Annotated in this window: 100 protein-coding genes, 1 tRNA gene, 1 other RNA gene, 1 pseudogene and 1 riboswitch (1 of these 104 cut by a window edge); of the genes and pseudogenes, 54 read left to right on the top strand and 49 right to left on the bottom strand. The window is 67.1% G+C overall.

The genetic code is table 11. The features are described 5' to 3' along the window. From AC5P5X_RS00515 to gmk, 9 genes are all read right to left on the bottom strand, one after another. A protein-coding gene (locus AC5P5X_RS00515; protein WP_012481150.1) for a membrane protein crosses the window boundary here: on the bottom strand, window positions 1-652 show its 5' portion. The gene continues 437 nt to the left of window position 1, outside the view; 652 of the gene's 1,089 nt are visible here — the first part of the coding sequence; the start codon lies at window positions 650-652; its stop codon lies off the left edge, out of view. A gap of 365 nt (window positions 653-1,017) precedes the next feature. Next, window positions 1,018-2,295, bottom strand: coding sequence for a citrate synthase (locus tag AC5P5X_RS00510; RefSeq protein WP_005410870.1), 1,278 nt, complete (start codon window positions 2,293-2,295; stop codon window positions 1,018-1,020). Window positions 2,296-2,591: 296 nt separating this feature from the next. Beyond that, window positions 2,592-2,834 carry a type B 50S ribosomal protein L31 gene (locus tag AC5P5X_RS00505; protein ID WP_005410871.1) on the bottom strand — a complete coding sequence of 81 codons (243 nt, stop codon included), beginning with the start codon at window positions 2,832-2,834 and terminating at the stop codon, window positions 2,592-2,594. Window positions 2,835-2,922: 88 nt separating this feature from the next. Beyond that, window positions 2,923-3,861, bottom strand: a complete 939-nt coding sequence (locus tag AC5P5X_RS00500; protein ID WP_111189055.1) for a nucleoside hydrolase — start codon at window positions 3,859-3,861, stop codon at window positions 2,923-2,925. A 471-nt stretch (window positions 3,862-4,332) separates the two neighbouring features. Continuing rightward, window positions 4,333-6,444 carry an ATP-dependent DNA helicase RecG gene (recG, locus tag AC5P5X_RS00495; protein ID WP_076739916.1) on the bottom strand — a complete coding sequence of 704 codons (2,112 nt, stop codon included), beginning with the start codon at window positions 6,442-6,444 and terminating at the stop codon, window positions 4,333-4,335. Window positions 6,445-6,451: 7 nt separating this feature from the next. Further along, window positions 6,452-6,838 carry a RidA family protein gene (locus tag AC5P5X_RS00490; protein WP_005410875.1) on the bottom strand — a complete coding sequence of 129 codons (387 nt, stop codon included), beginning with the start codon at window positions 6,836-6,838 and terminating at the stop codon, window positions 6,452-6,454. 182 nt (window positions 6,839-7,020) lie between these two features. Beyond that, window positions 7,021-9,183 carry a RelA/SpoT family protein gene (locus AC5P5X_RS00485; protein ID WP_005410876.1) on the bottom strand — a complete coding sequence of 721 codons (2,163 nt, stop codon included), beginning with the start codon at window positions 9,181-9,183 and terminating at the stop codon, window positions 7,021-7,023. A 105-nt stretch (window positions 9,184-9,288) separates the two neighbouring features. Continuing rightward, window positions 9,289-9,588 carry a DNA-directed RNA polymerase subunit omega gene (rpoZ, locus tag AC5P5X_RS00480; RefSeq protein ID WP_005410877.1) on the bottom strand — a complete coding sequence of 100 codons (300 nt, stop codon included), beginning with the start codon at window positions 9,586-9,588 and terminating at the stop codon, window positions 9,289-9,291. A gap of 110 nt (window positions 9,589-9,698) precedes the next feature. Next, window positions 9,699-10,364, bottom strand: coding sequence for a guanylate kinase (gene gmk, locus AC5P5X_RS00475; protein WP_005410878.1), 666 nt, complete (start codon window positions 10,362-10,364; stop codon window positions 9,699-9,701). A 290-nt stretch (window positions 10,365-10,654) separates the two neighbouring features. Here gmk and fdnG point away from each other — a divergent pair, with 290 nt between their 5' ends. The 10 genes from fdnG to AC5P5X_RS00425 all read left to right on the top strand — a co-directional run bounded on the left by fdnG (window position 10,655) and on the right by AC5P5X_RS00425 (window position 22,408). Beyond that, the gene (gene fdnG / locus AC5P5X_RS00470; RefSeq protein WP_138464127.1) at window positions 10,655-13,723 is read left to right on the top strand and encodes a formate dehydrogenase-N subunit alpha; all 3,069 of its coding nucleotides are present in this window, start codon (window positions 10,655-10,657) and stop codon (window positions 13,721-13,723) included. Between the two features lie 10 nt (window positions 13,724-13,733). Beyond that, window positions 13,734-14,651 (top strand): formate dehydrogenase subunit beta, encoded by a 918-nt coding sequence (gene fdxH, locus AC5P5X_RS00465; protein ID WP_005410881.1) that lies wholly within the window; start codon window positions 13,734-13,736, stop codon window positions 14,649-14,651. Next, entirely contained in the window at window positions 14,648-15,295 is a 648-nt protein-coding gene (locus AC5P5X_RS00460; protein ID WP_005410882.1) for a formate dehydrogenase subunit gamma, read from the top strand. The genes fdxH and AC5P5X_RS00460 overlap by 4 nt, the downstream gene beginning before the upstream one ends. A gap of 392 nt (window positions 15,296-15,687) precedes the next feature. After that, window positions 15,688-16,671, top strand: a complete 984-nt coding sequence (gene fdhE / locus AC5P5X_RS00455) for a formate dehydrogenase accessory protein FdhE (RefSeq protein ID WP_076739919.1) — start codon at window positions 15,688-15,690, stop codon at window positions 16,669-16,671. 3 nt (window positions 16,672-16,674) lie between these two features. Further along, window positions 16,675-18,099, top strand: coding sequence for an L-seryl-tRNA(Sec) selenium transferase (gene selA / locus AC5P5X_RS00450; RefSeq protein ID WP_076739920.1), 1,425 nt, complete (start codon window positions 16,675-16,677; stop codon window positions 18,097-18,099). Further along, window positions 18,096-20,027, top strand: a complete 1,932-nt coding sequence (selB, locus tag AC5P5X_RS00445; RefSeq protein WP_076739921.1) for a selenocysteine-specific translation elongation factor — start codon at window positions 18,096-18,098, stop codon at window positions 20,025-20,027. Before selA ends, selB begins: the two co-directional genes overlap by 4 nt. 24 nt (window positions 20,028-20,051) lie before the next feature. Next, window positions 20,052-20,147: transfer RNA gene (locus AC5P5X_RS00440), tRNA-Sec, on the top strand. A 26-nt stretch (window positions 20,148-20,173) separates the two neighbouring features. Further along, on the top strand, window positions 20,174-21,253 hold the full coding sequence (selD, locus tag AC5P5X_RS00435; protein ID WP_012481159.1) for a selenide, water dikinase SelD: 1,080 nt from the start codon (window positions 20,174-20,176) through the stop codon (window positions 21,251-21,253). Between the two features lie 70 nt (window positions 21,254-21,323). Then, window positions 21,324-21,815 (top strand): helix-turn-helix domain-containing protein, encoded by a 492-nt coding sequence (locus AC5P5X_RS00430; protein WP_012481160.1) that lies wholly within the window; start codon window positions 21,324-21,326, stop codon window positions 21,813-21,815. Next, window positions 21,812-22,408 carry a nucleotidyl transferase AbiEii/AbiGii toxin family protein gene (locus AC5P5X_RS00425; protein WP_012481161.1) on the top strand — a complete coding sequence of 199 codons (597 nt, stop codon included), beginning with the start codon at window positions 21,812-21,814 and terminating at the stop codon, window positions 22,406-22,408. The genes AC5P5X_RS00430 and AC5P5X_RS00425 overlap by 4 nt, the downstream gene beginning before the upstream one ends. An 82-nt stretch (window positions 22,409-22,490) precedes the next feature. Here the strand turns inward: AC5P5X_RS00425 and AC5P5X_RS00420 are convergent, their stop codons facing one another. Continuing rightward, complete coding sequence (locus AC5P5X_RS00420) at window positions 22,491-23,351, bottom strand: YicC/YloC family endoribonuclease (RefSeq protein WP_012481162.1); 861 nt, start codon at window positions 23,349-23,351, stop codon at window positions 22,491-22,493. Between the two features lie 124 nt (window positions 23,352-23,475). Between AC5P5X_RS00420 and rph the strand changes: the two genes are divergently transcribed. The 7 genes from rph to pepQ all read left to right on the top strand — a co-directional run bounded on the left by rph (window position 23,476) and on the right by pepQ (window position 30,723). After that, window positions 23,476-24,201, top strand: coding sequence for a ribonuclease PH (gene rph / locus AC5P5X_RS00415; RefSeq protein ID WP_005410889.1), 726 nt, complete (start codon window positions 23,476-23,478; stop codon window positions 24,199-24,201). Next, window positions 24,198-24,587, top strand: a complete 390-nt coding sequence (locus tag AC5P5X_RS00410; protein WP_005414366.1) for a VOC family protein — start codon at window positions 24,198-24,200, stop codon at window positions 24,585-24,587. The genes rph and AC5P5X_RS00410 overlap by 4 nt, the downstream gene beginning before the upstream one ends. After that, a complete protein-coding gene (gene rdgB / locus AC5P5X_RS00405) occupies window positions 24,584-25,180 on the top strand; it encodes an RdgB/HAM1 family non-canonical purine NTP pyrophosphatase (protein ID WP_005410891.1) in 597 nt (198 codons plus the stop codon). Before AC5P5X_RS00410 ends, rdgB begins: the two co-directional genes overlap by 4 nt. Before the next feature lie 56 nt (window positions 25,181-25,236). Then, window positions 25,237-26,463 carry a radical SAM family heme chaperone HemW gene (hemW, locus tag AC5P5X_RS00400; protein WP_024956759.1) on the top strand — a complete coding sequence of 409 codons (1,227 nt, stop codon included), beginning with the start codon at window positions 25,237-25,239 and terminating at the stop codon, window positions 26,461-26,463. Window positions 26,464-26,665: 202 nt separating this feature from the next. Beyond that, entirely contained in the window at window positions 26,666-28,945 is a 2,280-nt protein-coding gene (locus tag AC5P5X_RS00395) for a DUF1631 family protein (protein WP_111189056.1), read from the top strand. After that, window positions 28,942-29,316, top strand: coding sequence for a PilZ domain-containing protein (locus AC5P5X_RS00390; protein ID WP_005410894.1), 375 nt, complete (start codon window positions 28,942-28,944; stop codon window positions 29,314-29,316). Before AC5P5X_RS00395 ends, AC5P5X_RS00390 begins: the two co-directional genes overlap by 4 nt. A 75-nt stretch (window positions 29,317-29,391) precedes the next feature. After that, complete coding sequence (pepQ, locus tag AC5P5X_RS00385) at window positions 29,392-30,723, top strand: Xaa-Pro dipeptidase (protein WP_012481166.1); 1,332 nt, start codon at window positions 29,392-29,394, stop codon at window positions 30,721-30,723. Window positions 30,724-31,266: 543 nt separating this feature from the next. On the opposite strand, the gene AC5P5X_RS00380 is transcribed toward pepQ, so the two are convergent. Together AC5P5X_RS00380 and AC5P5X_RS00375 are read right to left on the bottom strand one after the other, a co-directional pair. Next, the gene (locus tag AC5P5X_RS00380) at window positions 31,267-32,589 is read right to left on the bottom strand and encodes an aminopeptidase P N-terminal domain-containing protein (RefSeq protein ID WP_111189408.1); all 1,323 of its coding nucleotides are present in this window, start codon (window positions 32,587-32,589) and stop codon (window positions 31,267-31,269) included. A gap of 5 nt (window positions 32,590-32,594) precedes the next feature. Next, complete coding sequence (locus AC5P5X_RS00375) at window positions 32,595-33,143, bottom strand: YecA/YgfB family protein (protein ID WP_005410897.1); 549 nt, start codon at window positions 33,141-33,143, stop codon at window positions 32,595-32,597. A gap of 153 nt (window positions 33,144-33,296) precedes the next feature. Between AC5P5X_RS00375 and AC5P5X_RS00370 the strand changes: the two genes are divergently transcribed. From AC5P5X_RS00370 to AC5P5X_RS00335, 8 genes are all read left to right on the top strand, one after another. Continuing rightward, the gene (locus AC5P5X_RS00370) at window positions 33,297-33,518 is read left to right on the top strand and encodes a TIGR02449 family protein (protein ID WP_111189402.1); all 222 of its coding nucleotides are present in this window, start codon (window positions 33,297-33,299) and stop codon (window positions 33,516-33,518) included. Further along, entirely contained in the window at window positions 33,515-33,811 is a 297-nt protein-coding gene (locus AC5P5X_RS00365) for a cell division protein ZapA (RefSeq protein WP_005410899.1), read from the top strand. Before AC5P5X_RS00370 ends, AC5P5X_RS00365 begins: the two co-directional genes overlap by 4 nt. A gap of 154 nt (window positions 33,812-33,965) precedes the next feature. After that, a non-coding RNA gene (ssrS, locus tag AC5P5X_RS00360) (6S RNA) lies at window positions 33,966-34,151 on the top strand. Between the two features lie 83 nt (window positions 34,152-34,234). Beyond that, window positions 34,235-34,828 (top strand): 5-formyltetrahydrofolate cyclo-ligase, encoded by a 594-nt coding sequence (locus AC5P5X_RS00355; RefSeq protein ID WP_033834478.1) that lies wholly within the window; start codon window positions 34,235-34,237, stop codon window positions 34,826-34,828. Continuing rightward, window positions 34,825-35,304 (top strand): EVE domain-containing protein, encoded by a 480-nt coding sequence (locus AC5P5X_RS00350; protein WP_005410901.1) that lies wholly within the window; start codon window positions 34,825-34,827, stop codon window positions 35,302-35,304. Before AC5P5X_RS00355 ends, AC5P5X_RS00350 begins: the two co-directional genes overlap by 4 nt. 22 nt (window positions 35,305-35,326) lie before the next feature. After that, window positions 35,327-35,974, top strand: a complete 648-nt coding sequence (gene rpiA, locus AC5P5X_RS00345) for a ribose-5-phosphate isomerase RpiA (RefSeq protein WP_043034080.1) — start codon at window positions 35,327-35,329, stop codon at window positions 35,972-35,974. A gap of 21 nt (window positions 35,975-35,995) precedes the next feature. Then, entirely contained in the window at window positions 35,996-36,439 is a 444-nt protein-coding gene (locus AC5P5X_RS00340; protein WP_043034079.1) for a DUF192 domain-containing protein, read from the top strand. Window positions 36,440-36,583: 144 nt separating this feature from the next. Further along, window positions 36,584-37,429, top strand: coding sequence for a SirB1 family protein (locus AC5P5X_RS00335; protein ID WP_005410904.1), 846 nt, complete (start codon window positions 36,584-36,586; stop codon window positions 37,427-37,429). 78 nt (window positions 37,430-37,507) lie between these two features. On the opposite strand, the gene AC5P5X_RS00330 is transcribed toward AC5P5X_RS00335, so the two are convergent. After that, on the bottom strand, window positions 37,508-37,699 hold the full coding sequence (locus AC5P5X_RS00330; RefSeq protein WP_012481171.1) for a rubredoxin: 192 nt from the start codon (window positions 37,697-37,699) through the stop codon (window positions 37,508-37,510). Window positions 37,700-37,766: 67 nt separating this feature from the next. Between AC5P5X_RS00330 and thiE the strand changes: the two genes are divergently transcribed. Further along, on the top strand, window positions 37,767-38,393 hold the full coding sequence (thiE, locus tag AC5P5X_RS00325) for a thiamine phosphate synthase (RefSeq protein WP_005414374.1): 627 nt from the start codon (window positions 37,767-37,769) through the stop codon (window positions 38,391-38,393). Window positions 38,394-38,409: 16 nt separating this feature from the next. Next, entirely contained in the window at window positions 38,410-39,699 is a 1,290-nt protein-coding gene (gene hemL / locus AC5P5X_RS00320) for a glutamate-1-semialdehyde 2,1-aminomutase (RefSeq protein WP_111189403.1), read from the top strand. Window positions 39,700-39,771: 72 nt separating this feature from the next. Here hemL and azu read toward each other — a convergent pair whose 3' ends face one another. Then, window positions 39,772-40,221 (bottom strand): azurin, encoded by a 450-nt coding sequence (gene azu / locus AC5P5X_RS00315; protein ID WP_049395433.1) that lies wholly within the window; start codon window positions 40,219-40,221, stop codon window positions 39,772-39,774. 122 nt (window positions 40,222-40,343) lie between these two features. Between azu and AC5P5X_RS00310 the strand changes: the two genes are divergently transcribed. Further along, window positions 40,344-40,946, top strand: a complete 603-nt coding sequence (locus tag AC5P5X_RS00310; protein WP_111189404.1) for an HAD-IA family hydrolase — start codon at window positions 40,344-40,346, stop codon at window positions 40,944-40,946. A 53-nt stretch (window positions 40,947-40,999) separates the two neighbouring features. On the opposite strand, the gene AC5P5X_RS00305 is transcribed toward AC5P5X_RS00310, so the two are convergent. Further along, entirely contained in the window at window positions 41,000-42,226 is a 1,227-nt protein-coding gene (locus tag AC5P5X_RS00305; protein WP_495215875.1) for an acetylornithine transaminase, read from the bottom strand. Window positions 42,227-42,289: 63 nt separating this feature from the next. Here AC5P5X_RS00305 and AC5P5X_RS00300 point away from each other — a divergent pair, with 63 nt between their 5' ends. Further along, the gene (locus tag AC5P5X_RS00300) at window positions 42,290-43,162 is read left to right on the top strand and encodes an ion transporter (protein WP_100438082.1); all 873 of its coding nucleotides are present in this window, start codon (window positions 42,290-42,292) and stop codon (window positions 43,160-43,162) included. A gap of 55 nt (window positions 43,163-43,217) precedes the next feature. On the opposite strand, the gene AC5P5X_RS00295 is transcribed toward AC5P5X_RS00300, so the two are convergent. Together AC5P5X_RS00295 and AC5P5X_RS00290 are read right to left on the bottom strand one after the other, a co-directional pair. Beyond that, entirely contained in the window at window positions 43,218-44,210 is a 993-nt protein-coding gene (locus AC5P5X_RS00295; protein ID WP_111189405.1) for a YiiG family protein, read from the bottom strand. A 93-nt stretch (window positions 44,211-44,303) separates the two neighbouring features. Then, window positions 44,304-45,122, bottom strand: a complete 819-nt coding sequence (locus AC5P5X_RS00290; RefSeq protein WP_005410913.1) for an SDR family oxidoreductase — start codon at window positions 45,120-45,122, stop codon at window positions 44,304-44,306. A gap of 108 nt (window positions 45,123-45,230) precedes the next feature. Between AC5P5X_RS00290 and AC5P5X_RS00285 the strand changes: the two genes are divergently transcribed. Continuing rightward, window positions 45,231-45,914 (top strand): hypothetical protein, encoded by a 684-nt coding sequence (locus AC5P5X_RS00285; RefSeq protein WP_024957118.1) that lies wholly within the window; start codon window positions 45,231-45,233, stop codon window positions 45,912-45,914. A gap of 51 nt (window positions 45,915-45,965) precedes the next feature. Here the strand turns inward: AC5P5X_RS00285 and AC5P5X_RS00280 are convergent, their stop codons facing one another. Continuing rightward, window positions 45,966-46,454 carry a DUF2867 domain-containing protein gene (locus tag AC5P5X_RS00280; RefSeq protein WP_194434571.1) on the bottom strand — a complete coding sequence of 163 codons (489 nt, stop codon included), beginning with the start codon at window positions 46,452-46,454 and terminating at the stop codon, window positions 45,966-45,968. Window positions 46,455-46,468: 14 nt separating this feature from the next. Then, window positions 46,469-47,131, bottom strand: coding sequence for a serine/threonine-protein kinase (locus AC5P5X_RS00275; protein ID WP_060380346.1), 663 nt, complete (start codon window positions 47,129-47,131; stop codon window positions 46,469-46,471). Window positions 47,132-47,216: 85 nt separating this feature from the next. Here AC5P5X_RS00275 and AC5P5X_RS00270 point away from each other — a divergent pair, with 85 nt between their 5' ends. After that, window positions 47,217-49,214, top strand: coding sequence for a bifunctional DedA family/phosphatase PAP2 family protein (locus AC5P5X_RS00270; RefSeq protein ID WP_012481181.1), 1,998 nt, complete (start codon window positions 47,217-47,219; stop codon window positions 49,212-49,214). 150 nt (window positions 49,215-49,364) lie between these two features. Here the strand turns inward: AC5P5X_RS00270 and AC5P5X_RS00265 are convergent, their stop codons facing one another. From AC5P5X_RS00265 to AC5P5X_RS00255, 3 genes are all read right to left on the bottom strand, one after another. Beyond that, a complete protein-coding gene (locus AC5P5X_RS00265) occupies window positions 49,365-49,943 on the bottom strand; it encodes an LON peptidase substrate-binding domain-containing protein (RefSeq protein WP_012481182.1) in 579 nt (192 codons plus the stop codon). After that, the gene (gene mpl / locus AC5P5X_RS00260) at window positions 49,940-51,304 is read right to left on the bottom strand and encodes a UDP-N-acetylmuramate:L-alanyl-gamma-D-glutamyl-meso-diaminopimelate ligase (RefSeq protein ID WP_024957120.1); all 1,365 of its coding nucleotides are present in this window, start codon (window positions 51,302-51,304) and stop codon (window positions 49,940-49,942) included. The genes AC5P5X_RS00265 and mpl overlap by 4 nt, the downstream gene beginning before the upstream one ends. 329 nt (window positions 51,305-51,633) lie before the next feature. After that, on the bottom strand, window positions 51,634-52,197 hold the full coding sequence (locus AC5P5X_RS00255) for an adenylate kinase (protein ID WP_005410920.1): 564 nt from the start codon (window positions 52,195-52,197) through the stop codon (window positions 51,634-51,636). Window positions 52,198-52,333: 136 nt separating this feature from the next. Between AC5P5X_RS00255 and AC5P5X_RS00250 the strand changes: the two genes are divergently transcribed. Both AC5P5X_RS00250 and AC5P5X_RS00245 read left to right on the top strand, forming a co-directional pair. Further along, window positions 52,334-53,590, top strand: coding sequence for a 6-phosphofructokinase (locus tag AC5P5X_RS00250; RefSeq protein ID WP_005410921.1), 1,257 nt, complete (start codon window positions 52,334-52,336; stop codon window positions 53,588-53,590). Between the two features lie 118 nt (window positions 53,591-53,708). Then, entirely contained in the window at window positions 53,709-54,098 is a 390-nt protein-coding gene (locus AC5P5X_RS00245; RefSeq protein WP_065184001.1) for a DUF488 domain-containing protein, read from the top strand. Between the two features lie 72 nt (window positions 54,099-54,170). Here AC5P5X_RS00245 and AC5P5X_RS00240 read toward each other — a convergent pair whose 3' ends face one another. Next, window positions 54,171-54,674 carry a hypothetical protein gene (locus AC5P5X_RS00240; RefSeq protein WP_005410923.1) on the bottom strand — a complete coding sequence of 168 codons (504 nt, stop codon included), beginning with the start codon at window positions 54,672-54,674 and terminating at the stop codon, window positions 54,171-54,173. Window positions 54,675-55,028: 354 nt separating this feature from the next. Here AC5P5X_RS00240 and AC5P5X_RS00235 point away from each other — a divergent pair, with 354 nt between their 5' ends. After that, window positions 55,029-57,056 (top strand): sodium-translocating pyrophosphatase, encoded by a 2,028-nt coding sequence (locus AC5P5X_RS00235; protein WP_495215873.1) that lies wholly within the window; start codon window positions 55,029-55,031, stop codon window positions 57,054-57,056. A gap of 77 nt (window positions 57,057-57,133) precedes the next feature. On the opposite strand, the gene AC5P5X_RS00230 is transcribed toward AC5P5X_RS00235, so the two are convergent. From AC5P5X_RS00230 to AC5P5X_RS00210, 5 genes are read right to left on the bottom strand one after another with little or no spacing between them, the layout of a single operon-like run. After that, complete coding sequence (locus AC5P5X_RS00230) at window positions 57,134-57,853, bottom strand: energy transducer TonB (RefSeq protein WP_005410925.1); 720 nt, start codon at window positions 57,851-57,853, stop codon at window positions 57,134-57,136. Continuing rightward, window positions 57,850-58,275, bottom strand: a complete 426-nt coding sequence (gene exbD / locus AC5P5X_RS00225; RefSeq protein ID WP_005410926.1) for a TonB system transport protein ExbD — start codon at window positions 58,273-58,275, stop codon at window positions 57,850-57,852. The genes AC5P5X_RS00230 and exbD overlap by 4 nt, the downstream gene beginning before the upstream one ends. Window positions 58,276-58,284: 9 nt before the next feature. Further along, window positions 58,285-59,013: a tonB-system energizer ExbB gene (exbB, locus tag AC5P5X_RS00220; RefSeq protein WP_044571442.1), complete on the bottom strand. Its 729-nt coding sequence runs from the start codon at window positions 59,011-59,013 to the stop codon at window positions 58,285-58,287. Beyond that, a complete protein-coding gene (locus AC5P5X_RS00215; protein WP_005410928.1) occupies window positions 59,000-59,467 on the bottom strand; it encodes a YbaN family protein in 468 nt (155 codons plus the stop codon). Before AC5P5X_RS00215 ends, exbB begins: the two co-directional genes overlap by 14 nt. A gap of 31 nt (window positions 59,468-59,498) precedes the next feature. After that, the gene (locus AC5P5X_RS00210) at window positions 59,499-60,086 is read right to left on the bottom strand and encodes a biliverdin-producing heme oxygenase (RefSeq protein ID WP_043034066.1); all 588 of its coding nucleotides are present in this window, start codon (window positions 60,084-60,086) and stop codon (window positions 59,499-59,501) included. A gap of 107 nt (window positions 60,087-60,193) precedes the next feature. On the opposite strand from AC5P5X_RS00210, the gene AC5P5X_RS00205 reads away from it, so the two are divergent. Beyond that, window positions 60,194-60,451, top strand: a complete 258-nt coding sequence (locus AC5P5X_RS00205; RefSeq protein ID WP_005410930.1) for a DUF2789 domain-containing protein — start codon at window positions 60,194-60,196, stop codon at window positions 60,449-60,451. Between the two features lie 150 nt (window positions 60,452-60,601). Here the strand turns inward: AC5P5X_RS00205 and AC5P5X_RS00200 are convergent, their stop codons facing one another. From AC5P5X_RS00200 to AC5P5X_RS00185, 4 genes are all read right to left on the bottom strand, one after another. Next, a complete protein-coding gene (locus AC5P5X_RS00200; RefSeq protein WP_111189406.1) occupies window positions 60,602-63,520 on the bottom strand; it encodes a TonB-dependent receptor in 2,919 nt (972 codons plus the stop codon). 201 nt (window positions 63,521-63,721) lie between these two features. Further along, window positions 63,722-64,657, bottom strand: coding sequence for a FecR family protein (locus AC5P5X_RS00195; protein ID WP_111189407.1), 936 nt, complete (start codon window positions 64,655-64,657; stop codon window positions 63,722-63,724). Window positions 64,658-64,761: 104 nt separating this feature from the next. Continuing rightward, window positions 64,762-65,262 carry an RNA polymerase sigma factor gene (locus AC5P5X_RS00190; RefSeq protein ID WP_005410933.1) on the bottom strand — a complete coding sequence of 167 codons (501 nt, stop codon included), beginning with the start codon at window positions 65,260-65,262 and terminating at the stop codon, window positions 64,762-64,764. A 72-nt stretch (window positions 65,263-65,334) separates the two neighbouring features. Beyond that, window positions 65,335-65,808 carry a hypothetical protein gene (locus tag AC5P5X_RS00185; RefSeq protein WP_005410934.1) on the bottom strand — a complete coding sequence of 158 codons (474 nt, stop codon included), beginning with the start codon at window positions 65,806-65,808 and terminating at the stop codon, window positions 65,335-65,337. Window positions 65,809-65,992: 184 nt separating this feature from the next. Between AC5P5X_RS00185 and ppa the strand changes: the two genes are divergently transcribed. Further along, on the top strand, window positions 65,993-66,529 hold the full coding sequence (ppa, locus tag AC5P5X_RS00180) for an inorganic diphosphatase (protein ID WP_005410935.1): 537 nt from the start codon (window positions 65,993-65,995) through the stop codon (window positions 66,527-66,529). Between the two features lie 152 nt (window positions 66,530-66,681). After that, a complete protein-coding gene (locus AC5P5X_RS00175) occupies window positions 66,682-67,803 on the top strand; it encodes an HDOD domain-containing protein (RefSeq protein ID WP_005410936.1) in 1,122 nt (373 codons plus the stop codon). Window positions 67,804-67,860: 57 nt separating this feature from the next. On the opposite strand, the gene AC5P5X_RS00170 is transcribed toward AC5P5X_RS00175, so the two are convergent. The 6 genes from AC5P5X_RS00170 to thiC all read right to left on the bottom strand — a co-directional run bounded on the left by AC5P5X_RS00170 (window position 67,861) and on the right by thiC (window position 77,529). Beyond that, complete coding sequence (locus AC5P5X_RS00170) at window positions 67,861-68,067, bottom strand: hypothetical protein (RefSeq protein WP_005410937.1); 207 nt, start codon at window positions 68,065-68,067, stop codon at window positions 67,861-67,863. 179 nt (window positions 68,068-68,246) lie between these two features. Further along, the gene (locus tag AC5P5X_RS00165; protein ID WP_005410938.1) at window positions 68,247-71,210 is read right to left on the bottom strand and encodes a TonB-dependent receptor plug domain-containing protein; all 2,964 of its coding nucleotides are present in this window, start codon (window positions 71,208-71,210) and stop codon (window positions 68,247-68,249) included. A 49-nt stretch (window positions 71,211-71,259) separates the two neighbouring features. Beyond that, window positions 71,260-72,159, bottom strand: coding sequence for a helix-turn-helix transcriptional regulator (locus AC5P5X_RS00160; protein ID WP_005414398.1), 900 nt, complete (start codon window positions 72,157-72,159; stop codon window positions 71,260-71,262). A 114-nt stretch (window positions 72,160-72,273) separates the two neighbouring features. Further along, a complete protein-coding gene (locus tag AC5P5X_RS00155) occupies window positions 72,274-74,604 on the bottom strand; it encodes a winged helix-turn-helix domain-containing protein (RefSeq protein WP_043034060.1) in 2,331 nt (776 codons plus the stop codon). Window positions 74,605-74,873: 269 nt separating this feature from the next. Continuing rightward, on the bottom strand, window positions 74,874-75,545 hold the full coding sequence (locus tag AC5P5X_RS00150; protein ID WP_012481194.1) for an ion channel: 672 nt from the start codon (window positions 75,543-75,545) through the stop codon (window positions 74,874-74,876). A 139-nt stretch (window positions 75,546-75,684) separates the two neighbouring features. Beyond that, on the bottom strand, window positions 75,685-77,529 hold the full coding sequence (gene thiC / locus AC5P5X_RS00145) for a phosphomethylpyrimidine synthase ThiC (RefSeq protein WP_005410942.1): 1,845 nt from the start codon (window positions 77,527-77,529) through the stop codon (window positions 75,685-75,687). A gap of 82 nt (window positions 77,530-77,611) precedes the next feature. Further along, window positions 77,612-77,712: riboswitch (TPP riboswitch) on the bottom strand. Window positions 77,713-77,932: 220 nt separating this feature from the next. On the opposite strand from thiC, the gene AC5P5X_RS00140 reads away from it, so the two are divergent. After that, entirely contained in the window at window positions 77,933-79,510 is a 1,578-nt protein-coding gene (locus AC5P5X_RS00140) for a BCCT family transporter (RefSeq protein ID WP_005410943.1), read from the top strand. 548 nt (window positions 79,511-80,058) lie between these two features. Here AC5P5X_RS00140 and ggt read toward each other — a convergent pair. Next, the gene (gene ggt, locus AC5P5X_RS00135; protein WP_032966077.1) at window positions 80,059-81,777 is read right to left on the bottom strand and encodes a gamma-glutamyltransferase; all 1,719 of its coding nucleotides are present in this window, start codon (window positions 81,775-81,777) and stop codon (window positions 80,059-80,061) included. 657 nt (window positions 81,778-82,434) lie between these two features. On the opposite strand from ggt, the gene ilvC reads away from it, so the two are divergent. The 9 genes from ilvC (at window position 82,435) to leuB (ending at window position 92,089) form a co-directional block, all read left to right on the top strand. Beyond that, a complete protein-coding gene (gene ilvC, locus AC5P5X_RS00130) occupies window positions 82,435-83,409 on the top strand; it encodes a ketol-acid reductoisomerase (protein ID WP_099527282.1) in 975 nt (324 codons plus the stop codon). A 39-nt stretch (window positions 83,410-83,448) separates the two neighbouring features. Continuing rightward, window positions 83,449-85,185 carry an acetolactate synthase 2 catalytic subunit gene (gene ilvG / locus AC5P5X_RS00125; protein ID WP_005414404.1) on the top strand — a complete coding sequence of 579 codons (1,737 nt, stop codon included), beginning with the start codon at window positions 83,449-83,451 and terminating at the stop codon, window positions 85,183-85,185. Further along, window positions 85,169-85,420 (top strand): ACT domain-containing protein, encoded by a 252-nt coding sequence (locus AC5P5X_RS00120; RefSeq protein WP_005410947.1) that lies wholly within the window; start codon window positions 85,169-85,171, stop codon window positions 85,418-85,420. Before ilvG ends, AC5P5X_RS00120 begins: the two co-directional genes overlap by 17 nt. A gap of 96 nt (window positions 85,421-85,516) precedes the next feature. Beyond that, window positions 85,517-86,608 (top strand): threonine dehydratase, encoded by a 1,092-nt coding sequence (locus AC5P5X_RS00115; protein WP_033835631.1) that lies wholly within the window; start codon window positions 85,517-85,519, stop codon window positions 86,606-86,608. Next, window positions 86,605-88,191, top strand: coding sequence for a 2-isopropylmalate synthase (locus AC5P5X_RS00110; RefSeq protein WP_099527283.1), 1,587 nt, complete (start codon window positions 86,605-86,607; stop codon window positions 88,189-88,191). Before AC5P5X_RS00115 ends, AC5P5X_RS00110 begins: the two co-directional genes overlap by 4 nt. A gap of 10 nt (window positions 88,192-88,201) precedes the next feature. Then, window positions 88,202-88,981 carry a class I SAM-dependent methyltransferase gene (locus AC5P5X_RS00105; protein WP_049460236.1) on the top strand — a complete coding sequence of 260 codons (780 nt, stop codon included), beginning with the start codon at window positions 88,202-88,204 and terminating at the stop codon, window positions 88,979-88,981. A gap of 60 nt (window positions 88,982-89,041) precedes the next feature. Beyond that, window positions 89,042-90,460, top strand: coding sequence for a 3-isopropylmalate dehydratase large subunit (leuC, locus tag AC5P5X_RS00100; RefSeq protein ID WP_111189357.1), 1,419 nt, complete (start codon window positions 89,042-89,044; stop codon window positions 90,458-90,460). Continuing rightward, window positions 90,460-91,038, top strand: a complete 579-nt coding sequence (gene leuD / locus AC5P5X_RS00095; protein WP_099483929.1) for a 3-isopropylmalate dehydratase small subunit — start codon at window positions 90,460-90,462, stop codon at window positions 91,036-91,038. Before leuC ends, leuD begins: the two co-directional genes overlap by 1 nt. Next, window positions 91,028-92,089, top strand: a complete 1,062-nt coding sequence (leuB, locus tag AC5P5X_RS00090) for a 3-isopropylmalate dehydrogenase (protein ID WP_099483930.1) — start codon at window positions 91,028-91,030, stop codon at window positions 92,087-92,089. The genes leuD and leuB overlap by 11 nt, the downstream gene beginning before the upstream one ends. A gap of 101 nt (window positions 92,090-92,190) precedes the next feature. Here the strand turns inward: leuB and AC5P5X_RS00085 are convergent, their stop codons facing one another. Further along, window positions 92,191-92,964 carry an SDR family oxidoreductase gene (locus AC5P5X_RS00085; protein ID WP_005414410.1) on the bottom strand — a complete coding sequence of 258 codons (774 nt, stop codon included), beginning with the start codon at window positions 92,962-92,964 and terminating at the stop codon, window positions 92,191-92,193. 117 nt (window positions 92,965-93,081) lie between these two features. Between AC5P5X_RS00085 and AC5P5X_RS00080 the strand changes: the two genes are divergently transcribed. Then, on the top strand, window positions 93,082-93,987 hold the full coding sequence (locus AC5P5X_RS00080; protein WP_495215871.1) for a LysR family transcriptional regulator: 906 nt from the start codon (window positions 93,082-93,084) through the stop codon (window positions 93,985-93,987). A 127-nt stretch (window positions 93,988-94,114) separates the two neighbouring features. Here the strand turns inward: AC5P5X_RS00080 and AC5P5X_RS00075 are convergent, their stop codons facing one another. Together AC5P5X_RS00075 and AC5P5X_RS00070 are read right to left on the bottom strand one after the other, a co-directional pair. Continuing rightward, on the bottom strand, window positions 94,115-97,276 hold the full coding sequence (locus tag AC5P5X_RS00075; protein WP_111189356.1) for an efflux RND transporter permease subunit: 3,162 nt from the start codon (window positions 97,274-97,276) through the stop codon (window positions 94,115-94,117). A gap of 4 nt (window positions 97,277-97,280) precedes the next feature. Next, window positions 97,281-98,411: an efflux RND transporter periplasmic adaptor subunit gene (locus tag AC5P5X_RS00070; protein WP_012481207.1), complete on the bottom strand. Its 1,131-nt coding sequence runs from the start codon at window positions 98,409-98,411 to the stop codon at window positions 97,281-97,283. A 117-nt stretch (window positions 98,412-98,528) separates the two neighbouring features. On the opposite strand from AC5P5X_RS00070, the gene AC5P5X_RS00065 reads away from it, so the two are divergent. From AC5P5X_RS00065 to AC5P5X_RS00055, 3 genes are all read left to right on the top strand, one after another. Next, entirely contained in the window at window positions 98,529-99,209 is a 681-nt protein-coding gene (locus tag AC5P5X_RS00065) for a TetR/AcrR family transcriptional regulator (RefSeq protein WP_005410959.1), read from the top strand. A gap of 136 nt (window positions 99,210-99,345) precedes the next feature. Continuing rightward, window positions 99,346-99,996, top strand: a complete 651-nt coding sequence (locus AC5P5X_RS00060; protein WP_111189355.1) for a protein-L-isoaspartate O-methyltransferase family protein — start codon at window positions 99,346-99,348, stop codon at window positions 99,994-99,996. 16 nt (window positions 99,997-100,012) lie between these two features. Then, window positions 100,013-101,371, top strand: coding sequence for a TolC family outer membrane protein (locus AC5P5X_RS00055; protein WP_005410961.1), 1,359 nt, complete (start codon window positions 100,013-100,015; stop codon window positions 101,369-101,371). Between the two features lie 87 nt (window positions 101,372-101,458). On the opposite strand, the gene AC5P5X_RS00050 is transcribed toward AC5P5X_RS00055, so the two are convergent. After that, on the bottom strand, window positions 101,459-102,676 hold the full coding sequence (locus AC5P5X_RS00050) for an amino acid transporter (protein ID WP_111189354.1): 1,218 nt from the start codon (window positions 102,674-102,676) through the stop codon (window positions 101,459-101,461). Window positions 102,677-102,892: 216 nt separating this feature from the next. Beyond that, window positions 102,893-104,191, bottom strand: a complete 1,299-nt coding sequence (waaA, locus tag AC5P5X_RS00045) for a lipid IV(A) 3-deoxy-D-manno-octulosonic acid transferase (RefSeq protein WP_005414416.1) — start codon at window positions 104,189-104,191, stop codon at window positions 102,893-102,895. Window positions 104,192-104,251: 60 nt separating this feature from the next. On the opposite strand from waaA, the gene AC5P5X_RS00040 reads away from it, so the two are divergent. Continuing rightward, window positions 104,252-105,169, top strand: coding sequence for an LpxL/LpxP family Kdo(2)-lipid IV(A) lauroyl/palmitoleoyl acyltransferase (locus AC5P5X_RS00040; RefSeq protein ID WP_043034051.1), 918 nt, complete (start codon window positions 104,252-104,254; stop codon window positions 105,167-105,169). A gap of 42 nt (window positions 105,170-105,211) precedes the next feature. Here the strand turns inward: AC5P5X_RS00040 and AC5P5X_RS00035 are convergent. The 4 genes and pseudogenes from AC5P5X_RS00035 to AC5P5X_RS00020 form a co-directional block, all read right to left on the bottom strand. Continuing rightward, window positions 105,212-105,576: pseudogene (locus AC5P5X_RS00035) on the bottom strand (transposase). 149 nt (window positions 105,577-105,725) lie between these two features. Continuing rightward, window positions 105,726-107,057: an O-antigen ligase family protein gene (locus AC5P5X_RS00030; RefSeq protein WP_049396209.1), complete on the bottom strand. Its 1,332-nt coding sequence runs from the start codon at window positions 107,055-107,057 to the stop codon at window positions 105,726-105,728. Further along, window positions 107,038-108,153, bottom strand: a complete 1,116-nt coding sequence (locus tag AC5P5X_RS00025; RefSeq protein ID WP_111189353.1) for a glycosyltransferase — start codon at window positions 108,151-108,153, stop codon at window positions 107,038-107,040. Before AC5P5X_RS00025 ends, AC5P5X_RS00030 begins: the two co-directional genes overlap by 20 nt. 15 nt (window positions 108,154-108,168) lie before the next feature. Next, a complete protein-coding gene (locus AC5P5X_RS00020; RefSeq protein WP_111189352.1) occupies window positions 108,169-108,366 on the bottom strand; it encodes a zinc-finger domain-containing protein in 198 nt (65 codons plus the stop codon). A 421-nt stretch (window positions 108,367-108,787) separates the two neighbouring features. Between AC5P5X_RS00020 and AC5P5X_RS00015 the strand changes: the two genes are divergently transcribed. Together AC5P5X_RS00015 and AC5P5X_RS00010 are read left to right on the top strand one after the other, a co-directional pair. After that, window positions 108,788-112,132 carry a GH92 family glycosyl hydrolase gene (locus tag AC5P5X_RS00015; RefSeq protein ID WP_111189351.1) on the top strand — a complete coding sequence of 1,115 codons (3,345 nt, stop codon included), beginning with the start codon at window positions 108,788-108,790 and terminating at the stop codon, window positions 112,130-112,132. Further along, on the top strand, window positions 112,129-112,872 hold the full coding sequence (locus AC5P5X_RS00010) for a basic secretory protein-like protein (RefSeq protein WP_005410969.1): 744 nt from the start codon (window positions 112,129-112,131) through the stop codon (window positions 112,870-112,872). The genes AC5P5X_RS00015 and AC5P5X_RS00010 overlap by 4 nt, the downstream gene beginning before the upstream one ends. 87 nt (window positions 112,873-112,959) lie before the next feature. Here the strand turns inward: AC5P5X_RS00010 and AC5P5X_RS00005 are convergent. Continuing rightward, window positions 112,960-113,086 (bottom strand): integrase core domain-containing protein (locus tag AC5P5X_RS00005; protein WP_146257439.1); only part of this gene is annotated, 127 nt, incomplete at its 5' end.

Genomic DNA, 113,086 nt, shown 5'->3' with positions numbered 1-113,086 from the left:
CGCCGGACGCTGCATCAGGCGCGCCCGGGGCCGGCGGCGCGCCTGCAGCTGCCGGACCCGCATCGGTAGCGTTGCGGAACAATGAATCCACCCAGTAGTTGAGGTCGCCTTCCGGGGCCGCCGCGGCAGTGCTGCCCGCGCCCGCGGCAGCAACGCCGGCCGTGGATGCGGCAACGCCCGCGGCGGCACCGGCCACCTTTGCGCCGGCGCCCAGCACGCCACCGATTGCCGATGTGAGCAAGCCCGCGGTCAGCAGCGTGGCGACGGCCCACGACACGAAGCCATGCGCGGTATCGCGGAAATAGGTTTCATCGCCATGGATCTGCGTCCACTTGGTACGCAGGCGGCCCGCCAGATAGCCACCCAGGCCGGACGCGGCCAATGCGGTGAAGGTGAGCCAGATGATGCTGGACCAACCGAAGGTCTCTTTGCTGACGCCTTCGAACGACCATGGCGACACCGACGACAGGCCGAGGCCAACACCGAGGATCAGCAGGATGAGGGAGAGTGCAGCGGCAGCGGTGGCGCCAGCGAAGATCGCGCCCCAGGAAACGGCGCTTTCGCTGGGAGGGGCGACGATCGGGGCGGTGACGACGGCGGCGACGTCAGGGCCGAGCGGTCCGCGCTCGGGTGGGTCGAATCGGGTACTCATCGGGATGGACGCTCCATTTCAGGTGCTGCGGATGCAGCTGGCGTCCTGAGGCTGCGCGAGCGCTTGTGAAGCTGGCGAGACCCTTGAATCACGCGGTCTTGGCACGATGAAGCGCGTGCCAACCAAGGTTGGCACCTACCGAAGGCGGGTGCGGCGGTAGATCCGCGCCATGCGTGGATGGGAAAGCGTGCCAACCAAGGTTGGCACCTACCGAAGGCGGTTGCGGTGGTAGATCCGCGCCGTGCGTGGATGATTTTTCGCGGGCGCCGAAATCGTGCGGACCAACGGTCCGCACCCACCAGGTCCGCTCAAAAAAAAACGCCCCGCGGATGCGGGGCGTTCTCGGCACAACCTACGCGGGGCGATCAGCCCTGGTAGTCGCGCACGTCGCTGCCGGTGTAGACCTGGCGCGGACGGCCGATCTTCATTTCCGGATCAACCTGCTGTTCCAGCCAATGCGAGACCCAGCCGGAGGTACGGCCCAGGGCGAACATGACGGTGAACATTTCGGTCGGGATCTGCAGCGCCTTGTAGATGATGCCGCTGTAGAAATCGACGTTCGGGTACAGCTTGCGGGCGACGAAGTACTCGTCCTGCAGGGCGGCCTGTTCCAGCTTCACGGCCACGTCCAGCAGCGGATCCTGCACGCCCAGCTGCTTGAGCACCTTGCTGGTCATCTCGCCGATGACCTTGGCGCGCGGGTCGAAGTTCTTGTAGACGCGGTGGCCGAAGCCCATCAGGCGGAAGCCGGAGGTCTTGTCCTTGGCCTTGACCACGGCGGACTCGACGTTGTCGGCGCTGCCGATTTCTTCCAGCATCTTCAGCACGGCTTCGTTGGCACCACCGTGGGCCGGACCCCACAGCGCTGTGACACCCGCAGCAACCGACGCGTACGGGTTGGCACCGGTCGAACCGACCAGACGCACCGTCGAGGTCGAGGCGTTCTGCTCGTGGTCGGCGTGCAGGATGAACAGCAGGTCCAGCGCCTTCACCACGTCCGGGTTCAGGTCGTACTGGCCGTCAGCCGACTCGAAGGTCTGCTTCAGGAAGCGGCTGACGTAGTCCAGCGAGGTGTCCGGCTTGTTGGCCGGCAGGCCCTTGCCATGGCGGTAGATCAGCGCCGACAGGGTCGGCACCTTGGCGATCAGGCGCACGGCGGCCTGGCGGCGCTGTTCGGCGTCGGACAGGTCCAGCGAGTCGTGGTAGATGGCCGACAGCTGCGCGATTGCAGCGGCCAGGATGGCCATCGGATGGGCATCCTTGGCGAAGCTGCCGATCAGGGTGTTGATCGACTCATCGACGTTGGCTTCGGCGGTCAGCTCATCGGTGAAGGCCTTCAGCTGCTCGGCGCTCGGGCGCTCGCCGTTGATCAGCAGGTAGGCCACTTCGACGTAGCTCGACTTTTCCGACAGCTGTTCGATCGGGTAGCCGCGGTACAGCAGCACGCCCTTGTCGCCGTCGATGTAGGTGATGGCGGACTTGCAGCTGGCCGTCGCGGTGAAGCCGGAATCGTAGGTGAAGAACCCCGTTTCCTTGGTCAGCTTCGCGATGTCGACGCAGTCGTTGCCAAGGGTGGGTTTGATGACGGGCAGAACGACCGACTTGTCGCCGGCGTTGAGCGTGACCTGATCAAGATCGGACACTGTGTGCGCTCCTTCATGGGAAGGCGCCTGCCCAAGCGCATTGGTCAGGCACGTGAATGACGTCCTCGGCCTGTGCCGGGGATCAGGTCATTATCGCACAGCAGCATTTGCCCGGCGCTAGACAGAAGTCGTATACGACAGGCAGCCAGACACCGGCCATTGAGCGGCCCGGATCGGCAAAAGCGTTGTCACACGAACGCAGTGTTCCGCCCATCCAAACGCCCGTTGGGTTGGCGTTGGGGAAAAACAAACGGCCGCGCAGAGCGCGGCCGTTGGTTCGAAGCTGGATCGACAGATCAGCGCGCGTAGCGCTTCTGGAACTTGTCGATACGGCCCGAGGTGTCGATGACCTTGTGCTTGCCCGTGTAGAACGGGTGCGAAGCCGAGGAAATTTCAACCTTGACCAGCGGGTATTCGTTGCCGTCTTCCCACTGGATGGTTTCCTTCGTCGCCATGGTCGAGCGGGTCAGGATCTTGAAATCGGAGGTGACGTCATGGAAGACGACGTCGCGGTAGTTCGGATGGATATCGGCCTTCATGGGCTCACACCGTAAATGGGCTGGTGGTCAAGAGCGGCATTATAAGCACCGGTTGCCGCCCGGGGCAACCGGTGCCGGTCAATCGACGTCAGTCCGCACCCAGGGCCTGGCGCACCAGGGCCTCGAAACGCTGCTGGTCGTAGGCCATCAGCAGATCGCAGTTGTCCGACTGGCCGGTCTGGCGGTTCCAATCGACGATGGTGGCGCCGCGGCTGAACGTGCCGTTCAGCTCCACGTTCAGCGGGCGCGACTCGACCCGCAGCTGCCCTTCGGGGTTCAGCGCCCAGGCCATGGCCACCGCATCGGCGGTGTACCAGCGCCCGCCCTTGCTGTCTTCGGACAGGCCACGGGTCTTGCGCGAGATCAGTTCGTAGAAGCGGGCGCGATCGGAATCGGCCTGCAGCCACTTCTCGGCGTCCTGCAGCGGCAAGCCATGGGCGACGGTGGCCTCCCAGTCCGACACCAGCAGGTGCTTGAACGAGGTGAACACCACGTGCGCCGCTTCCGGGTCGAACGCAATGTTGAATTCGGCCGCCGGGGTGATGTTGCCGTGGCAGGTGACCGCGCCGCCCATCACCACGATGCGCTTGATGCGCTCGGGCAGGGTCGGGTCCAGCTTCAGTGCCAGGGCAAGGTTGGTCAGCGGGCCCAGCATCACCAGCATCAGTTCGCCGGCGTGCTCGTGCGACAGGCGCAGGATGGCCAGTGCGGCGTGTTCGGCTTCAGCCTGGCGGCTCGGCGGCGGCAGGTCCACGTCGCCGTAGCCGTCACGGCCATGCACGTGGGCAGCGTCAACGGAGGGATGCAGCAGCGGATCCGGGCTGCCGGCAAACACCGGTACGTCGGTGCGGCCGACGATGTCGCAGAGCTTGAGGGCGTTGCGGACGGTGTACTGCAGGCCGACGTTGCCGGCGGCGATGGTCAGGGCGACCACGTCATGCCGTTCGTCGGCAAAGGCCATCAGCAGGGCCAGGGCGTCGTCCACACCGGGGTCGGTGTCGATCAACAGGGGGATCTTGTGGGTCATCGTTGCCGTCTTCAGATCGGCAACGAAGTGTGGACCGGGATGATGACCGTTGCAAGTACGGGGGTTGGGGTTCGGCAGGGCTGCGCCCTGCACCCGCCGAATCAACGGCAAACGCCGAATCAACGGCAAAAGCTGGTTTCCTGAGGGATGGCGGGGTGGATCCGGTTGCGGGGGACGCTGCAAGTACGTCCATGTAAGCTCGGTCGCCGCATCCATGCGGCTCACGCCCCCGCAACCGGATCCACCCCGCCTTCGACAGATTTCCGCGGCTGTTGATGGGTGTCGACCTTGGTCGACACATCCATGCAATGCGTGGATGAACATGGAAATGATCCAAAGCGCTGTCTGTAGAGTCGAGCCTTGTCCGACTCCCGCGCGCAGCGCGAGGTAGATCCACGCCATGCGCGGATGAGCATCCCGGAAATGGGGTCAGAGCCCTTTGCTGCACAAAGGGATCCGACCCCTGGGTACTTACGCCGAGGCGTAACGCACGGCGGTGCCGATCCAGCGCTGCACCACACGATCGGCCAGCGTGGGTTGCTGGTCCAGCAGGCGCTCGGCCAGGTCATGCACGCCGGGCAGCAGGCCGGCGTCACGGGCCAGGTCGGCGATGCGGAAACCGGCCAGGCCGGTCTGCCGGGTACCCAGCAATTCACCGGGACCACGCAATTCCAGATCCTTCTCGGCAATGACGAAACCATCGTTGGTTTCGCGCATGGTCTGCAGGCGCTCGCGTGCCATCTGCGAAAGCGGTGCCTGGTACAGCAGCACGCAGCGCGATACCGCAGAACCACGGCCGACGCGGCCGCGCAGCTGGTGCAGCTGGGCCAGGCCCAGGCGCTCGGCGTTCTCGATCACCATCAGCGAGGCGTTCGGCACATCCACGCCCACTTCAATTACCGTGGTCGCCACCAGCAGGTCGATGTCGCCGGCCTTGAACGCCACCATCGTCGCCAGCTTTTCGGCGGCTTTCAGACGGCCATGCACCAGCCCCACGCGCACGCCCGGCAACAGCGCCTGCAGCGATTCGTAGGTGGCCTGCGCCGGGGTGGCATCCAGTTCTTCGCTTTCCTCGATGAGGGTGCACACCCAGTACACCTGCCGCCCTTCCTGGCAGGCCAGTGCGATGCGCTCGATCAGCTCGGGACGACGATCATTGTTGAGCGCGACGGTCTGCACCGGGGTACGGCCCGGCGGCAGTTCGTCGATGGCCGACACATCCAGGTCCGCGTATTCGGACATCGCCAGCGTGCGCGGAATCGGCGTGGCGGTCATCACCAGCTGGTGTGGCACGCTGTTGCCGCCCGCGCCCTTGTCGCGCAGCGCCAAGCGCTGGTGCACGCCGAAGCGGTGCTGCTCGTCGACGATGGCGAGCGCCAGATCCTGGAACACCACCGCCTCCTGCATCAGCGCGTGGGTACCAACCACCACCTGCGCTTCGCCGCTGGCGACCTGCTCCATCACCTTGGCGCGCGCCTTGCCGGTGACTTTGCCGGCCAGCCAGGCGATGCGCACACCGAGCGGTTCCAGCCAGCCGCGCAGGTTGTTGAGATGTTGTTCGGCCAGCAGCTCGGTGGGCGCAGCCAATGCAACCTGCTTGCCCTGCTCCACCGCCAGCATCGCCGCCAGCGCGGCGACCACGGTCTTGCCGGAGCCCACATCGCCCTGCACCAGCCGCAGCATCGGGCTGGGCCGCGCGAGGTCTTCGCGAATCTGCTTGAACACGCGCGCCTGCGCGCCGGTGAGCGCAAACGGCAGCTGCTTCAGCAGCGCCTTGGCCAGTTTGCCGGGGCCGGCCAGCGGCGGCGCATGGTGTGCCTGCAAGGCAATGCGCTGGCGACGCAGGCTGAGGTGGTGGGCCAGCAGCTCTTCCATCGCCAGGCGGCGCTGCGCCGGGTGGGTGCCGGCGGCCAGCGCGGCCAGATCGGCATCTGGTGGCGGCCGGTGCACGGTCAGCAGCGCGCTGCGCAGTGACGGCAGGCCGAGGCCATCGAGCCAGCCGCTGGGCAGCAGTTCCAGCGCGCTTTCCTCGGGCAGGCGGTCCAGCGCCTGGCCGATCAGCTTGCGCATGGTCATCGGACCGACGCCTTCGACGGTGGGATACACCGGGTCGAGGCGGTCGCCGAGTTCGGGATCGTCGTTGCGGCCGAGCACCTGGTAGCTGGGGTGGACGATTTCCAGGCCGAGCTGGCCCGGTTTGGGCGTGCCGAAGCAGCGCAGCCGGTTGCCGACCGCGAACTGGCCGACCTGCTGCTGGCGGAAGTGGAAGAAGCGCAGCACCAAAGTGCCCCGCCCTTCGTCTTCCACCGCCACTTTCAGCATCGGCCGGTAGCGCATGCCGCGCTCGACCGCGACCACCCGCCCTTCCACCTGCGCCGGTACGCCGTTGCGCAGGTCTTCGATGCGGGTCAGCCGGGTCCGGTCTTCATAGCGCAGCGGCAGATGAAGCCAGAGATCCTGCAGGGTGGCCAGGCCACGCGCCTGCAGTTTGGCGGCCACGGCCGGACCGACGCCCGCGAGCATCGCCAGGGATGCTTCGCCGGACGGTGACAGGACCGGGGTGACCGCCGCCTTGCGTGCCACGTGGCGGTCAGTCGATGACCATCACCGCGTCGACCTCGAAGTTGGCGCCCTTGGGCAGGCCGGAGACTTCGATGGTGGAACGGGCCGGGTACGGGGCCTGGAAGTAGTCCTGCATGACCGCGTTGACCTTGGCGAACTCGCCCAGATCGGTCAGGTACAGGCCCAGACGCACGACCTTGTCCAGCGAGCCGCCAGCGGCTTCGGCCACGGCCTTGAGGTTGTCGAAGGCGCGGCGGGCCTGTGCTTCGACGTCGCCGGCGCCGACGATGTCGCCGGTGGCCGGGTCGAGCGGGATCTGGCCGGAGAAGTACACGGTGTTGCCGGCGCGCACGGCCTGCGAGTACGGGCCGATGGCGGCGGGGGCCTTTTCGGTGTTGATGATCTGGCGGGACATGGGTCGCTCCGGTGCTTGGGGGAAAACAGAGCGGTGATTGTACCGGCTGGGGGTGCATCCACGCATGGCGTGGATCTACCGCACCGCTCCGGTAGTGCCGGCCGCTGGCCGGCAACCTCATGAACATAGGAAGCACCGCGAAGTTGCCGGCCAGCGGCCGGCACTACCGGTCCGCGCAGGACCTACTGGCGGCGTACCGACTGCACGACCGACAGGCGGCGCAGGCGGCGCATCACTTCGGCCAGGTGGTTGCGGTCGCGTACCTGGATGTTGAACGCCAGCACGGCGGCGTTGAAGTCGCGGTCCAGGTAGTCCACGCGCTCGATGTTGGAATGGCTCTGGGCGATGGCGGCGGCCAGCTGCGCCAGCACGCCGGTGCCGTTCTCCACTTCCACCACCAGCGAAGTGTCGTAGTCGCCGGAAACGGTAGTGTCCCAGCCGATCGGCACCCAGCGCTCGGGCGACTTGCGCAGCTCGGCCAGGTTCGGGCAGTCCATGCGGTGCACCACGATGCCCTTGCCGGCGGTGTGGTAGCCCATGATCTCGTCACCGGGAATCGGCTGGCAGCAGCCGGCGAAGGTGACCACGCCGCGCTCGCTGCCGTTGATCAGGATCTTTTCCTGCGAATGGTGGCGCGAATGCGGGCCGCCACGCAGTTCGGCGTAGGCCATCAGCGCCTGCGCGGCCTGGGTCGGCATCCAGTTGCCCAGCGCGACCTCGGCCAGCAGCGCCTCCAGGCGCGGGAAACGATGCTCGGCCAGGAACGCATCCAGGCGCCCCTTTGGCAGCCGTTCCAGCGATGAATCCATCGCCTCCAGCGCACGGTCGAGCATGCGGTGGCCCAGCTGCACGGCATCTTCGTGTTCCAGCTGCTTGAGCTGGTGGCGGATGGCAGTGCGCGCCTTGCTGGTGACCACGAATTCCAGCCACTGCGGTTTCGGCGTGGCCGAGCGTGCGGTGATGATCTCCACCGACTGCCCCGACACCAGCTTGGTGCGCAGTGGCACCAGTTTCTTGTCCACGCGCGAGGCCACCGCCATGTTGCCGACATCGGTATGCACGGCGTAGGCGAAATCGAGCGCGGTGGAATTGCGCGGCAGGGCCAGGATCTTGCCCTTCGGGGTGAACAGGTAGACCTCGTCCGGGAACAGGTCGACCTTGACGTTGTCGAGGAACTCCAGCGAGGAGCCGGCAGCGCGCTGCGAGTCGATCAGCTCGACGATCCAGGCGTGGGCACGGCTCTGCGCGCTGTTGGGCGAATCGCCACCAAACTTGTAGGTCCAGTGCGCGGCCACGCCGCGCTCGGCGATCAGGTCCATTTCCTCGGTACGGATCTGCACTTCGATCGGCGAGCCATACGGCCCGAACAGCACGGTGTGCAGCGACTGGTAGCCGTTGGCCTTGGGAATGGCGATGAAGTCGCGGAAGCGGCCATCCAGCGGTTTGAAGGTGGCATGCACCGAACCCAGCGCGTGGTAACAGCTGGGCACGCTGCGCACGACCAGGCGGAAGCCGAACACGTCCATCACCTGGTCGAAGGATTTGTTCTCGTCGCGCATCTTGTTGTAGATGCTCCACGGGGTCTTGATGCGGCTGATCAGCCGATGCTCGATCCCCTCCTTGGCCAGGCGCTGCGACAGCTGCACTTCCACCTGCGCCATCGCCTCGCGGCGCACCACCGGCTGGCTGCGGATGTGTTTTTCAATGATGGCGTGGCGCCACGGGTAGAGCGCCTTGAAGCCGAGGTTCTGCAGCTCGCTCTTGACCAGGCTCATGCCCAGGCGCTGGGCGATGGGCGCGTAGATCTCCAGCGTCTCGCGGGCGATGCGGCCGCGCGCTTCGCGGCTCTGCGCGCCCAGCGTGCGCATGTTGTGCAGGCGGTCGGCCAGCTTGATCATGATCACGCGCAGGTCGCGCGACATCGCCAGCAGCATCTTGCGGAAGCTCTCGGCGGCCGCTTCCTGGCGGTCGCGGAACTTCAGCTTGTCCAGCTTGGTGACGCCGTCGACCAGTTCGGCCACGGCTTCGCCGAACTCGGCAGCCAGCGCCTCGCGGGTGAGCGGGGTGTCTTCGATGGTGTCGTGCAGGATCGCGGCGATCAGCGCTTCCACGTCCAGGCCGAGCTCGGCCAGCACCTGGGCCACGGCCACCGGATGGGTGATATAGGGCTCACCCGACTTGCGCGTCTGCCCAGCGTGCGCGGAGGCACCGACTTCCCAGGCACGGCGCAGCAGCGGCAGCTGTTCCGGCGGCAGGTAATGGGCGGCGCGTTCAAGCTGGAGGACGTAGTCGGGTACGGCGGCAGCGGGGGCTGCGGCGACCTTGGCAGTGGGGCCTGGGTTCATGCCCGAAGCCTATTCCAGCGCGACGTTTACGGCAAATCCTGAATGCGAAACAGCCCGCACGGGGCGGGCTGTTCGGCGATCCAGCAATGACGTTGATCGATGCGATCAATCGTCGTTCTTGGACATGTCTTCGTCGGCGACCACTTCGGCGGCAGCCCACTCCAGCGCTTCGCGCTCGGCGCGCTCACGCTCGGCCTTCTCGACTTCGTCGATCAGCGCGTTGTCGATCTTGCGGGCGGCGATTTCGCGCAGCGCCAGCACGGTCGGCTTGTCCTCGGTCTCGCTGTTGTCCAGCGTGGCCTGCACGCCGTTGGCGAGCTGGCGGGCACGCTTGGAAGCCATCATGACCAGTTCGAAACGGTTGTTAACGACTTCCAGGCAATCTTCTACGGTGATGCGGGCCATACGGGCTCCCGGCGACCGGTCGGCCGCTCAGTCGAATGAGGGAAAGGGGACGGAGTGTACTGGCAGGGGCTGGACAAAATCAAGCCAACCCCCACCCGATTCTTTTGGAATCAGTCAGTTGCACCCGGATCGGGGGTCAGCAGGGCCTGGATCAGGCCGGCGTGGCGGACCTTCTGGGCCTCCCGGCGCAGGCGGCTGGCGGTGAAGATGGCGCACAGCTCGTCCACGGCGGTGTCGAACACCTCGTTGACGATGACGTAGTCGAACTCGTTGAAGTGCAGCATTTCATCGCGTGCCGCGCCCAGGCGCTGGGCGATGACCGCCTCGCTGTCCTGGCCGCGCTTGCGCATGCGGTCCTGCAGGGCCTGCTTGGACGGCGGCAGGATGAACACGGTGACCGTGCCCGGCACCAGCTGGCGCACCTGCTGCGCACCCTGCCAGTCGATTTCCAGCAGCACGTCCTGGCCGGCGGCCAGCTGCGGCTCCACCGACTGGCGGGCAGTGCCCTTCCAGTCGCCGTGCACCCAGGCGTGTTCGAAGAAGTCGCCGGCGGCGATCATCTGCTCGAACTTCTCCGCAGAGACGAAATGGTAGTGCTGGCCGTTCACTTCACCCGGGCGCATCGCGCGCGAGGTGAAGGAGATCGACAGGGCGATCTGCGGGTCACGCGCCAGGGTGGCATTGACGATGCTGCTCTTGCCGGCACCGGACGGGGCGGCAACGATGTACAGCGTGCCGCGCGCAACGGCGTCCGACGGCTTCGACGGGGCGCTCATGCGGGGGATCCAACGGGTTGATTTCGCAAAATTTTTCCTCGGTGTTCCAGATCCGGCGCGGAGGATCGCGCCAGGACGGCGGGGGCTGCGCGGAACATCCTGGAACCAGGCCCGGCAGACGCTTTCCCCGGGGGGCGGGCACGCAACTTTACCAGAGCGGCCCCGTTGCGCGCCCGTCTGGCGGGCGCCGGGCCTTGTGCCACATGGGCGTACGGGGCCTGTGCTATAACCGGGCCGTACCCAACGACAGCCCGGAGGCCTGCGCCTCCCCGCCATCCCAGGAGAACGGCATGCCATCGATGAGCCGCCGCCAGTTCCTGAAAGTGACCGGGACAACCCTGGTCGGCTCCAGCCTGGCATTGATGGGCTTCGCGCCCGGCATCGCGCTCGCGGAGGTCAGGCAGTACAAGCTGACCCGCGCGACCGAGACCCGCAACACCTGTACCTACTGTTCGGTGGCCTGCGGCATCCTGATGTACAGCCTCGGCGATGGTGCCAAGAACGCCGAGCCGAGCATCTTCCATATCGAAGGCGACCCGGACCATCCGGTGAACCGCGGCACGCTGTGCCCGAAGGGCGCCGGCCTGGCCGACATCATCCACAGCAAGTCGCGCCTGCTCTACCCCGAGTACCGCGCGCCGGGCTCGAACGAGTGGAAGCGGCTGAGCTGGGACGATGCGCTGGACCGCATCGCGCGGCTGATGAAGGAAGACCGCGATGCCAACTTCGTGCAGAAGAACGAGGCCGGGCAGACGGTCAACCGCTGGCTGACCACCGGCATGCTGGCGGCCTCGGCCACCAGCAATGAAACCGCGGTGCTGACCCACAAGGTCGTGCGCTCCCTTGGCATGTTGGCATTCGACAACCAGGCACGTGTCTGACACGGCCCGACGGTGGCAGGTCTTGCCCCGACGCTAGGCCGTGGTGCGATGACGAATCACTGGGTCGACATCAAGAATGCCGACCTGATCCTGATCATGGGTGGCAACGCCGCCGAGGCGCACCCGTGCGGGTTCAAATGGGTGACCGAGGCCAAGGCACACAACAAGGCACGCCTGATCGTGGTCGATCCGCGCTTCAACCGCTCGGCCGCGGTGGCCGACGTGTACGCGCCGATCCGCACCGGTACCGACATCGTGTTCCTGGGGGGCCTGATCAACTACCTGTTGACCGAGGACCGCATCCAGCACGAGTACGTGCTGAACTACACCGACATGTCGTTCCTGGTGAAGGACGAGTTCGCCTTCAAGGACGGCCTGTATTCGGGCTACAACGAAGAGAAGCGCAGCTACGACCGCTCCAGCTGGGACTACGCCTACGGTGACGATGGCTTCGTGCGCAGCGACCCGACGCTGAAGGACCCGCGCTGCGTCTACAACCTGCTCAAGCAGCACTATGCGCGCTACACGGTGGAGATGGTCGAACGCATCTGCGGCACGCCGGCCGACAGCATCCGCCAGATCTGGGACATGATCGCGTCCACCGCCGGCAAGGACAAGGCGATGACCATCCTGTACGCGCTGGGCTGGACGCAGCACTCGATCGGCGCGCAGAACGTGCGTGCCGGCACCATGGTGCAGCTGCTGCTGGGCAACATCGGCGTGGCCGGTGGCGGCATGAACGCCTTGCGCGGGCATTCCAACATCCAGGGCCTGACCGACATCGGCCTGATGTCCGACCTGCTGCCCGGCTACCTGACCCTGCCGAAACAGGACGAGCAGGACTACGAGGCCTACATCGCCAAGCGCACGCAGAAGCCGCTGCGCGCCAACCAGATGTCGTTCTGGCAGAACTACCCGAAGTTCCACGTCAGCCTGATGAAATCGTGGTGGGGCGACGCCGCCACCGCCGACAACAACTGGTGTTTCGATTACCTGCCCAAGCTCGACAAGCCGTACGACATGTTGCAGGCGTACGAGCTGATGAACGAAGGCAAGATCCACGGCTACATCTGCCAAGGCTTCAATCCGCTGGCCTCGGCGCCGAACAAGGGCAAGCTGATCAGCGCGTTCTCCAAGCTGAAGTTCATGGTCAGCATGGACCCGCTGGAAACCGAGACCATCGCCTTCTGGCAGAACCACGGTGCGTTGAACGACGTCGACCCGAGCACGATCCAGACCGAAGTATTCCGCCTGCCGACCACCTCCTTCGCCGAGGAGAACGGCGCGGTGGTGAATTCCTCGCGCTGGCTGCAGTGGCACTGGAAGGGTGCCAACCCACCGGGAGAAGCGCGCAGCGACATCGAGATCATGTCCGAGCTGTTCCATCGCATCAAGGCGATGTACGAGAAGGACGGCGGGGCGTGGTGGGAGCCGGTGCGCGACCTGGCCTGGAACTACGCCAACCCTGAGGTACCCACGCCCGAAGAACTGGCGATGGAATACAACGGCAAGGCGCTGGCCGATGTGTTCGATCCGAAGGACCCAACCAAGCTGGTGCGCAAGGCCGGCGAGCAGCTGGCCGCATTCGGCGACCTGCGCGACGACGGCAGCACCGCCTCCGGCTGCTGGATCTACATCGGTGCCTGGGGCCCGACCGGCAACATGATGGCGCGGCGTGACAACAGCGACCCCACCGGCATCGGCAACACGCTGGGCTGGGCCTGGGCGTGGCCGGCCAATCGTCGCGTGATGTACAACCGCGCCTCGTGCGACGTCGCCGGAAAGCCATTTGATCCACGGCGCACGCTGCTGGCGTGGAACGGGAAAAACTGGGGCAGCGTGGACGTGCCCGACTTCAAGGCCGACGAAGATCCCGCCGGCGGAATGGGCCCGTTCATCATGAACCCGGAGGGCATCGCGCGCTTCTTCGCCAAGGCCGGCATGGCCGAAGGCCCGTTCCCGGAGCACTACGAACCGTTCGATACACCGCTGCGCAGCAACCCGCTCAGCCCCGGCCAGGCACTGACGCTGAACAACCCGGCCGCCCGCGTATTCGCCAGCGATCGCGCACAGATCGGTTCGCCGGACGAGTTCCCGCATGTGGCCACCACCTACCGCCTGACCGAGCATTTCCACTTCTGGACCAAGCACGGCAAGTTGAACGCCATCATCCAGCCCGAGCAGTTCGTCGAGATCGGCGCGGCGTTGGCCGACGAGCTGGGCATCAATAACGGCAGCCGCGTGCGGGTCAGTTCCAAGCGCGGCCACATCGAAGCGGTCGCCATGGTGACCAAGCGCATCAAGGCCCTGCAGATCGATGGCCGGACCGTGCACCAGGTGGGCGTGCCGATCCACTGGGGCTTCCTCGGTGCGGCCAAGCCCGGATACATCGCCAATACGCTGACCAACGCCATCGGTGACGGCAACTCGCAGACGCCCGAATCGAAGTGCATCCTGGTCAAGGTCGAGAAGGTGTAGGAGACACGCCATGTCACTGCAATCCCTGGACATCATCCGCCGCTCGGCCACCACCACGCCCTCGCCGGAGGCGCGTGGTGCGCACACCGGCCAGGTCGCCAAGCTGATCGATGTGAGCAAGTGCATCGGCTGCAAGGCCTGCCAGGTCGCCTGCATGGAGTGGAATGACCTGCGCGACGAAGTGGGCAGCTGCGTTGGCAGCTACGACAACCCGCCCGACCTGAGCGACCAGTCGTGGACGGTGATGAAGTTCCGCGAGTACGAGGACGAGAAGGGCAAGCTGGAGTGGCTGATCCGCAAGGAAGGCTGCATGCACTGCAGCGATCCGGGCTGCCTGAAGGCCTGTCCGTCGCCCGGCGCGATCATCCAGTACGCCAATGGCATCGTCGACTTCCAGGAAGAGAACTGCATCGGCTGCGGCTACTGCGTGACCGGTTGTCCGTTCGACGTGCCGCGCATCTCCAAGAAGGACCACAAGGCCTACAAGTGCACGCTGTGTTCGGACCGGGTGGCGGTGGGCCAGGAACCGGCCTGCGTGAAGACCTGCCCGACCGGCGCGATTACCTTCGGCAGCAAGCAGGCGATGACCGAGCACGCGGCCGGACGCGTGGAAGACCTGAAATCTCGCGGCTACGAGAACGCCGGCCTGTACGATCCGCAGGGCGTCGGCGGCACCCACGTGATGTACGTGCTGCAGCACGTGGACAAGCCGGAGCTGTATGCCGACCTGCCCAAGGACCCGCGCATCAGCCCGATGGTGGAGGTGTGGAAGGGCGTGGCCAAGCCGCTGGGCGTGCTGGCGATCGCCGCCACCGCCTTCGCCGGCTTCCTGCATTACATCGGCATCGGCCGCAACACGGTCAATGACGAGGAAGAAGAGGAAGCCGAGCACGAGGCGAAGAAGATCGAAGAGGAGCAGCGGCCATGAAGTACGCCCCGCACCCGCGCCAGATCATCCGCTACCGCGCACCGACCCGCATCAACCACTGGATCGTGGCGATCTGCTTCGTGCTGACCGCGCTGTCCGGGCTGGCGCTGTTCCACCCTGCCCTGTTCCCGTTGACCCAGCTGTTCGGTGGCGGCCCCTGGACGCGCATCCTGCATCCGTTCATCGGGCTGGCCATGGTGGTGGGCTTTGCGCTGCTGGCGTTCCGCATGTGGCGCGACAATCTGCCGACCGCCGACGATCGCGCATGGATGCGCGGCATGCGCGATGTACTGCGCAACGAGGATGAGAAGCTGCCGCCGGTGGGCCGTTTCAATGCCGGCCAGAAGCTGCTGTTCTGGGCCATCATCGGCTGCCTGTCGGCGCTGCTGCTGACCGGCTTCGTGATCTGGCGGCAGTACTTCAGCCACTTCTTCCCGATCGGGGTGATCCGCTTCTCGGTGCTGGCCCATGCGCTGTTCGGCTGGGTGCTGGTGTGCGCGATCGTGGTGCACATCTATGCGGCGATCTGGATCAAGGGCTCGGTGCGGGCGATGACCCAGGGCAAGGTGACCTATGGGTGGGCGTACAAGCACCACCGGCAGTGGTTCAGGGACATCCTGCGTGGACGTCGGGAAGAGGGTTAGCGGCAGGGCCTGCGGCCCTGCACCCGCAGAGGCAAGGTCAACGTCAACGTCAACGTCAAAAGCGGGCTTCCTGAGGGGTGGCGGAGTGGGTCCGGTTGCGGGGGACGCCGTCAACCCGTCCTTGGGGGCTTGGCCGCGGCATCCATGCCGCGGACACCCCCGCAACCGGACCCACTCCGCCTTCGACAGTTTCCCGCTGCTGTCGGAATGGCATGAGCTGCTCTTGGTGGGTGTCGACCTTGGTCGACACGATGAACATGGCAACGACCGAAACCGGTTTTTGTAGAGTCGAGCCGTGCTCGACTGCTTTGCTCGACTGCGTTGTTTGAACACGCTGGACGCCAGCGCCGACAACGGCGAGGATGGAGGCTGGTTCTTCTGGCTGGCCCTGCATGGCGCAACGCATCCTTGAACCCGGTGAGATCGAGACGCTCGCCTCGCGCGATGTGCCGCGCATCATCCTGCCCGATATCGAGTCACTGTTCGCTGAGCGCGCGACGCGCCTGCGCAGACTGGCCGCGCACAGTGCCATCGGCGGTTACCTGCAGCTGCTGGCGGCGTTGGCCGATGCACAGCAGGCGCTGCTGGATGAGCTGACACCGCAGCAGCGCGAGGCGCTGCAGTCGCAGGCGCGTGCGCAGCAGTCGAGTGCGGCGGCCGGTGCCGGCATGCCGTTGCGGCCGGCCAACACGCTTCAGCTGGATGGATGCTGGCGCGACTGGCTGCGCACGCTGTGCCAGCACTGTGCCGACGAAACGGGGCTGCCGCTGGAAACCCGACAGGAGCTGCAACGCGTCGCGGCTGCCGACGACGCCTGGCTGGATGCTCAGGCGCACGCGGTGCTGGAGCGCGATGACGCGCCGTCGGTGGATGCGGTCGCTGCGCTGCTGGTGATGAACGCACTGCAGGTTTACTGGGCGGTGCTCGCAGCCAGCTTCCGCCCTACCGACCTGAAGCCGCTGGCTGATGCGCCAGGGCTGTGCCCGCTGTGCGGCACGTTGCCGGTGACCAGCGTGGTGCAGGCGCGGCCACCCTATGCATCCTACCGTTACCTGTCGTGCTCGCTGTGCGCCTGCCAGTGGCACTACGTGCGCGTGCAGTGCAGCCAATGTGGTGCCGCCGGCAAGGACATCGCCTATCGCGCCCTGGCCGATGTGGACGGCGACAGCGGCGAGGCGGTGCGCGAGAGCGCGGTGCGTGCCGAGACCTGCGACCACTGCCACAGCTACCGCAAGATCCTGTATCTGGAAAAGGACCCGTCACTGGAGCCGGTGGCCGATGACCTCGGCACGCTGGCGCTGGATCTGCTGCTGGCCGAGGAAGGTTATGCGCGTGCCAGCCAGAATCCGCTGCTGTGGCAATCCGACGGCGACTGACCGATGCCAGCCACGCCCCCCACCCCGGCATCGGCCGCCACCCTGCCCTCACTGGACCGGGTGCTGCGCCTGCCTGCACTGGTGGCGCTGATCGAAGGCCACGGTCGAAACCGCATCACCCAGCTGCTGCGTTCGCACCTGCAGGTGCTGCGCGACCGTATCAGCGCCGGCCAGCTGTCGACCGCGCAGCTGCAGGAGGCGGTTGAGGGCCCGACGCTGGTGGCAGCGGTCGAGGCCGCACTGGCAGCCGATGCACGGCTGGACCTGCAACCGATGTTCAACCTGACCGGCACCGTACTGCATACCAACCTGGGTCGCGCATTGCTGCCCGAGGCCGCGGTGCAGACAGTCACCCGCGCGATGACCGCGCCGGTCGATCTGGAGTTCGACGTCATCCGTGGCCGTCGCGGCGACCGCGATGCGCGGGTACAGGCACTGATCTGCGAGCTGACCGGTGCCGAAGCCGCCACCGTGGTCAACAACAATGCGGCAGCGGTCCTGCTGCTGCTCAACAGCCTGGCCAACCGCCGCGACGTGGTGGTGTCGCGCGGCGAGCTGGTGGAGATCGGCGGCGCTTTCCGCATCCCGGATGTGATGCGCAGCGCGGGCGCTCGGCTGCTGGAAGTGGGTACCACCAACCGCACCCATGCGGCCGACTTCACCAACGCCATCGGCGCGCGCACAGCGCTGCTGATGGAGGTGCATGCCAGCAACTACGCGATCACCGGATTCACTGCCAAGGTCGACACGGCGGCGATGGCCACGATCGCGCACGAGCATGGCCTGCCGCTGGTGGTGGACCTGGGCAGTGGCAGCCTGTGCGATCTGGCCACGTTCGGCCTGCCGCACGAACCCACCGTGCAGGAAACGCTGACGGCCGGCGCCGATCTGGTTTCGTTCAGCGGCGACAAGCTGCTGGGTGGTCCGCAGGCCGGCATCATCGCCGGCCGCGCCGACTTGATCGCGCGGATCAACCGCAACCCGCTGAAGCGGGCACTGCGCATGGACAAGATGGGCCTGGCCGCACTGGAGGCGGTGCTGGCCTTGTACCGCGAACCCGAGCTGCTGGCACAGCGGCTGCCGACACTGCGCACGCTCTCGCGTACGCAGGATGACATTGATGCGCAGGCCCAGCGCCTGCTGCAGCCGATGCGTGCCTCGCTGGCGGCGGACTACACCCTCGAGCCTGCTTCGATGCACAGCCAGATTGGTAGCGGCGCGCAGCCACAGGCGCAGCTGGCCAGCGCCGGACTGCGCATTACCAGCGCGCGCCGTGGCGGACTGGATCGCCTGGCCAAGCGCCTGCGTCAGCTGCCGCGACCCGTGCTGGGCCGCATTGCCGATGACGCGCTGTGGCTGGACCTGCGCTGCCTGGAACCGGCCGACGAAGCGCGCTTCGTCGACCAGTGGAGCATGCTGCAGGCATGATCGTCGGCACCGCCGGGCATATCGACCACGGCAAAACCAGCCTGGTACGCGCACTGACCGGCATCGAAACCGATCGCCTGCAGGAAGAGCGTACGCGTGGTATTTCCATCGAACTGGGCTACGCCTATGTCCCGGTGGAAAGCGGGGACGTCGAAGGCCCGGCCGCGACCCTGGGTTTCGTCGACGTGCCGGGCCACGAGCGCTTCGTGCACACGATGGTGGCCGGCGCCACGGGTATCGACGTCGCGCTGCTGGTCATCGCTGCCGACGACGGCGTGATGCCACAGACCCGCGAACATCTGGCCATCCTGCAACTGCTGGGCGTGAACCGCGGTGCGGTGGCGCTCACCAAGATCGACCGTGTGGATGCGGCGCGCCTGGCCCGGGTCGAGATCGAGGTCGCTGCCCTGCTGGCCGGCACGCCGCTGCAGGATTCCCCTGTGTTCACCTGCAACAGCACCGCACCCGACGATGCTGGCATCAACGCGCTGCGTACCCAGCTGCACGCGTGGGCGGCGGACGACGCCAGCACGCGCCAGGCCGAACTGCGCAGCGAGCTGTTCCGCATGCCGGTGGACCGCGTGTTCTCGCTGGCCGGCCACGGAACGCTGGTGACCGGCGCAGTGCACGGCGGCATCGCCTCGGTGGGTGAGCATCTGCAGCTGATGCCGGCCGCCACTGAAGTGCGCATACGCAGCATCCACGCGCAGAACCAGGCCAGTGACCACGCGATGGCCGGGCAGCGCTGCGCGCTGAACCTGGCGGCCATCGCCCGTGATGACATCCGCCGCGGTGACTGGATCGCCGACGCAGGCGCACTGCTGGCCACCACCCGCGTTGATGTGCGGTTGCGGCTGTCCGCGTTGGCCGCACCGTTGCGCGACTGGGCACCGCTGCATATCCACTGGGGCACGATGCACCGGCAGGCCCATGTGGTGCTGCTGGAGGACCATGACCACGGTGATGGGCAGTTGGTGCAGCTGGTGTTCGATGCTCCGGTCTGTGCGATGTGTGGCGATCGCTTCATTGCCCGCGATTCAGCGGCCACCCACACGCTGGGCGGCGGCCTTGTGCTCGATCCGGACCCGCCACAGCGGCGCCGGCGCAGTCCTGCACGGCTCGCATGGCTGGGAGCCCTGGAGCAACTGGCCGCGGGTGCGGGAATCGGCCCACTGTTGCAGCAGGCGCCCTTCGGCGTTGCCATGGCCGCGCTGCAGCGCTACTGCCGGCGCGCCGCCGACCGGATCGATCTTCCTGCAGACACGCGACGCATCGTCACCCGCGAAGACACGGTAGTCATCCTTGTCCCGCACTGGCAGGCATTGCGCGAGCAGGTGATCGCCTCACTGCGTGGATGGCATGAGCGACGCCCGGACGAACCCGGTGTCGACAGCGGCCGCCTGCAGCGCGGCACCCTGCCCGCGCTTGCAGCGAGCCTCTGGAATGCGCTGCTGCAGGACCTGCTGGACGACGGCAGCGTGCAACGCGTGGGTGCCTGGTGGCGCCTGCCCGGGCATGACCATGCGCCACCGGAACGCGAGCGTCTGCTGCTGGAACGCGTGCTGCCGCAACTGCACGCAGGTGGCTTCGATCCGCCGTGGGTGCGCACCCTTGCTGCCGAGATCGGCCTGGCCGAAGACGAAGTCCGCGCCGTCCTGCGCCGCGCCGCCGCACGTGGCGAACTGTTCCAGGTGGTGCCGGACCTGTTCTATGCACCGGCGCGCATTGCGGAACTCGCCGCCATCGTCGCGCAGCTGTCACAAGCCAGCGGCACGGTGGATGCGGCGGCCTTCCGCGATGCCATCGGCCTGGGCCGCAAACGCAGCATCCAGATCTTGGAGTTCTTCAATCGCGTTGGCTACACTCGACGCGTCGGTGACCAGCATCGGCCGCGCGGCGACCTGCAGTGGAACGCAGTCCGCGACTGAGCCCACCGGTACCGCCGTACTTTCGGAAGGCATGCGCATCCGGGCATGCGGCTGGGCTTCAAACCCAGTAGGGGGCGTCGATCGTTCCCTGGTAGGTTCGACTCCTGCTGCCTTCCGCCATTCGCGTTCCCGCAGGAGATGTCGGCATGGTCACGCACGCGCAGTCCCCCGCCCCTTCAACGGCCGATGCCCCGCAACGACTGACCTCTCTCGCGCATGGCGGCGGCTGCGGCTGCAAGATCGCGCCGGGCGTGCTGAGCGAACTGCTGCGTGGCGTTCCAGCGCTTCCCGCTCCGGCTGAGCTTCTCGTCGGGCGCGAGACCAGTGACGACGCTGCGGTGTACCGCCTCGATGATCGCCAGGCAATCGTCGCCACCACTGATTTCTTCATGCCCATCGTCGACGACCCGTTCGACTTCGGCCGCATCGCGGCCACCAACGCGCTGTCGGACCTGTATGCGATGGGCGCGCGCCCGCTGTTCGCACTGGCCATCGTCGGCATGCCGATCAATACGCTGCCGCAGGACACGATCCGCGGCATCCTGCAGGGTGGCGAACGCGCCTGCGCCGATGCTGGCATCGTGGTCGCTGGTGGCCACAGCATCGATTCGGTGGAACCCATCTACGGCCTGGCCGCGATCGGCGTGCTCGACCCGCAACGACTCAAGCGCAACGCCGATGCCCGCGCCGGCGACGTGCTGGTGCTGGGCAAGCCGTTGGGCGTGGGCGTGTATTCGTCGGCGCTGAAGAAGGAAGTGCTGGATGCCGACGGCTACCGGCAGATGATCGCGTCGACCACCCGCCTGAACACCGTGGGCGTGCCGCTGGCCGCGCTGGACGGTGTGCATGCCATGACCGACGTCACCGGCTTCGGCCTGCTCGGCCACCTGCTGGAAGTGTGCCGCGCCAGTGGTGTCGCTGCCGAGGTGGACAGTGCACAGGTGCCGCTGCTGCCGCAGGCGCTGGAGCTGCTGCAGCGTGGCTGCGTGACCGGCGCTTCCCACCGCAACTGGGCCTCGTATGGCGCCGAGGTGCGCTTCGCCGATGGGTTGCCGGCACACTGGCAGCCACTGCTGACCGACCCTCAGACCAGCGGCGGCCTGCTGGTGTCCTGCGCCCCGGAAGCGGCGGATGCGGTGCTGGCCTGCTTCCACGACGCGGGGTTCGGCCAGGCAGCCGTGGTCGGGCGTTTGAGCGAAGGAGCGCCGGGCGTCAGCGTGGTTTGAGACGTGAAGGTTTGCCAACGTGTCACTTCCGGGCACTTGAATCATGTCCAAAATATTGGACACTAAAGCCATGAACCTGATCGACATCGGCAAGGCGGTTCGTACCCGCCGTGAGCAGCTTGGCCTGTCGCAAGGCCAACTGGCTCATCTCAGCGGCCTTTCCCGGCAGACCGTGGTCGGCCTGGAAGGGGGCACCCTTAGTGATCTGGGCGTCAATCGCGTGGGACAGCTGATGGCCGTGCTCGGTCTGGATGTTCCGGCACCCACCACCGAAAACCGGCTGCGCAAGCAAGGCCTGAAAATGGCCGCGCGAACCGCGAACGTGAGCTACGCAAGCGAATTGACTGCGGGCGAGCTGGCCCGCGTACTGGTCAGCGGGGAAGTTCCTGCCACCTACGCGGCGCAGATGGCGCACCTGCTGGATGAAGCCCCTCCCGCCATGGTGGTGATGGCGGTCGAGGAAGCTGCAATCGGCGCGCAGATGCCACCACGGCGCATCTGGCGCAACGTGGCGAAGATGGCCAACACACTTTCTGCTCACCGCAAGGACCTGTGGATGTGAACCGCGAATTGCCGGCCGGCGCCTGGCAGGCGCTGCTACCCCGGGCGCTTGTCCTCATCGGGGAGATCCGGCGCCACGGCGGCATCACCGATCCGTTCTGGACGTTGGGTGGCGGAACGGTACTGATGTTTCGACATCGGCACCGGCTCAGCAAGGACATCGACATCTTCGTGCCGAACCCCCAGTACCTGGGCTTCGTCACTCCCCGCTTGAGCGATGTGGCCGCGAGCCTTACCGGCGACTACAGCGAAGATCCCAGCGCATGGGTCAAGCTGCAGTTCGAGGAAGGCGAGGTGGATTTCGTCGCAGCTCCCAATCTTCTCGATGACGCCTGGGAGGAATGGACGATCGATGGCCGGCGCATACGCGTGGAAACGTCGGCGGAAATCATCGCCAAGAAAATGTTCCATCGCGGGCATCGAACAACGGCCCGAGACCTGTTCGATCTTGCGCTGGTCATCGAACGCGAGCCGGACGCGCTGGCGGCCGCAGCAGACGCACTGGTCCGCCATCGATCAACGTTTCTTGATCAGATCCGCAATCCCCATCCGACATTGAAGATTGCGTTCAAGGCCATCGACACGCTGGACTAATCGCCAGACTTCGACCACTGCGTCGCGATAGCTGCGGACTACCTGGAAGGACTGTGATCCTCCCAGGCGATTGCGCAGAACATCACTCGATGTTCTGCACCTGTTCGCGGATCTGGTCGATCAGCACCTTCAGTTCCACCGCGGCATTGGACGTGCGGCTGTCCACCGACTTCGAGCCCAGCGTGTTGGCTTCGCGGTTGAACTCCTGCAGCAGGAAGTCCAGGCGGCGGCCGACCGGCTCGCGCTGCTTGAGCACGCGACGAATCTCGACGATATGGCTGCCAAGGCGGTCCAGCTCTTCATCCACGTCCAGCTTCTGCAGCCACAGCACCAGCTCCTGCTCGGCGCGGCCGGGGTCGACCGGGTGCGGCAGGTCAGCCAGACGGGCGGCCAGCTTGGCGCGCTGGCCGTCGCGAATGGCCGGAATCAAGGTGCGCACTTCGGTGGCGATGCGCTCGATGCCGTCCACACGCTCGCTGATGGCCGCAGACAACTTGCCGCCTTCGCGCTCACGGGCCTCGACGAAGCCATCCAGCACCTGGTCCAGCAGCGCCAGCGCCTCGACCTGCAGGGCGGCGGCATCGGTGGCCTCGCCACGGGTCACGCCCGGCAGCTGCAGCAGGTCGGTGAAGCTGACCTGCAGGTTGGGGAAATCGGAGGTCAGGCGGTGCGCCAGGCGGCCCAGCTGGGCCAGCAGGGCCTCGTCAACCTGCAGGTTGGCCGCCGCTTCCGGCGCGCGCAGGCGCATCACCAGATCCAGCTTGCCACGGCTCAGGCGCGCGGCGATGCGCTCGCGCAGCTGCGGTTCCAGCGCCCGCAGCTCCTCGGGCAGGCGGGTGCCGACCTCCAGGAAGCGGTGGTTGACCGAGCGCAGCTCGCAGCCCAGCGTGCCCCACGGGGTGACCCGCTCGCCGCCGGCATAGGCGGTCATGCTTCGAATCATGGATTGTGTCCGGTGCGTGCAAAGGGGGAATGGTACCCTAGCGCCCTCACCAGAGCCCCCTTGCCCGCCCCGTGAAGGCTGCGGGCGTGGCGGCGTACTCCCTTGCCATTACGGAACCCGCACCATGTCCGATTCCCGCCCCAGCGGCCGCCAGCCCGACCAGCTCCGCCCGGTCGTCATCCAACGCGGCTTCACCCGCCACGCCGAAGGTTCGGTGCTGGTGTGCTTCGGTGAAACCCGTGTGCTGTGCACCGCCAGCGTCGAGAACCGCGTGCCGGGCTTCCTGCGCGGCAAGGGCGAAGGCTGGGTCACCGCCGAATACGGCATGCTGCCGCGCGCCACCCACACCCGCAGTGACCGTGAAGCGGCCCGTGGCAAGCAGGGTGGCCGCACGCTGGAGATCCAGCGCCTGATCGGCCGCAGCCTGCGCGCCTGCGTGGATCGCAACGCGCTGGGCGAGCGCACCATCACCCTCGACTGCGACGTGCTGCAGGCCGACGGTGGCACCCGCACCGCCGCCATCACCGGCGCCTACGTGGCGCTGGTCGATGCGGTGAACGTGCTGATGAAGCGTGGCGACATCAAGCGCAACCCGATCCTGGGCGCAGTGGCCGCCGTATCGGTAGGCGTGTACCGCGGCACCCCGGTGCTGGACCTGGACTACGCCGAAGACAGCGACTGCGACACCGACATGAACGTGGTGATGAACGACGGTGGCGGCTTCATCGAGCTGCAGGGCACCGCCGAAGGCCACGCCTTCCGTCGCGATGAACTGGATGCGCTGCTGGGCCTGGCCGAAAAGGGCGTGGGCGAACTGCTGGCCGCACAGCAGGCGGCGCTGTCGGCATGAACCGCCGCATCGCCCTGACCACCCTGGTGGTGGCCGACTATGACGAAGCCATTGCCTGGTACACCGGCAAGCTCGGCTTCGCACTGTTGGAGGACATCGACCAGGGTCACAAGCGCTGGGTGGTGGTCGGCCCGACCGACGGCAGTGCCGCCGCCCTGCTGCTGGCCCGCGCCAGCGACGAGGAACAGCGCAGCCGCATCGGCAACCAGACCGGCGGCCGCGTCGGCTTCTTCCTCAACACCGACGACTTCCGTCGCGACCACGCGGCGATGGTCGCCGCCGGCGTCGAGTTCCTGGAAGCGCCGCGCGAAGAACCCTATGCAACGGTTGCGGTGTTCCGCGATCTGTATGGCAACACCTGGGACCTGCTGGAGCCCCGTCAATGAAGAAACTGGTACTGGCCAGCCACAACGCCGGCAAGCTGGTGGAGATGCAGGAGATCCTTGCCGATCTGCCGCTGCAGATCACCTCGGCCGCCGAACTGGGCCTGGGCGATGTGGAAGAGACCGGCCTGACCTTCGTCGAGAACGCGCTGCTGAAGGCACGCGCGGCCTGCGAAGCGACCGGCCTGCCGGCGCTGGCCGATGATTCGGGCCTGATCGTCGATGCCCTCGGCGGTGCGCCGGGCCTGTACAGCGCACGCTATGCCGGCCACCCGACCAATGCTGCGGCCAACAATGCCAAGCTGCTGGACGCGATGGCCGACATTCCCGATGGCCAGCGCAGCGCCCGCTTCTATGCGGTGATCGTGCTGCTGCGCCACGCCACCGACCCGCAGCCGCTGATCTGCGAAGGTCGCTGGGAAGGCCAGATCATCCGCGAACTGCGCGGCACCAATGGTTTCGGCTACAACCCGGTATTCCTGGACACCACCCACGGCCTGACCGCCGCGGAAATGGAGCCGGCACTGAAGAACGCCATCAGCCACCGCGCCATTGCCCTGCAGCAGCTCAAACAGCAGCTGGCGACGCTGTACTGACGCTACCCGATCGACCCAGGGAAGCCGGCCAGCGGCCGACACTACCGAAGAAGCCCATGCCGCACGCCCACGACCACTGCAACCACCTGCCCGGCGAAGCCTGCTCCGCCGACCACGACAACCCGCCGCGGCTGGTGCCGCCACCGCTGTCGTTGTACGTGCACCTGCCGTGGTGCGTGCGCAAATGCCCGTACTGCGATTTCAATTCGCACCAGGCCAAGGGCGAGCTGCCGTTCGACGCTTATATCGATGCGCTGCTGCGCGACCTCGACCAGGACCTGCCGCTGGTCTGGGGCCGGGTGGTGCACAGCGTGTTCTTCGGTGGCGGCACGCCCAGCCTGTTCCCGCCGGAGGCAATCGACCGCTTCCTGCAGCAGGCCAGCGCACGCCTGCGTTTCGCGCCCAATGCCGAAATCACCCTGGAAACCAACCCGGGCACCGCCGAACATGGCCGCTTCGACCGCTACCGCGCGGCCGGCGTGAACCGCCTCAGCTTCGGCATCCAGAGTTTCGACGATGCGATGCTCAAGCGCCTGGGCCGCATCCACGACAGTGGCGAAGCCGAGCGCGCGGTGAAGATGGCGCAGGACGCGGGCTACGACAACTTCAACATCGACCTGATGTACGCGCTGCCGGAACAGACCCTGGCCGGTGCCGAGGCCGACCTGGAACGCGCGTTCGCGCTGCAGCCGGCACACATCTCCCACTACCAGCTGACCCTGGAACCGAACACGGTGTTCTTCGCGCGGCCGCCGCAGGGCATTCCCGATGAAGACAACGCCTGGGACATGCAGGAACACTGCCAGGCATTGCTGGCACAGGCTGGTTTCGGCCAGTACGAGGTCAGCGCCTATGCGCGCCCCGGCCGGCAGAGCGCGCACAATCTGAACTACTGGCGCTTCGGCGATTACCTGGGCATCGGTGCCGGCGCGCACGGCAAGATCAGCTCGGGCGCCGAGGAACACGTGCTGCGGCGCTGGAAGCTGAAGCATCCGCAGGCCTACCTGGACAGCGCCGGCACGCCCGCCTCGTTCGGCGGCGACGATGTGATCGCGCCGGAGCGCCTGCCGTTCGAGTACATGCTCAACCTGCTGCGCCTGCACGAAGGTTTCGGCCTGCGCGATTTCGAGTCGCGCACGGGGCTACCGCGCAGCGTGCTGGACGCTCCCCTGGCCGAGGCCGTGCAGCGCGGCTGGCTCGACGTGACCGATGGGCATGTGCAGCCGACCGAGCTGGGCCGCCGCTTCACCAACGATGTGGTGAGCCTGTTCCTGGAAGATTGATCCTCGCCTGGCAAAGGATCGTTCCGGCCGCTGGCCGGCAATCCGGTGAAGACATATCTGCCGGCCAGCGGCCGGCACTACCGTTCATCGGTCGGGCCAGGCCCGGCGGATGCGATTCACGTTCAGCCTAAAGTAGCGCCGACATCGGCCGACACGGTAGATTCACCAGATCGATCCGCGGGAATCCGGGTACCGCCTGCCGATGTCAGCTGTCTTTTCCATCACTCCTGCCGACAAGAACCGCCTGGCCGCCAGCGATCTGCCACCGCGGGTACGTGAGCTGCTGGGCGCGCTGATCGGCCTGTGCCGGCAGACGCTGGCGGCGCCCCTGATCCTGACCGTCGAGGCGCTGGAGCAGACCCTGCTGCACGACGCCGACCACGCACGCAATCCGCAGCAGCAGGCCGAGCTGATGGCCCAGCGTGGACAGCTGCACGCCTTCGCCGGCCATTTCGCCGATCGCATGCTCGATGCCGTGGCCGACGCCCTCACGCGGTTGCGCGAACCGGTCAGCGGTGTCAGTACCAGTGCCAGGCCGCCAGCGCTGCCGGGCATGCTCGGGCTGTCGCTGGTTGATGAGCACGAAGTGGATCGCGACCTGCTGCTGACCGAGATGGTGCGGCGCGAAACCCTGCGTTCAACCAACACACTGAACCTGCTGGGCCAACGCCTGGGCGTACTGGCGGCGGCGCCGGCCTTCGAGGCCGACACCCTGCCGCTGGCACCGCAGGCACTGTGCGCGATGGTGCGCCGGATTGCCGAACAGGACGCGCTGAGCGTCGAGGTACAGCTGGCGCTGTATCGCAGTTTCGAACGGCAGGTGCTGGAACGGCTGGGCGATATCCTTGACCGTGCCAATGCCCTGCTGGCCCAGTCCGGTGTACTGCCGGGGCTGGTCTACACCCCCTACCTGGCACGCTCGTCGAGCACGCGGCGGATCATCACCCAGTCGGTGGGGGGCGGCCGCACCACGCAGCCGGCCAAGCGCACCGCAGCCCCCTTGACCGGCTGGAACGGTTCGGCACCGGCCGGCTCCTGGTCCAGCCTGGTACAGGACGCCTTCCACGAGGGCGGCGCAGCCGGCCCCGCCACGCCGGGTGTGACCACCTCCACCGGCAGTGCACTGCATGAGCTGCTGCAGCAGGCGCGGCACGACAGCCCTGCCCCGGCGGACAGCGGCGCTGTGCCCAGCGCGGCAGTCGACGCGGTACTCGCGCGCCTGCAGGCCCAGTCCAGTGCGGCAACCGGTGTGGCCGACCTGCAGGCTGCCGTGGTCGCGCAGCTGCGCAGCGAGCATGGTGCGCAGGCCCAGCTGGGCAGTCACGACCGGGACAACCTCGACCTGCTGCGCATGCTGATGCAGCAGGTGCAACAGCAGCAGCGTCCCGATCCAGTGCCGGCCGCGCTGCTGGCCCGCCTGCAGGTACCCCTGGCACGCGCCGCCATGGCCGATCCGGGCTTCTTCGTGCGCGACGAACACCCCGCGCGTGAGCTGCTCAATCAGATCGCCGAAGTCGGCGCCAACTGGCTGGGCGATGAGGATGTCGACCCGCAGCTGCTGCAGCGCATGGCGCAGAGCGTGCAGGGCCTGCTGGGGCAGGATGCGCGTGCGCCGGAAGTCTTTGCCGCCGCCAGTGAAGACGTGCAGCAGCACCAGCGCGCGGCGGCCCATCGTGCCGAACTGGCCGAGCGCCGCCATGTGGAAGCCGCGCGCGGCAAGGAACGATTGGAACTGGCCCGTCGCCAGGCCACCGCACAGATCGACCAGTGCTGCGACACCCGGTCGCCACCGCGTTTCGTGCAGACCTTGCTGCGCCAGGCCTGGGCCGATGCACTGACCCTCACCCGCCTGCGCCATGGCGACGATTCACCGCAATGGCAGGAGCGCCTGCAACAGACCGAGCGCATCGCTGCCATCACCGCGCAGGCCATCGACGCCCCCGGCGGCACCGATACCGCACTGGCAGCGGACGTGGAGGCCGCATTGCTGCAGGTCGGCTACCACGCCGAGGAAGCCGCCGCTGTCGCGCGCAGGCTGGCCACGCCCGGCGGCGAGGATGAAAGCACCTCGCGTACCGAGCTCAGCGCACGCCTCAAGGCACGTGCGCGCCTGGGCGAGCACGCCGGCACGAACGGTGGCGCCGCACCTGCCACGCCGCGCAGCAGCGCCGAAGAAGCGGCCTACCAACAGCTGTCCAGCCTGCCGTTCGGCAGTTGGTTCGACATCGACATGGGCGATGGCACGATGCGCCGCCAGCGCCTGTCCTGGTACAGCCTGCTGACCGGCCACGCGTTGTTCGTCAATGCGCGCGGGCAGAAGATCACCGATACCGACCTGGATGCGCTGGCACGGCAGATCAGTGCCGGGCGCGCGCAGCTGGTCACCGAAGACAAGGGCCGGCTGGTCGACCGTGCCTGGGAAGCCAGCCTCGGTGCGCTGCGCGCACTGGCCACGGCTCGCGCACAGGAGACCCCCGCATGAAAGCCGTACCGCCGCAGGACACCCGCCGCGCGCCGCGCCGCCAGGTCTCGGACCTGGTGCCGGTTACCGACCAGATGCGCGAGTGCGTGGTCGGGCGCCTCGGCAATGTCTCCGAAACTGGCATGCTGATGCTGGCCAGCATGCCGCTGCGCGAGGATGCGCTGTACCAGCTGCGCTTTCCCTTGCCATTGGGTGATGGCCGCCAGCAGGCCATCGACGTAGGCGTGCATCTGCTGTGGAGCGAGCCCGCACACGTTCCCGGGCAGAGCTGGACCGGCTTCCGCTTCCTGACCCTGTCGCGCGAACATCGGCAGCTGCTGCGGCAGTGGGTGGGCGAAGACAGCGACGAGGGACCGGTTTCGACGGCCTGAGTGCCGGTTCCGGCACAGCGGTTTTTCGCGGTATGCGGCAGAATCTAGGGCCGTTTTCCGTGTCGAGCCACCGCAATGATCCAGCAAGACCCCGGCGCTCTGTATTCCGACCACCTGGCCGTGCTGTGCCGACGCGCCGAACAGGCGCTGGCCCGCGGCGGCTTCGACCATCTGGTGGTGCCCAGCGGCACCCTGCACTACCAGGTGTTCGACGACCGCGACTACCCGTATGCGGTCAACCCGCAGTTCAAGGCCTGGCTGCCGCTGACCCGCGTGCCCAACAGCTGGATCGTGTTCACCCCGGGCAAGCGACCGGCGGTGATCTTCCACCAGCCCTTCGACTACTGGCACGTGGTGCCGGACGCCCCCAGCGGCTGGTGGGTGGAGCACTTCGACATCCACATCATCCGCAAGCCCGAAGAGGCGCTGGCCCTGCTGCCGGCCGACCCGTCGCGCTGCGCGATCCTGGGCGAGCCGCAGAGCGCACTGGGCAACTACGTGCCGAACAACCCGGCGCCGGTGGTGAACTACCTGGAATGGCACCGCGGCAGCAAGACACCGTATGAAATCGCACTGATGCGCCAGGCCCAGGTGCTGGGCGTGCGCGGCCACCGCGCCGCCGAGGCCGCGTTCCGCAACGGTGCCGACGAATTCAGCATCCACATGGCGTACTGCCAGGCCGTCGGCCAGGATGCCAACGAGCTGCCCTACGGCAACATCGTGGCGTTGAACGAACACGCCGCCGTGCTGCATTACACCGAGCTGGGCCGCAAGGCACCGCAGCCGCTGCGCAGCTTCCTGATCGACGCCGGCGCCAGTGCGCACGGCTACGCCAGCGACATCACCCGCACCTACGCCGCGCAGGGCCACGACGAATTCGCCGCGATGATTGCGGCCGTCGACGCCGCCCAGCAGCAGATGTGCGCAGCGGTGCGCCCGGGCTTCGACTACAAGCAGCTGCACGTGGACGCACATCTTTCGCTGATGGGCGTGCTGAAGGACTTCGGCGTGATCAAGGTGTCGCCACAGACCGCGCTGGAGACCGGCGTCAGCGCCGCATTCTTCCCGCACGGCATCGGCCACCTGATCGGCCTGCAGGTGCACGACGTGGCCGGCTTCGCCGCCAGCGACGAAGGTGGCCGCATCGAGCGCCCGGCCGGCCATCCCTACCTGCGCCTGACCCGCGTGCTGGAACCGGGCATGGTGGTGACCATCGAGCCAGGCCTGTACTTCATCGACATGCTGTTGAACGAAGTGAAGGACGCCGGCCATGGTGATGCGATCAACTGGGAGCGCGTGGATTTCTTCCGTCCGTATGGTGGCATCCGCATTGAAGACGAAGTGCTGTGCACTGATGGCGAGGCGGACAACCTGACGCGGCCGGCGTTTGCGGCGGCGAACGGCTGAGCCCCTCGTGGTTGGGTGCTGAATTCAAAAGCCGCGCTTTGCCGGGCGGGGTGGGTTTGCAGGACACGCCGTAAACCCATCCATGGGGGCTCGATGGCGCCATCCATGGCGCCAACGGTCCTGCAAACCCACCCCGCCCGGCCTTTGACAGTTTCCTGCGCGCGTCCAACCACGGAAAAGAAAAAGAAAAGCAAAAGCGGGTCGCTCGCTGCGCTCGCTCTGTGTCGACCAAGGTCGACACCTACCAACAGCCGCAATTGCCCGTAGATCCACGCCATGCGTGGATGATTCATTCGATATCTGACAGATGTGCCGACCAACGGTCGGCACCCACCAACAGCCACAGGAATCTGTCAGGGGTGGGGCGGTGTGGGTGGGCAGGACCGTTGGCGCCATGGATGGCGCCATCGAGCCCCCATGGATGGGTTTACGGCGTGTCCTGACCACCCACACCGCCCCGCCATCCCACGGAATGCCGCTCTGGCATTGGCAGTTGCCGTTGATTGCAGCAGGTGCAGGGCTGCAAGCCCTGCAGAACACCCCTTACCCCGCCATCACCGCTTCAATCTCGTCGGCGCTGCGCGCCAGGCCTTCGGTCAGCACGCGATGGCCGTCGTCGGTGATCAGCACGTCATCCTCGGTACGGATGCCGATACCGCGCCAGCGCGGCTCCACCGTCGTGTCGTCCACGCCGATGTACAACCCCGGCTCGATGGTAAACGCCATGCCCGGCTCCAGCAGACGCGAGTCACCGGCCAGGCGGTAGTCGCCCACGTCGTGCACGTCCATGCCGATCCAGTGCCCGGTCTTGTGCCGGTAGAAGCGCTGGTACAGGCCTTCGGCCAGATTCTTTTCCAGCGTACCCTTCAGCAGGCCCAACCGCAGCAGGCCCTCGGTCAGGGTCTGCACTGCGGCGAGGTGACCGGCTTCGTACGGCACGCCCGGCTTGGCCTGGGCCAACGCAGCGGCCTGCGCGTCTCCGACCAGGTCGTGCAGTGCACGCTGCTCGGCGCTGAAGCGGCCATTCACCGGGAACGTGCGGGTGATGTCACTGGCGTAGCCACGGTACTCGGCACCGGCGTCGATCAGCACCAGCTCGCCGTCGCGCGAACGCGCGTTGTTGTCGCGGTAATGCAGGATGCAGCCGTTGCGGCCGGCACCGACGATGCTGCAATAGGCCGGCACGGCGTCGTTGGCGCGGAACACGCGTTCCAGCTCCGCCTGCAGTTCGTACTCGTGGATGCCGGCCCTGGCGGCCTTCATCGCGGCCAGATGCGCACGCACGCTGATCTGCGCGGCGTGGTGCATCAACGCCACTTCGGCACCGGACTTGAACAGGCGCTGCTCGTGCAGCAGGTGGCCCAGTTCGAGGAACTCGTGCGGCGGCTGCGCACCGTGGCGCACCTGCGAACGCACGCGGTTGACCCAGCCGATCAGCTTCAGGTCGAAGTCGGCATCCCGGCCGAAGTGGTAGTAGACGCGCGAACGGCCTTCCAGCAGGCCCGGCAGGATGTCGTCCAGATCATCGATCGGGTAGGCATCGTCCATGCCGTACTGCGCCACCGCGCCTTCCTGGCCGGCGCGGCTGCCGTCCCAGGCTTCGCGTTCGGCATCGCGCTCGCGGCAGAACAGGATGGCCTCGCCGTGGCGTCGGCCCGGGATCAGTACCAGCACTGCTTCCGGCTCCGGGAAGCCGCTCAGGTACTGGAAATCCGAATCCTGCCGGAACGGATAATGGGTATCGAGGCTGCGCACCTTCTCGGCCGCGGCCGGCAGCACCAGGATCGCGTCCTCGCCGGCCATGTCCATCAGCTGGCGGCGGCGACGCTTGTACTCGCCGGCGGCAATGCCGGTGCGCTGCTTGATATCCATCAGTTCAGGCGCTGACGATGGCGCGAGGCCAGCACCACGTCGCCGTGCAGCAAGAGCACCGCCACGCGGATGAATTCCTCGATCTCCGACAGAGCTTCGTCGTCATCATCGCCACCGGCCTCGAAATCCTCGCTGGAGGCACGCGCCAGGCTGGCCATGTCGGTCAGCGCTTCCTCGCCCTCTTCGGACAGGGTCGGGCGGCGGCCGCCGCTGCCCAGGCCGAAGCCGCCCAGGAAGGAACGGGTCCAGCTGAACATGGCATCGGCCTGCGCGGATACGTCGTCGCCGTCGGTCAGCAGCAGCTCGAAGGCGAAGTCGCGGTCTTCCAGCTGCTTGATGGTGGCCTGCAGCAGCTGTCCCAGCACGCTGTCGGCAGCCACCGGCGGCAGGTTGTCGTCGGCCAGCACGCGCGCCGGCCAGTCGTTGCCGGGGGCACCGCCGGCAGCCAGCCAGCCGCACAGCGCGCCGTGCAGCTCGGCAGCGGTGGCGCCCAGGCCCAACGCCTGGCTGGCGCGGGTAACGTCGTCGACGGAGGGAAGTTCGGTCATCGTGCGGCTCGTTCGGAAAGGAAACCCTGGGCGCGCACGCGCGCGCCCGTGAGACCCCGTAGTGTAGCAACCCGACGGCATCCTCTCCGCAGGCGTCCAGCCTTGCTGCGACAACGCTTGACCGCCCTTACCCGGCTTGCCTATCGTGCCCGCATGAAACCCGCCGATCCCCTTGCCCAGCTGCAGGACTTCGCCGCCCGCGTGGAAGCGTTGCTTGAACGCAACCAGCGCCTGGCCGAGGAGAACCGCAGCCTGCGCCACCAGCAGGAACAGCTGGTGGCCGAGCGCTCGACGCTGCTGGCCAAGAATGAGCAGGCACGTTCGCGGGTGGAAGCAATGATCAGCCGGCTCAAATCCCTGGAGCAGCACACATGAGCGCCGAACCGGTCAGTGTCCGCATCCTCGATCGTGAATACACCGTGGGCGTCGGCGGCGATGAACGTGACAGCCTGATGGCCGCCGCACGCCTGCTGGATGCGCGCATGCGCGAGATCCGCGGCAGCAACCGCATGGCCGCGGTTGATCGCGTTGCCGTACTGGCCGCGTTGAACCTGGCCCACGAACTGCAGCTGCTGCGCGACGAGAACGCCCGCCAGGCGGTGGCGCTGCAGCAGACCCTGGCCGACCTGAACCGGCGCCTGGACCGCGCCATCGACGGCACCCCCTAGAAAAAGGGGACGGAGGGGATTAAGGCGCATTCGCCCCCATCCGTGCCGGAAACGTCTTAATCCCCTCCGTCCCCTTTTCGCATATCTGAATTGGCACGGACTGTTGCCGACGAACGGCCTATCCAGATCCTGCGTGCTGGCTATAATGGTCACGCGTTCTCTGCGGTACTCGACGGCATGTGCAAACATTCGCCTTGTCCCTTAAGAACGACACCGGGAGCGCGACAGCGCCGGGAGTGCAGGTCCGCCTTGCAGCGGGAAGCCCGATGGTTCTCCAGCGTTCCCACTTGAGCCCCCGGGTTCAAGGTCGTTTCGCATGCATCGACATTGCGGAGAATGCAATATTCCAGCAAGGGCGGCGTCTTCGGGCGTCGCCCTTGTTCTTTCCGGCACAATGACGGCTGATCCTTGCCGCACGCTGCCATGACCGACCCGCGCCAGGCCCTGCGCCACGACCTGCGGCAACGCCGCCGCGACCTTTCCGCCGCTGAGCGCATCGCCGCCGCCGAATCGCTTGCCGATGCCCTGCTCGCCCTGCCGTTCGCCCCGCGCGAAGGCGCCGTGGCCGGCTACTGGGCGCTGGATGGCGAGATCGCCCTGCACCGCTGGCAGTTGCAGTTGCCCGAAGGCCTCACCTACTGCCTGCCGGTGCTGGCCGGCGACGTGCTGCGCTTCGCGCCGTGGCGGCCGGGGCAGCCGCTGACCAGCAACCGCTACGGCATTCCCGAGCCGGACGTGGCGCTGGAAGACACCCTGGAACCAGCACAGATGGCGCTGGTGGTGGCCCCGCTGGTGGGTTTCGACACGCAGTGCCGGCGGCTGGGCATGGGGGGCGGCTGGTATGATCGCAGCTTCGCCTTCCGCCACGACCGGCCGGCGCCGCCCTGGCTGGTCGGTGCTGCGTTCGCGGTGCAGCAGGTCGAGTCCTTGCCGGTGGCGTCGTGGGACGTGCCGGTGGATGCGATCTGCACCGAAGACGGCACCCTGTTCCCCTCCGCTGCCCCCGTGAACGCATGACCGCCCGCAAGCGCTACTGGCTGATGAAGTCCGAACCGGACGCCTTCTCCATCGATGACCTGGCCAAGGTCAAGGTCGAACCCTGGAACGGGGTGCGCAACTATCAGGCGCGCAACTTCATGCGCGATGGCATGCAGGTGGGCGACGGCATCCTGTTCTACCACTCCAATACCAAGGTGCCCGGCATCGTCGGCCTGGCCACCGTGGCCAGTACGGCCTACCCGGACGACACCCAGTTCGATCCGAAATCCGACTACCACGACCCCAAGAGCACGCGCGAAAACCCGCGCTGGATGCTGGTGGACGTGGCCTTCGACCGCAAGCTCAAGCAGGTGATCGCGCTGGACGAGATCAAGCTGCACGCCGAAGAACTCGGCGAGGGCTTCCCGCTGGTTGCCAAGGGCAACCGCCTGTCGGTGTTCCCGGTGACCGCCGCGCAGTGGAAGCTGCTGCTGTCGCTGGAAAAGAAATCCTGATTCCCTGCCTGAGAGTTCTCCCATGTCCGAAGCCAAGCGCCTGGCCGCCGAGAAAGCCATCGAGTACGTTGAAGACGGCATGATCGTCGGTGTCGGCACCGGTTCCACCGTGGCCTATTTCATCGATGCCCTGGCCCGCATCCAGCACCGCATCAAGGGCGCTGTGTCCAGCTCCGAGCAGAGCACCGCGCGCCTGAAGCAGCACGGCATCGAGGTGATCGAGCTGAACCACAGCGGCAACCTGTCGCTGTACGTCGATGGCGCCGATGAGTGCGACGCCAACAAGTGCCTGATCAAGGGCGGCGGCGCCGCGCTGACCCGCGAGAAGATCATCGCCGAGGCCAGCGAGCGCTTCATCTGCATCATCGACCCGAGCAAGCAGGTGCCGGTACTGGGCAGGTTCCCGCTGCCGGTGGAAGTGATCCCGATGGCGCGCAGCCTGGTCGCCCGCCAGATCCGCGACATGACCGGCGGCCAGCCGACCTGGCGCGAAGGCGTGGTCACCGACAACGGCAACCAGATCCTGGACATCCACAACCTGCAGATCACCGATCCGGAAATGCTGGAGCGCGAGCTCAACCAGCTGCCGGGCGTGGTCTGCGTCGGCCTGTTCGCCCGCCGCCGCGCCGATGTGGTGATCGTCGGTGGCGAGCCGCCGGTCGTGCTCTGACCCTTTCGAAGGATCCTGACGATGTCGCTGTTGCGTTCGCTGCTGATGCTTCCGCTGCTGGCCCTGGCCGGCTGTGCCACCGACGCGGCCCGCCACTGGGTCGAGCTGGATGGCGCCCGCTACCAGGTCGAGCTGGCCACCAACGATGAAACCCGCGCACGCGGTCTGATGTTTCGCGACCAGCTGGCAGCCGACCACGGCATGCTGTTCATCCACGACCGCGAGGAAATGCAGGCGTACTGGATGAAGAACACCAAGATCGCGCTGGACATCCTGTATTTCGACAGCCAGCGCAAGCTGGTCAGCCAGCAGCGCGACGTACCGCCGTGCTCGGCCGGCGACATGTGCCCGCCCTACCCCAGCGGTGGCCCGGCACGTTACGTGCTGGAGCTCAACGCCGGCCAGGCCGAGAAGCTCAAGCTGAAGGATGGCACGGAGCTGAAGTTCGGCCCAGGCATCGAGTAACAGGGTTCTGCCCGCGGTAGTGCCGGCCGCTGGCCGGCAACCCTGCAGGGGTCAGATCCCTTTCGCACGCGTAAGGGATCTGACCCCCGGATTTTTCACGCGGCACCGCTTGAAACCGCCTGCGAATGACGCCAGTCTGTGGTCATGCAGGACCGGATCACACTCCCCGACTGGGATGCACTGGCCGACCTCGAAGACGAGGCGCTGCCCTTGTTGCCGACCGCGCTGCTGATCGCGCGCGATGAATACCCCGATCTGCAGCCGTCCACCTACGACGCGCTGATCCAGAGCCATGTCGACCACCTCCGTTCGGAAGTGGAGAGCATCGACAACAGCCCACTGAAAATGGCGGCGATCAACCGCCACCTGTTCGACGAGTTGGGCTACAGCGGCGACCACGACGAGTATTACGACCCGCGCAACAGCTACCTCAACCAGGTGTTCGAGCGGCGCCTGGGCAATCCGATCTCGTTGGCGCTGGTGCAGATGGAAGTCGCGCGCCGGCTCGGCATACCGTTGGATGGCGTGTCCTTCCCCGGCCACTTCCTGGTGCGCTTGCCGGTGGACGACGGCGTGCTGGTGATGGACCCGTTCAACGGTGGCCGGCCACTGGACGTGGACGAACTGCGCGAACGCGCCAAGTCACACCTGGGCGGACAGATGCCCGATGACCAGGTGCTGGCGCAGATCCTCGACCCGGCGCCGGCGCGCGCGATCCTGATGCGCATGCTGCGCAACCTGCATGGTGTCTACGCCGAAGCCGGTGAATGGGATCGTGCCGCACGCAGTGCCGACCGCCTGCTGAAACTGGCGCCCGAGCAGGACGACGCGCTGCGCGACCGCGGCCTGGCGTACCTGCAACTGGAGTATCTGGCCGGTGCCCGCCATGACCTGGGGCAGTACCTGAAGCGCAATCCAGAGGCCAGCGATGCGCAGTGGCTGCGCGAGAAGCTGATCGACCTCGGCGGGCCGGTGCCGCGGCTGCATTGAGGGTGTCGGTGTGTGGACCAACGGTCCACACCCACCCCAACGGTCCGCACCCACAGGATGGGCCGGGTGGCCCGCCGGTCAGTCGACCTCGACCATCTCGAAATCGGCCTTGGTCACCCCGCAGTCCGGGCAGGTCCAGGTCTCGGGAATGTCCTCCCAACGCGTCCCGGGCTCAATACCCTCCTCCGGCAAGCCTTCCGCTTCGCTGTACAGGAAGCCGCAGACCACGCACATCCAGGTTCGCAGGGTGGTGGGGCTGGCGTCGCTCATCGGATAATCGGGGCTGGATTCACGGGCCGCCATTGTCCCATTGCAGCCCACGCACCGGTAGCCATCGATGACTTCTGCTTCCCCTGCGCCCCGCGGCGTCTACCTGATCACCCCCGACGAGCCAGATACCGCGCGCCTGCTGGCCCGTACCGCGCCGCTGCTGGCCGCGGGTGCCACCTGGCTGCAGTACCGCAACAAGACCGCCAGCGACGCGCTGCGGCAGGAACAGGCGGCGGCCCTGCAAGGCCTGTGCGCCGCCCACGGCGTGCCGCTGATCGTCAACGACGATCCGGTGCTGGCCAAGGCCGTGGGCGCCGCCGGCGTGCATCTGGGCGGCACCGACGGGGACATCCCCAGCGCGCGCGCGCTGCTCGGTGCCGAGGCCATCATCGGCGCCTCCTGCTACGACCAGCTGGCCAATGCCGAGAAGGCCGTGGCGGCCGGCGCCAGCTATGTGGCCTTCGGCGCCTTCTTCCCGACCACCACCAAGGTCACCAGCAGCCGCGCCCACACCGACCTGCTGCGGCAAAGCGCCGCACTCGGCGTGCCGCGGGTGGCGATCGGCGGCCTGACGCCGGACAATGTCGGTCCCATCATCGACGCCGGCGCCGATCTGGTGGCCGTGGTCAGCGGTATCTATGCCGCATCGGACCCGGTCGCGACCCAGCGCGCCTATCTCGCCCAGTTCGCGTAGTGCCCAGGAAAGCCCCATGAACCACGACCAGTCCCACGCCCTGTTCTCCCGTGCCCAGCAGCTGCTGCCGGGCGGCGTCAATTCGCCGGTACGTGCGTTCAAGTCGGTCGGCGGCGAGCCGTTCTTCGTTGAACGCGCCGATGGCGCCTACCTGTACGACGTCGATGGCAACCGCTACATCGACTACGTCGGTTCCTGGGGCCCGATGATCGTCGGCCACAACCACCCGGCCGTGCGCCAGGCGGTGAAGAAGGCGATCGACAATGGCCTGTCCTTCGGTGCGCCGTGCGCGGCCGAAGTCACCATGGCCGAGACCATCACCCGCCTGGTGCCATCGTGCGAGTTGGTGCGCATGGTCAACTCCGGCACCGAGGCCACGCTGTCGGCGATCCGCCTGGCGCGTGGCGCCACCGGCCGCAACCGCATCGTCAAGTTCGAAGGCTGCTACCACGGCCACGGCGACTCGTTCCTGGTCAAGGCCGGCAGCGGCATGCTGACCCTGGGCGTGCCGACCTCGCCGGGCGTCCCGGCCGGCCTGAGCGAACTGACCCTGACCCTGCCCTACAACGACTTCGAAGCGGCCACCGCCCTGTTCGAACAGCAGGGTGACGACATCGCCGGCCTGATCATCGAACCGGTGGTCGGCAACGCCAACTGCATCCCGCCGCGCGAGGGCTACCTGCAACACCTGCGTGCGCTGTGCACGAAGCATGGCGCGCTGCTGATCTTCGACGAAGTGATGACCGGCTTCCGTGTTGCCCTTGGCGGTGCGCAGGCGCATTACGGCATCACCCCGGACCTGACCACTTTCGGCAAGATCATCGGCGGTGGCATGCCGGTGGGTGCCTATGGTGGTCGCCGCGAGCTGATGCAGCAGATCGCACCGGCCGGCCCGATCTACCAGGCCGGCACGCTGAGCGGCAATCCGGTGGCAATGGCCGCCGGCCTGGCGATGCTGGAGCTGGTCCAGCCGCCGGGCTTCCATGCCGACCTGGCCGAGCGCACCGCACGCCTGTGTGCGGGTCTGGAAGCGGCCGCCGCCGACGCCGGTGTGGCCGTGACCACCACCTGCGTGGGTGCGATGTTCGGGCTGTTCTTCACCAGCGAGAAGGTGGAAACCTATGCGCAGGCCACCGCCTGTGACATTCCGGCGTTCAACCGCTTCTTCCACGCGATGCTGGAGCAGGGCGTGTTCCTGGCCCCGTCGGCGTACGAGGCCGGCTTCCTGTCCAGCGCGCACGACGATGCGGTGATCGAGGCGACGCTGGCCGCAGCACGCGTGGCGTTCAGGGCTGCCAAGGGCTGATCGCAAAAAAGGGGACGGAGGGGATTAAGTCGTTTGTGCACAAACGACTTAATCCCCTCCGTCCCCTTTTTTTCAACCGAAGACGAACTTGCCCTTCATCATCGCGAAGTGGCCGGGGAACGAGCAGAAGAAGGTGTAGTCACCGCCCTTCTGCAGGCCCTGGGTGGAGAAGCGCACGCGCGTGGTCTCGCCACCGCCGATCACCTTGGTGTGCGCCAGCACGCGCTTGTCGGCCTTCGGCAGGTAGCTGTCGGCCAGGGTCATGCGCATGCCCGCCATCGCCACCGGCTGGTAATCGGCGGTACGGGTCAGCACCCAGTTGTGGCCCATCGCGGTGACAGCCAGCTTGCCGGTGTGGCGCAGGGTCAGGTCCACGGCGGTGCAGTCGGCGGCGACCTTGATCTCGCGGCTGCTGAAGCTCATCTGGTCGGTGCTGTCGATGCTCACCGCACACACCCGCGCCATCGCCGACGGCGCCAGCATCAGCACGCCCAGTCCCACTGCCACCATCCAAGCCTTCATCGTTGCATCTCCTGCGGATTCAAGCGCCATTCTAGGCAGCCTCCTGTGGCCGCGTCTGCGACCGTCTGTCGCACGCGCACTCCAGGGTTTCCGCGCATCCACCGCGATGGCATGCTCGGCCGATGCGGATCGATCTGTTGCTGCTGGATGTGGATGGCGTGCTGGTGCAGTACCTGCGCGCGCAGCGCGTGCTGCATCTGGCACAGGCGCTGGATGTCGCGCCGGAAACCGTGCAGGCCGCGCTGTACGACAGCGGGCTGGAAGCGGCACATGACAATGGCACGCTGGATGGCCCGGCCTATCTGGCGCAGCTGAGCACACAGCTGGGCCGCACCGTTGATGTACACACGTGGATCGCGGCGCGACAGGCCGCCAGCCATCCACAGCCGGCCGTGCTGCAGCGGCTGCAGGCCCTGCAGCTGCCGATGGCGGTGCTGACCAACAATGGCGCACTGATGCAGCAGGCCTTGCCGACTCTGCTACCGGAACTGTTCCCGGCCCTGCATGAGCGCGTGTTCTGCAGCGCGGAGTTCGGCCTGCGCAAACCGGCGCCCGCGGTGTTCCTGCGCACGCTGGAAGCACTGGACGTGGCACCTGCGCGCACGCTGTTCGTCGATGACCTGTTCGCCAACGTGCGCGGCGCACGCGCCGCCGGCCTGCACGCGGAAACCGTGCGCGATGGCCGTGGGCTGGGCAAGGTGTTGAAGCGTTACGCGGTGGGCTGATCGGGGCCAGAGCCCTCTCCGCAGGAGAGGGATCCGCCCCCGACGCCAAGGCGTCAGCGCGCGGCGATGAACGCGGCAATTGCCGCGCGCAGGCGCTTGAGGCCTTCAGCCACTTCTTCGTCGGTGATGTTCAGCGACGGCACGAAGCGCAGCACGTCCGGGCCGGCCTGCAGGGTCAGCAGCCCCTGCCCGGCAGCGTGGTCGAGGATCGCACCAGCCTGGCCGGCGAAATCCTTGCTCAGCACCGCACCCAGCATCAGGCCGCGACCACGCACCTCGCTGAACACGCCGAACTCTTCGTTGATGCGCGCGAAGCCATGGCGCAGCGCCTTCGACTGGCGGCTGACGTTGGCGGCGATCTCCGACGACGCCAGCTTGCGCAGCGCCACGCGGGCCACCGCAGCGGCCAGCGGGTTGCCACCGAAGGTGGTGCCGTGCGCGCCAAACTGCATGGTCTCGGCCACCTTCGGGCCGGCCAGCATCGCACCGATCGGGAAGCCGCCACCCAGTGCCTTGGCCAGGGTGACCATGTCCGGCACCACGTCGTCCTGCCAGTGCGCGAAGAGCGTGCCGGTGCGGCCCATGCCGGCCTGGATCTCGTCCAGCACCAGCAGCGCGTCGTGCTGGTCGCACAGTTCGCGCACGCGCTTGAGGAAGCCGGACTTGGCCGGCATCACGCCGCCCTCGCCCTGGATCGGCTCCAGCATCACCGCCGCCACGTCACCGGCGGCCATCGCGGTTTCCAGCTGCACTTCGTCGTTGAAATCGATGTAGCGGAAGCCCCCCGGCAGCGGCTCGTAGCCTTCCTGGTACTTCGGCTGCGCGGTAGCGGTCACCGCGCCCATGGTGCGGCCGTGGAAGCTGCCACGGAAGGTGATGATGACGCGCTTGTCGGCCGGGCGGCCCTGGCTGGAGGCCCACTTGCGGACCATCTTGATCGCCACTTCGTTGGCTTCGGCGCCGGAGTTGCACAGGAACACCCGCTCGGCGAAGCGACTGGCCTTCACCAGTTCCTCGGCCAGGTGCAGCGGCGGTGCGCTGTAGAACACGTTGCTGGTGTGCCAGAGCTTGCCGGCCTGCTCGACCAGCGCGGCCACCAGGTCCGGATCGTTGTGGCCCAGGCCGCACACGGCGATGCCGGCAGCCAGGTCGATGAACTCACGGCCCTGGCTGTCCCATACGCGGGCGCCCTGGCCTCGCTCCAGTACCACCTGGCGGGGCTTGTAGACCGGCAGGTAATAGTGCGAAAGGGAGATCAGCGGATCGGTCGCGGCGGTCATGGCAGTCGGCAGGGTTCAGGAACGCCCATTCTCGCGCCGGAACCCCTGCGGCACAATGCGCCCATGCGACCGTTTTCCGCCCCCCAGCTCAACCCCGCCACCGAGACCGGCTGGCGCCGTCGGTGGTTCGACATCATCTACCGCCATGACACCCGCCCTTCGCGCAATTTCGACCTGATCCTGGTGGTGGCGATCGTCGCCAGCATCCTGGTGGTGATGATCGACAGCGTGCAGCACCTGCATGCCGAATGGTCCACCGGCCTGTACATCCTGGAATGGGGATTCACGATCATCTTCACCGCCGAGTACCTGCTGCGGCTGGCGGTGGTCAAGCGCCCGCTGCGGTATGCAGTGAGCATCTGGGGTATCATCGACCTGCTGTCGATCCTGCCCGCCTACCTGTCGATGTTCATCCCCGGCGCGCAGAGCCTGCTGGTGGTGCGCGCGCTGCGCATCCTGCGGGTGTTCCGCATCCTGAAGCTGACCCGCTACATCGAGGAAAGCGGCGTCCTGATGACGTCGCTGTGGCGCAGCCGGCGCAAGGTACTGGTGTTCCTGTTCACGGTGATCACCATCACCATCATCGCCGGTGCGCTGATGTACGTGATCGAGGGCCCCGAACACGGTTTCACCAACATCCCGGCCAGCATGTACTGGGCGGTGGTGACCATGGCCACGGTCGGCTTCGGCGATATCGTGCCGCAGACCGTGCTCGGCCGCTTCGTCACCTCGGTGCTGATCCTGATCGGCTACAGCATCATCGCCGTGCCCACCGGCATCTACACCGCCGAACTGGCCAGCACCATGCGTGAAGCCGAGCAGGCCGCACGCCGCGATGCGCGTGGCTGCCCGGACTGTGGGCTGGAAGGCCATGAACCGGATGCACTGCACTGCCGCAAGTGCGGCGGCAAGCTGTCGGATGCGTTCAGTCATTGATGCGAGCGCCGGCGATGTACACCGGCGCACGCTGATCACGCCATGAGCGGGAGCACTACTGGCGGTTGCTCTGGAAAACGAGCGTGTTGTATTCCTGCATCAGCTTGCTGGCCGATCCACGCGGCGCCATCGACGGCGAATCAAGCATGCGTCGTTCGAAATCGGTGTAAGGCTCTTTCTCGCTGACGCGCTGCAGCCGCGCCTTGCCTTCCCGACGGAAGTTCTCGGCCTCACGCTCGAAGCTGTTCCAGTCCAGCTTGCCCGGTTCCTGATCAGCCACCTTCGCATGTGCTTCGTCGGAAATGCGGTTGAACGCATCCAGACGCTCGCGGGCCTTGGCCTGATCGAAATCATCCTCGCTCATCAGATCCATGATGGCCTTGGCTTCCAGCATCATCGCCAGGCGGTAGTACTCGCGCGTGCGACCCTCGGCCTGCTCCAGTGCCTTGAGCTGCTCGCGCTGGGCGGCGTCGTTCTGGCGCTCCAGCTCGGCATTGAACGTTTCGCTGGCAGCCACGAAATCCTTGAAGGCGGCCATCAGGGGCGCGTGCAGCTGCTTGCCCTTGGCGAACTGGTCGTCTTCGTAGTCCTGGCGATCGTAGTAGTCGTGCGCGTCCTTGCTGATCGGCACCAGCGCCTTCAGCGCCTGCTGGTAGTGGCCAGCAGCAGCATCGAGTTCGGCCAGCACTGGCTTGGCAGCGATCGCCTCGGTCACGGGGGCATCGCACTGCTTCATGTCGTAATCGCTGATCTCGAACGGACCGTACACCTGTGTCTCGCGACCGGTCGGGCCGGCGGCGACATCCTTGATCCAGCGCGTATAGGACTCGATGCTGCCGTGGGTCTTCGAATCAAGCGCGTTGAAGCAGCCGATGTAGGCGTTGAGCTTGGCGGTCAACAGCTGCTGTGCTTCGGACGGCGCCGCGCTGGCGTCCGGCGTGCCGGAGGCAGCGCCGCCGCCCGCAGCGGCGGGTGCTTTGCCACCGCAGGCGGCCAGGATCAACGACAGCGAAGCGGCCAGCGCCGCGACGGAAAGAGTGCGTGACATGTGTTCACATCCCTGTTGAAAACGATTACAGCCGCACATTCTAGCGCAGCAGGCCGAAGGTCGCAGCCCTCGGCCTCTTCCGGCGACGTACGATCAATCCAGGAACAGATCCGGCAGCAACGGACGCGATGGATCCACTGCGTAGCCCGAAAGATCGGTGATACCCGCCTGCGCCAGCACGTCATCGTCGATCAGGAACTGGCCATGGAAGCCCGCCGCTTCGCGCACCAGCACCGCATGCGCGGCGTCAGCCATGATCTGCGGCGTGCGGCAGCCGGCCGCATCCACGCCCGGGATCATGTTGATCGCATCGGTGGCGATGACCGTGCGCGGCCACAGCGCATTCACCGCCACGCCCTGCGGGCCGAATTCCGCGGCCAGGCCCAGGGTAACGAAGCTCATGCCCATCTTCGCCAGCGTGTAGCCGGTATGCGGTGCCCACCACTTCGGCTCCAGGCTGGGCGGCGGTGCAAGGGTGAGGATGTGCGGATTCGGCGCCTGCAGCAGGTACGGCAGGCAGGCCTGCGCGCACAGGAAACTGCCGCGCGCATTGACCTGCTGCATCAGGTCGAAACGCTTCATCGGCGTATCCAGCGTACCGCGCAGCCAGATCGCGCTGGCGTTGTTGACCAGGATGTCGATGCCACCGAAGGTATCGACCGTGGCCGCAACCGCCGCGTGCACCTGCTCTTCCTCGCGGATGTCGCACTTCAGGGCCAGGCCCTGCCCGCCTGCCGCCGTCACCGCTTCAGCCGCGGTATGGATGGTGCCCGGCAGCTTCGGATTCGGCACCGACGACTTGGCCGCAATGGCCACGTTGGCGCCGTCGCGCGCAGCGCGCAGTGCGATGGCCAGGCCGATCCCACGCGAGGCTCCGGTGATGAAAAGCGTTTTGCCCTGCAGACTGCCCACGTTCCACACTCCAGCGTATGCAATGAGCCGCTAGTATGCCGCGCCGACGCGGAGTTCACCCGGCCTTGACGATACTCGGGCCTCCAGCCAACGCACGAGGTCCACGCCATGCGCCGTTCCCGCCTGTTGCTGCCTGCCCTGGGGCTTGCCCTGCTGACTGCCTGCCAGGGCCGTTCGCCGGAACCCGGCAAGGAGCCAGCCGCCGGTGACGCGCCCAGCGCGGAGAAGGCCGCCGCTGACGGCAAGATGCGCTGGAGCGAGGCCGTGGTCTGGGATGGCGATCTGAACGCATGCCGCCAGGGCGAGAATGCCGCCACCCGGGATTGCCTGCGCGATGCGATGCGAGCGGGGGGAGCAAGCGCCGAGGCGATCACCGCGGCCGAGCAACTGTCCAGCGCCGGGGAACTGGCGTATGTCACCGCCTGGCATGAGAACGAGGGGCTGGGCATTGCCACGGTCGAGTATCCCTTCCGGGCCAACACCAACGAAGGCACCCGCCTGGTCGACGCCAGCGGCAAGCGCATCGATGTGGATGCCGTACAGCTGGACGACACGCTGCGTGCCGACCCGGCCGTGCAGGAGCTGTTGAAGGCCAACCCGCAGGCCACGCCATTCGCGCCGGCGCAATCGGCCGGAGCGACACCGCTGGAGGGCGGCGGGATCCGCCTGCTGTACCGCACACCGCTGCGCGACTGCCACGCCTGCCCGGACGTGGGCCAGCTGCAGATCGCCTATGACTTCGATGCCAAACGCAACTTCATCGGCCAGCAGGTGGTGCCGGCGACGCCGTAATCCGGAAACGCCGCGTGTCGCCTGGCATGGCCCGGCGAGCGCAGTGTCGAATCATCGGTACGCCTGCACCTGCTTCTGCAGCAGATGCGGCACGATCAACCTGTGTACGGGCGCGACCGGCAGCATGTAAAGGCGCCCGAATGCGTTATGCGTATGCACCACCGTCACCACTTCCAGCACATCGCCCTGCCATTGCAGGGCCAGCTGTACGCGCAGGTGGCGATCATCGTCTTCCAGCACGATGGCATCGTCATCCAGCGACTGCAGGGTGAAGATGCCCAGCCGCTGGCCGGCAGCCGGATCGTCGGTGTCGTGCACCGCACGCAATGAGCCAAGGTGCTTCATCCCAAGCAGGCGCATGCCGTGGTTGCGCAGCGCCATCAGACCATCGAACCAACCGGGAATGCTCGCGGCCATGTCGCGATAGGCCTGCAAGGCCGAGCGCCCATCACGACGGGTGGTCGCATGGCACGCATGCACGAAGTCCGCACCGGGCAGCTGAGTTCGCAGCACGCTGCCCGCGCTCGGCGGCGCGTTCATCCCCTGCGATGCACTCACGGCTTCGGTCCCTGCCCCTCGTTGTCTTCCCAGTGCAGGATGCGGCGGGTGACGAAGCGGTAGACCGGCTTGCCGGTGGCGAACCACAGGTCGCGCACCCACGACGTACGCTTGAGCACGCGCTTCTCCACCGGGGTGAGTGATTCGCGGCAGTACATGCGCTTGTGCTTGAGCAGGTGGCGCAGGTCCTCGCGGGCCAGCAGCCGCATCCAGCGCGAGCGCGGGTTGCCGATCACCGCCAGCTGGAAGTCGATCAGCGCCGGTCGTCCATCTTCAGTGACCAGCCAGTTGGCTTCCTTGGCCAGGTCGTTGTGGGCCACGCCATTGCGATGCAGCTGCTGCAGCAGGCGACGCGCGGCGCGGAACCAGGCCAGATCGCCGCGCGGCGGACGCTGGTACATGGCATCGCCGGCCATGAAGCTGCGGTCGAGGTGGCGGCCATCCCAGGCCAGCAGCTGCGGCACATCGGCCATGCCATGGATATGGCGCAGCGCGCGTGCTTCGCGACGTGCAAGCCACCACGCGGGCAACCGCAGCCACAGCGGCGTGGCCCCCAGATCGCGGCGTACGAACGGGCCATCGGGCCCTTTCACAAGAAGGATCCGGCCGAAGCTGTCGGCCTTCAGAGCATGGTGGGGAGCGTCTGGCGTATGCGGCATGACTCCATTCTAGGCGATGGCGCCGGTTGCAAACGGTCACGAAGCGGCTGGGAACCAGTCACCTTCACGCCCCTATAATCGGGCAATGGACTCTTCATGGATCGACGCCACGCTCGCGTGGATTGCCGCTCACCCCGTGCTGGCGGGCGCCGTTATCTTCCTCATCGCCTTCTGCGATGCGGTCATCATTCTTGGCGCCATCGTGCCGGCGCTGCCACTGCTGTTCGCGGTGGGCGTGTTCATTGGCCTGGGCCAGATCTCCGGGCCGTACGCGGTGGCGGCTGCGGCATTGGGTGCGTTTGCCGGCGATGGCATCAGTTACTGGATCGGCCGCCGCTGGGGCGACCGCCTGCGCGGCGTGTGGCCGTTCAGCCGTTACCCGCAGCTGCTCGACCGGGGCGAAAACCTGTTCCGCCGCAATGCCTTCAAGAGCATCCTGGTGGCACGCTACGTCGGCGCGATCCGCCCGTTCGTGCCGGCCATCGCCGGCATGATGAAGATGCCCGCCAGCCGCTACGTGCAGGCCAGCGGCATCGCCAGCATTTCCTGGGCGGTGCTGTTCCTGGCGCCGGGCTGGATCCTCGGCGAAGCGTACGACGCGGTGGCTGCTGTGGCCGGGCGGCTGGTGGTGGTGGTCGGCCTGCTGGCGGTGATCCTTGGCCTGGTCTGGGCCATCGTGCTGTACGGCTACCGCTGGTCGGCCGCACGCATGGACAACTGGCTGGCACGCCTGCTGGACTGGTCCAACCGCCACCCGACGCTGGGCCGCTACACCGTTGGCGTGCTGGACCCGAAGCGGCGCGAATCGGTGCCGCTGGCGATGCTGGCGCTGATGCTGCTCCTGCTGGGCTGGGGCTGGTTCGCGCTGTTGACCGTGGTGGTCGCACACGGCGAGCCGCTGGCGATCGACCTGCTGGTGCACCAGGCCATGCTGGCGCTGCGCAATCCGCTGGCCGACTACCCGATGGCTGCGCTGGCGTCGCTCGGGGCCTGGCAGGTCCTGCTGCCGGCCACCGCCGCGGCGATGGGCTATCTGATCTGGCGCCGACGCTGGATGGCCGCTGCGCACTGGCTGGCGGCACTGGCCTTCGGCCTGGCGCTGACCATGCTGCTGGGCGCCACCGTGGATGTGGTGCGCCCGATCGACGCCAGCAGCGGCTTCGGCTTCCCGTCGGTGTCGGTGACCATGGCCACCATCACCTTCGGCTTCTTCGCGGTGCTGATCGCACGCGAGATGCCCGGCCGCACCCGCGTCTGGCCGTACCTGGTTTCGGGCATCGTGGTCAGCCTGATCGGCTTCTCGCGCCTGTACCTGGGCGCGCATTGGCTGAGCGACGTGATCGGCGGCATGCTGTTCGGCACGTTCTGGCTGCTGGTGCTGGGCATCGCCTATCGCCGCCGCTTCAACCGCTCGTTCTGGGTGAAGCCGGTGGCCTGGCTGTTCTACGGCGTCTTCGCCGTGGCGGCGATGTGGTACGCACCGCGCAACATCCCGGTGAAGCTGGAACGCTTCGAACCGACCCTGCCGGCCCCGCAGGCGATGGACATGCAGGCCTGGTGGCAGCACGACTGGGCCACGCTGCCGGCGCGCCGCAACGAGTTCGACGACGACCAGCGCTGGCCGCTGGACGTGCAGGTGGCCGGGCCATTGGCACCGCTGCAGGCGCAGCTGGAAGCGCGTGGCTGGAAGCGGCAGGAACAGGCCGGCTGGCAGCAGGCGCTGCTGATGCTGGACAAGAACACCGGCGCCGATGAACTGCCGGTGCTGCCGGCGACGCTGGACACCCGCGTGGAAGCACTGCTGATGGTGCGCCAGGGTGCGAAGCCGGACGAACGCTATGTGCTGCGCCTGTGGCCGGCACCCGCGCAGCTGCAGGCGGGCAACACGCCGCTGTGGCTGGGCAGTGCACAGACCCTGCGTTACGAACGCCACTTCGAGTGGATCGGCATGTGGCACCCGCTGCGTGGCGTCGACCCGGCGTTGAACGCGGTGAAGGACGCCGTGCAGGACCTGCCGCAGCGCGAGGACGTGCACAGCGAAACCGGATTGCCGGTGCTGCGGTTGAAGACCACCACGCCCTGAGGAGGCCGCCGGGCATGACCCGGCGCTGCCGCAACACGGACAGGTAGCGCCGAACCATGCCCGGCGGAGTAGATCCACGCCATGCGTGGATGACATTCCCCGCATGCACCAGCGTGTGCACCAAGGTGCACACCCACCCAAAGCAGGCTGCTACGGCATCCAGCCCAGCAACTGCTGCAACCGCTGGTGCGGGTCGTCCATCTGCAGCAGCTGCAGGCGCTGCTGCTCGCTCAGCGGCAGCAGTTCGGCCAGCCGCCAGCCAACCCAGCTGGCCTGGTCCAGCAACGCCGGATTGGCCGGCGCATAGGCCTCACCGGCCTGCTCGATGATGTGCCCCAGCACCGTGGCCAGCAGCGCATGCTGCGGCCGCAGCTCATCGTCGGGGTCTTCGTCGCACCAGCGCACGTCGGCCACCACCAGGCCGTTGTCGCGTACGCGGGTGCGCTCGACATGGAAGCGGCGGGTGCCTCGCAGGCGCAACTGCAGCACGCCGTCGGCGCCGACATCGAAGTCTTCGATGCGTACCTGCACGCCATACGCTGCCGGTGTCGCCGGGGCTCCCACTTCCTGGCCGTCGAGGATCAGGCAGACACCGAAGCCCTCGCCACTGCGGCCGCTGTCGCGGACCAGATCCAGGTACCGCCGCTCGAACACGCGCAGCCCGACCGCTGCACCCGGCACCAGCGTGGTGTGCAGCGGAAACAGCGGCAGTGACGTGTCGCTGCTCATCGGGCCTGCAGCGCGGCGAGGAAGCGACGCGGTGCGCCGTCGAAGCCCCCATTGGACATGAACACCACGTGGTCGCCGCTGCGCGCGCTGGCCTGCAACTGCGCCAGCAGCGCGTCGGTATCGGGCACCGCGTGCGCTTCGCCGCGCACTGCGGCGATCACCGCGGCTGCATCCCAGGCCAGTTCCGGACGATGCAGAAACACGACCTCGTCAGCCAACGCCAGCGACGGGGCCAGCGCCTGCGCGTGCGCCCCCAGCCGCATCGAATTGCTGCGCGGCTCCATCGCGACCACGATGCGCGCGTCCCCCACCTTGGCACGCAGGCCTTCCAGCGTGGTGGCGATCGCGGTCGGGTGATGGGCGAAATCATCGTAGATGGTGATGCCGTCATGGCGGCCGATCACTTCCATGCGGCGCTTGACGCTGCGGAAGCGCGCCAGCGCAGGAATCACGTCGGCCGGCGCCACGCCCACCGCATGTGCGGCAGCCAGCGCAGCCAGGCCGTTGAGCACGTTGTGGCGGCCCAGCAACGACCAGTGCACATCGCCCATTGCCTGCCCACGGTGGTGTACGCGGAAGGCGCTGCCATCGGCGGCCAGCAGCTCGGCATGCCATTCCAGCGACGGGTCGAAGCCGAAGCGCTCGACCGGGGTCCAGCAGCCCATCGCCAGCACTTCGGCCAGATGCGGGTCCTCGCCGTTGACGATCAGTCGGCCACGCGCCGGCACCGTGCGCACCAGGTGGTGGAACTGGCGCTGGATCGCGGCCACGTCCGGGAAGATGTCGGCGTGGTCGTATTCAAGGTTGTTGAGGATGGCCACCAGCGGCCGGTAGTGCACGAACTTGCTGCGCTTGTCGAAGAACGCGGTGTCGTACTCGTCGGCCTCGACCACGAACTCACGGCCCTGGCCCAGCCGGGCGGAGACGCCGAAATCCTCGGCGACGCCGCCGATCAGGAAACCGGGCGAACGACCGGCGCTTTCCAGCAGCCAGGTGAGGATGGTGGTGGTGGTGGTCTTGCCATGGGTACCTGCCACGGCCAGGGTGTCGCGACCCGGCAGTACCTGTTCGGACAGCCATTGCGCTCCGGAAATGTAGCGCTGGCCGGCGTCGAGCACGGCCTCAACGGCGGCATTGCCGCGCGAGAGGGCGTTGCCGATCACCACGTCATCGGTGCCGGCCGGCACGCTGTCGGCGCGGTAGCCCTGGTCCAGGGCGATGCCCAGCTGCTCGAGCTGGGTCGACATTGGCGGATAGATGGCCTGGTCGCTGCCGCTGACCGTATGGCCCAGTTCCCGCGCCAGGGCGGCCACGCCGCCCATGAAGGTGCCGGCGATTGCAAGGATATGTACGCTGCTCATGACCGAGGATTGTGACCGATGACGGCTGTATAGGGCCAATGTCCGCCCCCGGGTAAGACAAGTCCTACACGGGATGTGAGAAAACTCCAATCACCTGTCAGGGAATTCCCGATAGCGATGTTCTGTGAACCCGGACACAATTCGAACTGCCAGCCGCAGTACCCGAACCGGTCCTACTCCCCAAGAGGCCATCCCCAAGGGAGCTCATGCTGCGGGGCCCTGAGCAAGCCCTTCGCTGGCGCCTGTCAAACGACACAGGCCTGATCCTCACGGACCAGGCCTGTGTTTTTTTGCGCCCGAAGGGCCGGCAACAGACCGGCCCCGCCGGATCAGGCCTTGATCGCCGCCAGGATGCGGGCTTCGATCTCGTCCAGCTCACCGACGCCATCGACGCGGGCCAGGGTGCCACGGCCGGCGTAGAAGTCGACCACCGGGGCGGTCTGGTCGTTGTAGACCTGCAGGCGCTGGCGCACCGCTTCCGGCGTGTCGTCGGCGCGGCCCTGTTCCTTGGCACGACCGGCGATGCGCTCGACCAGCAGCTCGGTGGCCACGTCCAGCTGCACCACGGCATCCAGCGGCTGGCCGATCTTGGCCAGCAGGCCGTCCATCGCATTGGCCTGGGCCACATTGCGCGGGTAGCCATCAAGAATGAAGCCCTTGGCGACATCGGGCTGGGTCAGGCGCGACTCCAGCATGCCCAGCAGGATGTCGTCCGACACCAGGTTGCCGGCATCCATCACCGTCTTGGCCTGCTTGCCCAGCTCCGTGCCCGCGGCGATTTCCGCGCGCAGCATGTCACCGGTCGAAATGTGGGCGATCCCCAGCTTTTCCTTCAGGCGCGTCGCCTGTGTCCCCTTGCCCGAACCGGGCGGTCCCAACAGAACCAATCGCATTGACCTGACTCCAACGTGTTGAAAACAAAGAAGGTTCGCGTCCCGGACGGACCGGTATCGCTGCACCGCAATAGCGCCACTTTACCGCATCCGGGTAATGTCCCTGCAATGTCCTTTCCCCCGAGCAGGTAGACGCATGCGCAACGGTACTCTCCTCTACGCCCAATCCGGTGGTGTCACCGCGGTCATCAACGCCACGGCGGCGGCGGTGATCGAGCAGGCCCGGGCCAAGGGCATCAAGGTCCTGGCCGCGCGCAACGGCATCCTCGGCGCGCTGCGCGAGGAACTGATCGACACCAGCAAGGAGAGCGCTGCGGCCATCCGCGCCCTCGCCCATACCCCGGGCGGCGCGTTCGGCTCCTGCCGGGTCAAGCTGAAATCGCTGGACGCCGACCGCGCCCGCTACGACCGCCTGCTGGAGGTGCTGCGCGCGCACGACGTGCGCTGGTTCCTCTACAACGGCGGCAACGACTCGGCCGATACCGCGCTGAAGGTCTCGCAGCTGGCCAAGGCCTCCGGCTACGACCTGACCTGCATCGGCGTGCCCAAGACCATCGACAACGACCTGGCAGTGACCGACACCTGCCCCGGCTTCGGCTCGGCGGCCAAGTACACCGCGGTGTCGGTACGCGAGGCAGCGCTGGACGTGGCGGCGATGGCCGAGACCTCCACCCGCGTCTTCATCTACGAGGCGATGGGCCGCCACGCCGGCTGGCTGGCCGCGGCCGCGGGCCTTGCCGGCAACGGCGATGACGAAGCGCCGCACATCATCCTGCTGCCCGAACGCGCCTATGACGAGGCGGCGTTCCTGGCCAAGGTGAAAGCGGTGGTCGAGCGCGTCGGCTACTGCGTGGTGGTGGCGTCGGAGGGCATCGCCACCGCCGATGGCCGCTTCGTCGCTGACGCTGGCGGCGGCAAGGACTCGTTCGGCCACTCGCAGCTGGGCGGCGTGGCCGCGCACCTGGCCGGCCGGGTCAAGGACCAGCTGGGCCTGAAGGTGCACTGGGCGCTGCCCGACTACCTGCAGCGCTCGGCCCGGCACCTGGCCAGCAGGACCGACTGGGAGCAGGCGCAGGCGGTCGGCAAGGCCGCCGTGCAGCTGGCGCTGAAGGGCCAGAACGGCGTGATGCCGGTGATCGTGCGCAGCAGCGATGCGCCCTACCGCTGGAAGATCGAAGCGGCGCCACTGTCGAAGATCGCCAACCATGAAAAGAAGATGCCCGCCGGCTTCATCCGCCGCGACGGCTTCGGCATCACCGCCAGGGCGCGGGCCTACCTGTCGCCGCTGATCAAGGGCGAAGCGCCGCTGCCGTATGGCGCCGACGGCCTGCCGAAATACGTCACCCTGAAGAACGTGGCGGTGAAGCAGAAGCTGCCGCCGTTCGAGGGCTGACCCGAAAAAGGGGACGGAGGGGATTAAGCCGCATACGCCCCTCTGTCATCTCCAACAGCGTCAGCAGTGGGTCGGATACGACTTAATCCCCTCCGTCCCCTTTTAATGGAGGAACACCATGGCATTGCGTGTTGTTCGACTCGGTACGCCGCGCGTGCCTGGCGAGGGCCTGCGCATCGGCACCGTGCGGCGGCCGCCGCGCGGCGTTCCGCGCAGCGAGTTCGCCCGACAGGACTGGTACGACGTCTGGTTCCCGACCCTGTCACCCAGCGCGGAACTGGTGAAGCGGGCGCATGAGGCGAAGACGGCCGCCGACTGGACCGCGTTCTTCCGCCACTACAAGGCCGAGATGAAAGCGCCCGATGCCGCCCATGCACTGGACCTGCTTGCCGCACTGTCGCAGCACAGCGACATCAGCGTGGGGTGCTACTGCGAGGATGAGGCGCACTGCCATCGCAAGGCTTTGCGCGAGCTGCTGGCGGCGCGCGGGGCGACGCTGGCCGAGTGATGATTGCAGGGTTGCCGGCCAGCGGCCGGCACTACCCGTGGATGACCGCTTGGGTACACCGCCCAGGCAATTTCAGTTGCAGGCCTTGCCTTCCATCTGCAGCTGCGCGGCGAACATCGTCACCTGCGGAATCTGGCCGGCAGCGGCCTGCTTCTTCGCTTCCTCCAGATAGATGCGCGACTGGCCCTGACCGTCCAGCTCGACCTTGTTGGTCGACGGCAGGCGCCACACGCGCACCACCGCCTGCTGTGCCGGGCATGCTGCGCTGGGCACGCGGATCACATCATTGAGCTTCCAGCCCTTGTCGGCACTTGGCTGCGCCTTGGCGTAGTCGACGAAGCGCGCGCGCGGCTGGCACTGCTCACTGGTACGCACCGCAGAGAAGCGGTACGGCTCGGCCGCCTGCCCGGTGAAGGCGCCTTCCAGGCGCGCACAGGCCTCGGGGATCTGCCGCAGCGTATGCACCGCGCCTACCGCCTGCGGAGCGCCCACGGCGCGCTGTAGCTCCGGGGTTTCCGCGGCGAGTGCTGGTACAGCCGGGACCAGGGCGGCAAGCATCAACAGGGACAGGCGCATGGGAGATCTCCTACAGGACTGAGCGCAGGCTTGCAGAGCTTGGCTTAACGGGGTGCAAAGGCCTGTGACTCTCGTGCCCCTGGCCCGGCGACAGGGCCCGCGCGCATGGCGATGCCTTCCATCCTGAGGGCACCCACAGGTTCAGGAGGCGCGGCTAGTAGAAGCCAGTCGAGTACGGCTCGACTCTACAAGTGGCGGCACGCATACTGCGGGCACCAGGGAATGCTGAACACCGCCATACGTCGGACGACCGCCAAGGTCGGTACGGGTTGGTTCCAGGCTGCAGCCCGTCGTCCCCCTCGTGGTGCCGTTCATCGCCACTGGATGCCTACATCCATTCTGCGGAGGGGTCTAATGCTGGAACGTCACGGGCTGTCATTGGCGCTGGGCTGCGCCATTCTCGCGATCCTGTTCGGAATCGTCTCGGCGCGCTGGATCCTGCGCCAACCCACCGGCAATGAACGCATGATCGCGATCGCCACGGCGATCCAGGAAGGTGCGCGTGCCTATCTCAACCGCCAGTACCTGACCATTGGCGTGGCCGGTGTGGTGCTGTTCGTGCTGGTCGGTGTGTTCCTCAGCTGGTACACCGCGATCGGCTTCGCGGTCGGCGCGATACTGTCCGGCGCGGCCGGCTATATCGGCATGAACGTGTCGGTACGCGCCAACGTGCGCACTGCCGAAGCTGCACGCCACGGCATCAGCGCCGCAATGGACGTCGCCTTCCGCGGCGGTGCCATCACCGGCATGCTGGTGGTCGGCCTCGGCCTGCTGGGCGTGGCCGGCTACTACGCGCTGCTGCTGCGCATGGGCCTGCCGATGGAACAGGCGCTGCATGCGCTGGTCGGCCTGGCCTTCGGCTCGTCGCTGATCTCGATCTTCGCGCGGCTGGGCGGTGGCATCTTCACCAAGGGCGCCGACGTCGGCGCCGATCTGGTCGGCAAGGTGGAAGCCGGCATTCCCGAGGACGACCCGCGCAACCCGGCGGTGATCGCGGACAACGTGGGTGACAACGTGGGCGACTGCGCCGGCATGGCCGCCGATCTGTTCGAAACCTACGCGGTGACCGTCATCGCAACGATGCTGCTGGGCAGCCTGATGCTGGCCGAAGCCGGAACCAATGCGGTGCTGTATCCGCTGGTGCTGGGCGGCGTATCGATCATCGCCTCGATCATCGGCGCGCTGTTCGTCAAAGTGAAGCCTGGCGGCTCGATCATGGGCGCGCTGTACAAGGGCGTGATCGTCTCCGGCGTGCTGGCCGCCATCGCCTTCTACCCGATCACTGCCGGCCTGATGGGTGACAACGTGCACGGGCCGATGGCCCTGTACGGCTGCGCGTTGATCGGCCTGGTCCTGACCGGGCTGATCGTGTGGATCACCGAGTACTACACCGGCACCCAGTACAAGCCGGTGCAGCACGTGGCGCAGGCCTCGACCACCGGCCACGGCACCAACATCATCGCCGGCCTCGGCATCTCGATGAAGTCCACCGCGCTGCCGGTGGTGGCCGTGTGTGCGGCGATCTGGGGCGCGTTCGCGCTGGGTGGGCTGTACGGCATCGCCATCGCCGCCACCGCGATGCTGTCGATGGCCGGCATGATCGTCGCTCTTGATGCCTACGGGCCGATCACCGACAACGCCGGTGGGATTGCCGAGATGGCCGAGCTGCCCTCGGAGATCCGCGACATCACCGATCCACTGGATGCGGTGGGCAACACCACCAAGGCGGTGACCAAGGGCTATGCGATCGGTTCGGCCGCACTGGCCGCATTGGTGCTGTTCGCGGACTACACGCACAACCTGCAGGCTGCACATCCCGGGCAGGAATTCCGCTTCGACCTCAGCGACCACACGGTGATCATCGGCCTGCTGATCGGCGGCCTGATTCCCTACCTGTTCGGTGCGATGGCGATGGAAGCGGTCGGCCGCGCGGCGGGTGCGGTGGTGGAGGAAGTACGTCGCCAGTTCCGCGAGATCCCCGGCATCATGCAGGGCACCGGCAAGCCGCAGTACGACAAGGCGGTGGACATGCTGACCCGCTCGGCGATCCGCGAAATGATCGTGCCCTCGCTGCTGCCGGTGGCGGTGCCGGTGGTGGTCGGCCTGCTGCTGGGGCCACGCGCACTGGGTGGCCTGCTGATCGGCACGATCGTGACCGGCCTGTTCGTGGCCATTTCGATGACCACCGGCGGTGGCGCCTGGGACAACGCCAAGAAGTACATCGAAGATGGCCACTTCGGCGGCAAGGGCAGCGAGGCGCACAAGGCTGCGGTGACCGGCGATACCGTCGGTGACCCGTACAAGGACACGGCCGGCCCGGCGATCAATCCGCTGATCAAGATCATCAACATCGTCGCGCTGCTGCTGGTGCCGTTGCTGTAGATCCACGCCATGCGTGGATGACGGCCTCGATGGGGTCAGAGCCCTTTCCCAGGAAAGGGATCCGACCCCACCGTCAATCACCGCCCGCGCAGGAAAAACGACACCGGCACCATCACGTCCACCGGGTCGCCGGCCACTTCGGCCGGCGGCGCCGGTACCGGGCTGGCGCGCTGCACGGTGTCCAGCGTCTCCTGGTCAAGCAGCGCGAAGCCACTGCTGCGGCCCAGCTTCAACCCCGAGACCGCGCCATCGCGGGCCACGGCAAAGCGCACGTAGACCACGCCCTGCTGGCGCAGCCGCTCGGCCTGGCGCGGATAGCGGCGATGCTTCTGCAGGTGCCCCAGCAAGCGACCTTCCCAGCTTGCCTCGGCGCGACTGCGCTCACCCGCCGTGGTCTGCGGTGCGGTGTAGCGCGCGGCGGCGTCAGCGGCCACCTGTGGCGGTGCGCTGGTCTGCGCGACATTGGCGTCGGCGACATCCGGCGAGGGCGTCGGCTCTGGTGTACGCGGCGGTGGCAGGTCACCCTGCGGCTGCACCGGCGCCTCCGGTTGCTCGCGCAGGGCCGGCTTCGGCGCCTGCCGCTGCTGTTGCTGCTGCAGTGGACCGGTGGCGACCTCGCGCGGCGGCACCGGCGGTGCCTGCGCCATCGGTGCCAGTTCCAGCAGCAGCGCGGCGGGCGGCGCCGTCGCAGCCAGTACCGGTGCGCGCGTCGCCCACCAGCAGGCCGCGCCGATCAGCAGCGCGTGCACCAGCAGCACGATCGCCAGGCTGGTCGCCCAGCGCCGCAGTCCACTCATCGCGCGCCCTGCTCCAGTCCAACCAGTGCCACCTTCAAGTAGCCTGCGCCACGCAGCGCGTCCAGCGTCGCCATCAGTTCACCGTAAGGCACGCGGGTATCGGCACGCAGGAAGATGCGCTGCGCGGTGTCGCCGTGGGTGGCCGCCTGCAATGCAGCGGCCAGTCCGTCACGCGCCACCGCCTGCTCGCCCACGCGCAGCGACAGATCGGCCTGCACGGTCACATACACAGGCGCCTGTTCGGGCGGCGTGGCACTGGCGCTGCTGGCCGGCAGCTGCACCGGCACTGATACGGTGGCCAGCGGTGCGGCTACCATGAAGATGATCAGCAGCACCAGCATCACGTCGATGAAGGGCGTGACGTTGATCTCGTGTGCTTCTTCCGGTGCGTCGTCGCGGTCGGACGCGGTCCTGATCGCCATCGTCGCGCCTCAGTGCACCGCGCGCAGCGGTGCCGCTGCGGTACTCGGCACGGCACGATCAAGATCGCGCGAGACCAGCTGCTGCACGGCCGCCGACAGATCGCCGAGCAGGCCCCGCAGGCCGGCCAGCACGCGGCTGAAATGGTTGTAGACCAGTACCGCGGGAATCGCCGCGACCAGGCCGAGTGCGGTCGCCAGCAGGGCCTCGGCGATGCCGGGCGCAACCACCGCCAGGTTGGTGGTGTTGCTGTGTGCGATGCCGATGAAACTGTTCATGATGCCCCACACCGTGCCGAACAGGCCGACGAAGGGCGCCACCGCGCCGATGCTGGCGAGCACACCGATGCCGCGCCGCTGCACGCGCGCGGTCTCCAGCTCGATGCGGTCCAGGCGCGAGGCGATGCGCTCCTTGATGCCGTCGCGACTATCCAGATCCTGCGACAGACGCAGTTCGGTGCGGGCGGCGTCCAGCATCGCCAGCGCGATGCCCTGCTGCAGACTTGCCTCTTCGCTCTGCGGCGGCAGCTGTGCGGACTGCAGCAACAGCGCGCGCGCCGCGCGCAGCTGCCGGGCCTGGCGGGCCAGCTCCCAGCCCTTGGCCAGCAGCACGGTCCAGGTGGCCAGCGACGCCAGTGCCAGCGCGATCATCACGGCCTTCACCACCACGTCGGCGGCCAGGTACATGCCCCATGGGGTCAATGCGGGGGCGGCCACGGGGGCCAGGTCAGCAGGCAGCATCGTCTCGGTTTCCATCAGCATCAGGGGTCGCTGCGCGACGACGGGCCGCGCGCGGATCATTGGCGTCGTCCACTTCCACGACCGGATGGGGCTCCAGCCGCGGTGCCGGTCGGCTCAGCACGTAGCCGGCGCTGACCGCGAAGAACAGGCCCACGCCCAACAGCAGGCGCCAGGACGGGTGCGCGCCCCAGCAGAACAGGGCAAAGCCCAGCGCCATGCCGGCACTGGCAAACGCCTTGCCCTTGCGCGATACCGCGCCCTGCTCGCGCCACAACCGCAGCGACGGGCCGTAGCGCGGATGCGCCAGCAGGCGCTGCTCGAACTTCGGCGAGCTGCGCGCGAAGCAGCCCACGGCCAGGATCAGGAAGATGGTGGTCGGCATCACCGGCAGCAACGCGCCGATCACCCCGAGCCCGACCATCAGCCAGCCCAGCGCGAACCAGAGCCAGCGCATCAGCGCTGCACCTGTGGGCGCGCGCCGTGCATCAGGCGAATTCCACTTCGACGTGGCCGTGCACGCTGCGGAACGCGGCGTCGGCCGCATCGATCACCTCCTGCTCCTGCTCGACACTCAGCGGTACCGCGTCCAGCGCAGCGGTGAACTCACGCCAGTGGCGCGCCGCGCCATCCGGATGCGCGGCCAGGTGGCGGGCGCCAAAATCACGGTCCAGGCCGAGCTTGGCAGCCATCTTGTACAGAATGGTGCCGCCCAGGTTGGAGCCTTCAGCCACGTACAGCCACCCCAACGCGGCGGGCAGTTCCAGATCGGACGGCAACGCCGCGATGTCAGCCCCCGGCAGGGTCTGCTCCAGGTCCTGCAGGTCGCGCGCGACCTGGGTCAGGCGGCGGCGCTCGCCCAGATCCGGCAGCAGTGCGTCCAGCGCAGGGTTGGCATACAGCGCATCGATGCTGCGGTGGAAGCGATACTGCACGCGCAGGAAACGGGCGAAATTGCTGCGGTCGGCGAAGATGTCGCCGGCCATGATGCGCTTGTCCAGGGCACCGTGGCTGTCGCGGGTGGCGGCCTTGAGCCGCAGGCTGCGGCTTTCTTCAGGGGCGATGTGTGCGTTCATGGGGGAATGCCAAGGGGGTCGTCGTGCTGTAGACGTCTGCCACGGGGCTTTCCCCAAGGCCGTCTACACCGATAATGGGCCATCCCCTTGTCCATCCGGAACCGACGATGATCACCACCGAACCGCGCATGACCAACCTGTTCCTGCAGCTGGGCCTGGATGCCAGCGCAGAGGGCATCGCCCGCTTCATCCGCGAACACCAGCTGGCCACCGATGTCGAAGTGGTCGAAGCACCGTACTGGAACGATGCCCAGCGCCAGTTCCTGTCCGAATCACTGCAGGCCGATGCGGCCTGGACTACGGTGGTGGATGAGCTGAACGAGTCGCTGCACGAAGATGCGGTGAAGGCTTCGAGCGGGCTGTAAATAGACGCCGGGCATGGCCCGGCGCTGTCGATTGCACGGCAGAAGCGGTGCGGACCAAGGTCCGCACCCACCGAGGGCGGTTGGGGCTCGCTGGGGTCAGAGCCCTTTCCGCAGGAAAGGGATCCGACCCCACCACTCATCCGCGACCGATCAGTACTTCCAGGTCAACGCCAGCCGCGCGGTGCGGCCCGGGGCCGGCATCACGCCCAGGGCCAGCGGATCCAGGTAGTAGCGGTCGGTCAGGTTGTCCACGCCGGCTTCCACCGACAGCTGGTCGTTGAAGCTCCAGCTGGCGAACAGGTCCACCAGCGTGGTTGGCCGGTACAGCTGCTGGATCGCCGACAGGCCCACGTTCCAGTCCTTGTCCAGCTTGCTGATCGGGCCGGCGTTGTGGACCACGCGGGTGCCGAAGGTCAGGCGCTCGTCGAACAGGCGCGAGCCCAGGGTCAGGTTGACCATGTAGCGCGGTGGGTTCTGGGTATTGGTGTACGAGCCCACGAAGCCGCCGTCCACGCAGTCGGGCGTGTTGGCCAGCTCGCCGTTCCTGCGCTGCGCCCCATAGGCACGGCGCTCGGCGGCGATATCCGGCGCGCAGGTCTTGGCCTTGAAGTAGTAGTGCGCGGACAGATCGGCAAACACCTTGCCGCTGTCATAGCTGGACTGGAACTCCATGCCGGAGACCCTGAACTGGTCGACGTTGCGGATCAGGCCCGCCGACAGCGTGCGGTAGTCACGGGTGATCAGGTCGTCAATGCGGGTATCGAAGTACGCCAGCTTCAGCGCCAGGCGATCGCCGGCAGTGAACAGGTCATAGCGGAGGGTGCTGGCACCGATTTCCCAACTACGCGCACGCTCCGGCTTCAACTCGCCCACCGGCTTGGCAGCGGTGAACAGGCCCAGCGTGGTCTCGAACAGGCTCGGCAGCTTGGTGCCTTCGGCGTACTTCACGTAGACCATGGTGTCTTCGCTGAAGCGGTAGGCCACGCTGGCGGTCGGCGAGAACGCGGTGTCACGACGGCGGATCGGCTGCGACCAGGTCCAGCTGACCGGCACTTCCAGGTCCTGCGCCTTGCCGGCGTCGTAGAAGTTCCAGCCACCGATGTCGCCCACCGTGCCCTTCTTGTACGGTGAGGCCAGCAGCGATTCCCGGGTGAAGTTGCCGTTGGCATCCGGATACCAGTTCAGCAGCGCGATGCGCTTGGCCCGCCACGACGGCAGCGCCGGGTTGCCATTGAGCAGTTCGGTGTAGCGGTACTGGCCCTGCACTTCATAGGCATCGGGCGTGGCCAGGCGGTTGCGGTCATGCACATCCACGCGGTTCCAGCGGCCGCCGGCCAGCAGTTCCCAATGCTCATCGGGCTGCCACTTCAGCGAGGCCACGGCGCTGTATTCCTTGCGCTCGGCGTTGCGCAGGAAACGGTTGTTGACCAGATCGTCGTGCATGACCGGCCCCGAGCTGCCCGGTGCGATGTCTTCGTCACTGTAGGACAGGCCGTAGTCGAGGGTGAACGCGCCAGCACGTGTGTCGAACTTCGAGGTGTTGCTGGCATCCAGTCCGAAGCGCTTCTGTCGCAGCGGATTGCGGTAGGCATCCTTGTAGCCGGGGTCGCCACTGAAGCTGGGCGCGTCGTACCACTCGGTACGACGATCGAAATACCACGGGGTGATGCCGGTCAGGCTGTTGTACATCACGCTGTCGGTGTCGGTGTACGCGGCATTGACGCGCAGGTCGACCAGCTCGCTGTCCGGGTTGAAGCGATAGCGCAGGGTGTAGCTGTCCATGTCGACGTGGCCCGGATCCCATTGCGGAATGCGGTCGCGATCGACGCGGATGATCTGCGAGGCCATGATCTCGCCGGCGGTGCCTTCGTAGCGGCGGTAGCCCGCTTCCAGGGTCTGTGCATCGTCGATACGCCAGGTGCCCTTGAGCAGCGCCGACTTCGAGCGCGCCGAGGTATTGAAGACCTCGGTACGCGGCGGATTCAGCGGTGCCAGCGTGCGCCGGGTCTGTGGGAAATCATCGTAGCCGTGCTTGCCGGAGAAGTAGTTGCCATTGTCGCGGTAGGCGTAGGCGGCGACCAGATCGAAGCGATCCCAGTGTCCCGCAGCGGCCACGTTGAAGAACTGACTGCCGGTGGCGCTGCGATCGTTGCGCGGCGCGGCACTGTAGGAAGGCAGGTTGTTGGCGCTGTTGTTGGCCAGGCCGCCACGCACGCGCACGCCGAAGTCGCGCTCTTCGCGCAGCACGTCGCCGATCTTCAGCGTCTCCATCTCGACCACGCCGCCGATGCCGCCAGAGGCGTTGGCCTGCAGGCTCGGGCCCTTGGTGATGGTCAGGCTGGAGATCAGGTCCGGGTCGAGGTAGGTACGCTGCGATTGGCCGGCATAGCCACGGTAGGTATCCATGCTGGACTGGCCACCGTCGATGATCACCGGCACGCGGCCTTGGCCCTGGATGCCGCGGATGTTGACGTCGAAGCCATTGCCGACGCGTGGGTCACCGGCAGTGACGCCGGCCACGCCCTTGACGATGTCGCCGTTGGACGTACCGCGGAAACGCTCCAGGTGCGTGCGGTTGAGCGTGGTGGTGGAACCGACGCTGCGATAGCTGTTGAGCAGGCGCGCCTCGTCGCTGGTCGCGCCACTGTCGACGCGGTCGCCGGCCACGCTGAGCGTGTCGGTGACGATCACGCCGCTGTCGGCCTGCGCCGGCGTTGCCGCTTCCAGCGTGACTGCATCTGCGCTGACCCGGCGCACCGCCAGGCCACTGCCCTGCAGCAGCTGCTGCAGCGCCTCGTTGGCCGGCAGGCTGCCATTGACCGCACGCGAGCTCACCCCGTGGGCCAGGATGGCCGGATACACGACCTGCACGCCGGACTGGCGCATGTAGCTGCGCAGCGCCTCGTCCAGGGGCTGCGCCGGAATGTCGAAGCGCTGTACGGCGGCGTGATCGCCACGGGCGTTCTGTGCCAGCACGGATGGCGTGGCACTGGCCAGGCCGGCAGCCAGCAATGCAATGCACAGGCGGGACGGGCGCGGCGCGCGGCCCGGACAGTGGGAGTCGAACATGGGGAACCTGTCAGGTAATCGGTGCCGCAGGCGCGGCGTCATCCGCAACACAGGCGGACACGGCGACGTACGTGGCGGCGGCGGGTACGTTCGCGGGGTAAGACGGTTGGGCGCGCGGCAACCCCAAGGGCGATTTGCGGCCGCAGAGGGTGCCGACCGTTGGCCGGCACATCGGGAACATCATCCACGCATGGCGTGGATCTACTGTTGGATGATGGCGACGCCGAGCGGCAGGCGGGTGACCTGCAGACCTGCCGTCGCCGCCAACGCATCCAGCGCCTGCTCCGGGCGATCGATGCGCAGCGCCGCACTGATCGCCGGCAATCGCGACAGATCACCCCGCACGAACGTCGGGCCGGCACGATAGCGCCCCACCCATTGCACGGCGTCGGCGACGCTGGCCTGCTCCAGCAGCAGCTCGCCCTGGCGCCATGCACCCACGCTGTCGGCCGCCACATCCTGCAGGCGCGTCACGCCGCTGCGCTCGCCATAGACGGCGCGCTGGCCCACCTGCAGGTAGGTCCAGCCACCGTCGGCCGGGCTGGCCACACGCACCCTGCCCTGCCCGACCTGGGTTTCCACCCGGTCATCGCCACGCGCGACGGTGAACGCGGTCGAGATGTCCTCAACCACGCCATTGCCGGCACGCACGCTGAAACGCCGCTGCGCATCCGGGCTGACCTCGAACCAGACGCGCCCGCGCAGCAGCTCGACCTCGCGTGCGTGCGCATCGAAGCGCACGGCGATCGCGCTGTCCGCATCCAGCACTGCGCGGCTGCCATCGGGCAGCGTTACGTTCTGCACGACGTGCGAGCTGCGATGGTCGGCCTGCAGCCGCAACCAGGCCTCCGGCCATGCCACCAGCATCGCCAGCACAGCTGCAGCGGCCATCGCCCAGCGCATTCGATGCGGGCGGCGGTGTTCGGCGGACCGGGCCTGCGGGCGTGGCCCGACACTGCGCCACAGCGCTCGCTCGTGCTCGAAGGCCCGGCGGTGCCCCGGCTCTGCCAGCCAGCGCTCGAACTCGTGCATGCGCCCCTCGCCGATGTCACCCGAGGCCAGCCACGCAATCCAGCCCCGGGCCTGTTCGGCCAGGGCATCGTCATTGGCGGCGGGCAGCGTGTTCGGCGGGCTCATCGGCTGGCGGACAGGCGCATTCAAGCGCGGGCGGGGGAACTAGACCGCATCCACGGTCCAGTGATCAAGACGTTTCAGCGAGGGCCAGCCCCAAGCCGGGGCGATCATCGGCCGCTGCGCGCCCAGGCCAGGCGTTGCAACGCGGTGCGCACATGGTTCTCGACGGTGGTCACCGACACCCCGAGGCGGCGGGCGATCTCGGCCTGTGTCAGCCCCTGAAGGCGGTTGAGCCGGAAGATGGTGCGGGTCGGCTCCGGCAGGTGTCCGGCCGCATCCAGCACACGCTGCAGCTCGTCCTGGGCCATGGCCTGTTCCTCGGTCGAGATGACCTCGTCCGCTCCCCACAGGTAGTGGTCGGCCAGCAGGCGGTTGCGCCGGGTCGATTCGCGGCCGTGGTCGGTGGCCAGGTTGGCGGCGAGCCGGTACAGATAGGCCCGCGGATTGTCGATGGCCTGGCTGTCATCGACGCCACGCGCCTTGAACCACACCGCCTGGATCACGTCCTCTGCGCCGTTGTCGCCCCCCAGGATGCGCTGCACCCGGCGCAGCAGCGCAGGCCGCTCGCGGATCAGCAGTTCGGTGAGGGAGGCGGCATTGGAGGACATGCGCGGAACCGGGACGACAGACGGAAGGCGCCGCGCATGCTACTCGGTTAATGAGAATCAGTCACGTTCGCATCAATGGATGCACCCGGTCAGCCCGTCATAGACGCTCTGCGAGGTCCCCGGCAACGGGTCATGCAGTGGATTGCGGGCGGCGAGCGCGGCATGGAAGGCCTCCACCGGTGTGCCAGGCACCAGCGGCAGGCGGCACAGCCAGGTCGGTTGCCGGGCGACGATCGCACCGTCATGCCGCGACACAGCCAGGTCACTGGCGGCAAATGCCCACAGGCACTCATGCACCGTGCCGCGTACCGCGTCCACCGAGCAGCGCAGGCGCAGGGCGCGGATATCGCTGTACTCGCCTTCGCAGAAGGTATCGCCGCAGATCGCGTCGAACCCGTACTGCAGACGTCCCTCCAGGGCAAAGAAGCGGTCCCAGTTGGCTTCCTGCCGCGGGTAGTCGATCAGGTCGACGTAAGGAGAGGCCTGGGCCAACGGCGCAACCAGCAGCATGCAGAACAGGGCGAACGGCAGGGCAGACACTTTCATCGGCGGACTCCTTGGCAAGGTCGATCCAGCCTGCGCCCCCGCACCGGCCGGCCCTATCAGCCAACCCCGGCCTGCCGCGTGGGTCCCTGCCCCACGCAGCGGTCAGCCCCTCCCTCTGCACAGCGCCCGGCAAAGGCATAAAATGGGGGGCTATCCGTCTATATCCCCCACCTGGAGCACGACCATGGGTCTGGAACTCGTCTCGCCCGGCAAGAACCCGCCGGAAGAAATCAACGTCATCATCGAGATCCCGAAGGACTCGGAGCCGGTGAAGTACGAAGTGGACAAGGAAACCGGCGCGATCTTTGTCGACCGCATCCTGTCCACCCCGATGCGTTACCCCTGCAACTACGGCTACGTGCCGAGCACCCTGTGCGGCGACGGCGATCCGGCCGACGTGCTGGTGGTGCTGCCGCTGCCGCTGGTGCCGGGCTCGGTCGTGCGCTGCCGTCCGGTCGGCGTGCTGAAGATGAGCGATGAGGCGGGCAGCGACGAGAAGATCCTGGCCGTGCCGGTCTCGAAGATCTTCAGTGGCTACGCCCACGTTGAAGACATCGCCCAGGTCTCGAGCCACTGGCTGGAGCGCATCGGCCACTTCTTCGAGCACTACAAGGACCTGGAGAAGGGCAAGTGGGTCAAGCTGGACGGTTGGGGCGGCGCCGCTGAGGCCAAGCAGATCCTGATCGAGGCGCACCAGCGCCACCTCGACAGCAAGGCCTGAGCCTGAACCGGATCGCTCCGGCGGTACCCTGCCGGAGCGATGCGGGTCACGTTTCATGATGACGGCACATCACTCTTGCTGCCGTATTAGGTAAATTGCGTCACTTCACACGTCATCGACATCCATCGTCGAGACAGCCAGGGGAATGTGTCGTGCGTATTCTGCTTGTTGGGGATGCAGCCAGCCTGCCGGCTGAGCTGACCGAATTCATTGCCGATCTTGGGGAAGACTGGCAGCCGCTGACCGCCACCGATGGCCAGACCGCGATGACCGCGGTTGCCACCCAGGGCGTGGACGCGGTGATTGTCTGCCCGCAGCTGCCGGACCTCAATGCCACCACGCTGCTCGGCCAGATCAGGACCCTGCGTCCGGAAACCATCCGCATCGCGCTGGTGGACGCACAGCATGGCAACCGGCCGCCGCCGGCACGCCTGATCGGTGTCGCTCACCGTTTCCTGCCGTTGCCACTGGCACCGGAAGTACTGCTGGAAGCGCTGACCAGCCTGGAAGAGCTGCGCGAAGTGCTGGACAGCCCGCGCCTGCGCGATGCCATCGGCCGCATCGAGAAACTGCCGTCGCCGCCGCACCTGTACCTGAGCCTGACCCAGGCGCTGGAGCATGATGACGACGCCGACAGCGCCGACGTGGCCAAGCTGGTGGCCGCCGATCCGGCCATCGCCGCCAAGGTGCTGCAGTTGTCGAACTCGGCGTTCTTCAGCCAGGGCCGCACCATTGCCGACCTGCGTACTGCAGTCACCCGGCTGGGCCTGGCCACGCTGCGTGACCTGGTGCTGGCCAGTGAAGTGTTCTCGGCGCCGACGCTGTCGACTGCCGAACGCAACTCGCTGCAGCAGCGCGCCCTGCTCGCCTCGCGCCTGGCCGCACGCCTGCTGCCCGAGTCCAGTGCCGAACTGGGCGCAACCGCGGCACTGCTGGCCGACATCGGCCTGCTGCTGCCCGGCGTACGCAACGAGCGCACCGAGCCGTCGCTGGCCGGTGATACCCGCCCGGGCCATGCCGAAGCCGGTGCCTACCTGCTGGGGCTGTGGGGCCTGCCGATGCCGATCATCGAAGCGGTGGCATTCCACCTGCAGCCGCAGCGCGCCAACACCCGCAGCTTCTGGGTGACCGGTGCGGTGCACGTGGCCCTGGCGCTGGTCAACGGCGACCCGGTGGATGAGGACTATCTGCAGCGCGCGGGCGTGCTCAACAAGCTGCCGCAGTGGCGCGAACATGCCAACAGCCTGATGGGGCTTACGCCGAGCGAAGCCTGAGCTCCACCGGCAATCCACACGATGAAGGCGCGTCCGCAGGGACGCGCCTTCGTTGCATCAGGGCTGCGCGCAGTGGTCGTACACGCAGCGCTCGAACAGGAACTGGCAGTACGCCGCATCCTCACCGGCCTTGATGCAGTTGCTGCGCACCTCCGCGCAATAACGGCCATTGGCACACACCAGCGGACCGGCCGACACACTGCCGGCCAGGCTCAGGACGGCGAGAACTGCAGCAGCAAACATACGTGGCATCGCGTTGTTCATTTCGCGCTCTCCTTGGTCCGGAATGGACCTCTGCGAACCTACCAGCGGTCCAGTTGCGACAAGCGTGACTTTTGTCGCTGAAGCGCCCGATTCAGAATTTCCCGACCCGGCTCTGCCAAACGCAAAGAGGGCGGGCCTTGCGGCCCGCCCTCCTCGTCTTGCCTTCAGGCTTCGATGGATCAGAAGCGCTGGTTGTACTGGATGAACAGGAAGCGGTCGTAATCCAGCATCGGGTCCAGCTGCACGGCACTGGCGTTGGTCACCGCGTAGGTGATCGGCGGGGTCTTGCCGAACACGTTGCGGGCACCGACGGTCACGCTGCCGTTCCACGGGGCCTGCCAGGTGGCCGAGATGTCGTGATAGACGATCGCGCCCTTCTTGTTGGCACCCAGGCCACCGCTCCAGCCACCGTTCTCGGTGTAGTAATCCGGCTGGTTGCACTCCAGGCCATTTTCCTGGTCGTAGCAGAAGTCGCGGAAGCCGCCGTAGTAACGCATGGTCCAGGTGGCCGACAGGTCGCCCTTGGTCCAGGTGCTGGCCAGGGTGCCGCGGACACGCGGGTAGTTCCAGTAGCCTGCGTAGTCATCCCATGCAGCACCCTTGGTGGCCTGCTGACGGAAGCTGGTCAGGTAGTTGGTGTCCAGGTTGAACGACAGGGTACCGAAGCTGTATTCCGGCATGCGGTAGCGGACGCCGAAGTTGTAGCCTTCGGTTTCCAGCGAGCCCAGGTTCGCGTTGCCGCGGCTCAGGCCGGTGACCTGCTGGCCGTTGGCGACGTCGCCACGGCTGTACTGGTCACAGAAGGCCTGCACACCGTTCTGGTAGCACTGGTTCAGCACGTAGTTCGCCGACAGCGCGGTGATCACGTTGTCGACAGTGATCTTGTACCAGTCCAGCGAGACGTTCAGGCCGCTGACGAAGCTCGGGCTCCAGACCAGGCCCGCGGTGCGGGTCTTGCTGGTTTCCGGCTGCAGCTTGTCGTTGCCCACACCCGAGTTGAACGGGTTGTTACCCTGGGTGTCACGGGCACTGATCGGACGACCGGCAGCGTCGGTCTGACGGAAGTCGGACGCCAGGCCTTCAGCACCGCAACGGGCTGCAACGGCCGGGTTGCTGCGCTGGCCGAACACGGCATCACACGGATCGGTGAACTTGTCGAAGGTCTGCGAACCACCACCGAACGTGTCGTCCAGGGTCGGGGCACGGAAGCCCTCGCCGTAGGTCGCACGCACCAGCAGGTCGTCGATCGGCTTCCAGGTCACGCTGAACTTGCTGTTGACCGTGTTGCCGAACTTGTCGTAGTCCGAGTAGCGGCTGGCGATATCCAGCGACAGCTCCTTGGCACCCGGCAGGTCACGCAGCAGCGGCACCATCAGTTCCAGGTAGAACTCGTTGGTCTTGTACTTGCCTTCGGTCGGCTGCGCGGCCAGCTCGGTGGTGTAACCCGAGGAGGACAGTGCGTCCGGGTGATCGTAGCCCGACACTTCGCGATGCTCGTAACCGGCAGCGAAGGCGAACTCGCCCGCATCGCCCGGCATGTCGAACAGCGAACCGGTGATGTTGGCGAAGTACTGCTTGCTCTTGCTCTGGCCGGTCGAGTTCAGCAGGGTGTTGATGTACTTCAGCGCATCCGGGGTCGCGGCGCTGGCGCCGCCCAGCAGGTCGAACGGGACGCAGCTGCCCGGGCTGGTGCCCAGCGCGATCGGGTTGGCAGCGGTGCCGCACTGGGCGACGCCGTTGGCGTTGATGAACGACGGGCCGAGGGCGTTCTTCAGGGCCAGCAGGTTGATGTTGCCCGAGCTGGTCTGGGTCACGTCGAACTGGTTGTAGTTGATGCCCACATCCCAGTCGAACGGACGGTTGTTGAAGTCGAAGTTGCCTTCCAGGGCCGCGTCGAAGTGCAGCGACTTGACGTTGTTCTGGGTGATGCGCGGCAGTTCGAAGATACGACGGCCCCAGCCACCGATGTCAACGCCGGCGCCCGGGTTGGCCCAGTTGCCCAGCGGGTTGTAGATGCTGTCCTTGCTGATCGCCACCGGGAACTGCGGCTGCGAGGTGCCGGTCAGCGGGTAGCCGGCGATCTGGCGCTTGGAATCGCGCTCGGAGTACATCGCCGTCGACTTCAGACGCAGGTTGTCGTTGATGTCGTAGCTGGCCGAGGTGAACATGGTCTTCGACTCAGCGCCCTGGTTCAGCATCATCTGCTGCGAGGCGTTGTAGTAGTCGTCCAGACCAATCAGGTGGTAGTTGTTGAAGTTGTTCGACGGCTGGCCAACGCCGACCGGGGTGTCCCAGGAACCGGTGTGGTTGACCACCCAGGTGTTCGGGACCCACTTGCCAGCCTTGTTGTATTCGCCAGCACCGGCGGTGCCTTCGGCACGCGGATCGGTGAAACGACCCCACGGGCCAGCCGGGCTCAGACCGTCTTCCTTGTGGCCCTGGCCATAGGAGTACTTGGTCAGGCCACGATCCTTGGCCCACACCGGATCTTCCTTGATGTAGTTCGCGCCGAACACGATCGAGGAGCGCTCGCCGCTGGCACCCAGGGTCAGGCTGTACTGGGTCTTGGAACCGTCGCCGTGGCTGTTCTGGCCATAGTAGGCACTGGCCTCGGCGCCGTCGAAGTTCTTGCGCAGGATGATGTTGACCACGCCGGAGATGGCGTCGGAACCGTAGATCGCCGAGGCGCCGTCCTTCAGGACTTCAATACGCTCGATCAGCGAGGTCGGGATGGTCGACATGTCGGTGAAGCCGGCCAGGCTGGTGCTCCAGCGCTTGCCGTTGACCAGCACCAGCGTGCGCTGCTCACCCAGGTTGTACAGGCTGACGTACTGGCCGCCCTGTTCCGGGTTGGACGCCAGCACGGCCGCCTTGCTGAAGGTCTGGGTGCCCGCCACGGACAGGTTCTGCAGCAGGTCGCCGACGCTGACCAGGCCCGAACGCTGGATGTCCTCATGGCTTACGGTGAGGACCGGCTGGGAGGTTTCCACATCCACCGAGCGGATGCGGGAGCCGGTGACTTCCAGGCGATCAAGGGTGGTCGGGGCACTGGCTTCCTGTGCGGAAGCAAATGCCGGTGCCAGCGCCAGCGCGATGCCGGCGGGCAGCAGGCCCAGCCGCACGGCAGGGGTGCGAACGTTCATCAATCTCTCCAAGGTACGTGTTAGTAGCGTGTTAAAACGCTCCAGCACGTTACGATTGCGTTGCGATGCTGTATTTGCGCGACCCAACCGTAGACTTTGCAGAGTGTGGCGGGAGCAAGCCGCCGTTTTCCCTGAACCGGGAAGCAGACTGCCCGTAACGGGCGCGGAAGGCCCGCGCGAAGCTGCAGCAGTTGTCGAATCCGCTGGCCGCGGCGACCTCGCCCACCATCATGTCGGTGTCGCGCAGCAGATCGGCGGCCCGCTCCAGGCGCAACCGTGCCGAAAGCGACTGGGGGCTCTCTTCATACAGGCTCTGGAAGGTCTTGGAGAGATACCAGCTGGAGAAGTTGGTCAGCTCGGCCAGTTCACCGATCCGCACCACGCGGTGGCTGTTGCCCTCCAGATAGAGACGGGCGCGCTGCATGCGGCCGAACACCTGGCGCTTGCGGCTGCGTGAGCGACCGGGGCAGCGCTGTACGTTGTCGGCCAGGTCACGCTGCAGGCCGGCCAGATGCAACAACAGCGGGCGCAGCGCCTGCGCTGGCAGGCCGCTGTCGAGCGCATCGCGCCACAGGCGCAGGGCAACGCGGGCGTCGCCGCGGCTCATGCGACCACGACCGGCATACAGGCCGCAGTCGGCCATCTCGGACAGCACCCGCATCGCCTCCGCAGTCAGGCTGAGGCCCACGCACAGTCCGTTACGGCCGGCCTGCACCAACGGGCGCGACTCCTTCTCGAAGGCAATCCACTCGCCATGGCGCAGGCGGAAACGCCCTTCCTTGGCTTCCACCCAGGAACTGCCCCGCACCTGCAGCCAGACAGTGAAGCTTGACCCTGCGGTCTGCAGGCTGCCGAGCCGGGCCACGCCCATGCAGGTCGGCGCGAGATCGTCCAGCGCCTTGTCGAGGGAGACGGTTTGGCCACGATCGGCCAGCGAGAGTTGACGCATGGGGCACCACGGGTTTGCCTGATACAGGCTTCCGTTTTGCCTAATCAGGCGTCAGCCCGTCAGGAAAATCCGCCGAGATCGCCACGAATTCGCGGCGAGAACTCCACGAAAAAATCACGAAGAGATATTTTTCTTCAGGATCAATGACTTGAGAAAGGCCGGGAACAGTGCCGGCGTCGACCGGGGCAGCTGCATGACGCCGATGTCGGCACCATCGCTGACCGCCAGGGCGACGTACAGATCCCGGCCATCGGCGCTGGCACTGATGCCGTTGCCCGCGCTGAGCCGCTGCCGGTCCAGGCAGCGCTCGGGGGCTTCGGTGCCGGCCTGGATATGGATCAAGGTCGTACCGCATTCGGTCGAGTTGCCGAGATAGCCGATGCCACCGGTGCCCGCCACCGTCCAGGTGCGATAGCGCCATCGGCTGGGCCGGTCTTCACTGACCTGCTGCACGCTGGCCGGGGACAGTGCCGCATCCACCGACCACAAGCCGCCGGATGCCAGGCGTGTGAACAGCACGCGGCCATCGCCCCGATCGAAACGCGCCTGGGAGACGCCGTCGATACTGGCCAGGCGGCGCCAGGGGGTCACGCTGCGATCGAACAGGCTCAACCGGGTGCGTTGCTCTGCATCGCGCTCGACTACCAGCAGCTGCTCCGGGGTTGCCCCGTACAGGGCCTGCAGCGGCTGATCCACCGGAACCGGCAGCGGTTGCAGGTGCTCGTCGCGCGGGGCGATCTCGTAGACAACGGTACGCCCATGCTCGTCACGCCCGACCACCAGCAGCTGGCGGCTGTCGGCCGACCAGTCCGGCGCCTGCCGCCCCTCCGGACGCAGGCCCTCGATCGGCCGCAGTGAGTCGGGCCGCTGCATGTCCGCCCACCACAGCGCGAAACTGCCGGAACGATCGGAGGTGAAGACCAGCTGGCGACCGTCGGGCGCCGCCATCGGCTGCCCGTCGCGCCCACTGGACGCGAACAGCCGCTCGGCGCTGCCGCCGGCCATCGGCACCTTGAACACACCGAACTGGGCACGGCGGTGAACGAAGGCCAGCACGTCGCCGTGGCGCGACACCGCAGGCCATTGTGCGTCGTCGAGGCCGGCATCACGCAAGGTGCGGCGCTCCACGTCCAGGTAGTACAACCGCACCTCGCTGTCCACGCGCCGGCCGAACACGATGCTGCGCCCATCGCCCAGCCAGGCCCAGCCACGCTGTTCGGCGGATTCGTTGGTCAACTGCTCCAGCTCACCGCCTCCGGCCGGCATCCGCCACAGGTCGCCCATCTGTGGATTGCGCACGAACACCAGCCACTTGCCGTCGGGCGAGTAGCGTGGCGCGTAGTCAAAATCATCCTGATCGACCGCGTAGTCCAACGCCCGCCACTGGCCGCTGGCCAGGTCGAGCACACGGATGCCGCGATGGGCATAGCGGCCCACCATGCTGCCAAAGACCAGGCCGCGGCCATCCGGTGTCCAGTCGAAGCTGAGCAGCTCGGTTCCATCGCAACGGGTCGCCTGGCGCACGCCGCCGCCAGTGGCGCTGGCGATCAGCACCTGGCAACCGCCGTCGGCTCCAAAGCGGGCAAAAGCGATCTCGCGCCCGTCCGGTGACCAGCTCGGGAAACGGTCACTGGCCCCCTTGGGCGGCAGCGCCAGCTGCCGGGCCGGCGCATTGCCCGAGGTCTGCACCTTGATCACACCACCTCCGGCGCCATCCTCGTTGGCGCCTTCGTAGGCAACCTGGGAGCCGTCCGGCGAAAGTGTGGGATAGGTTTCAAAACCACTGGTGGCGGTGATCAGGCGATAGGGACGCTGCGGGCTGCCGATCACCCGCACGCCGTTCTCGACCGCTGCATCCACCGGTGAACTCGGATCCGGCCCGCGCCGCAGCAACAATGTGGCCATGACCAGCAGCGCGGCCAGCATCATCACACCCAGCACCCACAACAGCTGGCGGCGCAGCTGGCGCCAGCCGCGCCGGCGTGAAGGCGCTGCCGGCACGGCCAGCGCCGGAATCGTGCCGGCACCGTCCGGCGACGGCATCACATCCGCAACGGCCAGCGCGTCCACTTCCGCCGCCGGCTCGAAGTCGTCCAGCGCCTGCACCGGTACCAGCAGCCGATAGCCGCTCTTGGCGATGGTCTCGATGTAGGCCTGGCCATTGTCGTCGTCGTTGGCGAACGCCTTGCGCAGCTGGGTGACGGCCTGGGTCAGCACGTCATTGGTCGGCAACGTATCGGGCCAGACCTCGGCAAACAGCTCTTCACGGGTGACCACGCGCCCAGGCTGCCGCATCAACACGCGAAGTACGCCCAGCGCTTTCGGCGTCAGCCGCCGCGGACGGCGCGCGCCTTCAACCTCGACCTCACGCGAGGACAAGGTAATGACACAGTCGCCGACCTGCACGCGGTCGGCGTCAATGGGCGTGAGTTCGCTGCTGTTCATTTTCCGCTATACAGTAGGGACGGGACCTGGGCAGGGCTCACCAGCAATACCGTCCCCACCGTCCCTGGACAGGGCCATCGAAAAGCCAGATTCCGCACAAAGCATCGGCGCATACCGCAAAAACACTAACGCCCCCGGATATTAGCCTAAGCCGGTTACCCCGCCTATGACGGGGTCGACACTCAGGCTCTCTCTCGCCGACGCATTCACATAATCTGCATCACCATTCGCGCCCTTTTGGGCGCGAAATTTTTATCTGGCGTTCATTTTCACATGCGCCGAAGCATGGTCAATCCGACCAGACGCGACACCACAAGGCCGATATACATGACGCCTGCGAACTGTTCGAGCATCACCAGGGCCCGTGCCTGCGGGTGCAACGGCACGACGTCACTCAATCCAACTCCGGACAACAAGCTGAAGCTCAGATAAAGCAGCTCCATCCAACTGCGCTCGGGGCCAGCCGTCGCACCCTGGAAACTGCCTGGATACCACTGTTGGCACACCGCGAATGCAAAGGCGAACCCCCAGGCCAGCAGGGTGAAGGTTGCCCCGGCCGCGAACAGTTCGTCGCGTGTTACTCGATGGTCCTGCAGCATGTAGGCGATCAATGCCCCGGCCGTATAGAAGTACAGCAGGCTTTCCAGCAGCTGCGCGGTGGTCAGCAGCGCACTGCGGTCCAGCAGGGCGCCAGCCAGCGAGAACACCACCGATGGAATGGCCAGCAGCAATGCCAGCCACGTGCCCAGCGGACTGCGCTGGACCACCCACAGCGCCAGGCCGAGTACCGCCATGCCGACCATGCCCAGCGCCGCCCGGCCAGCGGCGGTGTCATCGAGGGCGGGATACAACAGCACCGCGATCAACTGGGCGGCCAGGAGCCAGGCCGAAGGATGGCGGCGGGCGATGGCCAGCCAGCGGGTGGTCGTGGCAACGGGCATGGCGTCCTTTCCCCTGGGCGATGCGCGGAGGATAGCCGGGCGCGGCGTGATGAACGGTAGTGCCGGCCATTGGCCAGCACTCTCCCCGGTCCCGTGCACGACGGAATGCCGGCCGGCGGCCGGCACTACCCGTTACCCGTCACCCCTGGCGGTAGACCTCGGCCCCGCCAGCACGGAACTCCTGCGACTTCTCCTTCATGCCGGCCTCGGCGTAGTCGCGCACGTCCTGGGTGATCTTCATCGAACAGAAGTGCGGTCCGCACATCGAGCAGAAGTGGGCCAGCTTGTGCGCGTCCTTCGGCAACGTCTCGTCGTGGAATTCCTTGGCCTTTTCCGGATCCAGGCCCAGGTGGAACTGGTCTTCCCAGCGGAACTCGAAGCGCGCCTTGCTCAGCGCGTTGTCGCGTACCTGTGCGCCCGGATGCCCCTTGGCCAGGTCGGCCGCGTGCGCGGCAATGCGGTAAGCCATGATGCCGTCGCGCACGTCCTGGCGGTTGGGCAGGCCCAGGTGCTCCTTCGGCGTCACGTAGCAGAGCATGGCCGTGCCAAACCAGCCGATCATCGCCGCGCCGATCGCACTGGTGATGTGGTCGTAGCCCGGCGCGATGTCGGTCGTCAGCGGCCCCAGCGTGTAGAACGGCGCTTCGCCGCATTCGCGCAGCTGCTTGTCCATGTTTTCCTTGATCAGCTGCATCGGCACGTGGCCGGGGCCTTCGATCATGGTCTGCACATCGTGTTTCCAGGCGATCTTCGTCAGTTCACCCAGCGTTTCCAGTTCGCCGAACTGCGCCGCGTCGTTGGCATCAGCGATGCAACCCGGGCGCAGGCCGTCGCCCAGCGAGAAGGTCACGTCGTAGGCCTTCATGATTTCGCAGATGTCTTCGAAATGCGTGTAGAGGAAGTTCTCCTTGTGGTGCGCCAGGCACCACTTGGCCATGATCGAGCCGCCGCGGCTGACGATGCCGGTAACACGCTTGGCGGTAAGCGGCACGTAGCGCAGCAGCACGCCAGCGTGGATGGTGAAGTAGTCCACGCCCTGCTCGGCCTGCTCGATCAGGGTGTCGCGGAAGATCTCCCAGGTCAGTGCCTCGGCGCGGCCGTCAACCTTCTCCAGGGCCTGGTAGATCGGCACGGTACCGATCGCAACCGGCGAGTTGCGGATGATCCATTCGCGCGTCTCGTGGATGTGCTTGCCGGTGGACAGGTCCATCACCGTGTCACCGCCCCAGCGGATCGCCCACACCAGCTTCTCCACTTCCTCGGCGATGCCGGAAGACACCGCACTGTTGCCGATGTTGGCGTTGATCTTGGTCAGGAAATTGCGGCCGATGATCATCGGCTCGCTTTCCGGGTGGTTGATGTTGTTGGGCAGCACCGCACGGCCACGGGCGATTTCGTCGCGCACGAACTCCGGGGTGATGATCTTCTGGATCGACGCGCCGAACGCCTCGCCCGGGTGCTGCTGCAGCAGGCCGGCATCGCGGATCGCGTCCAGGCGCTGGTTCTCGCGGATGGCGACGAATTCCATTTCCGGCGTGATGATGCCGCGGCGCGCGTAATGCATCTGGGTGACGTTGGCACCGGCACGTGCACGGCGTGGCAGGCTGCGCGCGGGGAAACGCACCGCGTCAAGCTTCGGGTCATGCTCGCGATCGCGACCGAACGAAGAACTCAGTCCTTCGAGCTGCTCGGTATCACCGCGCTCTTCCACCCAGCCGCGACGCAGTGCCGGCAAACCGGCGGAAAGATCGATGCGCACCTCCGGGTCGGTGTACGGGCCCGACGTGTCGTAAACGGTCACCGGCGCATTCTCTTCGCCGCCGAACAGCGTCGGCGTACGGGTCAGCGCGATCTCGCGCATCGGCACCTGCAGATCCGGGCGTGAACCGGGCACGTGGATCTTGCGCGAGCCGGGAATGGGCCGGGTCACGGATGCGGAGAGTTGCTGGGCCTGTTGCTGCAGGGCGGAGAGCTGTGCGTTCATCGGGCATCGTCCAGGAAGGTCAGGGACGAAGCGGCGGCGCACGGCACCCGCGCACGGACGGTCCTTGGGCGGAGTCCGGGCACGGCTGCATTGCAAAGCTTCCCTACGCCGGTATGAGCCGGATCAGGTTCCAAGGGACTGTCTCAACCGTGGCCACATGGCCCGGTACCCCCGCTTCTTGGTGCGCATTAGAGCATAGACCGCCCGCCTCCGGGACCAGGTCGCCATTCGTTAACGGAACCATGACGTCGCGTTCAGTAACGTGCACGCCATCGCGTTGCTGAGATCGATGCGTTCCCCGCCGCCTTCGCGGCCCCTGCCCGGTCCGTGCTGCATGCCGCCGGCCCTTCGCCGCAAGCTCTGCTCGCTCCCCTCAATCCCCCTTGATCGGAGAAGCTCCTTCATGGTGTTTCGCGTTTCCATCGCACTGGTTCTGCTGCTGGTGCTGCTCGCCGGTATCGCCCCCGGCCCCTTCAACACCGTGGTCCAGTCGATGCTGGCGGAAGTCATCCGCAGTGTCGGCTGGCTGTACCTGCTGGTGGTGTTCCTGGCGCTGGTGTTCCTGATGTACCTGGCGTTCGGCCGCTTCGGCAACCTGCGCATCGGCGGCGAGGACGCCGAACCCGAGTTCTCGCGTGCCAGCTGGATGTCGATGCTGTTCGCCGCCGGCATGGGCATCGGCCTGGTGTTCTGGGGTGCGGCCGAGCCCATCTCGCATTTCAGCAAGCCGCCGGAAGGCCTGGCGCCGCAAAGCCTGGATGCGGCGCGCGCATCGATGCGCTATGCGTTCTTCCACTGGGGCCTGCACCCGTGGGCGATCTACGCACTGATCGGCCTGGCGATGGCCTGGTTCCAGTTCAACCGCAATGGACGCGGCCTGGTCAGCGACATGCTGCAGCCGATCATCGGCCGCCACCATCGCGGCTGGATCGGTCGGGTGGTCAACATCGCCGCCGTAGTTGCCACCGCGATCGGTGTCGCCACCACGCTCGGCTTCGGCACCATCCAGATTGCTGCCGGTATCGAACGCGTCTTCAGCGTGCAGGCTACCGTCGCCGTGCAGATGACCATCATTGCCGTCGCCTTCGTGTTGTACATGGCCTCCACCGCCAGTGGCGTGGAGCGAGGTGTGAAGTGGCTGTCCAACTTCAACCTGGCGTTGGCTGCCCTGCTGGCAGCCATCCTGCTGGTGCTGGGGCCGACCGGCTTCATCTTCGATACGTTCACCACCACGCTGGGCTCCTACCTCAACCAGCTGGTGACGATGAGCCTGCGCATGTCACCGTTCTCCGGCAGCACCTGGGTGGCGGACTGGACGATCTTCTACTGGGCCTGGTGGATCTCGTGGGCGCCGTTCGTGGGATCGTTCATTGCGCGCATCTCGCGCGGCCGCAGCGTTCGCGAGTTCGTGATCGGCGTCGTGCTCGCACCGACGCTGCTGGGCTTCTTCTGGTTCGCGGTGTTCGGCGGCACTGCGTTGTGGGCACAGATCTTCGGCCACGCCGATCTGGTGCAGGCGCTTGGCAATGGCTACGAGACGGTGTTGTTCACACTGTTCGACAGCATGCCGCTACCGTTGTTGCTGTCGTGCATCGCGCTGGTGCTGCTGATGATCTTCTTCGTGACCTCGGCCGATTCGGCGGTCCTGGTGCTGGCCAGCATGTCCACCGACGAGGCTGGCGACCCACCGTTGAAGCGCAAGCTGGCCTGGGGCATTGCGGTGGCACTGATCGCAGCGGCGTTGCTGCTGGCCGGAGGCCTGGACGCGCTGCAGGGCATGATCACGATCGCGGCATTGCCATTCGCGCTGCTGATGGTGCTGGTGATGGTGTCGCTGTACCGGGTGCTGGACCAGGAGTACACGCGCGAGCGGCGGCAGGCGCAGCGCCAGCGGCACATGATTGATGCGTGGATCGCACGCGAGATGGCGGCGCAGGAGGAGACGCAGGCCGAGGCAGCGCGCGCGCACGATCAGGATTGAGGGTGTTTTGCAGCCTGCGGCTGCACCGCTTTTTCAGGCAAGGGCCAAGGTCAAATTCAAAGGCGGCTCTGGATTGCTGCTGGTTGGGTGGGGCGGTGTGGGTGGGCAGGACACGCCGTGAACCCATCCATGGGGGCTCGATGGCGCCATCCATGGCGCCAACGGTCCTGCCCACCCACACCACCCCACCCCCGACAGTTTCCCGGTAACGGTTGGTTTTCCACGCTTTGCGTGGAAGAGGTGTATCGGAAAACAAGAAGGGGTCGGATCCGTTTTCCTGCGGAAAACGGATCCGACCCCAATACACAGCGCGCGGCTGTTGCCGTTGCCTTTGCTCTTGCTCTTCTTTTTTTCTTTTCCTGCGGTGACGGCCACGGAAACTGTCCGTGGCCGGGCGGGTGGGTTGGCTGGGGGCGTGAGCCGCATGGATGCGGCGACCGAGCTTACATGGACGTACTTGCAGCGGCCCCCAGACAATCCACCCGCCCGGCCAAGCCCCGTATCACTGCCACCACCGCAGAGGGGGCTCAGCCCGTTGGCCGGGAAACTCAGTACCCCGCCGCCTGCCCATCCTTGCGACTCTCCGAAGCTCCGTAATAAACCCCGCTCTCGGGATCGCGCATGATCGCCTGGTACCCGCCATAAGGCCCATCGGCGAACACGATGCGATGCCCCTTGCGCATCAGCGCACGCACCGTCTCGTAGGGGAAGCCGGTCTCCAGATTCACTTCGCCGCCATCGGTCATCGCCGTGGCCTGACCCGTCGGTTCAGTCGAGCCTTCGTGCTGGATGCGCGGCGCATCACCGGCTTCCTGCAGGTTCATCCCGAAATCCACCAGGTTCATCACGATCTGCGCATGGCCCTGCGGCTGCATCGCGCCGCCCATCACGCCGAAGCTGGCATACGGCTTGCCGCCCTTGGTGATGAACCCCGGAATGATGGTCTGGAATGGACGCTTGCCCGGCGCGTAGCCGTTGGGATGGTTCTTCTGCAGCACGAACATCTCGCCACGGTCCTGCAGGATGAAACCCAGACCGGGCGGTGCCATGCCGCTGCCCATGCCACGGTAGTTGGACTGGATCAGCGAAACCATCATGCCGTCGGCGTCGGCCACGGTCATGTAGATCGTGTCGCCCTCCTCCAGCTGCTTCGGCGTGCCCGGCTGCACTTCCTTCAACGCCTTGTCCATCGAAATCAGCGCGCGGCGCTGCGCGGCGTACTCCTTGGAGATGAGCTTCTGCACCGGCGCCGGCTGGAACGCCATGTCGGCGTAGAAGCGTGCACGGTCGGCGAAGGCCAGCTTCTTCGCTTCGACAAACAGGTGCACGTGTTCCGGTGAACCGAACGGGATCTTCGAGAAGTCGTAGCCTTCCAGCACATTGAGGATCTGCAGCGCGGCGATGCCCTGGCTGTTCGGCGGCAGTTCCCAGACGTCGTAGCCGCGGTAGTTGCTGCTGACCGGTTCGACCCACTCGCCATGATGGTCAGCCATGTCCTGGTAGCTCAGGTAGCCACCGTTGGCCTTGAAGTAGTCACCGATGGTGTGGGCGATCTCGCCCTTGTAGAAGGCGTCGCGGCCACCATCGGCGATCTTCTGCAGGGTGCTGGCCAGGTTCGCGTTCTTCCACATCTCGCCCTTGCGCGGGGCGTGGCCGTTGATCGTGAACTGCTCCTTGAAGCCCGGGTACTGCGACAACTTGGGCACCGAGCGGTCCCAGTAGTAGGCGATCACCTCGGCCACCGGGTGACCCTCGCGGGCGTAGCGGATGGCCGGCGCCAGGTTGTCGGCCATCGGCTTGCGACCGAAGCGGTCGTGCAGCGCGAACCAGCCGTCGACGGCACCCGGCACCGACACCGGCAGTGGACCGGTGGCCGGGATGTCCTTCAGGCCACGGCGCTGGAACTCGGCCAGGGTGAGCGACTTCGGCGAGCGGCCCGAGCCGTTGTAGCCGTAGAGCTTCTGCGTCTTCGGATCCCACACGATGGCGAACAGGTCGCCGCCGATGCCGTTGCCGGTCGGCTCCATCAGGCCGAGCGCGGCGTTGGCGGCAATCGCCGCGTCCACTGCCGAACCGCCGCCCTTCATCACGTCCAGCGCGATCTGGGTGGCCAGTGGTTGCGAGGTCGCGGCCATCGCATGCGGGGCGATCACCTCCGAACGGGTGGCGAAGGTGTGGCCGGTGATGCGGTCGGCGGCGAAGGACAGCGCGGGTACGGCAGCCAGTACGGCGGCGGCGAGCAGGGAACGGGCAAGGCGTCGGGACACAGTCGGGTTCCGATGGACGGGTGGTTCCCCGATCTTCGCCGCTGCGGCCTTCACGCGGTATCGGACAGACGTCATGGACGTTGATCCTTGGGCGGAAAAATCCACCGGATTCCGCGCAAAAACCGCCCCGAAAGGAGTGAATTCGGGTTCACCGAAACACTTTCAGCAGCAACCATCCTTGTGCCGCAAGCGATTGCGCTGGATGCAGCGGAAACCGATAGAAAATCCGTCGCGAGGGTTGACACCGTCGAAATGGCTGTGTTTCTCTCGATCACATGTTGCATCACAACACGCCACCGCGAACCCACATCGAAGCCGCCGACACCGGCGCCGCCTCGCTGCGTTCGATTCTTGTGCTCGTACTTATTACCCAACCAACAGGTGCGGGACGAGCCAGCGTGTAAGCAACACACACACCGGAACTCTTCAAAAACCCGCACCCGCCCCGGTGCGGGTTTTTTCATTTCAGAACCTGGTTTCAGACGCAACCACCATGACCAACGCTCATCGCACAACCCGGACCTGCACCACCACGCCTTGTGGTGGCTGTGCCTGTGCGATGCGCGGCGCCTCCTCCACCGCTTTCCCCTGACCGGCCGGCACGTCACCTCGACGACCGGCCGTTCTTTTTTCTTCCCACCGCAAGGAACCTCCCCCATGAGCACCAACGACCTGCCCCAGACCAAGATCGCCGTCATCGGCTACGGCAGCCAGGGCCGCGCCCACGCACTGAACCTGCGCGAATCCGGCTTCGACGTGGTGGTAGGCCTGCGTCCGGGCGGCCCGACCGAAGCCCAGGCGCAGGCCGATGGCTTCACCGTGATCGCGCCCGCCGAGGCAGTGAAGGATGCGGACCTGGTTGCCGTGCTGACCCCGGACATGGTGCAGAAGAAGCTCTACAACGACGTGCTGGCGCCGAACATGAAACAGGGTGCATGCCTGCTGTTCGCGCACGGCCTGAACGTGCATTACGGGATGATCGAGCCGCGTGCCGACCTGGACGTGGTGCTGGTCGCGCCGAAGGGCCCCGGTGCGCTGGTGCGCCGTGAGTACGAGATCGGCCGTGGCGTGCCGTGCATCTGGGCGGTCTACCAGGACATCAGCGGCAAGGCCGCGCAGCATGCGCAGGCCTATGCGGCCGGCCTCGGCGGTGCGCGCGCCAACCTGATCCAGACCACCTTCAAGGAAGAGACCGAGACCGATCTGTTCGGTGAGCAGGCGGTGCTGTGCGGCGGTGCCTCGGCGCTGGTGCAGGCCGGTTTCGAGACCCTGGTCGAAGCCGGCTACCAGCCGGAGATCGCCTATTACGAAGTGCTGCACGAACTGAAGCTGATCGTGGACCTGTTCTATGAAGGCGGTATCTCGCGCATGTTGGAGTTCATCTCCGAGACCGCGCAGTACGGCGACTACGTCAGCGGCCCGCGCGTGATCGATGCCGGCACCAAGGAACGCATGAAGGAGGTGCTGAAGGACATCCAGGACGGCACCTTCACCAAGAACTGGGTGGCCGAGTACGAAGCGGGCCTGCCGAACTACAACAGGTTCAAGCAGGCCGACCTGGAGCACCCGATCGAGAAGGTGGGCAAGGAACTGCGCGCCAAGATGGTCTGGTTGCAAGGACAGGCCGCGTAACCACGCGGCCCTCCCCCACCCGCTTTGCAAGGTTCCCCCATGAACTCTTCGACACATCGCAGCGCGCCGCCCAACGGCGCGCGCTGGCTGACCCAGGCGCTGGAGGCCGAAGGCGTCCGCACGCTGTTCGGCTATCCCGGCGGCACCATCATGCCGTTCTACGACGCGCTGGTGGATTCGTCGCTGAAGCACATCCTGGTACGCCATGAGCAGGGCGCGGCGCTGGCCGCCAACGGCTTCGCCCGCGCCAGCAACCAGGTGGGCGTCTGCGTGGCCACCTCCGGCCCGGGCGCCTCGAACCTGGTCACCGGCATTGCCGATGCGATGCTGGATTCGGTACCGATGGTCTGCATCACCGGCCAGGTCGGCACGCCGCTGCTGGGCACCGACGCCTTCCAGGAACTGGATGTGTTCGGCCTGACGATGCCGATCGTCAAGCACAGCTGGCTGGTGCGCAGCGTCGATGACCTGCCGCGCGTGGTGGCCGATGCGTTCCGCATTGCCCGTGAGGGTCGCCCCGGCCCGGTGCTGATCGACCTGCCCAAGGATGTGCAGCTGGCCGATGCCAGCCATCTGCCGGCGCACGTGCCCAGCAGCGTCGAACCGCCGCCGGCGCCGGCCGAGGCCGCCATCGCCGAGGCCATCGCCGCGCTGGCGGCGGCCGAGAAGCCGGTGGTCTACGCAGGTGGCGGCATCGCCCTGGGTGATGCCGTGCAGGACCTGCGCGACTTCGTCGAGGCCAGTGCCATCCCCACCGTGATGACCCTGCGCGGCCTGGGTGCACTGCCGGCCCACCATCCGCAGTCGCTGGGCATGCTGGGCATGCACGGCACCCGCGCAGCCAACATGGCGGTGCAGGAAAGCGACCTGCTGCTGGTGCTGGGCGCGCGCTTCGACGACCGCGCGACCGGCAAGCTGGCCGAGTTCGCGCCATTCGCCCGCGTCGTCCACATCGATGCGGACGCCTACGAGATCTCCAAGCTGCGCACTGCCGACATCGCCGTGCCGGGCAACGTCGGTCACGCCATCCGTGCCCTGCGTGCGGCCTTCCCCTCCCCCAGGGCCCACCAGGACGCCTGGCGCAAGCGCTGTGCGCAGCACCGCGACCGCTTCGCTGCCCGCTACGACGCACCGGGCCAGCACATCTACGCCCCGGCGCTGCTGAAGCGCCTGAGCGAGCTGGCACCGACCGATGCGGTGATCGCCTGCGATGTCGGCCAGCACCAGATGTGGGTGGCCCAGCACTGCCGCTTCAACCATCCCCGCAACCACCTGACCAGTGGCGCACTGGGCACGATGGGCTTCGGCCTGCCAGCGGCGATGGGTGCGCAGTTCGCCTGTCCGGAGCGCACCGTGGTACTGGTGTCCGGCGACGGCAGCTTCATGATGAACGTGCAGGAGCTGGCGACCATCGCCCGCTGCCGCCTGCCGGTGAAGATCGTGCTGCTGGACAACAGTTCGCTGGGCATGGTGCGGCAGTGGCAGGAACTGTTCTTCGCCGAGCGTTACAGCGAGATCGACCTGTCCGACAACCCGGACTTCGTAGCCCTGGCGCAGGTGTTCGGCATTGCCGCCACCCGCATCGACAACCGCGACGACGTGGAAGGCGGCCTGGCCGCGCTGCTGGCCGAACCGGGCCCGGCACTGCTGCACGTGGCCATCGATGCACGCGCCAACGTGTGGCCGCTGGTGCCGCCGAACACCGCCAACAGCACGATGCTGGAAAGCAACCCCGCCCATGCCCGCCAGGAGACCCCCAATGCAATACCGGCTTGACCTGGTGCTGCACCCGGCCGAGGGCGCGCTGCTGCGCGTGATCGGCATGGCAGAACGCCGTGGCTTTGCGCCGCGTGCGATCAGCGGCGCACCGGTGGCCGCCGACGATGGCCGCTGGCACCTGCAGCTGGTCGTCGATGGCCAGCGCCCGGCGGAAACGCTGTGCCGGCAGATCGAGAAGATCTACGACTGCGTGTCCGTGCAGGTCACCGCCGTGGAAGGAGTATCGCCATGAACACCCGTACCGTAGCGACCACGGTGCCGGTACGGAGGCGTCTTCTTCGCCGCCCGTGCCCGCATGCGGCGGTCTTCCGCACCGCGGTGGTGGCCCATGCCGGCCGCTGACACCAGCCAGGAAAGCGATGTCGGCGACGTAAGCGTCGCCGACGTCCTGGCAGCGCAGGCCCGCCTGCGCCGCTTCCTGCCGCCCACCCCGCTGCACCACGCCGAACGCTTCGGTACCTGGCTGAAGCTGGAGAACCTGCAGCGCACCGGTTCCTACAAGGTGCGCGGCGCATTGAATGCACTGCTGGCCGGCCGCGAACGCGGCGACACCCGGCCGGTGATCTGCGCCTCGGCCGGCAACCACGCCCAGGGCGTGGCCTGGGCCGCCTATCGCCTGGATGTGCCGGCCATCACTGTGATGCCGCATGGTGCACCCGCCACAAAGATCGCCGGCGTCGCCCACTGGGGCGCGACCGTGCGCCAGCACGGCAACAGCTATGACGAGGCTTACGCCTTCGCGGTCGAACTGGCACAACGCCACGGCTACCGCTTCCTGTCCGCGTTCGACGATGCCGACGTGATCGCCGGCCAGGGCACGGTCGGCATCGAGCTGGCCGCGCACGCCCCGGACGTGGTGATCGTGCCGATCGGTGGCGGTGGCCTGGCTTCCGGCGTGGCCCTGGCGCTGAAATCACAGGGCGTGCGCGTGGTCGGCGCGCAGGTGGAAGGCGTTGATTCGATGGCACGTGCGATCCGCGGTGACGTACGCGAGATCGCACCCGTCGCCTCGCTGGCCGACGGCGTGCGGGTGAAGATCCCCGGCTTCCTGACCCGTCGCCTGTGCACCTCGCTGCTGGACGATGTGGTGATCGTGCGCGAAGCCGAACTGCGCGAAACCCTGGTCCGGCTGGCACTGGAAGAACACATCATTGCCGAGGGTGCCGGCGCGCTGGCGCTGGCCGCTGGCCGCCGCGTCGCGGGCCGCCGCAAGTGCGCGGTGGTCTCCGGCGGGAACATCGATGCCGGCGTGCTGGCCGGCCTGCTTACCGACATCCGACCGCGCCCGCCGCGCAAGCCACGGCGACGGCGCAGCGAAACACCCCGCTCGCCCGCCAAGGCCAGCGCGCCGCCCTCCCCCATGCCTTCCCCTTCCCACCTGCAAGCCGCAACGCCCGCTGTCGAGGAGATTTCCCTGTGACCACCATCGAACGAATTACCACCCCGCGCATCCGCATCTTCGACACCACCCTGCGTGACGGCGAGCAGTCCCCTGGCTGCAGCATGAGCCCGCCGCAGAAGCTGGTGATGGCGCGTGCGCTGGACGAACTGGGCGTGGACATCATCGAGACCGGCTTCCCGGCCAGCTCGCAGTCCGACCGCGAAGCGATGGCACTGATCGGCCGCGAACTGCGCCGCCCGAGCCTGACCCTGGCGGTGCTGTCTCGCTGCCTGCAGGCCGATATCGAGACCTCGGCACGCGCACTGGAAGCCGCAGCCAACCCGCGCCTGCATGTGTTCCTGTCGACCAGCCCGCTGCACCGCGAGCACAAGCTGCGCATGACCCGCGAACAGGTACTGGAGTCGGTACGCAAGCACGTATCGCTGGCCCGCTCCTACATCGACGATGTCGAATTCTCGGCCGAGGATGCCACCCGTACCGAGCTGGATTACCTGATCGAAGTCGCGCGCGTGGCGATCGCCGCCGGTGCCACCACCATCAACCTGCCCGACACCGTCGGCTTCACCACGCCGGAAGAAATCCGCGCGATGTTCCAGCAGGTCATCGCCGGCGTCGCCGACGTGCCGAACGCCGCCAATGTGATCTTCAGCGCGCACTGCCACAATGATCTGGGCCTGGCCGTGGCCAACTCGCTGGCCGCCATCGAAGGCGGCGCGCGCCAGGTCGAGTGCACCGTCAACGGCATCGGCGAGCGCGCCGGCAACTGTTCGCTGGAAGAGATCGCCATGGTGCTGAAGGTGCGCCAGGCCTTCTACGAGCAGGACAGTTCGATCAACACCCCGCGCATCGTCGGCACCTCGCAGTTGCTGCAGCGCCTGGTCGGCATGCCGGTACAGCGCAACAAGGCCATCGTCGGCGCCAACGCGTTCGCCCACGAATCGGGCATCCACCAGCACGGCATGCTGCGCCACCGCGGCACCTACGAAATCATGCGCCCGGAAGACGTGGGCTGGGAGGATTCGCAGATGGTGCTGGGCCGCCACAGTGGCCGTGCCGCTGTTGAAGCGCGCCTGCGTGCGCTGGGCTTCTGGCTGGACGAAGACGAACTGAAACTGGTGTTCGAGCAGTTCAAGGGCCTGTGCGAACAGCAGCGCGTGGTCACCGATGCCGACCTGCAGACGTTGATGCAGGGCGGCTCCAACGCGCAGGGCTACCGCCTGGCCTCGATGACCATCAGCGATGTCGGCAGCCGCGCCAACGCGCTGGTCGAACTGTCCGACCCGGACGGCAACCGCGTGGCCGAGACCGCGCAGGGCGATGGCCCGGTCGATGCGCTGTTCGGCGCGCTGTCGGCCGCTACCGGCGTGCAGCTGATGCTCGACAGCTACCACGTGCACAGCGTCGGCATCGGCGCCGATGCGCGCGGTGAGGCCAACCTGAGCGTGCGCCACGAAGGCGTGGAGTACGACGGCACCGGCACCAGCAAGGACATCATCGAAGCCTCCGCGCTGGCCTGGCTGGATGTGGCCAACCGCCTGCTGCGCCAGCGCCAGGCCACCGCCCACAACAGCACCGACGTTCCCACCCCTGCCACCGCCTGAGGAACCCGCCATGAGCGCCTTCGACACCTTCATCCCGGCCAGCGCCGCTGGCCAGCAGTGGAACGCCCAGGACTATGCGATCGACGCCGGCTTCGTCCCGCTGCTCGGCGGCGCGGTCTCGCGCCTGCTCGACCCGCGCGCCGGTGAGCGCATCCTCGACCTGGGCTGTGGCGATGGCGTACTCAGTACCGAACTGGCGCTGAGCGGCGCACGCATCCACGGCGTGGATGCTTCGCCGGAACTGGTGGTCGCCGCCCGCGCACGCGGTGTCGACGCGCAGGTGATGGACGGCCACGCGCTGTCGTTCGACAGCGAGTTCGATGCAGTGTTCAGCAATGCCGCACTGCATTGGATGACGACTCCGGACCGCGTGCTGGAAGGCGTGCGCCGCGCCCTGCGCCCCGGCGGCCGCTTTGTCGCCGAATTCGGTGGCCACGGCAACGTGGCCACGATCATCGCGGCGGTACAGGCCGCGCGCGTGGCCCACGGCCATGGCGCCAGCACCTTCCAGTGGTATTTCCCGACCGCCGATGCCTACGCCGACCGCCTGCGCCAGCATGGCTTCCAGGTGCAACTGATCGAGTGCACGCCGCGCCCGACCGCACTGCCGACCGGCGTGGCCGGCTGGCTGCGGGTCTTCGCCGCACCACTGCTGGACGACCTGCCGGCCGAGGCCCGCGCTACCGTGCGCGAGGCCGCCACCGCGTTGCTGGCCGAGCTGTCGCGCAATGCCGCCGGCCAGCCGCTGGCCGACTACGTGCGCCTGCGCGTGCTCGCCCGCCGTCGCTGACTTGACCGTTCCGTTTTCTTTACTGATGTTCGCTATTTCGTACTTCTGCCAGGCATACGCATGACTTCCGCACCCCGCACCCTGTACGACAAACTGTGGGACGCCCACGTGGTGGTTCCCGAAACCGACAGCGCCCCCGCCGTGCTGTACATCGACCTGCACCTGATCCACGAGGTGACCTCGCCGCAGGCGTTCACCGAACTGCGCGAGCGCGGCCTGTCGCCGCGCCGCCCGGACCGCACCAAGGCGACGATGGACCACTCCACGCCAACCCTGCCGCCTGCCGCCGACGGTACGCTGCCTTACGCCAGCGCCGCCTCCGAAGCGCAGGTCGCCACCCTGGCACGCAACTGCGCCGAACACGGCATCGAACTGTTCGACATGGCCTCGGACAATCGCGGCATCGTCCACGTGATCGCGCCGGAACAAGGCTTCACCCAGCCCGGCATGACCATCGTCTGCGGCGACAGCCACACCTCCACCCACGGTGCGTTCGGTTCACTGGCCTTCGGCATCGGCACCAGTGAAGTCGGCCACGTGCTGGCCACGCAGTGCCTGCTGCAGCGCAAGGCGAAGACCTTCGCGATCACCGTCGATGGCCCGCTGGCGCCCGGCGTCGGCGCCAAGGACGTGGTCCTGCACATCATCGGCGTGATCGGCGTCAACGGCGGCACCGGCCACGTCATCGAGTTCCGTGGCAGCACCATCGAAGCGATGGACATGGAACAGCGCATGACCCTGTGCAACATGTCGATCGAGGCGGGTGCGCGTGCCGGCATGGTGGCGCCGGACCAGGTCACCTTCGACTTCGTCGCTGCTACCCCGCGCGGCCCCAAGGGTGCCGACTTCGATTCGGCCGTCGCACGCTGGCAGCAGCTGCGCAGCGATGACGGCGCGCGCTTTGACAGCGAAGTGCACATCGACGCCGCCGACATCCGCCCGACCCTGACCTGGGGCACGCATCCGGGCACCGCCATCGCGGTGGATGCACCGATTCCCGCCGCCAACGATGCCGCCGCACAGAAGGGCCTGGACTACATGCATTTCCAGGCCGGCAAGGCGCTGGCGGGCACGCCGGTGGACGTGGTGTTCGTCGGCTCGTGCACCAATGGCCGCCTGAGCGACATGCGCGAGGTGGCGCAGGTGCTGCGGGGCCGTCGCGTCGCCGAGCGCGTGCGCATGCTGGTGGTGCCGGGCTCGGAGATCGTCAAGCGCGAGGCCGAGGCCGAAGGCATCCACGAGATCGTGCGCGCGGCCGGTGCCGAGTGGCGCGAGCCGGGCTGCTCGATGTGCATCGCGATGAACGGCGATCTGGTCGCCCCCGGCCAGCTGGCCGTGAGCACCAGCAACCGCAATTTCGAGGGCCGCCAAGGCCCCGGTTCGCGCACGCTGCTGGCCTCGCCGATGAGCGCCGCGTGGGCCGCAGTGAACGGGCACGTTGCCGATACCCGCGAACTGTTCGCACAGGAGGTGGCGTGATGGCCGGTTTCCGTACCCTGACCTCGGCCAGCGTGGTGCTGCGCCAGACCAACATCGACACCGACCAGATCATCCCGGCACGGTTCCTGTCCACCACCGAGCGTGCCGGCCTGGGCCGCAACGCGTTCAACGACTGGCGCTGGCAGGCCGATGGTTCACCGGTGGCCGACTTCGCCTTCAACCAGCCGCACAACGCTGGCCGCAGCATTCTGCTCGCCGGCCGCAACTTCGGCTGCGGCTCCTCGCGTGAGCATGCGCCGTGGGCGCTGACCGACCTCGGCCTGCGCGCCATCGTCAGCAGCGAGATCGCCGACATCTTCCGCGGCAATTCGCTGAAGAACGGCCTGCTGCCGATCGTGCTGGACGAGGCCGACGTGCAGGCGCTGATGCAGCGCCCGGACGATGCGCTGACCATCGACGTGGCCGCGCGCGAACTGCGCACGCCGGACGGCCGCGTCTATTCCTTCCCGCTGGATGGCTTCTCGCAGACCTGCCTGCTGGAAGGTGTCGACCAGTTGGGGTATCTGTTGGGCCGTGTCCCTGAAATCGAACGCTACGAGAGTGAGCATGCACGCTGAAATTGTTGTCCTGCCCGGTGATGGCATCGGCCCGGAAGTGGCCGCCGCGGCAGTCGCCGTCCTGAAGTCTGTCGCCACGCGCTTCAACCACACCTTCACCTTCAGCGAGCACGACATCGGTGGCATCGCCATCGACCGCCACGGCGAGCCGCTGCCGGCCTCGACGTTGACTGCCTGCCAGGCCGCCAACGCGGTGCTGCTGGGTGCGGTCGGCGGCCCGAAGTGGTCCGATCCCAACGCCAAGGTGCGCCCGGAACAGGGCCTGCTGGCGATCCGCAAGGCGCTGGGCCTGTATGCCAACCTGCGCCCGGTGCGTACCCACGAAGCCGCACTGCACGCCTCGCCGATCAAGGCCGAGCTGCTGCAGGGCGTGGACTTCGTCGTGGTACGCGAACTGACCGGTGGCATCTACTTCGGCGACAAGACCCGCGACGCCGACAGCGCCAGCGACCTGTGCCGCTACACCGTGGCCGAGATCGAACGCGTGCTGCGCAGTGCCTTCCGCCTGGCCCGGCAGCGCCGCGGCAAGGTCACCTCGGTGGACAAGGCCAACGTGCTGGAGACCTCGCGCCTGTGGCGTGACGTGGCCGCGCGCATCGGCCGCGAGGAATTCCCGGACGTTGCGCTGGAGCACCAGCTGGTCGATTCCATGGCCATGCACCTGCTGGCCAAGCCGCGCGAGTACGACGTGATCGTCACCGAGAACATGTTCGGCGACATCCTCACCGATGAGGCGTCGATGCTGGCCGGGTCGCTGGGCCTGCTGCCGTCGGCCTCGCTGGGCGAGCCGGGCGCGGTGGGCATCTACGAACCGATCCATGGTTCCGCTCCGGATATCGCTGGCAAGGGCATCGCCAATCCGTACGCGACGATCTTCAGCGCCGCGATGCTGCTGCGCCATTCGCTGGGGTTGGAAACGGAAGCCGCTGCGGTGGAAGCCGCCGTGCACGCCGTGCTGGACGATGGCGTGTTCACCACCGATCTGGCCGCCAACGGCCAGGCGGTGAGCACGGCAGCCGCCACCGACGCGGTGCTGGCCAAACTCAACTGATCCGATAGCGCCACGCCACCTGTGGCGCCTCTCCCTTCGCACATTGCGGGCAGCCACCCATGGGGTGGCTCTACTGTAGAGCCACGCCATGCGTGGCTGCATTATTTGGTGGTGTACCCACCATTGACCAGGATGGTCTGCCCGGTCATCCACCAGCCGTCGGTGACCAGGAAGCGGATCCACGGCACGATGTCGGCGATGTCGGTCAGGCCGGTGCGGGTGAACGCCGAGAGCGCGGCCGCGGTCTTGTGGTACGCCTGCGCATCGGCACTCTCGGCCGGGTAGAAGAACGGCGTGTCCATCGGGCCCGGCCCGATCGCAGTCACCGAGATGCCGCGCTCACCGAACTCCTTCGACGCGGCGCGGGTGAAATGCTCGACCGGCGCCTTGGTGCCGGCATAGCTGGAATAGAACGGCGTGAACGCACCCAGCAGTGAGGTGACCAGAGTGCAGATGCGGCCACCGTCGTTGACGTGGCGTCCAGCCTCCTTGAGGAAGAAGAACGCGGCCTTGGCGTTGACCGCGCTCATCTCGTCGTACTCCGCTTCGCTGATCTCCAGCAGCGGCTTCTTCAGCACCTTGCCGACCGTATTGATGGCGATGTCGGGACGGCCGACTGCGGCCACGGCATCGGCGAACAAGCGCTCCATCGCTGCCGCCGACGTCAGGTCGCCCTGCAGGGCAACGGCCTTGCTGCCAGCGGCCTGCACGGCGGCGACGGTCGCCTCTGCATCGGCCTGGGTGGCGGCGCTGTTGTAGTGGATGACGATGGCTTTGGCGCCCTGGCTGGCGAAGTCGCGGGCGATCAGTCCGCCCAGGTTCTTGGCGCCACCGGCGATCAGCACGGTCTTGCCCTTGAGGGAATGGTCGGTCATGGCCTCGGTCTCGGAAGTGGGCTGTCCGGGGTGGCAACCCTGCCCTGACGACGATATCGTGCAGAAAATGCGGATAAAGCCCGCCGCATTGACTTAACCTTCCAGAGCCAGCGAACAATGGACCGGATCGATCGCTTCCGCATCTTCACCCGGGTGGTGGAGTGCGCCAGCTTCACCCGCGCCGCCGACCAGCTCGGCCTGCCCCGCTCCACCGTCTCGGCAGCCATTGCGGAGCTGGAGCAGCGGCTCGGTACCCGCCTGCTGCAGCGTTCGACCCGCAGGGTGTCGACCACCCACGACGGCGACGTGTTCCATGCCCGCTGCCTGCGCCTGATCGCCGAGGTTGAAGACGCCGAATCGCTGTTCCGGCAGGACGATGCGCAGCCGGTGGGTCTGCTGAAGATCGACGTGCCCAGTCGCATCGGCCGCCGCATCATCGCCCCGGCGCTGCCCGACTTCTTCGCGCGCCATCCGCAGGTGGAAGTCGACCTGGGCATGACCGACCGCGCGGTGAACCTGATCGAAGACGGCTGCGATGCGGTGCTGCGGGTCGGGCAGCTGGGCGATTCCAGCCTGGTGGCGCGCACACTGGGCCAGCTCGACTTCGTCAACGTTGCCGCGCCGGCCTACCTGCGCGAGTACGGTGTGCCGCAGCAACCTGCCGACCTGCAGCAGCATCGGGCGGTGAACTATGCATCGCCGACGACAGCGCGGGTGGAAGCGTGGGAGTGGCAGGAGGACACGCAGCTACGCACATTGCCGATGCCCGGCTGGGTGCGGGTGAACAGTGCAGAAGCGTCGATCGCGTGCTGCGTGGCGGGGCTGGGGCTGCTGCAGATTCCGCGCTACGACGTGCAGGCCGAACTGCAGTCAGGCGCATTGGTGGAGGTGATGCCGCAGCATGTGGCGCAGCCGTTACCGGTGACCCTGCTGCAGCCGCATCGGCAGCACCGCGCACAACGCGTGCAGGTATTCATCGAATGGCTGCTGCCAGTGCTACGGAGCGGCCTGCAGCTACAGTAGATCCACGCCATGCGTGGATGGATGCATCCGTGCCAACCAAGGTTGGCACCCACCACATCATGGATGGGGTCAGATCCCTTTCCCTCCGGGAAAGGGATCTGACCCCGGTCGTGACCCCGGTCGGGCGTTACGCCCCGGATTCGTCCGGCTTGACCCGGAACCACGCCGCGTAGAGCGCCGGCAGGAACACCAGGGTCAGCACCGTGCCGACGATCAGGCCGCCCATGATCGAGATCGCCATCGAGCCATAGAACGCGCTGCGCGACAGCGGAATCATCGCCAGCACGGCCGCCAGCGCGGTCAGTACGATCGGGCGGAAGCGGCGCACCGTCGCATCGATGATCGAATGCCAGCGGTCATGCCCGGCATCGATGTCCTGCTGGATCTGGTCGATCAGGATCACCGAGTTGCGCATGATCATGCCGGCCAGCGCGATCGTGCCCAGCAGTGCCACGAAGCCGAACGGCGCGCGGAACAGCAGCAGGAACAACGTCGCGCCGATGATGCCCAGCGGCGCGGTCACCAGCACCATCGCCGCACGCGAGAAGCTGCGCAGCTGCAGCATCAGCAGCGTGGCCACCACCACCAGGAACAGCGGCATGCCGGCCTTGATCGAGTTCTGGCCACGTGCCGAATCCTCCACGGTACCGCCGGTTTCCAGCAGGTAACCGTTCGGCAGCTCGGCACGGATGCCATCCAGCGTCGGCAGGATCTGATGCACCACGTCCAGGGGCTGCATGCCATCGCTGATGTCGGCACGCACGGTCACCGTCGGCAGGCGGTTGCGGTGCCAGATGATGCCGTCCTCGAAGCCGTACTCCATCGTCGCCACCTGCGACAGCGTGATGCTGCCGCCGTTGGCGGTCGGCATCGACAGGCTGGACAGCAGCTCCAGCTGGTTGCGCTCATCGGCCGGGCCACGCAGCAGCATCTCGATCTGGCGGTTGCCTTCGCGGTACACGCTCACCGACTGCCCGGCCAGCGAACTGGACAGGAACTGGCTGACCTGGGCACTGCTCACGCCCAGCGCCCGCGCACGCTCCTGGTCGATCACCAGCCGCACCACCTTGCTCGGCTCGCTCCAGTCCAGGTTGACGTTCATCACGTGCGGGTTCTCGCGCACCTTGGCCTCGACCTGGCGCGCGATCGCCTGCACCCTCTCGATGTGCTCGCCGGAAATGCGCATCTGCACCGGATAGCCGACCGGCGGGCCGTTCTCCAGGCGGGTCACGCGCATCTGCACGTCCGGGAACTTCGGAATCACCTCGTGCAGCAGCCAGTCACGGGTGCTTTCGCGCGCCTTGATGTCCTTGGCCAGTACCACGAACTGGGCGAAGTTGGTGGCCGGCAGCTGCTGGTCCAGCGGCAGGTAGAAGCGCGGCGAACCGGTGCCCACGTAGGACACGTAGTTGGCGATGCCCTCGCGGCTGGACAGCAGCTTCTCCAGCTTCTCGGCCTGGGCCTGGGTCGAGCGCAGCGATGCGCCCTCGGCCAGCTCGATGTCCACCATCAGTTCCGGCCGGGTCGAATCCGGGAAGAACTGCTGCGGCACGAAGCGGAACATCATCAGCGAGAACACGAACAGGGCAATGGTCGCGGCAATCACCCACCAGCGGTGGCGCAGGCAGCCATCGAGGAAGCGACGGAAGCTGCGGTAGAACGGGCGCTGGTACGGATCGTGGTCGTGCCCGTGCTGCGGCGGCGCGATCAGGTTGGCCAGCGCCGGATAGCGGTCGGCCCACTGCTGGCGCTTGGCATGCCAGCGCGCGGACACGCTGCCCGGCTTCGGCGGCTGCGGATTGAACAGGTCCGGCAGCATCTTGTCGCCCAGGTACGGGATGAACAGCACCGCCGCGATCCACGACACCACCAGCGCGATGGTCACCACCTGGAACAGCGAACGCGTGTACTCACCGGTGCTCGAGGCCGCCGTAGCGATGGGCAGGAAGCCGGCCGCCGTGATCAGCGTGCCGGTCAGCATCGGGAACGCCGTGGATTCCCAGGCGAAACTGGCCGCGCGCAGGCGGTCGTAACCCTGCTCCATCTTGGTGGCCATCATCTCCACCGCGATGATCGCATCGTCCACCAGCAGGCCCAGCGCCAGCACCAGTGCACCCAGCGAAATCTTGTGCAGGCCGATGTCGAAGTAGTGCATGACGAAGAAGGTCATCGCCAGCACCAGTGGAATGGTCACGCCCACCACCAGGCCGGTGCGCAGGCCCAGCGAGAAGAAACTGACCAGCAGCACGATCACCACCGCTTCGGTCAGCACCTGCACGAACTCGCCGACCGACTCTTCCACCGACTGCGGCTGGTCGGACACCTTGCGCAGCTGCATGCCCGCCGGCAGGGTCTTCTGCAGGCGCTCGAACTCGGCATCGAGATTGGCGCCGAGCTTGAGGATGTCACCGCCATCCTTCATCGCCACTGCCAGGCCGATGGCCTCTTCACCCATGAAGCGCATCTTCGGCGACGCCGGATCGGCGAAGCCACGCTTGACCTCGGCGATGTCGCCCAGATGCACGGTGCGGTCACCGGCGCGGATCGGGAACTGGCGGATCGCTTCGATGTCGTTGAACTGGCCGGTCACGCGCAGCTGCACGCGGTCGGTGGCGGTCTCGAAGAAGCTGGTGCCGGTGACCGCATTCTGGTCGGCCAGCGCCTGCTGTACCTGCTGCATCGACACACCCAGCGTGGCCAGGCGGGTGTTGGACAGCTCGATCCACACCTTCTCGTCCTGCAGGCCGACCAGGTCGATCTTGCCGACATCGGGAACGCGCTGCAGTTCCAGCTGGATGCGGTCGGCGTAGTCGCGCATCACCGCGTAGTCGAAGCCCTTGCCGGTCAACGCATAGATGTTGCCGTAGGTGTCGCCGAACTCATCGTTGAAGAACGGACCGACGATCTCGCGCGGCAGCGTCGCACGGATGTCGCCCACGCGCTTGCGCACCTGGTACCACAGGTCCGGGATCTGCCTGGAACGCAGGCTGTCGCGGGCCATGAAGATGACCTGCGATTCGCCGGGGCGCGAATAGGAGCGGATGAACTCGTACTCGCCGGTGTTCATCAGCGCCTTCTCGATCGGCTCGGTCACCTGCCGCGAGACCTGTTCGGCGGTGGCGCCCGGCCACAGCGTGCGCACCACCATCGCCTTGAAGGTGAATGGTGGATCCTCGGACTGGCCCAGATGCTTGTACGACCACGCGCCGATCAAGGCGAAGGCGAGCATCGCAAACAGCACCAGCGGGCGATTGGCCAGCGCCCACTCGGAAAGATTGAAGCGGCGCACCGGCTTACTCCTTGGCCTTGGCGGCAGCGGCCGGCGCGGCCGGCTTCAGCACCGGGCGGTTCTGCCGGTCCACGGCGATCACCGGCTGGCCCGCTCGCAGCAGGTGGCCACCGGCGGCAACCACCCAGTCACCCGCGTTCACGCCGGACAGCACCGGCACGGTCTCGCTGCCAAACGCACCGGTGGTGACCGGGGCGGCCTTCAGCGTGCTGTTGGCCGGATCGACCACCCACACGCTGGCGGCACCGTTGGCACCGCGCTGCAGCGCGCCCAGCGGCAGCTGCAGGGTACCGTGGCGACCGGCGCTGCTGTAGACGCGTGCGCTCTGGCCCAGTTCGACATCGGCCAGCGCATCGGCGGCCAGGCTGACGCGGGTGGCATAGGTGCGTGCCTGCGGATCGGCGGCGGCGGCGATCTCGCGGATCGTACCGGGCAGGCGCTGGCCCGGGCGGTTCCACAGTTCCACCTCGACCGGCTGGCCGACCGCGTAGTCGCGGATGGTCGCCTCGGGCAGGTCGATCAGCACTTCGCGGCCGCCATCGGCGGCCAGGTTGAAGATGGTCTGGCCGGCGGACACCACCTGCCCGGCTTCGGCCTCGCGGCTGGCGATCACGCCATCGGCCGGCGCGCGCAGCTGCGCGTAGTCAGCCTGGTTGCGCAGCACATCGAGGTTGGCGCGGGCCGCATTGGCCTGGCCCTGCGCGGCCTTGAACGCCGCGGACTGCTGGTCCAGCTGCGAGCGGCTGACCAGTTGCTGGTCGGCCAGCACCTGGTAGCGCTTCAGGTCATCGCGGGCACGCACCAGGTCGGCCTCGGCCGCAGCCAGCTGCGCCTGCGAGGCACGGGCCTGCAGCGCGAAGTCAGCCACGTCCAGTTCGGCCAGCACGTCGCCCTTCTTCACCCGCTGGCCAGCATCGACGTGGCGCTTGACCAGGTTGCCTCCGACGCGGAACGACAGCGGGCTTTCCTGACGGGCACGCACCGTGCCCGGGAATGCCGCCGGCGCCTGTCCGGCCTGTTCGCCGGGGTGAACCACCAGTACCGGCACGGCCGCCTGCGGCGCCTGTTCCTGTCCCGAACAGGCTGCCAGCGCAGCCACCCACACCATACCGCCCATCCAGCGCACGATCTTCATCGGTCAACGTCCTGAAAACGCAGGGTTGCAACAAGGGGGAGCCGCGACTGCCGGCCCAATTTAATAAACCGGCCGGTATAGTATAAATATCGAACCGCTTGGTCTAGTATTGTTGCGATGAGTTCTTCCACTTCCCGCAAGCCGTCGGCCAAGCCCGCTGCCAAGGCCGCCGGACCCGGGCGCCCCAAGGATCTGGGCAAGCGCGCGGCGATCCTTGAAGCAGCCAAGGTACTGTTCATCGAACAGGGGTATACCGGCGTGAGCATGGACGCCATTGCCGCCCAGGCCGGCGTCTCGAAGCTGACCGTGTACAGCCACTTCGGCGACAAGGAGACCCTGTTCTCCGAGGCCGTGCAGTCAAAGTGCATTGAAATGCTGCCCGATGCCCTGTTCGTGGCCGACGCGGACGGCCCGCTGCGCGACCAGCTGATCGGCATCGGCCTGGCCTTCTTCGAACTGATCACTTCCGATGCGGCGATCTCGATCCAGCGCATGATGATGGCGCCGGAGACCGACGAACGCCTGCGCGAGCTGTTCTGGAAGGCAGGACCGGAACGTACCTGCGAGGCCCTGGCTGACTTCCTGCGGGCACGCGCCGAGCGCGGCGAGCTGGAAATCACCGACTATTCGCTGGCTGGCGAGCAGTTCCTGACCCTGGTCAAGGGCGAAGTGCACATGCATATGATGTGCGGCATGCCACTGTCACCGGTGGAGTGCGACCCTCTTGCCCACGTGACCGCCAGCATCGACTTCTTCCTGCGCGCCTATGCGCCGCGAGGGGCCGGGACGGCTGAATAACCAAAACTGAACGAACCGGAGGTCGCGATGACTTCCGGCACTGCGACCCCGGCCACCCGGCAGCTGATGCTCTGGGCGCGCCGCCGGCCTCCGGCACCGGTAAAATGGCCGGCCCACTGCGCTGGATTTGAACCTCATGACGATTGATTACGCCCACGCCCGCGAACTGATGGTGGAACAGCAGATCCGTCCCTGGGACGTGCTGGACATCAAGGTGCTCGACGTCCTGGCCCGCCTGCCGCGCGAGGCTTTTGTCGCCGATGCACACCGGGCGCTGGCCTACGCCGATGTCGAACTGCCGATCGGCCACGGCCAGAAGATGATGAAGCCGGTCATCGAGGGCCGTACCCTGCAGGCACTGGATCTGCAGCCGGGTGACGAAGTGCTGGAAATCGGCACCGGCAGCGGCTTCCTGTCCGCCTGCATCGGCGCGCTCGCGCGCGACGTGCTGAGCCTGGAGATCGACCCGGAGCTGGCCGCCGCCGCGCGTGCCCGCCTGGACGACGCCTCCGGCCTGGGCACCAACGTCCGCGTGGAAGTGGCTGACGCCCTGTCCTGGCAGACCGAACGCCGCTTTGACGTGATCTGTGTCACTGGTGCGGTCGACGTGGTGCCGTCACAGTTCGCCTCGTGGCTGCGTCCGGGTGGTCGCCTGTTCGTGATCCACGGCCGCTCGCCGGCGATGGAGGCCCTGCTGGTCAAGGCCGACGGCAGCACCGAGTCCCTGTTCGAGACCGATATCGATTACCTGCGTGGTGCCGCCCCGGCACCCCAGTTCCACCTCTGAGTCCAAGGAAGCCGCAATGATCCGCCGATCCCTCGCTGTTGCGCTGGCCACTGCCCTGCTGCCGTTGTCTGCCCATGCCGCCGACCTGCTGCAGGTCTACGAAATGGCACGCAACGGCGATCCGCAGCTGTCCGCCGCCGAATCGACCCGGCTGGTCGACAAGGAAGGCGCCGTGCAGGCCCGCGCCGCCCTGCTGCCGCAGATCAACGGCCAGGCCACGCTGAACCGCACGCGCAGCGAGCCGAACGCCGACATCAACTCCGGCTCGTTCACCAACAAGCGCCGCAATTACACGATCGATGGCAGCCAGACGCTGTTCAACTGGACCCAGATCAACAACCTGCGTTCGCAGCGTGAGCTGAGCAAGGCGGCGGACTTCACCCTCGAATCCGCCAACGACAGCCTGATCGTGCGCACCTCGGCGGCCTACTTCAACGTGCTGGTGGCGATCGAATCGCTGAACGCCGCACAGACCAATGAAGCGGCTGCGAAGAAGCAGTTCGACTTCGCCGACAAGCGCCTGGAAGTGGGCCTGGCGCCGATCACCGACGTGCACGAAGCACGCGCCCAGTACGACCAGGCGCGTGCCAACACCATCGTTGCGCAGAACACCCTGGCCGATAACTACCAGGCCCTGACCGAACTGACCGGCCAGCCGGTGGTCAACCTGCGCGGCCTGCCGGCCGACTTCCGTCCGGAAGTGCCGGCCAACCGTGGCAACATCGATGAGCTGGTGCACCAGGCCACCACCCAGAATCCGGCGCTGAAGGCGCAGGAACTGAAGGTGAGCGCCGCCGAAGCCGGCGTGCAGGCCGCGCGTGGTGGTCACTACCCGACCCTGTCGCTGGGCGGCAGCTGGGGCAAGACCGCGACCTGGGGCGACAGCACCGGCTCCGGCTCGCTGTCCCCCGATGCCCGCACCAACAGCATCGGCCTGACCCTGAACGTGCCGATCTTCGCCGGCGGCGCTACCCAGTCCGGCGTGCGCCAGGCACTGGCCCAGCGTGACATTGCCCAGGACGGCTACGAGCAGCAGAAGCGTGCCCTGGACCGCAACACCCGCAATGCCTACCAGACCCTGGTACAGGGCATCAGCGAAGTGGAAGCCCGCCGCCTGGCGGTGGTCTCGGCACAGAGCGCCTATGACGCCTCGCAGGTCGGCCTGGAAGTCGGTACCCGTACCGTGCTGGACGTGATCCAGAACCAGCGCATCCTGTTCTCGGCGCAGCTGGACTACGCCCAGGCCCGTTACACCTTCCTGCAGAACCGCCTGCTGCTGAGCCAGTCGCTGGGTGCGCTGGACGTGGCCGAGCTGCAGGACGTCAACCGCCTGCTGACCCAGGACGCGGGCAACCCGGCAACCACCACGCACTGAGTCGTCAGCCTGCCGGTCACGAAGAAGCCACCCGCGAGGGTGGCTTTTTTGTTGGTCGCGCGGACGGAAGCATGCACCCACCGACCGTCAGCCGGGCCAGACCCGCATCCGTTCGACTGCGGCCAGCAGACACAGTGCGATGGCGACGGGAGCCAGCACCGGCAGGGCGCGTGACCGCGGTGCCCGTCCGCGCAGCACGGCCACGCACACGGCCCCCATCACCAACAGGGTTGCCGGACCAGGCAGTACCGGCAGGCTGCCCATGGGCGCCCACAACGCCAGCAATGCCGCCGACAGGACGACGGCGACCGGCACCAGTCTCTCCCGGAACTCCAGGGATCGGTCACCTGCCGTCGGCCACAGCTGCATCGCCACCCGCGCAGCCAACATCAGCAGCACCAGGATGAGCGCCACCAACCCTGCCACTCCCGCCAGCGGCAGCAAGGGCATCACCCAGTACAACTGCGGGTGATGCTGCAGGGCGACCGACAAAGGCCGCGTGCTGGCCAGGGCCGGAAATTCGACCAGGCCAGCCTGCAACGCGGCCAGTACGATCAGCAGCACCATGGCCAGCAGCACGCACGCCGGCAGCAGCGGCGGCCGTGCCCCCGCCTGCCTGCCGACGCCAGGAAATCCCAGCGCCAGGCCAACGGTGGCGAACACACCGTACAGCGGCACGCTCGCCGCCAGTACACCGCCGATCCCGAAGCGATAGGGTGCCGTTGCCGGCGGCAGCCATGGAATCCAGTACGCGTAGTGCACATGGCGGGCTGCCAGCACCAGCAACAGCAGGCCGGCGCCGACCTTCACCGTCAGCAGCACGCAGGCAACCAGCACCACACGGTGTGGCCGCAGCAATCCGACCACTGCAAGCAACAGCAGGCTGGCAGCAGCCATCAGTTGACCCGGCATCCCGTTGCTGGCCTCGATTCCACAACCAGCCAGCAGTACATGCAGATGGTTGGCGACGGACTGCGCAACGCCAGCGGCAGTCACCACCAGTTCCAGCAGCAGCGCGCCACCGAGCAGAACGGCCGGCACGCCTCCCCAGCAGTCCCGCACCACGCCATGCAGGCCATCGGCAGCGGGCCTTTGCTGGTTCAGAACGTGCAGGCAGTACAGCAGCGGCCCTGTGCCCAGCGCGGCCAGCAGCAGGCTCAGGACGATGGCCGGGCCTGCCTGGGCTGCGGTGTGCTGGCCGACCAACGCGACCACGCCGCCTCCCAGCAGCAAGGTCAGTGCCACCACCACAAGGCGATCGCCGTACCCGGGCTCATCGATGCCGGGGCTGCTGTCGCTGTCCATCGCAAGTTCCCTTGATATCCGCCCAAGCGCGGTCGACAGCAGACTGACAGCCTGTGCCGGGAGGCGGTATCGGAATACGCGCCATGCGCATCACGATGTGACGGCAGGCACGTTGGCAAGGAAGCTCACGGTCCCGCTACGACAGATTCCAGGTCGCTAAGCAGAATTGACGCGGTCTTTCACGACAGTCACGTCGCGTGCGCCGGCCCTTCGGACTCAGCGGCAAGGCGGCGGCAGGTGCGGGCCGACCAGCGCCAGCGTACGCTGCAGGGCACCGCGTCCGTTGCTGATCAGCGTGCAGCCTGCCCGCGCCATGTCCTCGCGTGCCTGTGGATCTTCGAGCAGGTGCTGCAGCAGTTCGCCGACCGCCTGCACGTCTTCGCCGATCAACAGCGCGCCCGCCTCGCGCATGCGGCGGGAAATCTCCGAGAAGTTGTGCAGGTGCGGGCCCGTCACCGCAGCGGTGCCCATCGCCGCCGGCTCCAGCAGGTTGTGGCCACCGATCGGCTGCAGGCTTCCACCGACAAACGCCACCTGCGCGCAGGCATAGAACGGCATCAGCTCGCCCAGGGTATCGATGACGAACACATCGGTTCCAACCTCCGGCCACTGCTTCGCGCGCCGGGTTGCCACGTTCCAGCCCTGCTCCCGCGCCAGCGCCTCCACCTTCGGGAAGCGCTCGGGATGCCGGGGCGCCCACAGCAGCAACAGGTCGGGGTGCTGCCGGCGCAGGCGACGATGCAGATCGATCACCGCCTGTTCTTCACCATCATGGGTACTGGCGGCGATCCACACCGGCCGCCGGGCCGGCACGCGGGCATGGAACTGCTCGACGAAGCCCTGCACGTCCGGCGTAGTGATGTCGAACTTCAGGTTGCCCAGCGCCTGCACCTGCTCCGGCGCGGCACCCAGCTGCACGAAACGCTCGGCATCGTCCTGCGACTGCGCGGCCACGCAGGTGACCGTGCGCAGTGCGCGGCGGATCAACGCCGCCAGCAGCCGGTAGCCCCGCAGCGAACGCGCCGAGAGGCGCGCGTTGAGGATGTAGACCGGAATGCCACGGTCACGGCAGCCGAACAGCATGTTCGGCCACAGTTCGGTTTCCAGGATCAGCGCCAGGCTGGGCTGGAAGTGGCCGAGGAAGCGGTTGACGCTGCCGGGCACGTCATACGGCAGGTAGACGTGGTCCAGGGCGTCGCCCCACAGCGCACGCACGCGCTCGGAGCCGGTCGGGGTGATGGTGGTGATGACCCAGCGGATGTCCGGGCGCTCCTTGCGCAGCGCGTTCACCAGCGGCGCAGCGGCATTGACTTCGCCCACCGAGACCGCGTGCAGCCAGACCCGCGGTTGGCCGGTGGGCTGCGGATAGGAGGCATAGCGCTCATCCCAGCGCCGGAAGTATTCACGGACCCGGAAGCCGCGCCAGACCAGGTGGTACACGGTGATCGGCAGCAGGATGTAGAGCACGACCGAGTACAGGCCGCGCAGGATCCATTCGACAGGGTCTTTACGCATGCGGCAAGGATACGGGAGCCCCCCGGGAAAGACACGCGGCCGCCTTGGTAGAATGGGCCAATGTCCGATGCCACCACCGCCGTCCGCCCGTCGCTGCGCGATCCCCGCAACTGGCCGATGTTCGCCGCCATGCTGGGCGCCTTCGCCATCGCCCGCCTGCCGTGGATGCTGCAGCGTGCGCTGGGCCGGGGCGTCGGCTGGATCACCTGGCGCCTGCTGGGCAGCCGTCGCCGCGCCGCCGAGGTCAACCTGCAGCTGTGCTTCCCCGAGAAGGACGAGGCCTGGCGCCAGCGCCTGGTGCGCGACAGCTTCGATGCCCTGGGTGTGGGCGTGTTCGAGTGCATCCGCGCCTGGTGGGGCAGCATCGACAGCATCCGCCCGCAGGTGCAGATCGAAGGACTGGAACATCTGCGGCAGATGCAGGCGGAAGGTCGTGGCGTGCTGCTGGTGTCCGGCCATTTCATGACCCTGGAAATGTGCGGGCGCCTGCTGTGCGACTACGTTGATCTTTCAGGCATGTACCGCAAGCACAAGAACCCGGTGTACGAGTGGGCGGTGAAGTTCGGCCGCCTGCGCTACGCCAAGGCCATGTTCGCCAATGAGGACATCCGCGCCACCGTGCGCCACCTGAAGAAGGGCGGCTTCCTCTGGTACGCGCCCGACCAGGACATGCGCGGCAAGGACACCGTGTTCGTGCCGTTCTTCGGCCACACCGCTTCGACCATCACCGCCACCCACCAGCTGGCGCGGATGACCGGCTGTGCGGTGATCCCGTATTTCCATCGCCGCGAAGGCGGGACGTACTTCCTGAAGATCGGCGCGCCACTGGAGAATTTCCCCAGCGACGACGTGGAAGCCGATACCACGCGGGTCAACCAGGCCATCGAAGAGATGGTGCGCGAGGCGCCCGACCAGTACCTGTGGATCCACCGCCGCTTCAAGCGCCAGCCAGGCGGGCGGAGCGATTTCTACAAGTAGATCCACGCCATGCGTGGATGCTTTTCGATTCCGTGCCGGGATTCACAACGGCCAGCGGCACCAGGCGTACGGGTACTCCCCCACCACGCACGCCAAGCCCGCACGGACCGGATTGGCCAGGATGTACATCGCCTTCTCGTGAAGTGATTCGTCGGTCCGCACTGCATGGTCGTGATAGCCGCGCTGCCACTGCGCAGTTCCATCAGCCAGTGCAGATGGTCGGGCATCACCACCCAGGCGAGACTGTGGCTGAAGCCCCTACGCTCGACGAAGCGCAGGGTGTCGATCAGGATCGCCATGTTCGCCGCATCCGCGAACAACGGTTCACGGCCAAGGGTTGCCGTGGTCAATGAGTACACGTTGCCGGATCGGGAATATCGACCGTAGCGGAGTCCTGGGCTGGCCATGCCTCAAGCGTGCGATACGCATGGAAACACAGGTAGTGGTGGGTTACCTGTGTTTGCGTCGGGAAAGCTCCATCCACGCATGGCGTGGATCCACCACAGCAATCTCCGTTCGGTACGCGCAGTAGAGCCACGCCAGGCTGGATGGACGATCACACCGCCGTCGGCGTGTCGTCCGCGTCGCGCGCCAGCAGGCTGCCGGCGAACAGCGCGGCCAGCAATACGGTCAGGCCACCCCAGAAGGCCGAATAGAACGCCAGATGGGTGTTCAGCGGGAACACGGTCACCGCCAGCGCCAGCATCGCCGGACGCGCGCGTTCGCGGGCCATTGCCGGCGCGTAGCGCCATGCGCGCCAGGCCTGGGCCACCGCCGCCAGCCACAGCAACAGACCAATCACTCCAGTCTCTGCGAGGATTTCCAGCACGATCTGATGGGCATGAAGCGCCGGGGCATTGCCCCACACGGCCGGCCCTTCCTCCGCCACGCAAGCGGGATAGGCATCGCGGAAACCACGTGCACCCACGCCATTGATCGGGTGCTCTTCAATCATGCAGGCGGCGGCTTCCCAGATCCGCGCGCGCCCTGACAGGGCCTCGTCGACACCACGCTCGCCCCCATCCAGGGCCATGGCCGTACGCGCGAAGCGCTCGCGCAGCTGCGGCACGCTGGCGGTCAGCGCACCGGCGCCGAGCACCGCCACCAGCGCCAGCGCGGCCAGCCGTTTCCAGCCGAACTGGCGCACGCCGCTGTAGGCCAGCACCAGCGCGAAGGTGATCCACGAGGCGCGCGAACCGGCCAACAGCAGCACGCTGCCCAGCGCTGCCGCAGCCAGCAGCCAGCCCGTATTGCCAAAGCGCCGCGCGGCGGGCAGCAGCAGGAACGGCGACAGGCTGGCCAGCACCTGGCCGAACTTCAGGTTGCACGGTCCCAGTGCGCCACTGAGGCGATCTGCCAGTGCGGCCTCGTCGGCCGGGCACAGTGCGTGGCCACTGACCGCCAGCTTCAGGTGTTCCAGCGACCAGAACCATGGGCTGGTGCCGGCCACCGCCTGCACCAGCGCATCCAGCGTCCATGCGCCGGTGATCAGTGCCAGCCCCGCGAAGGTCAGCCGCCGCCGCTCCGGCGTAGCCACTGCGATCGCCACCAGCCACATGAAGGGTAGATAGCGCAGGCCCGCAGCAGCCTTGGTCCACGAGGCCGCCGGATCGATCGCATCGAATGCGGAGAATGCCTGCGGCAGCCAGTAACCAAGGAACAGGATCGAAGTCAGTGCCCAGGCCGCCGTGCTCAACAGATGCGGGCGGCGCTGCAGGCGGCGCGTCACCATGCGCGCCGCCGCGTACAGCGCGCCCAGGCCCAACACGGTTTCGGCGATGCCTGGCAACGGCCACATCGCCACGTACGCCAGCACCCACCAGGGCGCCCAGCGCCCGGCGCGGTCGTCGCGCACGATGACGGCGGGGTCAGCCGGCGAGGTCGGCATAGAGGCGGAGGGTATCGCGCTGCATGGCCTGCAGGGTAAACGGGATGCGGGTCGGCAAGGACGGGGGCTGGGCCAGCAGGGCCAGCGCACGTTCACCCAATGCCCGCGCATCGCCGAGCGGCACGGCACCTGCGGGTTGCAGCTGCCGAAGCAGCTCACCGACGCCGCCATGGTCCCAACCCAGCACCGGCCGGCCCACCGACAGCGCCTCGACCACGGTGCGGCCGAACGCTTCGGGCTTATCCGACAGCTGCAGTATCAGGTCGCTGGCCGCGTAGGCCTGGGCGATGCGTGCGGTCGGCGTGCTGATGTGCACGGCCTCGGCCACGCCGAGCGCGGCCGCCTGCCGGCGCAGGTCCGCCACGTAGGCTTCACGGCCGGGTTCATCGGTGCCCAGCATCCACAACTGTGCCGGCACGCCGGCGGCGCGCACATCCGCCAGCAGCTGCAATGCGTGTGCGTGGCCCTTCAGGCGGGTGCCACGCCCCGGCAACAGCAGCAAGGGGCCTTCAACCTGCGCCAGCCATGGGTACTCTGCCGCAAGCGCCATCCGCGGACGGCGATCGGTACGCGCCACGCGCGGGAACTGGGCCACATCGACGCCACGCGGAATCACCTGCAATGCCTGTTCGGGCACGGTCGGGTAGTGCCGCTGCACGTAATCGCGCACGGTGTTGGACACGCAGATCACGCGTTCGCCGCTGGTCATCACCGCGCTGTAGCGGCTGGGCGAATTCAGCCCATGCACGGTGGTCACCCAGTGCGGGCGTTGCGCGGCAGGCAGGGCACGGATTGCGTACAGGCCCAGCCAGGCCGGCAGCCGCGAGCGGGCATGCACGATATCCGCACCAACCTCGGCAAACAAGCGACGCAGGGTCGGTAAGTGGCGCAGGGTCAGCAGCGACTTGCGGCCGATGTCCAGGGTGAGGTGCTCGGCACCGCTGTCGAGCAGCGGCTGCACCAGGCGGCCACCGGCGGAAACCACCAGCGCGCGATGGCCGGCGGCGACCAGGGCCGCAGCGATTTCCAGGGTCGAGCGCTCGACGCCGCCGGAGTGCAGCGCCGGCAGCAACTGCACCACGGTCAATCGGCGCATCGAAGGGGCGGCCGCTTAGTCGGCCAGCACGAACACGGAACCGCAGTACGGGCACTGCGCTTCGCCATTGGGCTCGTCTTTGATCGGCAGGTACACGCGCGGATGCGAGTTCCACAGCGCCATTTCCGGGGTCGGGCAGCTCAGCGGCAGATCGCTGCGGTGCACGGTGTAGCGCTTCTCGGCGTTGGCGGGCGCAGTGGCGGTATGGCTCATGGCGGATGTCGATGAACGGGTTACGAGGCCTGTGATTCTAGCATCCAGGCCGCCCCGACATTGCGCCGCAACGGGTGTTTGCGCGTACCGGGCCGATTCCCTGCGACCTTGCATGCCACTTCGGGATGAGGTGCCGGCGGGAATGCCCGACCGATCCTGCAGATTCACCCCGGGAAACCACCGACAACGATATTTACCGCATTTGGATCGAACTAAATGGCACTTGTCAGGTTGCCACGGCTGTTGCAGGATCGGGCCAGGTCGTGAACCGGCCTACCCCAATCCGACCCGATCGCATGGCCCGCCCCCACCGGACCGGCATCGCCTCTTCCACTGCCATCGCGGCGGGCGGAGCGATGCTGTCCGTGGTGTCCGCCGATGCGGGTTCTGCCCGCCGCCAGCCCTTCCGGGAGACCCTTGCATGACCCTGTCCGATCCACGCCGCGCCCTGCTTCCGCTCGCCCTGGCCCTGGCCTGTGCGACTACCGCGATGCCGGTGCTGGCACAGGGACTGCAGAGCTCGTTCGAGCCGGGCCAGCCGGCTCCGGCACCGGCCGCAGGCGCATTGCAGGTCACGATCGGCAATGGCCCTGCGGCGCCCTACGCCGCCAAGCGCAATGTCGGCTACGGCGGCCTGCACGCACTGCGCTACAGCAGTGAAGGTGGCAATGTGCGGCGCGAACTGTTCAAGGCGGACGTGACCATCGAGGCCGATACCACCCTGTCGTGGTTGGTGCTGCCGGAGATCGTCGGCAAGGACACCGTGGCGTCAACCTATGTGTCTCTGGACCTGCTGCTGGACGATGGCAGTCGGGTTTCGGCCGGCGCTGCGCGTGACCAGCATGGGGTGGCCCTCGGCGCCCGCGCGCAGGGCGACTCGAAGACGCTGTACCCGCAGCAATGGGCGCGCAAGGCGGTGCGGCTGGGCGATGTGCCCGCGCTGAAGGGCCGCCGCGTGGTGGCGATCGAACTGGAGGTGGCCAGTGCCGACGGCGCACCGGTCTCCGGCTGGATTGATGACGTTCGCCTGGACACCGTGCCACGGCAGCAGCCAGCGCGCGTCTCCGACTGGGTGCTGACCACCCGCGGTACCCAGGCCAACGGCACCTTCTCGCGTGGCAACAATTTCCCGGCCACGGCGGTGCCGCACGGGTTCAACTTCTGGACCCCGGTCACCGATGCCGGTGCGCTGAACTGGCTGTACCGCTGGAACGAGCAGAACGACGCGCAGAACCGTCCGCAGCTGCAGGCGCTTGCGCTGAGCCACCAACCCAGCCCGTGGATGGGCGACCGCCAGACCTTCCAGGTGATGCCATCGGCCAGTCGTGGCGTGCCGGAGGCTGACCGCCGCAAGCGTGCCCTGTCGTTCGACCGCAGCCATGAAAGCGCCCGCCCTTACCGCTACGACGTGCGCTTCGACAACGGCGTCGCGGCATCGATCGCGCCGACCGACCATGCCGCGCTGTTCCGCTTTGACTTCCCGGAGGACGGCGACGCCAACCTGCTGTTCGACAACGTCGATGCACGTGGCGGCCTGAACCTGGATGCCGCCACGCAGACGCTGTCCGGCTACACCGACACGCGCAGCGGCCTGTCCAACGGTGCCAGCCGCATGTACGTGGTGGCCCGCTTCGACAAGCCGTGGCGCAGCAGTGGGCGCCTCGACACCGGCCGCCCGACCGGCTACATCAAGTTCGATGCCGGCAGCGACCGGCGGGTGACCATGCGCATCGCCACTTCGCTGATCTCGGTGGAGCAGGCACGACACAACCTGGCGCTGGAAATCGCCGCCACCGATACGCTGGAGAGCGTGGCCGGCCGTGCGCAGGATGCATGGGACGCACGCCTGGCCCGCTTCGACATCGGCGATGCCAGCGACGACCAGAAGACCACGCTGTATTCCAGCCTGTACCGGCTGTTCCTGTACCCGAATTCCGGCCATGAAAACGTGGGCAGCGCCGCCGCACCGGAGTGGCGCTACGCCAACCAGGCCAGCGCCAGCGATGACAACACCGAGGGCAGCGCGACCCGCACCTTTGCCGCCGTGCGCGATGGCAAGGTGTTCGTCAACAATGGCTTCTGGGACACCTTCCGCACCACCTGGCCGGCCTACGCGCTGTTCACGCCCGACGATGCCGGGCAGATGGTGCAGGGTTTCATCGAGCAGTACCGCGCTGGCGGCTGGATCGCGCGCTGGTCATCGCCGGGCTACGCGGACCTGATGGTCGGCACCAGCTCGGACGTGGCCTTCGCCGATGCGTGGCTGAAGGGCGTCGGCGGCTTCGATCCGGGCGAGGCCTACGCCGCCGCGCTGAAGAACGCGACCGTGGTACCACCCGACCGCCATGTCGGCCGCAAGGGCATGGACCGTTCGACCTTCCGGGGCTACGCCAGCGCCGACGTGCATGAGGGCATGTCGTGGACGATGGAAGGCGCACTCAATGACTTCGGCATCGCCAACATGGCCGATGCGCTGGCCAAGCGCGCGACCGCACCCGCCGCACGCGAGCGCTACAGCACCGAAGCCGACTACTTCCGCCACCGCGCTGCCAGCTACGCGACGATGTTCGACCCTGCCGCCGGCTTCTTCCAGGGCCGCAGGGCCGATGGCCGCTGGCGCGTGGACGCCAAGGACTACGACCCGCGCGTGTGGGGCCACGATTACACCGAATCCAACGGCTGGACCTTCGCCTTCACTGCCGCCCATGACGGCGAAGGCCTGGCCGCGCTGTACGGTGGCCGCGACAAGCTGGCGGCGAAGCTGGATACCTTCTTCGCCACGCCGGAAACCGCAGACCCGGCACTGGCCGGCTCCTACGGCGGCACCATCCACGAGATGACCGAAGCGCGCGACGTACGCATGGGCATGTACGCGCACAGCAACCAGCCGGCGCACCACATCCCGTGGATGTACCTGTATGCCGGGCAGCCGTGGAAGACCCAGCAGCACGTGCGCGAAATCCTGTCGCGGCTGTACGTCGGCAGCGAGATCGGCCAGGGCTATCCGGGCGATGAGGACAACGGCGAAACTTCGGCATGGTACGTGCTGGCCTCGCTGGGCCTGTACCCGCTGCGCATGGGCGCCCCGGAGTACGTGATCGGCTCGCCGGCCTTCGAGCATGCACGCGTGGAGCTGCAGGGTGGCGCGGTGCTGACCGTGAACGCGGCCAACAACTCGCGCGAGAACGTCTACGTGCAGTCGCTGAAGATCAACGGCAAGCCGTGGACGAAGACCTGGGTGCCACACGACCTGATCGCCAAGGGCGCGACCCTCGACTTCGTGATGGGACCCCGTCCCTCGCGCTGGGGCAGCGGCGTGGACGATGTGCCGCGCTCGTTGACCGCGCGCGGCCAGCGCCCGCAGCTGCTGCACGACCTGCTCGGCAGCGGCGCGAAGGCGACGCTGGCCGATGGCCGCGCCCTGCCCGCACTGGTCGATGACGATGCGAGCACCACCGTGGGCCTGGGCGGCGGCGCAACCATCGCGCTGACCGGACTGAGCGACGGCACGCCGACGATGTACACGCTCACCAGCGGCGACGGCCGCATCCAGGGCGGTGAGTGGACGCTGGAGGCGCGCAACGGCGGCGGCAGCTGGACCGTGCTCGACCAGCGCAGCGGCGAAGACTTCGAATCCGCCCGCCAGACCCGTCCGTTCCGCATCGCCAGACCCGGCCGCTACAGCGAATACCGCCTGCGCCTGGCGGCACCGGCACGGCTGCCACTGGCGGAGATCGAACTGCTGGCGGCCGGCACCGTACAATGAGCGGCATGCGCTACCGTCTTCTGCCTCTGGCCCTTGTTGCCCTGTCCTTCTCAAGTTTCGGCCAGACCCAGGCGTTCGATACGCAGCTGACCCGCGACGGCGTGACGCTGAACTACCAGGACGCCCGTGGCGCCCTGGCCGCGCCGCAGCGCAAGCGGGTGATCGATACGTTCTTCTTCGCCTACCTGCGCGAACGCGCGGACTTCCACCCGGCCGCGCCGGCGATGGTGCGCATCGTGATCGATCCGGCCTACACCGGCATCGCCTTCGTCGGCGACAAGGACCAGGCAGCGACGATCACCATCAACCCAGGCTGGTTGGCGCAGCACCCGAACGACATCGACCTGGTGACCCATGAGGCGATGCACATCGTGCAGGGCTATCCAGGTTACGGCGATGCACGGGTGCCGGGCTGGCTGGTGGAAGGCATCGCCGACTACGCACGCGACCGCTACGGCATGGACAATGCCGCCGCAGGCTGGGTACTGCCGGGCAAGGTCGAGAAGGGGCAGAATTTCGACAGCGGCTACCGGGTGACCGGTGCGTTCCTGAAATGGGCCGAGGCCGAGTATCCCGGCCTGGTGCTGGCGCTGGACAAGGCCCTGCGCGACGGCCGCTATACGCCGGCGCTGTGGCAGAAGCACACCGGCAAGGCACTGCCGGCGCTGTGGACGCAGTATGCCAAGCCGCGTTCGGATGCACCGCCGCCGGCACCAGCGCGCCGCGGCAAGCGGCGCTGACTGGGCGATCAACTGGGTATTGCGGCGGCTGGGTAGAGCCGACTGGGTAGAGCCGACTGGGTAGAGTCGACTGGGTAGAGTCGACTGTTAGTTGTGTAAACCCACCACGTTGTTCAGCAGGACTCTGGAAATAGGTGGCTGGCCACCGATCCCCATGTGAGGGCGGTGCCAGTTGTAGTGGTGCAGCCATTGGGTCAGCACGGAATTGCGCTGG

Source organism: Stenotrophomonas sp. YJH_SMC_91, assembly GCF_059368495.1.
The sequence above is the reverse complement of the archived record's forward strand: the minus strand, read 5'-3'. Positions and strand labels throughout refer to the sequence as shown.

Excerpts from the sequence above, each read along its gene's own strand:
- AC5P5X_RS00505 (WP_005410871.1), bottom strand. The coding sequence starts at position 2,834 with ATGAAGGCCGATATCCATCCGAACTACCGCGACGTCGTCTTCCATGAC.
- AC5P5X_RS00500 (WP_111189055.1), bottom strand. The coding sequence starts at position 3,861 with ATGACCCACAAGATCCCCCTGTTGATCGACACCGACCCCGGTGTGGAC.
- AC5P5X_RS00490 (WP_005410875.1), bottom strand. The coding sequence starts at position 6,838 with ATGTCCCGCCAGATCATCAACACCGAAAAGGCCCCCGCCGCCATCGGC.
- AC5P5X_RS00485 (WP_005410876.1), bottom strand. The coding sequence starts at position 9,183 with ATGAACCCAGGCCCCACTGCCAAGGTCGCCGCAGCCCCCGCTGCCGCC.
- rpoZ (WP_005410877.1), bottom strand. The coding sequence starts at position 9,588 with ATGGCCCGCATCACCGTAGAAGATTGCCTGGAAGTCGTTAACAACCGT.
- gmk (WP_005410878.1), bottom strand. The coding sequence starts at position 10,364 with ATGAGCGCCCCGTCGAAGCCGTCGGACGCCGTTGCGCGCGGCACGCTG.
- fdxH (WP_005410881.1), top strand. The coding sequence starts at position 13,734 with ATGTCACTGCAATCCCTGGACATCATCCGCCGCTCGGCCACCACCACG.
- AC5P5X_RS00460 (WP_005410882.1), top strand. The coding sequence starts at position 14,648 with ATGAAGTACGCCCCGCACCCGCGCCAGATCATCCGCTACCGCGCACCG.
- fdhE (WP_076739919.1), top strand. The coding sequence starts at position 15,688 with ATGGCGCAACGCATCCTTGAACCCGGTGAGATCGAGACGCTCGCCTCG.
- selA (WP_076739920.1), top strand. The coding sequence starts at position 16,675 with ATGCCAGCCACGCCCCCCACCCCGGCATCGGCCGCCACCCTGCCCTCA.
- selB (WP_076739921.1), top strand. The coding sequence starts at position 18,096 with ATGATCGTCGGCACCGCCGGGCATATCGACCACGGCAAAACCAGCCTG.
- selD (WP_012481159.1), top strand. The coding sequence starts at position 20,174 with ATGGTCACGCACGCGCAGTCCCCCGCCCCTTCAACGGCCGATGCCCCG.
- AC5P5X_RS00430 (WP_012481160.1), top strand. The coding sequence starts at position 21,324 with ATGAACCTGATCGACATCGGCAAGGCGGTTCGTACCCGCCGTGAGCAG.
- AC5P5X_RS00420 (WP_012481162.1), bottom strand. The coding sequence starts at position 23,351 with ATGATTCGAAGCATGACCGCCTATGCCGGCGGCGAGCGGGTCACCCCG.
- rph (WP_005410889.1), top strand. The coding sequence starts at position 23,476 with ATGTCCGATTCCCGCCCCAGCGGCCGCCAGCCCGACCAGCTCCGCCCG.
- AC5P5X_RS00410 (WP_005414366.1), top strand. The coding sequence starts at position 24,198 with ATGAACCGCCGCATCGCCCTGACCACCCTGGTGGTGGCCGACTATGAC.
- rdgB (WP_005410891.1), top strand. The coding sequence starts at position 24,584 with ATGAAGAAACTGGTACTGGCCAGCCACAACGCCGGCAAGCTGGTGGAG.
- hemW (WP_024956759.1), top strand. The coding sequence starts at position 25,237 with ATGCCGCACGCCCACGACCACTGCAACCACCTGCCCGGCGAAGCCTGC.
- AC5P5X_RS00395 (WP_111189056.1), top strand. The coding sequence starts at position 26,666 with ATGTCAGCTGTCTTTTCCATCACTCCTGCCGACAAGAACCGCCTGGCC.
- AC5P5X_RS00390 (WP_005410894.1), top strand. The coding sequence starts at position 28,942 with ATGAAAGCCGTACCGCCGCAGGACACCCGCCGCGCGCCGCGCCGCCAG.
- pepQ (WP_012481166.1), top strand. The coding sequence starts at position 29,392 with ATGATCCAGCAAGACCCCGGCGCTCTGTATTCCGACCACCTGGCCGTG.
- AC5P5X_RS00375 (WP_005410897.1), bottom strand. The coding sequence starts at position 33,143 with ATGACCGAACTTCCCTCCGTCGACGACGTTACCCGCGCCAGCCAGGCG.
- AC5P5X_RS00370 (WP_111189402.1), top strand. The coding sequence starts at position 33,297 with ATGAAACCCGCCGATCCCCTTGCCCAGCTGCAGGACTTCGCCGCCCGC.
- AC5P5X_RS00365 (WP_005410899.1), top strand. The coding sequence starts at position 33,515 with ATGAGCGCCGAACCGGTCAGTGTCCGCATCCTCGATCGTGAATACACC.
- AC5P5X_RS00355 (WP_033834478.1), top strand. The coding sequence starts at position 34,235 with ATGACCGACCCGCGCCAGGCCCTGCGCCACGACCTGCGGCAACGCCGC.
- AC5P5X_RS00350 (WP_005410901.1), top strand. The coding sequence starts at position 34,825 with ATGACCGCCCGCAAGCGCTACTGGCTGATGAAGTCCGAACCGGACGCC.
- rpiA (WP_043034080.1), top strand. The coding sequence starts at position 35,327 with ATGTCCGAAGCCAAGCGCCTGGCCGCCGAGAAAGCCATCGAGTACGTT.
- AC5P5X_RS00340 (WP_043034079.1), top strand. The coding sequence starts at position 35,996 with ATGTCGCTGTTGCGTTCGCTGCTGATGCTTCCGCTGCTGGCCCTGGCC.
- AC5P5X_RS00335 (WP_005410904.1), top strand. The coding sequence starts at position 36,584 with ATGCAGGACCGGATCACACTCCCCGACTGGGATGCACTGGCCGACCTC.
- AC5P5X_RS00330 (WP_012481171.1), bottom strand. The coding sequence starts at position 37,699 with ATGAGCGACGCCAGCCCCACCACCCTGCGAACCTGGATGTGCGTGGTC.
- thiE (WP_005414374.1), top strand. The coding sequence starts at position 37,767 with ATGACTTCTGCTTCCCCTGCGCCCCGCGGCGTCTACCTGATCACCCCC.
- hemL (WP_111189403.1), top strand. The coding sequence starts at position 38,410 with ATGAACCACGACCAGTCCCACGCCCTGTTCTCCCGTGCCCAGCAGCTG.
- azu (WP_049395433.1), bottom strand. The coding sequence starts at position 40,221 with ATGAAGGCTTGGATGGTGGCAGTGGGACTGGGCGTGCTGATGCTGGCG.
- AC5P5X_RS00310 (WP_111189404.1), top strand. The coding sequence starts at position 40,344 with ATGCGGATCGATCTGTTGCTGCTGGATGTGGATGGCGTGCTGGTGCAG.
- AC5P5X_RS00305 (WP_495215875.1), bottom strand. The coding sequence starts at position 42,226 with ATGACCGCCGCGACCGATCCGCTGATCTCCCTTTCGCACTATTACCTG.
- AC5P5X_RS00300 (WP_100438082.1), top strand. The coding sequence starts at position 42,290 with ATGCGACCGTTTTCCGCCCCCCAGCTCAACCCCGCCACCGAGACCGGC.
- AC5P5X_RS00295 (WP_111189405.1), bottom strand. The coding sequence starts at position 44,210 with ATGTCACGCACTCTTTCCGTCGCGGCGCTGGCCGCTTCGCTGTCGTTG.
- AC5P5X_RS00285 (WP_024957118.1), top strand. The coding sequence starts at position 45,231 with ATGCGCCGTTCCCGCCTGTTGCTGCCTGCCCTGGGGCTTGCCCTGCTG.
- AC5P5X_RS00280 (WP_194434571.1), bottom strand. The coding sequence starts at position 46,454 with ATGAACGCGCCGCCGAGCGCGGGCAGCGTGCTGCGAACTCAGCTGCCC.
- AC5P5X_RS00275 (WP_060380346.1), bottom strand. The coding sequence starts at position 47,131 with ATGCCGCATACGCCAGACGCTCCCCACCATGCTCTGAAGGCCGACAGC.
- AC5P5X_RS00270 (WP_012481181.1), top strand. The coding sequence starts at position 47,217 with ATGGACTCTTCATGGATCGACGCCACGCTCGCGTGGATTGCCGCTCAC.
- AC5P5X_RS00265 (WP_012481182.1), bottom strand. The coding sequence starts at position 49,943 with ATGAGCAGCGACACGTCACTGCCGCTGTTTCCGCTGCACACCACGCTG.
- mpl (WP_024957120.1), bottom strand. The coding sequence starts at position 51,304 with ATGAGCAGCGTACATATCCTTGCAATCGCCGGCACCTTCATGGGCGGC.
- AC5P5X_RS00255 (WP_005410920.1), bottom strand. The coding sequence starts at position 52,197 with ATGCGATTGGTTCTGTTGGGACCGCCCGGTTCGGGCAAGGGGACACAG.
- AC5P5X_RS00250 (WP_005410921.1), top strand. The coding sequence starts at position 52,334 with ATGCGCAACGGTACTCTCCTCTACGCCCAATCCGGTGGTGTCACCGCG.
- AC5P5X_RS00245 (WP_065184001.1), top strand. The coding sequence starts at position 53,709 with ATGGCATTGCGTGTTGTTCGACTCGGTACGCCGCGCGTGCCTGGCGAG.
- AC5P5X_RS00240 (WP_005410923.1), bottom strand. The coding sequence starts at position 54,674 with ATGCGCCTGTCCCTGTTGATGCTTGCCGCCCTGGTCCCGGCTGTACCA.
- AC5P5X_RS00235 (WP_495215873.1), top strand. The coding sequence starts at position 55,029 with ATGCTGGAACGTCACGGGCTGTCATTGGCGCTGGGCTGCGCCATTCTC.
- AC5P5X_RS00230 (WP_005410925.1), bottom strand. The coding sequence starts at position 57,853 with ATGAGTGGACTGCGGCGCTGGGCGACCAGCCTGGCGATCGTGCTGCTG.
- exbD (WP_005410926.1), bottom strand. The coding sequence starts at position 58,275 with ATGGCGATCAGGACCGCGTCCGACCGCGACGACGCACCGGAAGAAGCA.
- exbB (WP_044571442.1), bottom strand. The coding sequence starts at position 59,013 with ATGCTGCCTGCTGACCTGGCCCCCGTGGCCGCCCCCGCATTGACCCCA.
- AC5P5X_RS00215 (WP_005410928.1), bottom strand. The coding sequence starts at position 59,467 with ATGCGCTGGCTCTGGTTCGCGCTGGGCTGGCTGATGGTCGGGCTCGGG.
- AC5P5X_RS00210 (WP_043034066.1), bottom strand. The coding sequence starts at position 60,086 with ATGAACGCACACATCGCCCCTGAAGAAAGCCGCAGCCTGCGGCTCAAG.
- AC5P5X_RS00205 (WP_005410930.1), top strand. The coding sequence starts at position 60,194 with ATGATCACCACCGAACCGCGCATGACCAACCTGTTCCTGCAGCTGGGC.
- AC5P5X_RS00200 (WP_111189406.1), bottom strand. The coding sequence starts at position 63,520 with ATGTTCGACTCCCACTGTCCGGGCCGCGCGCCGCGCCCGTCCCGCCTG.
- AC5P5X_RS00195 (WP_111189407.1), bottom strand. The coding sequence starts at position 64,657 with ATGAGCCCGCCGAACACGCTGCCCGCCGCCAATGACGATGCCCTGGCC.
- AC5P5X_RS00190 (WP_005410933.1), bottom strand. The coding sequence starts at position 65,262 with ATGTCCTCCAATGCCGCCTCCCTCACCGAACTGCTGATCCGCGAGCGG.
- AC5P5X_RS00185 (WP_005410934.1), bottom strand. The coding sequence starts at position 65,808 with ATGAAAGTGTCTGCCCTGCCGTTCGCCCTGTTCTGCATGCTGCTGGTT.
- ppa (WP_005410935.1), top strand. The coding sequence starts at position 65,993 with ATGGGTCTGGAACTCGTCTCGCCCGGCAAGAACCCGCCGGAAGAAATC.
- AC5P5X_RS00170 (WP_005410937.1), bottom strand. The coding sequence starts at position 68,067 with ATGAACAACGCGATGCCACGTATGTTTGCTGCTGCAGTTCTCGCCGTC.
- AC5P5X_RS00165 (WP_005410938.1), bottom strand. The coding sequence starts at position 71,210 with ATGAACGTTCGCACCCCTGCCGTGCGGCTGGGCCTGCTGCCCGCCGGC.
- AC5P5X_RS00160 (WP_005414398.1), bottom strand. The coding sequence starts at position 72,159 with ATGCGTCAACTCTCGCTGGCCGATCGTGGCCAAACCGTCTCCCTCGAC.
- AC5P5X_RS00155 (WP_043034060.1), bottom strand. The coding sequence starts at position 74,604 with ATGAACAGCAGCGAACTCACGCCCATTGACGCCGACCGCGTGCAGGTC.
- AC5P5X_RS00150 (WP_012481194.1), bottom strand. The coding sequence starts at position 75,545 with ATGCCCGTTGCCACGACCACCCGCTGGCTGGCCATCGCCCGCCGCCAT.
- thiC (WP_005410942.1), bottom strand. The coding sequence starts at position 77,529 with ATGAACGCACAGCTCTCCGCCCTGCAGCAACAGGCCCAGCAACTCTCC.
- AC5P5X_RS00140 (WP_005410943.1), top strand. The coding sequence starts at position 77,933 with ATGGTGTTTCGCGTTTCCATCGCACTGGTTCTGCTGCTGGTGCTGCTC.
- ilvC (WP_099527282.1), top strand. The coding sequence starts at position 82,435 with ATGAGCACCAACGACCTGCCCCAGACCAAGATCGCCGTCATCGGCTAC.
- ilvG (WP_005414404.1), top strand. The coding sequence starts at position 83,449 with ATGAACTCTTCGACACATCGCAGCGCGCCGCCCAACGGCGCGCGCTGG.
- AC5P5X_RS00120 (WP_005410947.1), top strand. The coding sequence starts at position 85,169 with ATGCAATACCGGCTTGACCTGGTGCTGCACCCGGCCGAGGGCGCGCTG.
- AC5P5X_RS00115 (WP_033835631.1), top strand. The coding sequence starts at position 85,517 with ATGCCGGCCGCTGACACCAGCCAGGAAAGCGATGTCGGCGACGTAAGC.
- AC5P5X_RS00105 (WP_049460236.1), top strand. The coding sequence starts at position 88,202 with ATGAGCGCCTTCGACACCTTCATCCCGGCCAGCGCCGCTGGCCAGCAG.
- leuC (WP_111189357.1), top strand. The coding sequence starts at position 89,042 with ATGACTTCCGCACCCCGCACCCTGTACGACAAACTGTGGGACGCCCAC.
- leuD (WP_099483929.1), top strand. The coding sequence starts at position 90,460 with ATGGCCGGTTTCCGTACCCTGACCTCGGCCAGCGTGGTGCTGCGCCAG.
- leuB (WP_099483930.1), top strand. The coding sequence starts at position 91,028 with ATGCACGCTGAAATTGTTGTCCTGCCCGGTGATGGCATCGGCCCGGAA.
- AC5P5X_RS00085 (WP_005414410.1), bottom strand. The coding sequence starts at position 92,964 with ATGACCGACCATTCCCTCAAGGGCAAGACCGTGCTGATCGCCGGTGGC.
- AC5P5X_RS00080 (WP_495215871.1), top strand. The coding sequence starts at position 93,082 with ATGGACCGGATCGATCGCTTCCGCATCTTCACCCGGGTGGTGGAGTGC.
- AC5P5X_RS00070 (WP_012481207.1), bottom strand. The coding sequence starts at position 98,411 with ATGAAGATCGTGCGCTGGATGGGCGGTATGGTGTGGGTGGCTGCGCTG.
- AC5P5X_RS00065 (WP_005410959.1), top strand. The coding sequence starts at position 98,529 with ATGAGTTCTTCCACTTCCCGCAAGCCGTCGGCCAAGCCCGCTGCCAAG.
- AC5P5X_RS00060 (WP_111189355.1), top strand. The coding sequence starts at position 99,346 with ATGACGATTGATTACGCCCACGCCCGCGAACTGATGGTGGAACAGCAG.
- AC5P5X_RS00055 (WP_005410961.1), top strand. The coding sequence starts at position 100,013 with ATGATCCGCCGATCCCTCGCTGTTGCGCTGGCCACTGCCCTGCTGCCG.
- AC5P5X_RS00050 (WP_111189354.1), bottom strand. The coding sequence starts at position 102,676 with ATGGACAGCGACAGCAGCCCCGGCATCGATGAGCCCGGGTACGGCGAT.
- waaA (WP_005414416.1), bottom strand. The coding sequence starts at position 104,191 with ATGCGTAAAGACCCTGTCGAATGGATCCTGCGCGGCCTGTACTCGGTC.
- AC5P5X_RS00040 (WP_043034051.1), top strand. The coding sequence starts at position 104,252 with ATGTCCGATGCCACCACCGCCGTCCGCCCGTCGCTGCGCGATCCCCGC.
- AC5P5X_RS00030 (WP_049396209.1), bottom strand. The coding sequence starts at position 107,057 with ATGCCGACCTCGCCGGCTGACCCCGCCGTCATCGTGCGCGACGACCGC.
- AC5P5X_RS00025 (WP_111189353.1), bottom strand. The coding sequence starts at position 108,153 with ATGCGCCGATTGACCGTGGTGCAGTTGCTGCCGGCGCTGCACTCCGGC.
- AC5P5X_RS00020 (WP_111189352.1), bottom strand. The coding sequence starts at position 108,366 with ATGAGCCATACCGCCACTGCGCCCGCCAACGCCGAGAAGCGCTACACC.
- AC5P5X_RS00015 (WP_111189351.1), top strand. The coding sequence starts at position 108,788 with ATGACCCTGTCCGATCCACGCCGCGCCCTGCTTCCGCTCGCCCTGGCC.
- AC5P5X_RS00010 (WP_005410969.1), top strand. The coding sequence starts at position 112,129 with ATGAGCGGCATGCGCTACCGTCTTCTGCCTCTGGCCCTTGTTGCCCTG.